Genomic DNA, 113,356 nt, shown 5'->3' with positions numbered 1-113,356 from the left:
ACGGGACGCGGTCCCGATCGACGCCGTCGTCTCGGAGTACCTCCAGCTGAGGAACGCGGGCGGCGGCAACCTGAAGGGGCTGTGCCCCTTCCACGACGAGAAGTCCCCGTCCTTCCAGGTCAGCCCGAGCAAGGGGTTCTTCCACTGCTTCGGCTGCCAGGAGGGCGGCGACACCATCACGTTCGTGATGAAGATCGACCACCTCACCTTCTCGGAGGCGGTCGAGCGCCTGGCCGGTCAGGCCGGCATCACCCTGCGCTACGAGGAGGGCGGGTACAACCCAGCCCACCAGCGCGGCGAACGCATCCGCCTGGTCGAGGCCCACAAGATCGCCGCCCAGTGGTACGCGGAGCAGCTGGCGACCAGCCCCGAGGCCGACACCGGCCGCGCCTTCCTCGCCGACCGCGGCTTCGACCAGGCCGCCGCCCAGCACTTCTCCGTCGGCTACAGCCCCCAGGGCTGGGACCACCTCACCCGCTTCCTGCGCGGCAAGGGCTTCAGCGACAAGGAGCTGCTCCTGTCCGGCCTCGCCCAGGAGGGCCGCCGCGGCCCCATCGACCGCTTCCGCGGCCGGCTGATGTGGCCCATCCGCGACATCGGCGGCGACGTCGTCGGCTTCGGCGCCCGCAAGCTCTACGAAGCGGACAACGGCCCGAAGTACCTGAACACCCCCGACACGGCGATCTACAAGAAGTCCCAGGTGCTGTACGGCATCGACCTCGCGAAGAAGGACATCGCGAAGGCGTCCCGCGCGGTCGTCGTCGAGGGCTACACCGACGTCATGGCCTGCCACCTGGCCGGCGTCACCACCGCCATCGCGACCTGCGGCACCGCCTTCGGCGGCGACCACATCAAGATCCTCCGCCGCCTGCTGATGGACAACGGCTCGGCCCGCGTCATCTTCACCTTCGACGGCGACGCCGCCGGCCAGAAGGCGGCCCTGCGCGCCTTCGAGGACGACCAGAAGTTCGCCGCCGAGACCTACATCGCCATCGCCCCCGACGGCATGGACCCCTGCGACCTGCGCCTCGCCAAGGGCGACGACGCGGTCGCCGACCTGGTCGAGCCGCGCACCCCGCTCTTCGAGTTCGCCCTCCGCCAGATCGTCTCCCGCTACGACCTGGACACCCCGGCCGGCCGCGCCTCGGCGCTGGACGAGGCCGCCCCGGTCGTCGCGCGCATCAAGAACAGCGGCGCCCAGCACGAGGTCGCGGTGCAGCTCGCCGGCATGCTCGGCATCCTCGACACGCAGTTCGTGGTCAAGCGGATCGCCCAGCTGGCCCGCTGGGCCCGCGACCGCGGCGGCAAGGGCCCCGCCCCCGACCGGCCGCAGCGCGGCGGCGGCGCCCCGCAGCAGTACGCCGCCTCCGGCCACGCGGGCCCCCGCGGCCCCGCGCTGAACCTGCGCAACCCCGTCTTCGCCACCGAACGCGAACTGCTCAAGCTCGCCCTCCAGCGCCCCGAACTGGTCTCCCCGGCCTTCGACGCGTACGGCGTCGACGAGTTCACCGCCCCGCCCTACGCCGCCGTACGCGAGGCGATCCTGGAGGCGGGCGGCGCCGAGTCCGGCGTCGAGGACCCGCAGGGCTACCTGGTCCGCGTCCGCGAGGCCGCCCCGGACGACGCCGTCCGCGCCATGGTCACCGAGCTCGCCGTCGAGGCGATCATGCTGCACCGGGGCGTGAAGGGCGTCGACGAGGTCTACGCCGGCGCACAGCTGGTCACCGTCCGGCGCCGGGCCGTCGAGCGCCGCATCCGCGACATCACGGGCCGCCTCACCCGCCTCGCCGGCCACGGCGACCCCGCCGAACTGGCCGCCGTCCAGAACGAGCTGTGGGTCCTCCAGCAGTACGACCGGACCCTGGGCGCACAGGGCGCCGCCGCCCTCTAGACCGGCCGCGGGTCACCGCGCGGTCACGGGCCGGACGCAAAAAGTCACCGCACGCCCCTCGTGGCGGCGATGTGTCGTACCCCACACTAGGGGCGGTGCCTGAGTCCTCGGAGCGCGGCCGTTCCGTCCCTGCGGGCCACTGATTCCCGCGGCTGCGTTCCACGCGTACGGGGCGGACAGCGGCGAGTGAGCCGGCTCCGCCCCCGAAGTACCGCCGCCGGCCCCCGTCGGCCGCGTCCATCCTGGAGGTCGCCCCCGTGCAGACCCGGACCCTCACCCAGACCGACACCGGTACCGACGGCGCGGAGCCGGACGCGGAGAGCGGCGTCCTCGTCGCGATGCCCGCGCAGTACCGTGCCGTGCACCACCCCGAGAACCGGCCGGACGAGCCGCCCGCGGCGGACGCCCCCGGAACGGACGCCCCCGGAACGGACGCCCCCGGAACGGACGCCCCCGAAGCGGACGCCGAAGCGGCCGTCACCGAAGCGGCCGGCCACCCCGCCGACCCGGCCGACGACCCCGAGGCCGATGTCCCCGAACCGCCGCGCCCCACGCGCACGGAGACCGGCGGGCCCTCCTCCGACCTGTTCCGCCAGTACCTGCGGGAGATCGGCCGGATCCCGCTGCTCACCGCGGCCGAGGAGGTCGACCTCGCCCGGCGCGTGGAGGCCGGGCTGTTCGCCGAGGAGAAGCTGCGGCTCGCCGTCGACCTGGACAGCCGGCTCGCCCTCGACCTCGACCGGCTCGTCGTCCTGGGCCGCCTGGCCAAGCGCCGCCTGATCGAGGCGAACCTGCGGCTCGTCGTGTCCGTGGCCAAGAGGTACGTCGGGCGCGGACTGACCATGCTCGACCTGGTCCAGGAGGGGAACCTCGGCCTGATCAGGGCCGTGGAGAAGTTCGACTACGCCCGCGGCTACAAGTTCTCCACCTACGCCACCTGGTGGATCCGCCAGGCCATGTCCCGGGCCCTGGCCGACCAGGCACGCACCATCCGCGTCCCCGTCCACGTCGTGGAGCTGATCAACCGAGTCGTCCGCGTCCAGCGCCGCATGCTGCAGGAACGCGGCTACGAGCCGACCCCGCAGGAGGTCGCCGCCCACCTGGAGCTGTCCCCCGAGCGGGTCGGCGAGGTGCTGCGCCTCGCCCAGGAGCCGGTCTCCCTGCACGCCCCGGTCGGCGAGGAGGACGACGTCGCCCTCGGTGACCTGATAGAGGACGGCGACGCCGCCAGCCCCGTCGAGTCGGCCGCGTTCCTGCTGCTGCGCGAGCACCTGGAGGCGGTCCTCTCCACCCTCGGCGAACGCGAGCGCAAGGTCGTCCAGCTCCGCTACGGCCTCGTCGACGGCCGCCCCCGCACGCTGGAGGAGATAGGCCGCATCTTCGGCGTGACCCGGGAGCGGATCCGCCAGATCGAGTCCAAGACCCTCAACAAACTCCGCGACCACACCTTCGCGGAGCAGCTGAGGGGCTACCTGGACTGAGGCCGGCCCGTACCGCCGGGGACGTCCTACTCCACTTCGGCCACGGCCTGCGCGAACTGAGCCCGGTACAGCCGCGCGTAGGCCCCGCCGGCCGCCAGCAGCCCGGCATGCGCGCCCTGCTCGACGATCGAACCGTTCTCCATCACCAGGATCGTGTCCGCGTCCCGGATCGTCGACAGCCGGTGCGCGATCACGAACGACGTCCGCCCGTGCGCCAGCTTGGCCATCGCCTTCTGGATCAGCACCTCGGTACGGGTGTCCACGGACGACGTCGCCTCGTCCAGGACCAGGATCACCGGGTCGGACAGGAACGCCCGCGCGATGGTGATGAGCTGCTTCTCACCGGCGCTCACCCCCGTGCCGTCGTCGTCGATCACGGTGTCGTAGCCGTCGGGCAGCGTCCGCACGAACCGGTCGGCGTGCGCGGCCCGCGCCGCCTCCTCGATCTCCCCGCGGGTGACCTTCCGCGACGCCCCGTACGCGATGTTGTCCGCGATGGTGCCGCCGAACAGCCAGGTGTCCTGGAGCACCATGCCGATACCGGCCCGCAGCTCGTCCCGGGACATCTTCGCGATGTCCACGCCGTCCAGGGTGATCCGGCCGCCGGAGACCTCGTAGAACCGCATCAGCAGATTGACCAGGGTCGTCTTCCCGGCGCCCGTGGGCCCCACGATGGCGACCGTGTGCCCCGGCTCGACCTTCAGCGACAGGTCCTCGATCAGCGGCTTGTCGGGGTCGTAGCGGAACGAGACGTGCTCCAGCTCCACCCGGCCGCGCAGGTCCTCGGGCCGGGCGCCCGGGATCGGGTCCGCCGACTGCTCCGCCGCGTCCAGCAGCTCGAAGACCCGCTCCGCCGACGCCACGCCCGACTGCACCAGGTTCGCCATCGACGCGACCTGCGTCAGCGGCATCGAGAACTGCCGGGAGTACTGGATGAAGGCCTGCACGTCACCGATGGACAGCGAGCCCGAGGCCACCCGCAGGCCGCCCACCACCGCGACGAGCACGTAGTTCAGGTTGGACACGCACATCATCAGCGGCTGCATGATCCCGCTGTTGAACTGCGCCTTGAACCCGGCCTCGTACAGCGCGTCGTTCTGCTCGGCGAACTGCTTCGCCGACTCGTCCTGCCGCCCGAACACCTTCACCAGGGCGTGCCCGGTGTACATCTCCTCGATGTGCGCGTTGAGCGCGCCCGTCGAGCGCCACTGCTGCACGAACTGCGGCTGCGACCGCTTGCCCACGCGCGTGGCCACCACGAACGACAGCGGCACGGTCACCAGTGCGACCAGCGCCAGGATCCAGGAGACGTAGAACATCATCGCCAGCACGCCGAGGATGGTCAGCAGCGAGTTGATCAGCTGCCCCATCGACTGCTGCAGCGTCTGCCCGATGTTGTCGATGTCGTTGGTGGCACGGGAGAGCACCTCGCCGCGTTGGCGTGTGTCGAAGTACGACAGCGGCAGCCGCGACAGCTTCGTCTGCACGTCCTCACGCATCCGGAACATGGTCCGGTTGACCGCGCGGTTCACCAGCCGCGTGGCCACCGCCATCAGCAGCCCGGCGACGGCGAACGCCGCCAGCGCGAGCAGCAGCGTCTCGCCCACGGCACCGAAGTCGATGCCCTGGCCCGGGGTGAAGTCCGTGCTGCGGAGCATGTCGGCGACGTTGCCGTCCCCGCGCTCCCGCATGGACTGGAGGACCTGTTCCTTCGTGGCCCCGGACGGCATGTCCCGCCCGACGATCCCCGCGAAGACCAGGTCGGTGGCCTCGCCGAGGATCTTCGGCCCGACCACGCTGAGGCCTACGCTGACGACCAGGCACGCCAGCAGCGCGTACAGGGTCACCCGCTCCGGCCGGAACCGGGCGAGGAGCCGTTTGCTCGACCCCTTGAAGTCCATCGAACGCTGGTCGGGGCCGCCCCCGGCCATCATGCGACCCGCAGGCCCGGCCATCAGGCAGCCTCCGCTTCCGTCAGCTGGGAGAGCACGATCTCCCGGTAGGTCTCGTTGTCCGCCATCAGCTCGTGGTGCCTGCCCACGCCGACCACCCGCCCCTCGTCCAGCACGATGATCCGGTCCGCGTCCCGGATGGTCGACACGCGCTGCGCCACGATCACCACGGTCGCCTCGGCCGTCTCCCGGCCCAGCGCGGCGCGGAGCGCGGCGTCGGTGGCGTAGTCGAGGGCGGAGAAGGAGTCGTCGAAGAGGTAGATCTCCGGGCGCTGGACGAGCGTCCGGGCGATGGCGAGCCGCTGCCGCTGGCCCCCCGACACGTTGGTGCCGCCCTGCGAGACGGGCGCGTCGAGCCCGCCCTCCAGCCCGGAGACGAACTCCCGGGCCTGCGCCACGCCGAGCGCGTGCCAGAGTTCCTCGTCCGTGGCGTCCGGGTTGCCGTAGCGCAGATTGGTCGCGACCGTGCCCGCGAAGAGGTACGGCTTCTGCGGCACCAGTCCCACGACCTTGGCCAGCACCTTCGGGTCGACGGTCCGCACGTCCACCCCGTCGACCAGCACCTCGCCCTCCGTGGCGTCGAACAGCCGGGGGACCAGCCCGAGCAGCGTGGACTTGCCGCTGCCAGTCGAGCCGATGACGGCGGTCGTCTCACCCGGCCGGGCCGTCAGGCCGATGTTCCGGAGCACCGGCTCCTCGGCACCGGGGTAACGGAAACCGGCTCCGCGGACCTCCAGATGCCCGTGCCCGCGCAGCTCGGTGACCGGCGCCACCGGCGGCACCACGCTGCTCTCGGTCTCCAGGACCTCCTGGATGCGCTCGGCGCACACCTCCGCGCGCGGCACCATCATGAACATGAAGGTGGCCATCATCACGGACATGACGATCTGCATCAGGTAGGCGAGGAACGCGGTCAGGTCACCGATCTGCATCCCGCCGCTCTCGATCCGGTGGGCCCCGAACCACACCACCGCGACCGACGACACGTTCACCACCGTCATGACCACGGGGAACATCAGCGCGAGCAGGTTGCCGGTGCCCAGCGCCACCTCCGTGAGATCGGCGTTGGCCTTCCGGAAGCGCTGCTGCTCGTACTCGTCCCGCACGAAGGCGCGGATGACGCGGTTGCCGGTGATCTGCTCGCGCAGCACCCGGTTCACCGAGTCCAGCCGCTCCTGCATGGCCCGGAACAGCGGCCGCAGCCGCCGCACGATCAGCGTCACGCAGACCGCCAGCCCCGGCACGACCGCGACCAGCACCCCGGACAGCGGCACGTCCAGGCCGAGCGCCATCACGATGCCGCCGACGCACATGATGGGCGCCGACACCATCAGCGTGAACGTCATCAGGGCCAGCATCTGGACCTGCTGCACGTCGTTGGTGGTCCGGGTGATCAGCGAGGGCGCGCCGAACTTGCCGACCTCGCGGGCCGAGAAGGACTGCACCCGGTCGAAGACGGCACCGCGCAGGTCCCGTCCGAGAGCCGCCGCGGTCCGCGCACCGTAGTGGACGGCACCGATGTTGCACACCACCTGGGCCAGCGAGATGCCGATCATGAGGGCGCCGAAGCTCAGGATGTGCCCCGAGTCGCCCTTCACGACACCGTTGTCGATGATGTCCGCGTTCAGGGTCGGCAGGTAGAGGGAGGCGCAGGTCTGCAGGAACTGCAGCGCCACCAGCAGAGCGATGGATTTTCTGTAGGGCCTGAGACAGGTCCGCAGGAGTCGTATGAGCACGCTGGGTCTCTCGGGGTCGGCGACAGGGACAGTTGGTTGCCCGTGGCCCCCATCGTCGAACACTCCACCCGCGTTACCCCAACCGATTAACCCAACAGCGCGCTGATTCCGGCCTTATGGGCTGCCTCACGCGTGTAGCGCCCCCGGATGCGTCTGCTCCCGCACCGACACGAACTGCTGGCGCACCGCCTGCCCCACCGCCAGCTCCTCGCCCGGCTCCAGCACCTGCGCGACGGCGCCCTGCCAGACGGGGGGAGTGCGCGGGTCCAGCGTGCCCTGGGACACGCCCAGCGCCCAGGCGGCCTGCCGGGCCGCGCCGGTCGCCGCGTAGTCCGCCGGCTGCGGCACGACGACCTGCGTCCCGAACAGCGCGGGCGCCGCCGCCTGCACGGCCGGCAGCTCGGCCGCCGCGCCCAGCAGGAAGACCCGCCGCACGTCCACGCCCCGGCCGCGCAGCACGTCGAGGGCGTCGGCGAGACCGCACAGCATGCCCTCGAACGCGGCCCGCGCCAGATGCTCCGGCCTCATCGACTCGCGCCGCAGGCCGGCCAGCGTGCCGGCGGTGTGCGGCAGGTTCGGCGTGCGCTCGCCCTCCAGGTAGGGCAGCAGCACCAGCCCGTGCGCGCCCGGCGTCGACTTCATCGCCAGCTCGGACAGGCTCTCCAGATCCGCCACGCCGAGCAGCTCGGCGGCGCCCCGCAGGGTCCGTACGGCGTTCAGGGTGGTGACGACCGGCAGGTGCATGCCGGTGGCGTCCGCCAGCGAGGTGATCATGCCGGACCGGTCGACGAGTGCCTCGGGATGCACGGCCATCACCGACCCGGACGCGCCCAGCGACACCACCGCGTCGCCCAGCCCTATCCCCAGCCCGAAGGCGGCGGCCATCGTCTCGCCGGTCCCGGCGGAGATCAGCAGCCCTTCCGGCGTCGTGCCGGCCGCCTCGGCAGGGCCGATCACCTCCGGCAGCATCACCTGGTGCCCGAGTGCCAGCTCGACCAGATCGGGCCGGTAACCGCCGCCCGCCGCCGACCAGTAGCCGGTCCCGGACGCCCCGCCCCGGTCGGTGGTCCTCCTCGCGGGCCGCCCGAGCAGCTGCCACACGAGCCAGTCGTGGGCCTGGAGCAGCGCCGCCGTCCGCGCGGCGGCCTCGGGCTCGCTCCTCGCCAGCCAGCGCAGCTTGGTCACCGGCTGCGCGGCCTGCGGCACCGAGCCCACGGCCTGCGCCCACGCCTCGCGTCCGCCGAGCGCGTCGATCAGATCGGCCGCCGCCACCTGGGAGCGCTTGTCGCCGCCCACCATGGCCGGGCGCACGGTGTTGCCCTGCGAGTCCAGCGGCACGACGGCGTTCGCCTGCGCCGAGACGCCGATGGCCTGCACGCCCTCCAGCAGCCCGCCACCGGCGGCCTCCCCGAGGGACAGCAGCCAGGCCTGCGGATCGACGTCGGCGGGCCGGCCCCCGCCCTCGGGGCTCTCCAGCGGATGCGGCGCGTAGCCCTGGCGCAGCACGGCACCCGTGTCCGCATCACAGACGACGATACGAGTGAAATCAGGCGAACTGTCCAACCCGGCGACTATCCCCATGCCCGAAATTCTGCCGCACCGGGAGAGGTGTACGTACCCGGCGGGGGCACCACCCCCTGCCGTTGCCGGCTGTCGTCAGGTGTTGCTGGTGCCCCAGTCGTCCGCGCCGCTGCCGTTCGTGCCGCGCTCACGCAGGGAGCGGACCCGCTGGGCCACCGAGTCGGGCATCCGGTCCCCGACCTTGCCGCTCACCGTGGTGTAGGCCTTGTCGGCGAAGTGCCTGCCCTGCTGGGCCGCCGACTCGGCGGTGTTGCGCACGGCGGGGTTCTGCGCGACCTGACGGGCGGACTTCCGCAACTGCTCGTAACGCTCCCGTCCGGCCTTCGTGCCCAGCACGTATCCCACCGCGAGTCCGACGACGAACGTGAGCCGGTAACGCATGGCTGCCACCCTTCCCTTGCTCTGCCTCTGACGTGCCGGGGAGTACCGATTGGCGGAGCACCCCCCTGCTTGCGCTAATGTATGTGTCGCAGCGAGCGCGCGCCCCCTGGCGGATACCCAGGCGGACGCGTTCGATGCGGCGAGTCAATCCTCGGTAGCTCAATTGGCAGAGCAGCCGGCTGTTAACCGGCAGGTTACTGGTTCGAGTCCAGTCCGAGGAGCTCGGTCCCCTGTAGCTCAATTGGCAGAGCAGCCGGCTGTTAACCGGCAGGTTACTGGTTCGAGTCCAGTCGGGGGAGCATCGTGAACGAGGGCCCCACGGGGTCCTTTTTCATGTCCGGATCCATGCCCCACGGGTACTCCCGGCAACTCGCGGGAACCATGCGCCACGCTGCGGAGTCCTCAAGGTCATGAAGGCATCGCGGTAGCCGACCATCCGAGGCAGGAGATCGTATGAGCGGCTATGCTGCGGCAGACGGCGCGCACACGTGTACGCGACACGCCGCTATGGGGCGGTAGCTCAGCCGGTTAGAGCAGCGGACTCATAATCCGTCGGCCGTGGGTTCGAGTCCCACCCGCCCCACCACAGCCTCTGGCGCAGGAACGTTTTCACCTGTAGGTCCGGTGGCCGGGCTACCGGTCGTCCGTGGCGTCCGCGGTGTCCTCGTCGTCCTGTTCGCCCTCCGCCTGGGAGGGAGTGGTGTGCGGCGGGCTCTGCCGGTCCTGGGTGTCCTGCTCGTCGCGTTCGCCCTCCGCCTGGGACGGGGTCTGCTCGCTCATCGTGGTGCCTCCTCCTGTCGGACGGGGTTTGCGCCCGAGTACCCCCGCCCCGGCCGGTGGCACCACCGCACCACCGCACCGCCGGGACCGGTGGGTGCCGCCGGGCACCGCGCCCGCGCTCAGAGCCCGAGCCGGCCCAGTGCCGTCCGCAGGGCCGCGCGTACCTCGGCCGACGGGGGCGGCCCGTTGCTCGCGGCGCCGGCGGTGACCGCCGCGGCGACGGTGCGCAGCTTGGTGTTGGACAGCTGGGAGGCCTCCCGCAGGATGTGCCACGCCTCTTCCGAGGTGCAGGCGTGCAGCGCCATGAGCACGCCCCGCGCCTGGTCGATGACCGGGCGGGAGGCGATAGCCCGGCGCAGCTGGTCCACCTCCTCCTGCAGGACGTGCAGCCGCTCGGCGGGGGCTGCGGGGGCCGCAGGGGCTGCGCGGTCTGCGGGGGCTGCGCGGTCTGCGGGGGCTGCGCGGTCTGCGGGCCGCCGCTCCGGCCGGTGGGCCGTGGCGTGCAGCGGGTCGGTGGTGTCCAGGCCGGCCAGTTCCAGGACCCGCAGCGGCTGGCCGCGCCAGTTCGTCGCCGTCGCGGGCACCGACTGCCGGTGGCTGTAGCCGCCCAGCAGGTCCAGGAACTGCAGCCCGGCCGTGTCCATGAACACCACGTCGCCCATGTCCAGGTCGACCCGGTCGATGCCGGCCGGCAGCGCGGCCAGGGATTCGGCCAGGACGAGCGTGCATCCGCGGACGAGTTCGCCCCGCGGGACGAGCAGTGCCCGGCCCGCGTCCACATGCCCGTCGATGACCAGGATGGCCGGCCTCCCCGCCGGACGTGGTGGTGCCGCTGGGGTCATGTCACCGCCTTGTCCGTCTTTGTCGATACCTGACAGACGTCGCAACGTCACACAGCCCCCGTAGGCCGTCGGACCGACCGGGGAACCGAGTCCCGGTCCGCGGCGGTCCTGCGGCGCTGTCGGTGCGCCTGCCCGCCGGACGGCGGACTACACCCGGGGGCGGGGAATGACCGGCCCGCGGATGGGTAAAGGTGCTGCCCGCCGTCTCGGGCGGGCCTCCCGTTCCCGCACGCTCACAGCGGCGACCGCCACGTGACGGTCGTCCCCTCGCCGTCGCCCCGGCCGGTCCCGCCGTCGTCACGGACCGTCAGCCGTACTTCCTCCCGGCCGTCCGGCGCGGCGGTACTCGCGTCGACGGCGACCTCGACGCGGGAGACGCCCGGGCGGCCGGCCGCGTCGGTCAGGGCGTGCCGCAGGGCGGTGAGCAGGCGGTCCGCGACCCGGTCCGGTACGCGGGTGTCGACGGCGCCCGTGAAGTGGACGGACGGTGGGAAGCCGAGCAGGGCGGCGGCGGACGCCGTCTCGCGCAGTACCCGGCCGCGCAGGCCCGCCGGGGGGCCGGCCGGGGGCTGCTGGAGCGCGAAGATCGCCGTGCGGACCTCCTGGACCGTGGACCGCAGCTCGTCCACCGCCCGGCCGAGCATGTCGCGAACGTCCTCGGCGCCGGGGCGGCGCCGCGTGGACTCCAGCATCATGCCGGTGGCGAACAGCCGCTGCACCACCAGGTCGTGCAGGTCCCGGGCGATACGGTCGCGGTCCTCGTAGACCGCGAGGCGTTCCCGGCCGCGCCGGGCGTCGGCGAGGACGAGGGCGAGCGCGGCCTGCGAGGCGAACTGGGTCGCGAGCAGCCGTTCGACGTCGGTGTACGGGCGGTCGCCGCGGCGGCGGGGGAGGGCGAGGGTGCCGATCAGCCGGCCGCCCGCCCGCAGGGGCAGCATCATGCTCGGGCCGAACCGGTGCCGTACGTGCGTCGTCATGCGCGGATCGGTCGCCGAGTCCGTGACGAACACCGGTTCGCCGCCCAGGAGCTGCTCCAGGACGGGACTGCCCGGTGCGATGGCCGCGCCGACGATGCCGTCCGGGTCGTCGGGCGTGGAGGCGGTCACGATCTCCATGCCGCCCTCGGGGGTCGGCTGGAGGATCACGCCCGCACCGGCGTCGGCGAGCAGCCGGGCCCGTTCGGCGACCGTCGTCAGCGCGTCGTCGGCGCTCTCCTCGGTGAGCAGCGCGGTGGTGACCGCCGCGACGCCCTCGATCCAGCGCTCGCGCTGCCGGGCCCTCTCGTACAGCCGGGCGTTGCCGATCGCGATGCCGGCGTGCGTGGCCAGGACCCGCAGCAGCTGCTCGTCCTCCGCCGTGAACGGGCCGCCGCCGTCCCGCCCGGCGAGACACAGCTCGCCGAACTCCTCGTCGCTTTCCTCGTCGCGTACGCGGATCGGCATCCGCAGCCGGGGCGCCGCCTCCGGTACGCCGTCCCGGCCCGGGGTGCGGATCGCGGCGAGGCCGTCCCGGCCGGGGTCGGCGGTGGTCAGGTCCGCCGAAGCGGCGCCGGTCAGCTCGGCGGCCGCGTCCACGATGTGCTGCAGGGTGCTGCGGAGATCGAGGTCGGTGCCGACGTCCAGAACGGCTTCGAGGAGGCGGGTCAGCCGGGGCGCGGGGTGCGCGGTCATCCGTCCGGCTTCCCTCGTGGCGGGTCAGTCGGCCGACGTCGAGTGGAGGGCCAGCGGCTCGACCCGGCCCTCCAGCATGATGCCGAGTCCCTGGACCGCGCACACGTCGGGCCGCTCCGCGATGTGCACCGGCATCCCCGTCGCCTTGCGCAGCATCTGGTCGAAGCCGGGCAGCAGCGCGCTCCCGCCGACCATCATGATCCCGCGATCGGCGAGGTCCGCCACCAGGTCCGGCGGGCAGTCCCGCAGCACCTTGCCGATGCCGTCGAACACGGCCGTCAGCGGCGTCTGGATGGCGTTGCGCACGGCGGCGGTGTCGACCTGTACGCTGCGCGCCAGGCCGGTCGCCACGTCCCGGCCGTGGATCTCGGTGGAGGTCGGCCCCTGCGGGGTGAGCCCGTTGTCGGACAGGGTGAGTTGCAGCGGACGCACGGACTGGCTGGGCAGCATCAGTTCGTGCTGGAGGCGCAGGTGCTGCACGATCGCGTTGTCGACGGCCTCACCGCCGACCGGGATGCGCTCGGCCGCCACGATCGAGCCGAGGGAGAGCACCGCGACCTGCGTGGCGTGCGCTCCGCACACCATGACCATCGTCGCTTCGGGCTGCTCGACGGGCAGCCCGCAGCCGACCGCCGCCGCGATCAGCGTGTCGACGAGTTCCACGCGGCGCGCGCCGAGCCCGACCAGCGTCTCGACCGACGCCCGCTGGGCCAGCGGATCGGCGCCGTGCGGGGTGCAGACGGCGGCGCGCAGCCGTGGCTTGCGGCGCAGGGCGCGGCGGACCTTGTCGCCCAGCAGGTGCCGCAGCATGCGCTGGGCCATCTCGATGTCGACGACCGTGCCACCGGAGATGGGCCGGACGACGCGGATGTAGCCGGGGGTGCGGCCGGTCATCCGCTCGGCGAACTCACCGACCGCGATGAGCGCGCCGGTACGGGTGTTGACCGCGGCGGCGGACGGCTGGTCGACGACGAGCCCGACGCCCTTGACGTACACGCGGGTCCGCGCCGCGCCCAGGTCGACGGCGAAGTGGCAGCGGCGCAGCTGCTCCAGACTGGCGGTACTGGCGGTCATGGCGGAGCCTCCCGAGAGCGCGGACCGTGCGCGGCCGCCCGGCGGCCGGCCTCTCAGGCATCGTGCGCGGGGGCCGGGCCGGGCGCCTTCCGGGGAGGGCCGGGCGGGGGGCCGCTGAATGGGGGGCGGCCGGTGGTTCCCGGCCGCGGTGAGCGGCGGTCGCGGGTCCCGCCGGTCCCGATCGGCACCCCAGTGGCCGATGGACGGCGCACCGCCAGGCGACGGGGGAAGCGGTCAGCGCCCGCTCGCCGGAGGCCGCGTCGAGCCGCTGCGGCGCCCGGCACCGGCGACCGCGCGGTACCAGCCCGTGCTGTCGTCCAGCGGCCGGAACAGGCCCGGGGCGAAGGCCGGGCCGTCCTGTCCCTCCCCGAACGACACGTCGTGGTACAGGGAGTCGGAGAGGGCGACGATCGCCTGTGCGCCGGAGACGTCCAGTGCCGCGCCGACCGACTCGGCATCCGCGCGAAAGACCTGCTCCTGGCTGCCGTCCGGCCGCAGCTCCACCTGCCAGAACTCCGCCCGCAGCCGCAGGCCGCCCACGTGCGCCAGCAGCCCGGGCAGGCCCTCCACCGTCGCCCGGAGGAGCCGGGAGGCCTCCACCCGTGGCGCCAGCAGTACGAGGAGGCCCTCCTGGTCGTCCAGGAGTTCGTAGGAGCCGCCGGCGAGCCCGCTGTCCGCCAGCAGGTCCGTGACCACCCGGTGGAGTGCCGTGCGGGTCCCGGCGCCCCGGGGGGCGTCGGCGAACGAGTAGCGGGCGCAGTCGCGGAAGTCGGTGTCGACGTCGGCGCCGTCCCTCTCGGACTCGCTCTCGGACCCCTCCTCGAACTCCGCCTCGAGCTCCGCGTGAACCTCCATCAGGATCTCGGCCCGCTCCCGGGCCACTTCGGGCTCGAGGTCCGGGTCGTAGAAGGGACCGTCCCCCCACGGGGCGCTCGCCGCGATCACTTCGGCCGTCTCGAGTTCCTCCTCGGCCGGCCCCTCCTCCGTGCCCAGGAGCGGCGTCCAGAGACCGTCCTCCGTGGGGAAGGGGCCCTCCGCGAGCTCGTCCGGCGCGGACACGGCGCCGTGCGTCCCGTCCGTGTGCGGCGGTTCCTCGTACGCCTGCCACGGAGCGTCGTCCGCCGGCTCGTCGTGCTCCTCGCGCAGTTCCCGGCCCAGGGCCAGCAGAGCCGGGCTCCGCCCCCCGGACAGCTCGTACTCCTCGTACACCGCCAGGGCCTCCTCGCCCCGGCCCTGGCGGCGCAGCGCGATCAGGTACAGGCGGCGGAAGTCCTCCCGGTGCGGGTGGGAGTCCAGCAGCCCGGCCAGATCGGCGCAGGCCCGGTCGTACTCGCCCAGGGACAGGTCGAGTTCGGCGCGCTTGGTGTGCAGGGCGAGGCGGAGCCGCGTCAGGCGGGTACGGGCGGTGCGGGCGGCGGGGCCGGGCACGTCCGCGAGCGGCTCGGCACCGCGCCAGAGCGTCAGCGCCTCGGCGACGAGGCCGCGGGCATCGGCGTGCGCGCCCTCCAGCCGCGCCGCGTCGGCGCGTCGCACCAGCTCGTCGCAGTGCACCACGTCCACATGGTCGGCGCTGGTGTGCAGGGCGTAGCCGTGGGCGGGCCTCGCCAGTACGCCGGGGCCCAGGGCGTCCGCCAGACGTGCGGCCAGCCGGGTCACCTCGGCCCGCGGGTCGCGTGGCTCGTCGCCCGGGTCCCACAGCCCCCACCGCAGCTCCTCGTGCGTCACCGTGCGGCCGTGTTTGAGCAGCAGCATGGCGAGCAGCGCGCGGACGTCCGGTGGCAGGCCGGGGGAGCCGTCCGGGAGGTCGACCCGCAGGGGCCCCAGGACGCGGTACCGGCGCCGCCCGTACGCCTCGCCCGCCCGGGCCGGCAGCTGCGGGTCGGCGAGCAGCCCGAGGCCCTGGGCCTGTGTCGCGGCCGAGGCGGACATCAGCTGGTCGAAGGCGTGCGCGTAGTGGATGCGCAGGGTGCCGGGCAGCCGGTCGAGGCGGTGGGAGTCGATCGGGACGGTCAGGCGCGAGGTCCCCGACGTCAGCAGCAGCATGACATCGCACAGGGCCCGCAGGTCCTCGGAGCGGCCGGCCGGGCCCGACGTCCGCCCCGGTTCGAAGAGGCTGAGCCGGACCGTGCCGTCCGGCAGGAGGACCACCCGGGACGCCTCCAGACCGCCGTGCGTGACGCCCGCCTCGTGCAGGGCGGTGAGCGCCCGCGCCAGCTGCGCCCCCACCGACACCGTCAGCGGCGTCGGCAGCCGCCGGCCGCCCGACCGTACGAGGGTGCTCAGGGCGATGCCGTCGAGGTGCTCCATGACGATGTACGGGATGTCGTCCTCGATGCCGCGGTCGAGGACGGTCACCACGTTCGGGTGGCCGATCTCCGTGAGGCGGCCCGCGTCCCGCAGGAACGCCCGGCGCGAGGCGGGGTCGGTGTCCGCGTCGTGCAGCCGGACCGTCACCGTCCGGTTCGTCCCGGTGTCCTCGGCCAGCCACATCCTCCCGGTCGGCGCGATCCGTCGCACCGGCCGGTAGCGCGCGCCCAGCGCGGGCGGGAAGGGGGACGCGGCCGGGAGGCGCGGCCGCGCCGCCAGCTGCCGCGCACTCTCCTGGCTGATCGCCGCGAACGGCTCGCTCCCGTCGGCCCGTTCGGTGCCGTCCCGTGCGGGGATCAGCGCGCGGAACTCGCCGGGCGAGCGACCCGCCCGCTGGTCGATCAGGCCCCCGGTCCGCAGCAGCAGCTCGTGGGTGCGGTCGCGGGCGGTACGGGGCAGACCGCGCAGCAGGAGATCGCGTACACCGGGGCGGAACGCGTACGAGCCGGGCGGCCCGGGGACCGTGGTGAGCAGGCCGCTGAGGATGACCTCGGCCAGGTGCCGGGGGAGCGGGTGCGGTTCGACGGCGGCCTGCACCAGCCGCATCACCGGCAGGTCCGGGCGCCCGAGCGCGAGGTGGCCGGCCAGCCGGAAGGCCTCCGGCGACGCGCTCGCGCGAAAGCGCAGGACCAGCTCCTCGGCGGACAGCCGCGTCACGTCGGTGCGGTCGTCGGCGTCGGCCGGCAGCGGACGGTGCAGTGGGGCGGCCGCGCCCGGGTACTCGGTGCCGCCCGGACTCGCCACCAGCGACGCCCAGTTCGCCAGCCACTCGGGTCCCGGTTCCAGTACGGGCAGGTGTACGGCTTCCCCGGGTGGGCGGGGCGCGGCGCTGTCGTACGGCGTGAAGGCGAGCGACGCGCTGGGCGCGGCCCGGTGCGGGGCCGACAGCCGGCCCGGCACCGGCGGCAGGGCGGTGTCCCGCCACAGATGCTCGGGCAGCGGCTGGAGGACGGCCAGGGGCGTCCGGTGCGCCCAGCGCCGCAGCGTGCCGAACCACGCGGTGCCGGCCGGGCCCTCACGCCACTGCGGCCCCATGCAGTCGCTGATCAGCAGGGTGACCGTACGGCCGTCGGCGGGCGCGTGGGTGCCGTCGCCGCGGACGGTGCCGTCGGGTTCCGCGCGGTGCAGGGTGACGGTGCGGAAGACGCCCGACTGGGCGAGGGCGGTGTGCAGTTCGCGCACCAGGGGGTCCCAGACGGGCATCGTGGGGCCCGCGTCGTGCACCAGGTCCAGCCGCAGCCAGCGCTCCCGCACGGGCCGCAGCACCGGCAGCCACCACTCGGGTCCGGCGCCCAGCCGGGCGATGCGGTCGACGGTCGCGTACTCGTCCACCTCGCGCCCCACCGGGGCGTCGGTACGGCGCTTCAGCGGGCGCAGGGAGCGTTGCAGCGCCAGGGGGTGGCGCAGCATCGGCGGGGCGGGCGCGAGCAGGGCGCTGTGCGGTTCGGCCGCCGACGTCCCAGGGGCGGGGGCCGGGGACGGCAGGCGCAGGGGGGTGCGGGGGGCCCGCGGTGCGGGAGGCGGCACCGTCGGCCGGCCGGGCGGGGGCGGGGGCTCCGGCCGCCGCTGCCGGTCCCGCTCCGGGCCCGGGCCGGGCGCGGGCGGCGTCGGCTCCGGGGGTTCCGCCTCGGCCGCCTCGGCCGCCGGGTCCGGCGGGTCCGGCGGGTCCTGCGCCGGGGGTTCCATCTGCCCGGCCAGCCACAGGAGTTCGGCCAGCTCCAGCGGGGTCGGGCGGTCACCCGAGGCCGCCCGGCCGAGGATGTCGGCCAGGCGGTGCAGGGGTTCCGGCGAGCCGGAGCGGTCGGACGGCATCAGAAGGCATCGGGTTGCGGGGAGCGGCCCAGGTACGGCATCAGCTGCTGAGCCAGCTCGTCGAGCGAGTCGGTGCCCAGACCGGAGGAACGGGCCAGGTAGATCGCGTTGAGCAACTGGTCCGTGGCCAGTTCGCCGCTGCCCATCCGGGACAGGAACCGGTCGATCAGCCGCTGCGCCAACCCGTCGGGCTCGCCCAGGTGGGCGCGGACGATCTCGGAGAGCTGTTCGTCGTCCGGCTGCCGCAGGCGGAGCGAGACGCAGCGGCGCAGGAAGGCGGGCGGGAACTCGCGTTCGCCGTTGCTGGTGAGGACGATGAAGGGGAAGGAGTTGCAGCGGACCCGGCCGCGCTCCACCGGGACCCGCTGGTCGGTGCCGTCGATCAGTACCTCGGCACGCCCGTCGGGGGTGTCCCGGGAGGCCCGCACGAGTTCGGGGATCTCGTACTGCCCCTCCTCCAGGACGTGCAGCAGGTCGTTCGGCAGGTCGAGGTCGCTCTTGTCGATCTCGTCGATGAGCAGCGCGCGCGGGCGGGCGTAGGGGAGGAGGGCGGTGCCGAGCGGGCCGAGGCGCAGATGGTTCTCGATGCCCGTGCCGGCCGCCGGGTCGCCGGGCCGTTCCGCGGTGTGGCGGGCCGCGTACAGGCGGGAGAGCGGGTCGTACGTGTAGAGGCCGTCGTGGAGGGTGCTGCGGCTGGTGATGTTCCACCTGAGGACCGGGCCGAGCCGCAGTTCGCGGGCGACCGCGTAGGCGAGGGACGACTTGCCCGTGCCGGGCGGGCCGGTGACCAGCAGGGGGCGCCGCAGGTACAGGGCCGCGTTGACCAGCTGCACGGTGTGCTCGGTGGCCTGGTAGGTCGCGGCACGGTGGGCGCGGTCGGGGGAGGCGGTGGCGGCGTCGCCGTCGTCGTGGGGCGGGTCGAGCACGGGACGGCCGTCGAAGGCACGCCAGGGCGGGGGAGGGGGCAGCTTGGTGATGCCGTCGTGAGGGGCCGGCGCGCCGGTGTAGACGGGCCACAGGGGCATGGTTCTTCTCTCCGAGCTGTCGGTGCGGCGGGCGGTCCGGTGCGGTGGCGGGTGGTTCGGTGTGCGGCGGGGGCCGGTGTGCGGCAAGTGGTCCGGTGCGGTGGCGGGTGGTTCAGCCGACGGGTGAGTGCAGCAGGGCGGTGGGTTCGGCGAAGCAGCGGGGGTCGTCCCACAGCAGCTGGACGTCTCTCGCCCAGTGCTCGTCCGGGGCGTCGGCCGCCTCCGCCGTCTCGCGCAGCTCCATGACCAGGCGGGGAAGCTCGGACGGCGGTACACCCGCCACGGACACGGCGAGTTCGTCGAGGAACGCCGTGCCGGAGCAGGGGCCGTCGTGCCCGTCGCCGGGGCAGCCCGTGCGCGGCCACAGCAGCACGGGGACGGGGACGTTGACACCGACCTCGAAGTACTCCCGTGCCGTCGCGGGCGCGGTGGCGAAGCCGGCCAGCTCCGCGTCGTCCCGCAGCCGCTTGCGCAGACCGGCCGGCCGCTCCCGGGTGCCGCAGTCGACGCGGTGCAGGGTGACGCCCGCGCCGGCCTCGAGCTTGCGCCACTTCTTGCGCAGCTGGTGGCGGAGCCGTCCGCTGCGGTGGCGGTGGCGGTCGGTCACCACGAGCGGGTACGCGCAGCCGAGCGGTGTGGGGTCGTCCTCGCTGCAGGCCCAGTGCGCCACCGGCGCGTTGAGCCACTCGCGCGGCAGTACGAACGTGAGCAGTTCCTCGGCACCGGGATCGAGCTGGGTGAACGCCTCGTCGATGCGTTCCTGCACGAACGCCCGCACCGCGCCGCGGGCCAGCCGGCGCGTGCCCACCGGGCGGCGCTGTCCGTCGCGGTACGCGGACACCTCGACGGTGACCTGGTCGGCGCCGGCTCCGCTGTGGTCGATCTCCACGACGATGGGCGACCACGTCGCGGGGCGCCCCACCGGGGCGTCCAGCCGTTCCTCCAGCCGGTCGGCGAACCGGGCCACGGCACCCGGGTCGGGCACCTCCCACTGCACGTAGGCGGCGGCTTCCCGCAGGGAGGCGAACCCCCCCTCCGGGGGCGGCGGGTCGAAGGCGTCCGCCGCGGAGACGTACAGCCGGTTCGGATCGCAGGTCAGGCCGGTTTCCTCGGCCCGGCGCACCAGCGCGTACAGCCGTCTGCGGGCGTCCGCCCGGTGGCCGGGCGTGGGCACGAGTTCGCCGAGCTCCGGCCAGTAGCGCGCCATGACCTCGACGGGCAGCATCCGGCCGACGCGCACGTCCCTGGCGCCCGCGACCGCCGAGACCATGCCGACGACCGTGCCGTCGGCGAGCGTCGCGGCCGCCCCGCTGAACCCGGCCGCCAGTGGCTGCCCGTGCCCGGTGAGGGCCTCCAGCTGGACCCATTCGTCCGAGATGAGCGGGCCGGGCAGGGCGCGGTAGGAGGCGAGCATGCCCTCGTCGTACCCCTTGGGGAAGCCGTAGGCGACCAGCTCGGGGGCGGGCGCGGTCCGTTCCGCACCGGGCCGGGCGAACACGGCCGGGGTGAGCGGGACTTCGCGGTCCAGTTCCAGTACGGCAAGGTCGCCGAGGTCTGCGGCGCCGCCCTGCCAGCCGCCGTGCACGGCGACGGTGGCGGACAGCCCGCCCAGCTCCCGGCGGCCGGGGAAGGTCACCGTGACCGGCGCGCTCTCGCTCCACCGCACGACATGGGCGCAGGTGAGCAGCCGGCGGGCGGAGACGAGGAATCCGGCGCCGACCTCCTTGCCGCACTCGACGCGGGCGTGCCACGCGGCGCCGCTCACGGCCGGCCGGTGGCTTCCGGGCCCCGGGGGCGCGCGGGGCCCTCGGGGCCCGGCTCCGGCGACCAGCTCAGTCTCACGATCAGATGGCCTTCCGCCGACCCCTTCGCGATGATCGCGCCGGCCTCCGCGCTCAGCTTGACCCCGAACTCCAGCTCCACCGAGTCGGGTCTGAGCGAGCCGTCCCGGAAGACCCGCAGCGCGGACTCGGCCGCCGCCCGCACGCCCTCCAGGGAGCCCTCGAAGGTGCGTGCCGCCTGGGCCGGGCCGTCGCCGCGTGAGACCAGCCGCGCCCCGTCCTCGTCCTCGGCGCCCTCGACGACCACGCGCACGCCGTCCTCGGTCTTGAACTCCAGCAACCCGTCCATGCCGCCGTTCGCTCCCCGTGTGCCGTACGTACCTCTGTGAAACACCATTGTGGCGGACGGTACTTGGCCGTGTCCCGTGTTCCACCGCCGGTCACTCGCGTGCCTGGCGGAAACCCGCCAAGGCGCCAATCCGCCACGTCCGGCCAACTCCTGTGCCCCACAAGCCCCCTGAGACTTCTCGCAGCACTCGTCGCAGCACTGTACGACGATACGAAGAGAGGCGTGGATGAGTAGAGGACCAGTCAGACGCGGAGCGACCCTCCTGTCGGCGGGGCTCGTGATCGCGCTGCTGCCGGCCGGGACGGCGGCGGCGCAGGAACCACCCCCGGACACGGCGCGCACCCCGGCCGCCACCCCGGCCGCCGCCCGCACCGTCACCCTCGTCACCGGCGACCGGGTGACCGTCGCCGACCTCGGCGGCGGCCGGCAGACCGTGACCGTCGAGCGGCCCGAGGGCGCCACCGGCGCCGTGCACACCCGCCGGTCCGGCGGCCGGACCACCGTCGTACCGGACGAGGCCCTCCCGTACCTGCGCGACGGCAGCCTCGACGAACGGCTCTTCGACGTCGGTGAGTTGCTGGCACAGGGACTCGCCGACTCCGAGACCGGCGAACTGCCGCTGATCGTGACCTACGACAAGGGCGTGCGGGCCGCCACCCCGAGGGGGACCGAGCGGACCCGTGCGCTGCCCAGCGTGCGCGGCGCCGCCGTCGAGGCCGACAAGGGGGGTGGCTTCTGGCGGGAGTTCACCCGCCGGGGCGCCGGCATCGACGGCGTGTGGCTCGACGGACGGGTCACCGCCGCGATGGCCGAGTCCAACGCGCAGATCGGCACGCCCGAGGCCTGGCAGGCCGGGCTGACCGGCAAGGGCGTCACCGTGGCCGTACTGGACAGCGGCGTGGACGCCGGCCACCCCGACCTCGCCGGACGGGTCGCCGAGAGCCGCAGCTTCATCGCCGGGGAGGAGGTCGCCGACCGGCACGGCCACGGCACGCACGTCGCCTCCACCGTCGGCGGCAGCGGTGCGGCCTCCGACGGCAAGGAGAAGGGCGTCGCACCCGGCGCGACCCTCGCGGTCGGCAAGGTCCTGTCCGACCAGGGCACGGGCAGCGAGTCCGAGATCATCGCCGGCATGGAGTGGGCCGCCCGGGACGTGGACGCGGACATCGTCTCCATGAGCCTCGGCTCCACCGAGCCCAGCGACGGCACCGACCCCATGGCGCAGGCCGTCAACACCCTGTCCGCCGAGACCGGCGCCCTGTTCGTCATCGCGGCCGGCAACACCGGCACCCCGTCCTCCATCGGCTCGCCCGGCGCAGCCGACTCCGCCCTGACCGTGGGCGCCGTCGACTCCACCGACCAGGCCGCCTGGTTCACCAGCGCCGGGCCCCGGTACGGGGACAACGCCCTCAAGCCCGACCTGTCCGCCCCGGGCGTCGGCATCCTCGCCGCCCGCTCCCGGCTCGCCGAGGGCAGCGGCGACTACACCTCCATGGACGGCACGTCGATGGCCACGCCGCACGTCGCCGGCGTGGCCGCCCTGCTCGCCGAGGAGCACCCCGACTGGACCGGCGCGCAGCTCAAGGACGCGCTGATGTCCACGTCGAAGCAGCTCGACGCCTCCGCCTACCACCTGGGCGCGGGCCGGGTCGGCGTGCCGGACGCGATCGGCGCCGACGTCACCGCCACCGGCAGCGCCGACCTCGGCTTCCACTCCTGGCCGTACGAGGCCAACGAGCCGGTCACCCGCACCGTGACCTACACCAACACCTCCGACGCCCCCGTCGAGTTGGAGCTCGCCGTGCAGGGCGCCCCCGACGGCGTCGCCACCCTCGCCGACACCGCCCTCACCGTGCCCGCGCACGGCACCGCCTCCACCACCGTCACCGGCGACGGCTCCAAGGCCCCGGTCGGGGCGACGAGCGGCCGGATCGTGGCCTCGGGCACGGACGGTACACCCGTCGCGCACACCGCGTTCGGGCTGGTCAAGGAGGAGGAGCGGTACACGCTCACCGTCCACGTCAAGGACCGGGCGGGTGGCGCCACCGCGGCCGACCTGACCGTGCAGCGCCTCGCCGGGGGTGTCGACCCCGTCCCCGCGCACGTCGGTGACTCCGGCACCCTGAAGCTGCGCCTCGCGCCCGGGACGTACAGCCTGACCTCCTTCCTCGACGTGCGCGGCAGCCACGGCGCCGACTCGCTCGGCCTGGGATTCCTCGCGGCGCCGGAGGTCGTCGTCGACCGGGACCGCGAGATCACCCTCGACGGACGCGAGCTGCGCGAGATCAGCGCCGACGTCGACAAGCGCACCGAGACCCGGCAACTGCTCATGGAGTACGACCGCGACGCGAACGGCTCCGACCTGTTCGGTGCGGTCCAGGTGCCCCTGACGTACGACAGCGTCTTCGCCGCGCCCACCGGCAAGAAGGTCACCGAGGGCGACTTCGAGTACCGGACCGTGTGGCGGCTGGGCAAGCCGCTGCTGGAGGTCAAGGGCGTTCGTGAGGCCGTCGTCCAGTCGGGCGGCACCCTGACCGAGGGACACAGCCGGCTGCCGCTGGTCGACGTCGGGGACGGGCCCTTCCCGGCCGGCGTCCGGGGCAAGGCGGTCCTCGCCCGGCTCACCGGGGGCGCCGAACCGGCCGCCCTCGCCCAGGCCGCCCAGGACGCGGGCGTGAAGGCGCTGTTCGTGACGGACGACGCCCCCGGGCGGCTGATGTCCTGGTGGGGCACGGCCGACAACGCCGACCGGCCGCTGCAGATCGCCACGGTCGGTGCGGCCGACGCGGAGCGGCTGCGGGACGCGGGGAAGGTCGACATGACCGGGACGCGCAACACGCCGTACACGTACGACCTCGCGGAGGGCCATCGCGGCGCCGTGCCCGACCGGGACCTCACCTACGAGCCCGGGCACCGCGACCTCGCGGTGCTGCGGGCGAAGTACCACGCGGCCGAGCCGTCGAGCGGCGGCGAGTTCCGGTACTCGATCACCGACACCTTCCCGGTCGGCCTCGGCTTCCGGGAGCGGATCGGCTTCCCGGCCGAGCGCACCGAGTACGTGTCGACCGGGCCCGGCCAGCTGTGGCACGAGACCGTGACGACCGCCGACGGCGCGCTGGAGCAGCGGGCCGGAACGGTCCGGTACGAGGGCGGCTCGCGTACGGAGCTGAACTGGTTCAAGCCCGTGTGGCACCCCTACCTCGGCACCGGCCTGGGCTGGGGGCAGCAGCGCGTGGGCAACCGGCTCCAGTTCAACGCCCCCGGCTGGGGCGACTCCGGCCCCGACCACACCGGCTTCGGTGACGTGTGGAGCGAGGGCAGCGGCATGTCGCAGACCACGTCGGTGTACCTGGACGGCGAACTGGTCGACCAGGGACCGTCCTCCGCCGCCTACGTCTCGGACGCGCCGGCCGACGAGCGCACGTACAAGCTCGTCACCGACACCGCGCTCGACGCCGGACGCTGGAAACTCGGGACCGAGGGGCACGCCGAGTGGACCTTCCGCTCGGCCGCCACACCCGAGGACCGCTGGACCTACCTCCCCCTGATCAACCTCTCCTTCGACGTCGACACCGACCTCGCGGGCGAGGTGCGCGGCGGGAAGAAGCTGCGGGTCGGGATCGGCGCGGAACACGTGGCCGGCGCCCCGGACACCGGGACGATCGGCGGCGGAAAGCTGGAGGTGTCGTACGACGACGGCAGGACCTGGCAGCAGGTCCGGCTGCGCGGCGGTGACGGGGAGGCGTCCTGGCACGGGACGCTGAGCGTGCCCCGCGACGCCGGGCACGTCTCGCTGCGGGCCTTCGCGCGCGACGACCGGGGCGGCTCGGTCACGCAGGAGATCGTGCGGGCCGTGGCCGTGCGCTGACACGCGGACGGCGCCGCCTCCCTGGGACGGGGAGGCGGCGCCGCCTGGGTTCTCGGACCGTCAGACCAGCCAGCCGACGAAGTGGACGATGCCGGCGAGGATGTCGGTGAGAAGGTTCATGATCGTGCAGCTCCTTGCGCTGTGCATGTGTGGGACCTACTTGGGACAGTGCGTCGACCACGGTCTGCAGCCCGTTGCTCGCACACTGTGAGTATCGTTGGTCCCGGCAGTCACATACGCTCTTCTGAGCGACGGTCACCTGTTCCAGGGAACAACTGATCGCTTGTTCGGATCACGCCAAGTTCGGCCAAGTCCTGTGGCCTCAAACGCAGTTGACCGGCCGTCGCCTCCACCTCGTGTGCCGGGCGTTTCAGGATCGCCGCCGCGAGCTCCGGCGCGATGACGGAGAAATAGCTGTCCGGGGTGGCCCAGGTGCTGCCCGGTGCGGCCAGCGCCAGCGCCCCGCCCGAACCGCCCTCGCCGATCACCAGCGTGGTCACCGGCGTGCGCGCCGACGCCACCGCCGCGAACAGGTCGGCGATCGCCGCGCCCGCGCCCTGCCGCTCCGCCGCCGCGTCGCCCGCCGCACCCGGCGTGTCCACCAGGGTCAGCACCGGAACGCCGAGCCGGTCCGCGAGGCGGATCAGGCGGGCGGCGGTGCGGTACCCGGCGGGCCTGGTCGCCGTCCCGGTCTGGGCGGCGTACGCGACCGTCCGCCCCGCGTGCTCGCCGAAGCCGCAGAGCATGCCGTCCGGGTCGGTGCCGCCGCAGCGGTCGCCGGAGAGGGCGGCGCGGTGGGTGAAGTAGGCGTCCAGGTACGCACGGGCGCGCGGCCGTCCGGGAGCGCGGGCCCGCCGGACCGCGTCCCACCCGGTGTCCGGCAGGTCCCGCGAGCCCAGCGGCTCGGGCACCGGCGCCGGGTCGCCGGACGGTGCCGTCAGCAGCCGCAGCCACCGGCCCAGCGTCGCGCGCAGTTCCCCGGGCGGTACGACGGCGTCCGCGCTGCCCGCCGCCACCTGTGCCTCGGCCGTGTACGCCGCCGGGTCGGCGTCCGGCGGCCGGACCCGGGACCCGGCGAATCCGACCTGGGCGCCGGGCAGCGCGAGGGTCACGTCGGCACCCGCGCCCAGCGTCGCCCAGCCGCCCCCGGTGACCGGGTCCCGCAGTACGGCGATCTGCGGCAGCCCGGCCTCCCGGGTGAGCGCCGACTGCCGCGCCACCCGCTGGAGCTGGGTCAGCGCGAGCATCCCCTCCTGCATCCGGCTGCCACCCGTGGCGACCAGCGGCACCACCGGCAGCCGGTGTTCACGGGCGTACGTGTACGCCGCCTCCAGCCGGTCGCCGGTGTCCCGGCCCAGCGAGCCGCCGAGGAAGCCGAACTCGAAGGCGAGGAGCACGGCCCGCACGCCCTGGACGTGCCCGGTCCCGCAGACGACGGACTCCTCCTCACCGGTGCGCTCGGCGGCGCGGGCGCGGGCGGCGTCGTAGCCGTGCCAGCCGAGGGGGCCGTCGGGCCGCGGCGACCGCCCGGCAGGGTGGGGGAGTTCGGCGAAGTCGTCGGTCAGGAGGCCGAGGAACGCCCGCGCGGACAGCCGTTCAGTCATGCGTCAGCGCCCGCTTCATGATCTTCCCCATGTCGTTGCGGGGGAGCGAGTCGAGGTACCGGACGACGCGGGGCCGCTTGTGCGGGGCCAGCCGGCCCGCGACGTGGCCGGCCAGCGCGTCCGGGGCGGGCGGCGAGGCGGGGTCGGCCGGCACGATCCACGCCACGATCCGCTCGCCCAGGTCCGGGTCGGGCTCCCCGGTGACGGCCGCCTCGCGCACCCCCGGGTGTTCGAGGAGCGCGTTCTCGATCTCGCCGGCCCCGATCTTGTACCCCCCGCTCTTGATCAGGTCGGTGGCCTTGCGGCCGACGATGCGGACATAGCCGTCCGGGTCGCGCACCGCCATGTCCCCGGTGCGGAAGAAGCCGTCCCCGGTGAAGGCGGCGGCGGTGGCGTCCGGGCGGTTGAGGTACTCGGTGAACAGGTTCGCGCCGCGCACCTGGATCTCGCCGACACTCTCCCCGTCCCACACCGTGATCGGCGTACCGTCGTCCTCCACGAGCCGCAGCTCCACCCCGGGCAGGGGCACGCCCACGGTCCCGGCGCGCGGCTCGCCGTCCGCCCGCACGCTGGTGTTCATCAGCGTCTCCGTCATGCCGTACCGCTCGATCACCCGCCGGCCGGTCGCGGCGGCGATCCGCTCGTGGTCGTGCACCGGCAGCGCGGCCGACCCGGACACCAGCAGCCGGGCCCCGGCGAGCGCCTTCGCCAGCTCCGGGTCCTGCGGCAGTGCCTCGGCGATCCGGTGGTACATCGTCGGCACCCCGAACAGCATCGTCGCGCCGTCGTTCAGCTCCCGCGCCGCGCCCTCGGCGGAGAACCTGCCCAGGTGCCGCACGGACCCGCCGCGCCGCAGCGGCCCGAGGACGCCCAGCACGAGGCCGTGCACGTGGAACAGCGGCAGCCCGTGCACCAGGACGTCGTCGCCGGTCCACCGCCACGCGTCGGCGAGCGCGTCCAGGGTCGTCGCGAGCGCGCGCCGGGGGATGACGGCGCCCTTGGGCGGTCCGGTGGTCCCGGACGTGTAGACGACGAGGGCGGGGGCGCCGTCGTCGGTGCGGCCGTCCTCGGGGACGGGCCCGGTGGCGCGCACGTCGACGTCGACGCGCTCCAGGGCGCCCAGGGCGGGCGGGAGTTCGCTCCCCGGCGGCGCCAGGACGAGTGACGGCCCGCTGTCGGAGAGGATGTGCGCGAGTTCCTTGTCGCCGGACTTCGGGTTGAGCGGTACGGCGGGGACCCCGGCCAGCAGCGCCGCCACCACGGCGACCGCGGTCTCCATCGCCGGGGTCGCCCAGACGGCGACCCGTCCGGCCCCCCGGAGCCGGCCGGCCGTGCCGCCCGCCGCGGCGGCGAGTTCGGCGTACGTCAGGGAGCGCTCGCCGAACCGCAGGGCGGGCCGGTCGGCCGGGGCGCCGGTCGCGGCCGGGGAGAGGGCCGGGAAGAGAGTGGACACGCGTCGTACTCCTTAGCTGTTGCTCACGGTTACCGGTTTTCCGAGGTGGGCCTACCCGAAGCCGGGCACGACCAGTACCAGCCAGGCCAGCGCGGGCACGACCGCCACCACGATCCCTCCGTACACCATCAGCTGCCTGAAGAACCGCTCGCGGTCCACATCCGGTGCCGCGGCCAGCACCAGCGCGCCGTTCGTCGAGAACGGGCTGACGTCCACGACCGTCGCCGAGACCGCGAGCGCCGCCACCATGCCGACCGCCCCGATCTCGCCCTGCGCGAGGAACGGCACCGCCAGCGGGATGAGCGCGCCCATGATCCCGACCGAGGAGGCGAAGGCCGACACGATCGCGCCGATGTAGCAGAGCAGCACCGCGGCCAGCAGCGGGACGCCGATGCCGCCGACGCCCTCGCCGGCCCAGGTGATGGTGCCGATCTCCTCCAGCACGCCGACGTACGTGAGGACACCGCAGATCAGCAGGACCGTGGACCAGGCGATCTCACCGACCGCGCGGCGGCTGTCGTCCGGCCAGGCGGTGCTCAGCACGACGGCCAGGGAGACCGCGGTCAGACCCGCGTCCAGGTCGAAGCCGAGGACGGCCACGACGAGGGCGGCCAGGGCGACGAGGGTGGCGATCCGGGCCGGGGTGAGGCGCGGGCCGGCGCCGGTGCCGTCGGTGTCCCGGCCGGGGCGGACGGCCACAGCGGTGGAGGCGGCGCCGGTGCCGTGGCCGGTCCCCGCGCCGGTGCCGTGGCCCGCGCCGGTGGCGTGGCCGGTCCCCGCGCCGGTGTCGCGGCCCGCGCCGGTGCCGGTGGGCTCCGTGCCCTTGCCCGCCTCGCCGCCGTCCTCCGGCGTCACCGCCCCCCGCGCCCACAGCTTCCGCCCGCCGAACAGCACGAACAGCACGCTCGCGATGAGGAGGTTGGCGATGAGCGAGGCGAGGAAGAGGGTGACCTCGCTGCCCGGCAGGCCCTCGCGCTCGACGATGCCGTTGACGATCGAGCCGTAGATGCTGATCGGTGAGAAACCGCCGGCCTGCGCACCGTGCACCACCATCGTGCCCATCAGCAGCGGGCTGATCGCGTACCGGGTGGCGAAGCTCAGCGCGATCGGCGCGACGATCGCGACGGCGGCCGGGCTGACCGCGCCGATCGCCGTGAGCGCGCCGGTGAGCGCGAACATCACCCACGGGATCAGCGCCACCCGCCCCCGCACGAGCCGGACGGCCGCGTGCACCAGCCAGTCGGTGGTGCCGTTGGCCCGGGCGATCGCGAACAGATAGGTGACGCCGACGAGGACGACGAACAGGTCGCCGGGGAAACCGGCGAAGATGCCGTCCGCGTCGAGGTCCGCGACGAGCGTGCCCACCCCGAAGGCGGCGGCGAAGGCGAGCGCGCCCATGTTGACGGAACGCGTGGTGGCGATGACGAACACCACGACGAGGACGAGGATCGAGATGAGTTCGGGGGACATGCGGGGGCTCCCGAGGGCTGACCTGAACTGGCTGAGTGGCTGAGCCACTTGGACGATGCGGTTGGTCGGCCAGCGTGGGCCCGGCCCGGTCCGGCGTCAAGGGGTCGCGCAGGAATTGGCTCAGCCACTCGGCCACGCGCCGCCCGGTGTTACGCTCCCGGCGAGAGGGGGGATCTCTTGACCGACGCCCTGCGCCCCATGACCAGGCAGCGCCTGTACGAACAGGTGCTGGAGCGGCTGCGCCAGTACGTCACCGACGGCGGCCTGCGCGCCGGCGACCGCCTTCCGCCCGAACGCGACCTCGCCCAGCGCCTCGGCGTCAGCCGTGCCTCGGTGAAGCAGGCCATCGTGGTCCTGGAGGTCCAGGGCCTGGTGGAGGCGCGGCACGGCGGCGGGACGTACCTGGTGCGGGACAGCCTCGACGTCGAGCCGGTCGAGGAGATGGTCGAACGCCGGCGGCGGCTCCCGGACGTCCTGGAGGCCCGCGAGGCGTTGGAGACGAAGCTCGCCGAACTGGCCGCCGAGCGCCGCACGGAGGAGGACCTGGCCGCGATGCGGTCCGCGCTGACCGTGATGGCCGAGGAGATCGAGCGCGGCGCCCACGGGGTCGAGGGCGACCGGCTGTTCCACGCGGCGGTGACGGCGGCGGCGCACAGCAGCCTCCTCGCGGAGTTCATGCGCTCCATCGCCCACCAGATCGCCGAGAGCCGCACCGAGTCCCTGCGCCAGCCCGGCCGGCCCGGCCGCTCCCTGGCCCAGCACCAGGCCATCCTGGACGCCGTCGCCGCGCGGCAGCCCCGGCAGGCCGCCACCGCCATGCGCCGCCACGTCCGTACGGTCGCCAAGGTCCGTCTGCTGGACTGGGACCCGGGAGAGGAACGACAGCCATGCCCCGAATAGCACTCGTCACCTGCCGGCCCGGACCACAGGTCAGCGTCGACCGCGACCTGCCGGTGCTCGTGGGGGCGCTGGAGGAGGCGGGGGCGCGGGCGTCCGCCGAGGTGTGGGACGACGACGGCGTCGACTGGGGAGCCTTCGACCTCGCCGTGATCCGTTCCACCTGGGACTACAGCTGGCGGGCGGGGGAGTTCACGGCGTGGGCCGAGAAGTGCGGCGCGGCCACGCGGCTGGCCAACCCGGCCGGCGTCGTGCGCTGGAACACCGACAAGCGCTACCTCGGCGACCTCGCGGCGGCCGGCGTGCCCACCGTCCCCACCCGCTACTCGGCCCCCGGTGAGGCGCCCGACCTGCCCGGCGACCACGAGTACGTCGTCAAGCCCACCTCGGGCGCCGGGGCCCGCTTCGCCGCCCGCTACACACCCGACGAGCACGCCACCGCCGTACGGCAGGTGGAGCGGATGCACGCCGAGGGGCTCACGGCGATGGTGCAGCCGTACGTGCGCGGCATCGACACCGCCGGTGAACGGGCCCTGCAGTTCTTCGGCGGGCGCCCGCTGCACGCCAGTCGCAAGGGCGCCGTCCTCACGCCCGGGACGCCGTACGACGAGCGCAAGGTCGCGCACCCGGGTCTGGAGCCCTGGACCCCGGCCCCGGCCGAACTCGCCGTCGCCGAGAGCGCGCTGGCCGCCGTACCGGGCGCCCCCGAGCTGCTGTACGCCCGCGTCGACCTGGTGGACGGGGCGGACGGGCCGCAGGTGATGGAGCTGGAGCTGGTCGAGCCGAACCTGTTCCTGTGGCTGCACGAGCGGTCGCTGCCGCGGGTGGTGGAGGCGGTGCTCGCGGCGGCCGGCTAGCGGTCGCCGACCGCCGTCCGCTGGAGCAGCCCCCAGGCGAACTCGGCGACGGCCTCGTGCCGTCGCCCCCGCGCGTCCGGGGCGGTGAAGGCCAGCCCCCAGAGGGTGGGTGCCGAGCCCTGGAGAGGGCGGGCGGGTGCGAAGGCGCGGGCCGTCTCGTCGACCGTGCAGGACCAGGGGGTGAGGTCGTCCAGGGTGCGCAGGTCGGGTCCCGCGGCGCCCGGGGCGCGGACCAGCCACTCGTTCCAGACGACTCCCCTGTCGGCGACGAGCACCTCGAAGCGCAGGTCCGGCCAGAGGGGAAGCCGCCACTGCCGGGCCTCGCACTCCAGGTCGCCGATCCGGCGGGGAACCGACGACTCGGGCTCACCGAGGACCGAGCGGTACCTGGAGGCGGCGGAACGGGAGCGCGGGGAGCGGAGCATCGCCTGCCAGCGCCTGTTCGCCTCCCGCATGTCCGCGGGCGAGGCGCCCAGCTCGCGGCGGGCGTCCTCCACCCGGCCCGGGTTGTGATCGGCCATGCGGCGCAGCAGCACCAGCTGGAAGTCGAGCGGGGTGAACGGGCCGGCGGGCCGCTTCCCGGCGGGTGTGGGGACCATCGCCCCATCGTGGACCATGGACGGGGCGCAGGCCCATTGCCCCGGGAAACGCGATATGAGTAGCCTGTGTTCGCGATTCCGATCGCCTGTTGAAATCTCGAACATCGGGGTTGTCGCCGCAGGCGCCTGAGACACCTAGGGAGGGGGCCGGACATGGGACGTCTCGTACCAGCCGTGACCCGGGCTCTCGACATACTGGAGCTCTTCCTCGACGGGGACGGCACACTCTCCGCACCCGACATCGTGCGCCGGCTCCAGTTGCCGCGCACCACCGTGCACGAGCTGGTCACCACGCTCGCCGCCCGGAAGTACATCGTCCCCGTGGCCGGGCAGCCCGGACGGTACCGGCTCGGCGTGCGGCCGTACCAGCTCGGCGCCCGCTACGCCGAGCACCTGGACCTCGCCGCCGAGGGACAGCAGGTCGCCCGGACCGTCGCCGAGACCTGCGACGAGACCGTGCACGTGGCGATCCTGGAGGACACCGACGTCATCTACATCGCCAAGGTCGACTCCACGCACGCGGTGCGCATGGTGTCGGCGGCCGGGCGCAGGCTGCCCGCCCACTGCACGTCCGTCGGCAAGATGCTGCTGGCCTCCCTCCCCGAGCCGGAGGTCGCCGCCCGCTTCCCCGACGGCGCCGAACTGACCGCGATGACCCCGAACAGCATCACCGACCCGGCCGCCCTGCGCGAGGCCCTGGCGGAGATCCGCGGGCGCGGCATCGCGGTGGAGAACCGCGAGTCCAACCCGGACGTCTCCTGCGTGGCCACCCCGGTCCGCGACCGCACCGGCCGGGTCGTCGCCGCGCTGTCGATCTCCGTGCCCATGATCCGCTGGAGCGAGGAGCGCCTCGCCGAGCTGGAGCAGCTCGCCGTCAAGGGCGCCGCCGACCTCTCCGAGCGCCTCGGCCACCGGAGCGCGGCATGACGGAGCACGGCATGACGGAGCGCGGCATGACGGAGCGCGGCACCGCAACGACCGGCACGGCGTACGAGGTGGCCGTCCGGGCTCAGGCGTCCCTCGGCGAGGGGCCCACCTGGGACCCCGCGACGGGCCGCCTCCTGTGGATCGACATCCTGAACTCCCGCGTCCACACCTACGACCCGGCGACCGGCCGTCGCACGGTGCGCCGCACCGGCCAGCACGTGGGCGCCGTCAAACCCCGCGCGGGCGGCGGCCTCGTCCTCAACCTGCGGGACGGGATCGGCCTCCTCGACCCCGACGACACCTTCCGCTGGCTGCACCGGGAGGCCGTCCCCGGCCGCCGCGCCAACGACGCCGCCGTCGCCCCCGACGGCGCGCTGTGGGCCGGCACCATGCGCTACGACGAGGCACCCGGCGGCGGCACGCTGTCCCGGGTCGCCGGGGACGGCACGGTGACGCCGGTGCTGGACGACGTGACGGTGAGCAACGGCACCGGCTGGAGCCCCGACGGCCGGCTGATGTACTACGCCGACACTCCGACCCGCCGCATCGACGTCTTCGACGTCACCGCCGGGGACGGCCGGATCACGGGCCGCCGCCCCCTCGCCGCCATCGAGGACGGCGCGGGTTTCCCCGACGGCCTGTGCGTCGACGCCGAGGGCTGTGTGTGGGTCGCCCTGTGGGACGGCGGCGCGGTACGCCGCTACACCCCGTCCGGTGACCTGGACCGGGTGATCGACCTGCCGGTCCCCCGGGTCACGGCCTGCGCCTTCGGCGGCCCCGGCCTGACCGACCTGTACATCACCACGGCCCGGGTGGGCCTGACGGCCCCGCACCCGCTGGCGGGCTCGGTCCTGGTGGTGCCGGGCGCGGGCCAGGGGGTGGCCCAGCCGGCGTTCGCGGGCTGAGGACGGCGCCGGGCCGGGCCCGGCGGGAAGGCCCGGCCGGCCGGCCGCCCTTCAGGTCGCTCGGCCGGCCCGCCCGTGGCCGGCCGTTCAGAGTCCGGTGCGGTCCAGCCCTCGGAGTACCGCCCTCTCACTCGGCGTCAGCGGCGGCTCCGTCAGCGGTGGGAGCGGGGACCCGGCGAGGGCGGCCAGTACCGCCCCGGGGTGGAACATGCGGGTCGGGGGTGTGCGCATGCTGGTGACGTCCCAGATGGCCGAGGCCGCCGCGTACGAGCCCGTGGCCGCCCTCGTCATGCGCCGCGTGTACGCGGAGACGACACGGTCGGCGACGTTCGGCCGCCCGCCGCGCACCCCCGGGTAGAGGACGTCCTGGCCGACGGCCATGGACCACGCGGTCTCCACCGAGCGCGCCGCCCCCCGCAGCACCCGCCGGGCGGTCCCGGGCGCGTCGAGACCGCCGGCCCGGGCCAGTTCCCGGCCGAGGACCCGCGCGCCGAAGGCGGCCACGGACATGCCCTGCCCGTACGCCGGGTTGAAGGTGCCCAGCGCGTCCCCCAGGACGACGAAACCGTCGGGCCACCGGGCGGACTTCTCCAGGTACCGGCGCACATTGCTGGTGGACCGGCTCAGATGCACGTCGGTGAGCGGTTCGGCACCGGAGATCAGCCGCCCCACGACCGGGTCCGGCAGGTCGAGCGTGTACCGCAGGAAACCCTCCGGATCCGCCGGCGGTTCACCGCCCCGTGTGCCGCCGCAGCTCACCATCCACCGGTCGTCCTCGATCGGCAGGACCATCGCGCTCCGCCCCGGCCGGGACACGTAGGGGTCGGCCTGCACGATCGTCAGCGGAAACCGCTCCGCGCCCCGGGGAACCCGGTAGATGCGCGTCGCGTTGACCAGACCGGAGTCCACGGTGTGCTCCCGGACACCGGAAAGACCGACCCCGTCGAGCCAGGTGACGACCCGGGTGCCGCGCCCGCTCGCGTCGACGACGAAGTCCGCGTCGAGGTCCGTGTCCCCGTCGGCGGCCGAGACACGTACCCCTCGTACCCGGCCGGCGGATCCCGTCAGCCCCACCACGGCCGCCCTGCGCACCTCGACCGGGCGCTGCTCGAGCACCGCGGCCCGTACCGTCCAGTCCAGCAGCGCCCGGCTGCACGTGAGCATGACGGGCCCCTCGCGCCGCCACCGCCGCAGCCAGCCCTCGGGTGTGCGGGCCAGCATGCCGGAGCTGAGGGATATCTCGCGGGCTCCGGCGGCGAGCAGCCGCTCCCGCAGGCTCACGCCCGGCACCAGTTCCTCCATGGCGGCCAGTCCGCCGGCCATGAGCAGATGCGCGTGCCGTCCCTGCGGCAGCCCCCGGCGGTGCTCCGGCCCCTCGGGCAGCTCGTCGCGGTCCAGCACGATCACCTCGTCCACGCCCGCGGTGGACAGTACGGCGGCGGCCAGCATTCCGGCCAGGCCGGCACCTATGACGACAGCTCTACGCGACATGGGGCTCCTCGGGTTCAGCCATGGGTCCGGTTCATGGAAGGCGCCGCCGCGCCGTCCGGCGCGGCGGCCCTGACGGGCGGGCGGACCAGCGCCTGGGCCAGTTCCACCAGCCCGCTGGGACCGGAGACCTCGGTGGCGTGCAGACGGTACGTACCGCCCGTCTCGGGTGGTTCCTCGCGGGCGGCGGCCCGGCGCGCGGCGTCGGCGAGCATGGCCGCCTCCGCCGCCAGCCGGGCCTCGTGGGCGGAACGGCCCGCGTGCAGGGCGGTGTCCCGCACCCGCTCACGGACCCGGTGGTCGAAGTACGGCGCCAGCGCGAGCAGGGCGTCGTGGATGGACACCTCACGCCACTGGAGCCGTGCCTGGGGGAGCTGCCACCAGACGGTGGGAGGCTTGGGGGCGGTGGACACCGACTGCACCAGGGACCACAGCGGATCCAGCCGCCGGTAGTCGCCCAGCCCCCGCCAGTGGGCGACCACGGGCGGCAGCAGCCTCGGCAGCACGAACCCGGCCGAACACAGCAGCGCGGCCAGCGAGGCCATCGGCGGAGCCACCGTCGTGGACAGGAAGTCGAGGTCATGGCCCGTCCAACGGGCCACGATCGCCGCGTACTTGGTCAGCTGGAAGCCCACCACGTCCAGCAGCGCCCCCAGCAGGATCAGCCGCAGTCCGGTCCGCAGCGGCCCGCCCACCTCGCGGCCCCACTTGACGCACACGGCGCACATCACCAGCATCGCCGCGCTGTGCCCGAGCAGGTACAGCAGGATCATCTCCCGCATGAACGGGGTGCCGGCGTAGTAGGTGTCGAGGTCGGTCAGCCGCTCGGTGTCCGCGTCGGCGAGTGCGAACAGCACGACGATGGCGACCACCAGCAGGCCGTAGGCGGCCATGCTGCGCAACACCATGCGCCGCACCCGCTCGCGGGATCCGCCCCGCCAGTTGATCAGCAGCACGAGCACGGCGCAGCTGTACGCGGAGAGCATGCCGTAGGTCAGCGGGGCCCCGAAGTTGGGTACGCCGGTGAGCTCGTTGACGGTGGCGAGGGTGGCCGGGGCGGCACAGACGAAGACCAGGGCGCCGAGGACGATCGCCGCGCAGGTGGACAGGGTCAGCGGGTTCCGCATGGCCGTGCGCGGGCGGCGGAACAGCAGGACGGAGGTCACCCCGAACACGAGGGCCGCGAGATACACGACGAGACTCATACCGGCAGACTCCTCTCGCCGGGGACCCGGCTCATACGGTCCCCGCCGTGGTCCTGCCGCTCGGCACGGCGGGGACGGACGGCACCGGTGCGGTGCCGGCCAGCACGTCGGCGATCCGGCCGAGGGCGGCCGGGCCCGGCACCCGGCCGGGGAACCGGCCGGCGCCGCCCTGCGGCGGGAACTCGCCCGCCCGGTCCGCCTCGTACCGTACCGCGGCGGTGATCACCGCCGCCCAGGCGGCGGCCTCGGCCCGCTCCGGGTCGCCCGTCGTCCCCAGCACACCGGCGCGGGTCCGGTCGTACAGGTCCCGGTCGAAGTACGCGTCCAGGTGGCTCAGCGCGTTGTGGATGCTGGTCCGGCGCCACACCAGCCGGGTGGTGGGGGAGGCGAACCGGGGCCGGCGCAGCCGCAGTGTCCGGCGGGTGAGCAGATCGTCGAGCGCCCGCTCCAGGGGCCCGAGCCGGACGTACGTCCGCCGGGCCCGCCGCCACTCGGTCACCCGGGGCGCCGCCAGCGGGACCAGCACCCCGACGACCGTCAGGAGGGCACCCAGACCGGCGGCGGCCGGGGAGACGGTGGTGCCGAGCTCCGACCAGTCGCGCCCGGACCAGCGCGCGCCCACCGCGACGAGCTTGGCCAGGCTGTAACCGGCGCCGCACAGCGCACCGGCGCCGAGCAGGGTCAGACCCGCCCGCAGCCCGCCCCGTACGTGGCGCGCCCAGCGAAGCGCGGACACCGTGGTGACGGTCACCGCGGTGAGGTGCGCGACCAGGTACAGCACGATCATCTGGGCGATGAACGGAGTCGTCGCGTAGTAGGTGTCCAGGTCGGTGCGGCGCTCCACGGGCGCGTCACCGAGGGCGAAGGTCACCGCGACACCGAGGAGCACGACGGCGTAGGCGAGCGTCCACCGGCGGGCGGTGCGCCGCACCCGGGGCCCGCCGCGCCAGTGGACGACGAGGACCTGGGAGGCGGCGCAGTACCCGGTGATCGCCGCGTAGGTGAGCGGAGCCGCGAGGTTGGGCACCCCGCTCAGCCGGTTGACGGCGCCGATCGTCGGCGGTGCCCCGAGCAGGAAGCAGAGCCCGGCCAGTCCCAGCACCGCGCAGATGGCGCGCAGGTACGGATCGCGGCGGTGGCGCAGCAGGTCGGGGGCCTTCACCAGCAGGCCGAGCCACAGCACGCCGCAGCTGACGTAGTTGATCAGGCCGTTCATCTCGTCGTCCCGCGGTGGTTGAGGGCGGCCCCGATGCGTCCGGCGAGGTCCTGCGGGTCGTCCGGATCGCCGCCCTCCGCGGCGTACACCGAGTCGGTGGAGGCCTCCAGCCAGGTGCGCAGGCGACGGCCCATCAGCATGCCGAAGCGGTCCGCCTCCTGCTCCTCGGCCAGGGAGAAGTCGGTGCGCGCGGCGACCGGCGCGGGGTGTGCGCCGGCGGCGGCCGGGTCGGTGTCCGCCTGCCGGCGGCTCATGTGCCAGACCTCGTGGCAGAGGATCACGATCTGATGCCACACCGCGGCACGCTCGTCCACCACCACGTCGTCGTGGCTCTCGCGCTCCAGCCACAGTCCGCTCGCGGTGTGCGGCGGGAACGCCGCACGGTGCACGACCACGTCACGTCCCCGCCATGCGCTGACGGAGGCGACGAGCGCGTCGAAAAGGACCTCGGGGTCCGCCGGGACGGGCACCCGGATGGGGTCGATGAGGGCGTCAGCGAGGCGACGCATCTCCTTCCTGGTACGCACCGCGGTCTCCCTGTTCCCCTCGGTGTTGCTCGGTCACGTGTGCAATATGCCAAGACGGGTGCTGTCCGGGCCAGTTCGGCGTGCGGCGCGGTCACTCGGTGACCCTCACGGTGTCCTTGGGCGCCGCGGCGCGGACGCGGATCTCCCGGACCACGTCGGGGTGGCGCAGGGCGCGTGAGACGGCCCCGATCTCGCGGAGCAGGTCCGTGGTGTCGGGGTCGTGGCTACCGTCGCCGTCGTCCGCGCGGGGACCGGCGTCGACCGCGTCGAGGATCGCCGCCGCCGCGGCGAGCGCCCTCGCCCGCCCCGGGGGGAACCCCAGGCCGAGGGCGGCGGCGTACGACCGCTCGCGCCGCCGCTCGTCGGTGCGCCGGGCCAGCGGCAGCAGGACGTCGCGGATGAAGGTCTCGCGGCGGGTCAGGCGCAGCTCGGGGCTGGCGCGCAGGACGAACGGCACTCCGGATCCGTGCACGCTCCGCATGAGCCGGTACAGCGGCCGCAGTTGGCGGTGGGCCAGACGGATCCGCCAGCGCTCGTGCAGGTACTGGCCGGCGTGCGGCAGGATGAAACCGACCGCGATCGACACCGCGGACAGACAGGCCAGGGCCGGGGCCACGTCCAGGCTGAGCCAGTCCAGGTCGTTGCCGGTCCAGCGGGCCGTGACGGCGGTGAGCTTGGCGGCGTCGAAGGCCAGGTTCAGCGCGTAGCCGATGCCCAGGAACCTCAGTCCCCAGCGCAGCCAGGCGTCGAATCCGCCGGTGCGGATCCAGTTCCAGATCAGCTTGGAGGTGATGAGCACGGCGGTGGTGTGCGCGACGAGGTACAGCAGGATCTCCTCGCGCATGAACGGCGTGTTGGCGTAGTACGTGTCCAGGTCCCGGGTGCGCTCCACGGGCACGTCCGCGAGGACGAACAGCACCCACAGAGCGACGATCACGCTCCCGTAGGCGGAGACGACCCAGCGCGTGGCCCGGCGCGTCGAGGCGGAGCGCTCGGACAGGCCGTCGCGCCAGGCGATGATCAGTACCAGGCAGGAGCCGCAGAACGCGGTGAGCAGCGAGTACACCCAGGGCGCGGAGATGTTGGGCACGCCGGTGACGCGGTTGACCCAGACGATGGTCGAGGGCGCGACGAACACGAACACCGCGCAGGCGAGCAGCAGCAGGCCGCCGACCGCGCGCAGCAGCGGATCCTTCCGGAGCCGGATGATCGTCGGCAGTTTGATCGCCAGGGCGGCGGCCAGGACGGCGGCCGGGATCCACCAGAAGGACGTGTAGAACGCGCTGAGGAACGAGGCCGGGCCCATGGCCGCGTCCGCCGACTCCACCGCGTCCCCCCCGCTTTCCCTCACCGCCGTATTCCCGGCCGTACTCAGGGCCTTGTCCCCGGCCGTGCGCAAGGCCTTGTCCCCGGTCGTACTCAGGGGCCTTGTCCCCGGCCGTGCGCAAGGCCGTTCGCAAGGCCCGGACTCAAGGCCGTACGAGCCTACGCGGATGGAAGTGTCCGCGTCATGCGATGGAGCCGCGCGGAAAGTCCTGGCCCGAGTTCTTGTCCGAACCATTGACGCGAAAGCGTCGCACACCTACGGTCCCGTTCGAAGTTACGAGCGCTATTCGATATCTCGAACGTCTCGGAACGTACACCTTTCGTACATGACAGATGGGGCAGGGCATGGGACGACCTGGCCTGGATCGCAGGCACTTTCTGGCCGCGGCGGGCGGCCTGACGGCCGCGGGCAGCTTCGGCTTCGCGGCCCTGGGTACGGGCGCCGACGCGCTCGCCTCCGGAGCGGACACCCGCGTCAGCTACTGGAACCTCTTCAGCGGCGGCGACGGCTACAACATGATCGCGATGCTGGACTCCTTCCGTAAGGACAATCCCGGCATCGACGTGAAGGACTCCACCCTCCAGTGGGGCAGCCCCTTCTACACCAAGCTCGCCATGGCGGCCGCCGGCAACCGCGCGCCGGACCTCGGCGTCATGCACCTGGGCCGCGTCACCGGCTTCTCGCCGGGCCGCCTCCTGGACCCCTGGGACGTCGGCCTGCTCGCCAAGTACGGCGTGAAGGAGGCGGACTTCAACCCCGACCTGTGGAAGCGCGCCGTCATCGACGGCAGGCTCTACGCCCTCCCGCTCGACATCCACGTCCAGCTCTGCTTCTACCGCAAGGACGTGCTGAAGAAGGCGGGCCTGCTCGGCGCCGACGGCCGGATGGTGCCGGTCACCTCCGCCGACGAGTGGTTCGACGTGCTGAAGGAGGCCAGGAAGGCCACCGAGAAGGGCCTGCAGACCATGGGCTTCTGGCACAACGACCAGAACTTCCAGTGGTGGTTCTTCGTCGCCTTCTACACCCAGCTCGGCGGCACCTGGTTCGACGACGACAAGACCGAGGTCACCTTCGACACGGACAAGGCCGTCCAGGTCCTGGAGTTCCTGCGCCGGCACGTCGCCGACGGGTACGCCGACCCGGGCTACGGGGGTGCGGCGGGCGCCGAGCAGTTCGTCAACGGCTCCCCCTTCGCCTGGGAGGGCAACTGGTCGGTGCCGGTCTTCTCCGGCGCGGAGCTCGACTACGGCGCCGCCCCGCTGCCGCCCGTCTTCGGCAAGCAGGCCACCCACGCCGAGTCGCACTCCTTCGTGCTCCCGCACCAGGCCGGCCGCGGCGGCGCCACCAACGAGGCCGCGCACCGGCTCGCCGCCTACGTCGTCAAGCACGCCCAGCAGTGGGCGGCCGGCGGACACATCCCCGCCTACACGCCGACCCTGTCCACGGCCGCCTACAAGGAACTGAACCCGCAGAGCGAGTACGTCACCGCCATGGACCACCAGGCCACCGAGCCCAAGGTGTGGTTCGCCGGATCCACCGGCATCCTCGCCCAGCGCGTCGGACCGATCGTCGTCTCCTCGACGATGGGCTCGGCGAAACCGGAGGCCGCCGCCCGCCGCATGAAGGGCGCCCTCACCGACCTGCTGGGCACGAAGAACCCCATGGACGGCCGAACCGCCGCTCAGGGAGGTGCGGCCGCATGACCACGACCAGTGCTGAAACGATCATCCGCCCGGCGCGGGCGAAGACCGCCGCCGACAGCGCCACCGTCCGCCGCAGGCAGGGCTTCCAGCACGGCGGCTGGTTCGTCGCGCCGTTCCTCGCCCTGTTCGCGCTCTTCGTCGTCTGGCCGCTGCTGCGCGGCCTCTACCTCAGCTTCACGGACGCCAACATCTCCGGCGACGGCGCGAGCTTCATCGGCCTGGACAACTACAGCGAGGCGCTCCAGGACCCCCTGATGTGGGACGCGCTCGGCCACAGCGCGTACTTCACGCTGCTCGTCGTGCCCTGCATCACGGTCCTCGCCTTCCTCCTCGCGATGCTCGCCCACCACATCGAGCGCGGCAAGTGGCTGTGGCGGCTCTGCTTCTTCATGCCGTTCCTGCTGCCGTCCACCGTCGCCGCCAACCTGTGGCAGTGGCTGTTCAACCCCGGCACCGGCATGATCAACCACGTCTTCGGCCTCGAGACGCCGTGGCTGACCGACAAGTCGTACGCGCTGCTCGCGGTCGTCATCACCACCCTGTGGTGGACGGTCGGCTTCAGCTTCCTGCTCTACCTCGCCGCCCTCCAGGGCATCCCGCTACACCTCTACGAGGCCGCCAAGCTGGACGGCGCGAACGCCTGGCACCGGATGGTCCACATCACGCTGCCGATGCTGCGCAACATCACCGGTCTCGTCGTCGCCCTGCAGATCCTCGCCTCGCTCCAGGTCTTCGACCAGGCCGTCGTGATGCAGGACTTCGGGCCGGGTCCGGAGGAATCGACCCGCACCTTCGTCCAGTACACCCTCGAACAGGGCTTCACCAGCTACCGCGTGGGCTACGCCTCCGCGATCTCCATCATCTTCTTCGTGATCATCGCGGCCGTCGCCCTCGCGCGGATGTGGCTGCTGCGCAACCGTGAGGAGGGCGGCCGATGACCACCGCCGCAGCGCCGACGCGCACCGAACCCCGCAGGCCCTGGTCACCCAGCCAGATCGTGCTCACCCTCATCGGCGCGGCCGTCTCCGCGCTGTTCCTGGCACCACTGGCCTGGGCGCTGTTCACCTCGCTCAAGTCGGAGACCGAGGCCGTCGAGGTGCCCACGCACTGGCTGCCCGAGGAGTGGACGGGCCAGGCGTGGTCGGCCCTGTTCGAGACCGGCAACATCACCAACTGGTTCGTCAACTCGCTGGTCGTGTCGGTCTGCGTGACGACGATCGTGCTGCTGGTGAGCGCGCTCGCCGGATACGGCTTCGCCCGCACCGAGTTCCGGGGCAAGGGCGTCCTGATGGGCGTGGTGATGGCGGGCCTCATGGTCTCCCCGGCCGTGCTGGGCGTCCCGCTGTTCACCACCGTCCAGCAGATGGGGATGGTCGACACCTACTGGGGCATGATCCTGCCGCAGTGCGCGCCCGCCGCGATGGTCTACATCCTCTACAAGTTCTTCCAGGGCATCCCGCGCGAACTGGAGGAGGCCGCCTTCATCGACGGCGCCGGCCGCTGGCGCGTCTTCTTCACCATCATCGTGCCGCTCTCCCGCCCCTCGCTCGCGGCGGTCGGCATCTTCACCTTCATCAGCTCGTGGAACAACTTCCTGTGGCCCTACATGGTGACCAACAACCCCGACCTGATGACCATGCCGAACGGCATCGCGACCGTCATGAACTCCTACGGCATCCAGTGGGCCCAGCTCATGGCCGGCGGCCTCATGGCCGGCCTGCCGTTGATCATCGTCTTCGTCTTCTTCCAGCGGCAGATCGTGGCGGGCGTCGCCCACACGGGATTGGCGGGACAGTGACCGTGCGCAGAACACTCGCCGCCGTGGCGACGGCCGCCCTGATGGCCCTGATACCCAACGCGGCGCAGGCAGCGGAGAGCTACCCCGACCCGCGTCCCGTCACCGGCCAGCAGATCATCCACGACCCCACCGTCATGCGCCTGAAGGGCGGCGGCTACGTCGCCTACTCCACCGGCGGCGTCATCGGCGCCCGCCTCTCCGAGGACGGCAGGCACTGGGACGACGCGGGCAACGCCTTCGCCCAGCCCCCGGCCTGGTGGTACGAGTACAACGACACCGGTGACCCGTGGGCCCCGGACCTCTCCTACCGCGACGGCCGCTACTGGCTCTACTACGCGGTCTCCTCCTGGGGCACCAACCACTCCGCGATCGGCGTCGCCACCTCCCGCACCGGCCTGCCCGGCACCTGGACGGACCACGGCAAGGTCTTCTCCTCCGAGACCACCGACACCTGGAACGCCATCGACCCGGCGATCGTGCGGGCCGACGGCCGCCTGTGGATGTCCTTCGGCTCGTACTGGAGCGGTATCCGCATGGTCGAGCTGGACCCGCGCACCGGCAAGGCCACCGAGGACGCGACGGTCCACCACCTCGCCACCCGCCCCGACGAGCCGTACGCGGTCGAAGGCCCGGAGATCGTCAAGCACGGCCGCTACTACTACCTGTTCGCGTCCTACGACGCGTGCTGCTCCGGTGTGAACAGCACGTACAAGATCAAGGTGGGCAGGTCCACGGACATCAAGGGCCCCTATGTCGACAGCGACGGCACCCCGATGCTGGAAGGCGGCGGCGACCTCCTCCTGGAGGGCCACGGCCGCTACATCGGCACGGGCGGCCAGTCCGTCTTCCGCGACCGGGGCCAGGACTGGCTGGCGTACCACTACTACGACGCGCAGGACGAAGGCACGCCCAAGCTCGGGCTGAACCCCCTGAGCTGGACGAGAGACGGATGGCCGGCCGTCCGTCCCGGGCGCGGGTGACCGCGCGAGCACCCACCGGCCACCCGCGGCCAGACCACCCGCGGCCCAGACCACCCGCAGCCGAAACCCACCCCCTGGAAGGACTACATTGCGTACCGCCCGCTTCACCCTCGACCCCGCCTTCACCATCGGCGAAGTCAACCCCCGCCTCTTCGGCTCCTTCGTGGAACACCTCGGCCGCTGCGTGTACACCGGCATCTTCGAACCCGGCCACCCCACCGCCGACGACGCCGGCCTGCGCCAGGACGTGCTGGACCTGGTCCGGGAACTCGGCGTCACCGCCATCCGCTACCCCGGCGGCAACTTCGTCTCCGGCTACAAGTGGGAGGACTCGGTCGGCCCGGTGGAGGACCGCCCCCGCCGCCTCGACCTGGCCTGGCGCTCCACGGAGACCAACCGCTTCGGCCTCTCCGAGTACATCGCCTTCCTGAAGAAGATCGGCCCCCAGGCCGAGCCGATGATGGCGGTCAACCTCGGCACCCGCGGCGTCGCCGAGGCCCTCGAACTCCAGGAGTACGCCAACCACCCCTCCGGCACCGCACTCTCCGACCTGCGCGCCGAGCACGGCGACAAGGACCCCTTCGGCATCAAACTCTGGTGCCTGGGCAATGAGATGGACGGCCCCTGGCAGACCGGCCACAAGACCGCCGAGGAGTACGGCCGGGTCGCCGCCGAGACCGCGCGCGCCATGCGCCAGATCGACCCGGACCTCGAACTCGTCGCCTGCGGCTCCTCCGGCCAGTCCATGGAGACCTTCGCCGAGTGGGAGGCGACGGTCCTCAAGGAGACGTACGACCTGGTCGACCACATCTCCCTGCACGCCTACTACGAGCCGCACGACGGCGACATCGACTCCTTCCTCGCCTCGGCCGTGGACATGGAGTCGTTCATCGAGAACGTCGTCGCCACCTGCGACCACATCGGCGCCCGCCTCAAGTCCAAGAAGAGGATCAACCTCTCCTTCGACGAGTGGAACGTCTGGTACATGGCCAAGACCCAGGCCGAGGTCAGCGCCCTGGACTGGCCCGAGGCGCCCCGCCTGCTGGAGGACAACTACAGCCTCACCGACGCGGTCGTCTTCGGCTCGCTCCTCATCGCCCTGCTCCGGCACGCCGACCGCGTCACCGTCGCCTGCCTCGCCCAGCTCGTCAACGTCATCGCCCCGATCATGACCGAGCCGGGCGGCCCGGCCTGGCGCCAGACGACCTTCTTCCCGTTCGCACAGGCCTCGAAGTACGGCCGCGGCGAGGTCCTCGACGTCCGGGTGGACTCACCGACGTACGAGACGAAGAAGTACGGCGAGGCCGACCTGCTGCACGCCACCGCCGTGCGCGCCGAGGACGGCTCGGTCACCGTCTTCGCCGTCAACCGCTCCCGCACCGAGTCGCTGCCGCTCGACGTCGCCCTGAGCGGCCTGGACCTGACCGAGGTCGTCGAGCACAGCGCCCTCGCGGACGCCGACCCCGACGCCCGCAACACGCTTGCCGAGCCCGAGCGGGTCGTCCCGCACCCGGTCCGGGGCACGCAGCTGCGGGACGGCGCGCTGACCGCCTCCCTGGAGCCGCTGTCCTGGAACGTGATCCGGCTGCGCTGAGCCCGGAAGCCCGGAAGCCCGGAAGCCCGGAAGCCCGGGAGCCCGGAAGCCCGGAAGCCCGGGAGCCCGGAAAGCCCGGGGAGCCCGGGGAGCCCGGCAGGGGTCAGCGGCGCGGGCGGCCGGGGGAGGTGACCGGTGTCACCGGCACCCCTCCGGCCGCGCCGCCCAGCAGCTTCAGCCGTACCGTCCCCGGCCCGGACGCGGTGTCGCCGCCGGCCAGGACGGCGAGGGCCAGGGTGTTGGCGGCGGCGCGGGTGCGCAGGATGCCGTTCGGCAGGACGAAGGTGTGCGGCGCGCCCGTCGGGCCGCCCGCGTACTCGCCCATGTTCCAGCCGTTGAGGAAGACCTGGGCGCGGTAGTCGCGGTCCGGGTCGTCGCGGCCCGGCTCGTCGTCGAGGACGAGCCCGACCGAGGCGTCGACGTCCGGCGGGACGTCCAGCCGGAAGGTGGTCCGGTACCAGGTCACGCCCTGGCGCCGGTCCGCCCGGGGCAGGGACACGGACTCCCAGCCCCCGTCGTCGTACCCGGGCAGGTGCCAGCCGTGCCGCTCCCCGAACAGCCCGCCGTGGTTGAGCGGCCCGCGCACGGGGTCGGGCGCGGCGGCGCCCTGGATCCGCCACCTCACCTTCGGTGACGCCCCCTCGAAGGCGACCGACGTCAGACCCCGGGCCGCGCGGTAGTCGTCCTGGTCGTGCTGCGTGCGCCGGACGAGGACGGACAGGACGGGGGAGTCACCGGAGCCGGGTCTCTCCCGCGGTTCCTTCCGCAGCGCCCGCCGCAGTGCCTCGGGCAGCCGGAAGCGGGCCGTGGCGGTCCACGTGCCCGTCCCGTCCGCCTCCCGGCTCATGCGGTGGGTGCCCAGCGGCTCCCCGTCCAGCCAGGCCATCAGCAGGCCCCGCGCGCCCGTGCTGTAGGTGAGGGACACCGACTCCAGGCCCGTGGCGCCGCTGAGCCGGCCCCGGTACCAGACGTCGCCGTAGTGGAAGCCGTAGTCGTCGGCGAAGAGCACGGGCTGCCCGTCGGGCACGGGGGTCGTGCTGTACGACGTCCGCCGGTCGGCGGCCGTCCAGCCCGAGTCGTCGTAGCCGGGGCGGGACTCGGGGTTCTCGGTGCGGCGCCGCCAGCCGTCCAGCGCGGGCAGCACCAGCTCCGGCACGCCGGGCAGCTGCCAGGTGGCCAGCAGGCTGTGGGCGCGGCTCGCCGTCGTACTGACCGCGCCGCCGTTCCAGGTCACGTCGGTGATGCCGCGCGGCGCCCACACCTCGAGGCCGCACTCCTCGACCGTGTCACCGGTCAGCCGGATGGTGGCACCGTCCAGGGCGACGTCGCGCAGCAGCGCCGGGCCGTGCACGAGGACCCGGCCCGACGGGGTCTCGTACGGCCACAGCCGCAGCGAGGCGGCGTCGTCGGCGAAGAGCAGCAGCAGGGTGCGGTCGGACTTGCCGCTGCGCACCCGCACCCGGGTCAGCCGGTTCTCCTCGAGGGGCACCGTGACGTGCAGTTTTCCGTGGTCGTACGCCCAGGCGGCCTCCTCGTCCAGTCGGGTCGGCCACGGCTCGTGCGGGCAGTCCAGTACCAGGTGCGCCATCTCGCCGGCCCGGCCCACGAAGGCGGCGATGTCCAGCCGCCCGACGCTGAACGACAGCATGGGCTGCACGGTGGCGTACGCCAGTTTCCGTCCCGCGCCCAGGTGGAGTCCGGTGGCGTACAGCTTGGCGTCCCGGGCGGGGACGGTGACCTCCACGTCGGCCCCGCCCATCGGCACCTTCGAGGTGACGTCGGTCGCGGAGTCGTTGCGCACGACGTACGCGTGGGTGCCGGTGTCCGGGTTGGCCAGGTGCCGGACCCGGATCCGGGCGTCCGCGGCCCTGACGCCGGACGCCTCCTCCAGCCGGGTGAAGTCGGGGATGTGACGCAGCAGCTGGCCCAGCTGGTGGAGCGGGGCGAGCTTGTCCGTCGGCCGGCGCGCCTCGTCGATCGCGGCGGTGGGGTCGTACGTGGGTGTGGGAGCGGACGGCGCGGGCAGCCAGCCCCAGGAGGTGCCGCCGAACGCCGTGCGGACGTTGTGCAGCGTGATCCCGCGCGCGAGGTGGTCGAGATGGACGCGCCGCGCGTCGGCGGCGTCCCGGGTCCGCTCCGCCTCGCCCCAGGGGGCCGGGGTGTCGGTGTGCAGCACGGGTACGTCGATGCCGTCGGCGCGGAGCCTGTCGTGCAGGCGGGTCAGGCGGGCGCGCTGCGGGGCGTCGACCCGGTAGAGCAGGACGGTGCCCTCGCCCCGGGTGTACTGGTGCCGGGCGGCGACGGCGTTGACGCGGCTCAGCCACTCGTCGGCGTGGCGCAGGTACGCGGCGTCGAGGGTCCGGGCCCGGCCCTCGGCGGCCGTCAGCCAGCCGGGCAGGCCGCCCGCGTCCACGTCCGCGCCGATGTACGGGCCGGGCTGGAGGACGACGTACATCCGGGACTCGGCGGCCGTGCGCAGGAACAGGTCCAGGTCGCGGACGCCGGTGAAGTCGTACCTGCCGGGGGCGGGGGAGTGCTGGTTCCAGGCGAGGCGGACGCTGACCGCGTTGTAGCCGTACGCCCGCATCTTCTGCAGCACGTCCCGCCACAGGGACGGGCTCGGCAGCCGGAAGGGGTGCATCTCGCCGGACCACAGGGCGAGGCGTCTGCCGTCGATCAGCAGGGAGTACCGGTCCAGGGCGACCCGGTGGCGCACGCCGTCGGCGCCGGGCGGCCCGGGCGGCGGACCGGTGGGCACGGGGCCGCGAGCGCCGGAGCCGGGCAGCGCCTGGCTGCTCACGCTGCCGCCGAGCGCGAGACCGAGGACGGTGGTGCCCGCGAGGGCGCTGAACGCTCGTCTGCTGAGCCTGCTGAGCTCCAAGGGAGCCTCTCCTGTTGCCGTGCGTGTGGTGCTGCGCTGCCGGGCCATTCTCCACAAGGACGCGGCGATGCGTTAAATGGCCGGAGTTCGATCTGTTCGTGTCCTGCGGGGGTGCATACGAAGCGACCGTGAATGGCATGAGCACATCAGATGTGCGGCATTCGACGACCTCCACCCCGGTGAGCCTCATGACGATGGACTCGACCGGTGGGGACATCAGCACGGTGTACCACCTGGCGTGGAAGGAGTGCCCGGAGTCCTGACCGGCCGCCCGCCCGTGTCGTGGGTGATGTCAGCCGAGGGGCAGCCCGCGCTCCTCAAGCTCGTCCACGCACTCGTCGGGCACCCAGACCGACGTAGCGGTCTGCGTGCCCCGGGCGGGCGCCTCCCGTCGCTCCCGTCCGGCCTCGGCCCGCGCCTGCTCGACTTCGTCGGCGATCTCCTGGCAGTCGACGGCGTGCGTCTTCGGCGGTGTCGGTTCCTCGGCGGGGAACCACCCCAGCTCCTCCGGGGGCGACCCGGTGTCAAGAGCGGCGGTGGCGGCGGCGCCGGCCAGGCACAGCCCCGCCCACGCGACGACGATCGGCCGTCGGACCTTCACGCGACTCTCCTTCACCAAGGGCCGGTTCGGCCGCCGTCCGGGGACCTGTGCGGGAACTCGCCCGGTCCCCGCTGCCGGGCCGGGACACGTGGGGCGAGGGCCTGGAGTTCATGCGACCACCGCGAGGCGCCGACCGTCACTTCGTGGCGTGCGTGAGGAAATCGGCCCAGGCGGCGGGGGAGAGGCGGAGCTGGGGGCCCTGCGTGTGCTTGGAGTCGCGGACGTGGACGGTGTGGGGGAGGGTGGCTATTTCTACGCAGTCGTCTCCGGAGGCGCTGCTGTAGCTGCTCTTGATCCAGGCCGGTTCCGAGGTGCTCATAGGTCTCCTCGCATTCGTTCCAACAGGCCCAGCGAGTCCTGGAGGGTGAGAGCCTGTGAACGCATACTCGCATACCGTTTCTGAAGCACGCTGACCACTTTCGGGTCGGTGATCAACTGGCCGCTTTCCTGGCCCTCGTTGTACGCGAACCACTTGGTCTCCGGCGTCTCCAGCAAGCGCACCGGGCCCTGCAACCCGGAGTGCGAGGGCTGCATCAGCGGCATGACCTGGATCTCGACGTTGCGTAGTTCGACAGTCTTGAGTACATGCTCGATGAGCCCACGTGTCACCTCGACCCCGCCGGTACGCCTCAGGAAGAGGTGCTCCTCAAGGATGAAACTGAACGCGGTGTTCGGGCGCTCTCGCAGCAACTTCTGCCGTTCCGCTCGCGCTGCCCACCGCTCTTCGATTTGGAAGTCGTCCAGCGGCGGGAGTTGGGCGGCAGCCAGGGCCCGTACATACGCCTCCGTCTGCAGCAGCCCCGGAAGCATCCGGCACTCGTACGTGTACAGCGTGATCGCCGAGCTCTCCAGCTGAGCCCACCGCCGGAACCACGCCGCCAACCCCGGCTGCCGCACCAGATGGGTCGCCGCCCTCCGCAGTGCCCCCGTCCTCCCCAGGGCCTCCTCCGCGCGCTCCACGAACGCGGGGTCGGGCATCCGCCTGCCCAGCTCCACCGACGCCACCGTGTGTTTGGAGAACCGCACCAGTTCCCCGAACTCCTCCCGGCTCAGCCCCGCGTGCTCCCGCAGCCCCTGGACCACCGCCCCGAACGTCCGCAGACTGTCCGACGACTCATCGACCACTGTCGGTCACCTCCCCCGGTCATGGTCACGAACGGTGACCCGTACTGTCCAGTCCGTGACCGTGTACTCCGCCGCAGCGTACGCGGCGCCCACCTGGAGAAGCGCACCCGCCGGGCGTCAGATTGGGCGCATGACAGCACCGCCCGCACGCCGGGATCCGATTACCGTACGTGTGTTCTCCCAGCGCCTCAGCTCCACCCCGCGAGGCGCGCGACTGGCCCGGCGTCTCGCCCTCGCCCAGCTGCACGACTGGGGCGTCCCGCACGGCGCGGACGTCTCCGACGCGGTCGCCGTGATCGTCGCCGAACTGGCGGCCAACGCCGTGACCCACGGCCGGGTGGCCGGCCGCGACTTCGAGCTGCGGCTCTCCCTCGTGCCGGGCAGCGTCCGGATCGAAGTCACCGACACCCGCAGTGGACCGCCCCGGCCCGGCCTGCGGCAGCCGGGCCCGCTCGACGAGCACGGCCGCGGCCTGGCGTTGGTCGACGCGTTCGCCGACCGCTGGGAGGTGCTGGACCGCGAGCCGCCCGCCAAGACCGTGCGGGCGGAGGTCGACGTGCCGGGCTGGGGGTCGCTCGTGCGGGCGCTCGGCGACGGCTGACGGACGGGTCAGGAGCCGTCCGGCCGGCACACCAGCGGCTTGTCCAGTTCGGAGCAGGGGCGGTGGCCCTTGGAGCGGATGATGTCCTTGCCGACCTCGTTGGCGAGGTAGCGCAGGAAGCCCGCGGCGATCGAGTCCGCCGGGGGTTCGCCGTAGGTGTAGGCGATCTCCGTCTCCCAGTAGGGGTACGCGCCCTGGTCGGCGCCCTCCAGTGTCGCGGGGTAGCCGTCGATGCGGATCAGCCGCACGTCCTTGTGGGCCTCGGCGAGACCGACCTCGCTGTAGCCGAGGGCGCCGCGGGTCGAAGCGACGGTGTTCAGCAGGGTCTCGGTCTTGTTGACCTCGCAGCGATTGGTCCGGCTCAGGTCCATGCCCCTGCAGTCGCTCGTCGTGACCGCCGGCAGGGGACGGTCGTCCAGGACCTGCCGCTGGAGGGCGGTGCGGGTGCCGGACCCCGGGTGGCGGCTGACGAGCTGGATCGGCAGCTCCTCGCCGCCCACGTCCTCCCAGCTGGTCACCTTGCCGGCGTAGATGTCCCGGACCTGCTGCAGGGACAGGTCCTGCACGCCGGTGTCCTTGTTCACGACCAGGGTGAACAAGGACAGGGCGACGGGGCGGGGCAGGAGCCGGGTGCGGCCGGGCGACTTGGGGCCGTCGCTGAACGTCAGCCGGTTGCCGAGCCCTTCGTCACCCTTCGCCTTGCCCTTGTTCTTCTCCATGTCCTTTTCCCCGGCCGCGGCGAGTGCGTCCAGCCCCGGGACGCTGCCCTCGAACTGGCTGTCGGAGAGCGGTATTCGCGCGCCGGGGCAGGTCTTCACGTACTGCTCCGCGGCCTGCTCCAGGACCAGCTTGAACGCGGTGGAGCCCGTCAGGTGCAGCGTCCCCTCGGCGCAGTCCAGCGGCGCGGCCACGGCGTCCTCGCCCCGGGCGAACGTGGACACCGACTGGGCGACGCTCACCAGGACGAGCACGGCGAGCAGCCAGCGGACCGGCCGGGACGCGAAGGGGTAGTACTCGGTCCTCTTGATGGTCCCGCCGCGCACCCCGCCGACGATGCCCGCGGTGACCTCCGGGTCGGGGAAGTCGGTCTCGGTGAACGTCGGGACACGGTCCAGGACCGCCAGCACCTTGTAGTGGGCCCGGCGGTTGAGCTTCACCTTCGGCAGTCTGATGACGCCGTCCGAGGCCCCGAAGCCCGGCGTCCCCGGTGCGAAGAAGTCGCGCAGCACGGTGTGGCTGCACTCCGTCACGACCATGCCGACCACGCGGCGGCCCGGGAACCTCACGCGTATGCCCACCGCGTCGTTGGCGGGGGCCACGTAGTCCTCCTCGACTATCGGGGTCCAGCCGACGTTCTCGATGCGCAGCAGGGCGACCGACGGGTCGTGCAGGCCGACGCCGTCCCACTGCATGCGCTGGAGCACCCCGGCCTCCGGTCCGGAGGAGGTGGCCGAGTCCCGGGCGCTGGTGTCCATCTGCACGCGGTAGCCGAGCCGTTTGCGGCCCGCGAGGAAGAACTCCCACAGGGCTGCCGTCACGGGCACGGCGAGGCCGAGCACCGCGATCACGGACTCCCACGGAAAACCGTTCATGGCCGACTCCCGACTTGCGACTCAGGACGTACGCGCGTGGATGGGGAGGCCATGTTGTCCGCAGTGGCGGGGGAACAGCCCGGGCCGTGCTGACCATCCGTCAGGAATTCACCGGTTCGTCACCCGCGCATCGTGGTGTTTCCCGGAAGTTGGTTGCCGTTGCTGCGCGGGCCATTGACGCGCATGGGGTTCGTCCCTACGTTCCCGTCCGAAGACACGATCGATGTTCGAAATACGGAACAGGAGTGTCCCCCCATGAGCCGCAAGAGAACCGCACTTCTCGCCCTTCCCGCCGCCGCCCTGCTCGCCCTCGTCCCCACCTCGGCGTCGGCCTACCCCAACCCCGGCCGGGTCACCGGCTCCGTCGTCACGCACGACCCGACGATGATCCGCACCTCGTCCGGGCAGTACCAGCTCTACGCCACCGGCGGCGGCATCAGCAGCAAGACGTCGTCCGACCGCACCGCCTTCTCCGCCGGCGCGGACGCGTTCGGCTCCCGGCCCGGCTGGTGGTCGCGCTACTCCTCCGTCCCGGAGGCCTGGGCGCCCGACATCTCGCACCACGGCGGCAAGTACCTGATGTACTACTCGGTCTCGAAGTTCGGCACCAACACCTCCGCCATCGGGCTGGCCGGCTCCACCACCGGACAGCCGGGCAGCTGGAGCGACTACGGCATCGTCTACACCTCCAGCTCCTCCAGCGACTACAACGCCATCGACCCCAACCTCTTCGTCGACGACGACGGCAAGTGGTGGCTGTCCTTCGGCAGCTGGTGGACCGGCATCAAGATGATCCGGATCGACCCGTCCACCGGGAAGCAGCTCGCCTCCGACACCGCCCGGCGCTCCCTCGCCTCCCGGCCGTCCGGCACCAAGGCCGTCGAGGCCCCGTACATCGTCAAGCGGAACGGGTACTACTACCTCTTCGCCTCGTACGACACCTGCTGCGCCGGCACCAGCTCCACGTACAAGGTCAAGGTCGGCCGGGCGACCAGCGTCACCGGGCCCTACCACGACCGCAACGGCGTCTCGATGATGAACAACGGCGGCACGCCCGTGCTCGAGTCGCACGGCAGCGTCATCGGCCCCGGCGGCCAGTCGATCATGAACGACGTCGACGGCGACCTGATCGTCTACCACTACTACGACGGCAACGACAACGGCACGTCCAAGCTCGGCATCAACCTCCTGAACTGGAGCAGCGGATGGCCCGTCGCCTACTGACCCTGCTGGCCGCCCTGCTGCTCGCCCTCTCGTTCGGGCAGTCCTCCGCGAGCGCGGCCACCTTCGCCAACCCGGTCAAGGCCCAGAAGGGCGCCGACCCCTGGATCACCTACCACAGCGGCAACTACTACATGGTGTCGACGAGCTGGACCGACGTCATCACCGTCCGCAGGTCGCCCACCCTCGGTGGGCTCGCCACCGCGCCCAGCGTGCAGGTGTGGCAGGGCGACGCGGCCTCCCGGTGCTGCAACATCTGGGCGCCCGAGCTGCACTACCTGAACGGTCGCTGGTACCTGTACTACGTCGCCGGGCAGAACGTCTCCGACTACAACCCGACCCAGCGCAGCCACGTCCTGGAGAGCGCCGGCTCCGACCCCATGGGGCCGTACACCTACCGGGGACAGCTCAATCCCGCCTGGATGCTCGACCCCACGGTGGCGACGATCAACGGTCGGCTGTACCTCTTCGGCAGCACGCACAGCGGGACCCAGAACATCGTCGCCGCCCGGATGTCGAACCCGTACACGGTGGCCTCCTCCTTCACCACGGTCTCCACACCGACGTACGACTGGGAACGCTCGGGCGCCCCGGTCAACGAGGGGCCGGAGATCCTCCAACGGGGTGGCAGGACCTTCCTCGTCTACTCCGCCAGCGGCTGCTGGACGCCCGACTACAAGCTGGGGCAGCTGGAACTGACCGGGTCCGATCCGGCGTCCGCGTCCTCCTGGACGAAGAAGCCGACGGCACTCTTCCAGCGCAGTGACGGCAACGGCGTCTACGGGCCCGGTCACAACGGCTTCTTCACCTCGCCGGACGGCTCCGAGAGCTGGATCGTCTACCACGCCAACGACGCCGCCTCGGACGGCTGCGACAACGGGCGTACGGCGCGGGCGCAGAAGTTCACCTGGAACGGCGACGGCACGCCGAACCTCGGCACCCCGGTCCGGCTCGGGGCGGGCATGTCCGGACCCTCGGGCGAGCCGTCGGTCGTCTCGACGACGTACACGGTCACCAACCGCAACAGCGGCAAGTGCCTGGACGTGGCCGGGAGCTCTCCGACGGACGGGGCCGACGTGGCGCAGTACTCCTGCAACGGCGGCGCCAACCAGCGCTGGCGTCTGGAGGATCTCGGGGACGACACCCACCGGCTGGTCAACGTGGCCACCGGGAAGGTACTGGACACCGCCGACTGCTCGGCCGCCGACGGGGCCGATCTGCGGCAGTGGACCTGGCTGGACAACACCTGTCAGCGGTTCCGGTTCCTCGCCACGGACAGCGGTCACGTCCGGATCGTCAACCAGGCCACCGGCAAGGTCGCCGACGTCGCCGACTGCTCCACGGCCGACTCCGCCGATGTACGGCAGTGGACGTGGCTGAACAACGCGTGTCAGCAGTGGCGGCTGAACCCGGCCTGAAGCACCGTCCGCACCCTCACCTTCACCCCGTCCGGCCCATGCCCGCCGCGTTCGGCCGGCTCTGCGCCCCCGGCCGGCCCGTCGCCGGGACCGACTCCAGGCCGTTGGTGCCCCTGACCTGGGCGGCGGTGAGGCCGCCGCGGGCCGGTACGCCGGGCGGGGTGGGGCCGGCGGGCACCGGGGAGGGCATGGGCTGCGGGGCCGGTGCCGGGGCGGGCACGGGCGGCTGCGGGACCGGTGCCGGGTGGGGGACCGGCACCGGTCCGGGATACGGCGCCGGCTGGGGGACCGGCACCGCCTGCGGGACCTGCCGCGGTGCCGCCGGGGCGACGGGCACCGCGGCGGGGAGCGGCATACCGCTGCCGGCGTCCGGGGCGGCGGCGAGCCCCGGGACACCGGCACCGGCGGCCTGGGCGGCGATCCCCCGCAGGCCGGCCCCGTTGGTCTCGCTCATCAGGCGGTCGACCGCCGCCGTGCCCGAGCTGTAGCCGGTCCCTGTGGCCGGCTCGGGCACGGCGGCTCCCCTCCTGGTCCCGTAGAGCACCTGTTCCAGACCGGACACCAGGCGACGCACGTCGACCTGGGGGCGCACCACGAGACGCAGGAAGCGGCTGGACGAACCGATCTTGTTGCCGCATTCACGGACCAGGATCCGGTGCTCGGTGAGCATCCGGTCCCGGACGACGGTGCCCTCGGCGCCCACGGGGAGGCGCACGAAGAGGAAGTTGCCCTGCGAGGGGTAGACGGTCAGGCCGGGCAGCGCGGACAGCCGGCCGGCCATCTCCAGGCGGTCGCGGCGGACCTGGTGGAGGCTTCGCGCGTACTCGGCGCCGTGGTCGCGCAGCATGAACACCACGTGCTCGGCGAGAGAGTTGAGGTTCCATTTCGGGAGCATGGCGCGCACCCGGCCCGCCAGCTGCGGATTGGTGACGAGGTAGCCGAAGCGGATGCCGTGCAGGCCGAAGTTCTTGCCGAGGCTGCGCAGGACGACGACGTTGGGGCGCAGCATCGCCTCCTGGGCCGCGCTGGGCTCCGCCTCCGCGTCGGCGAACTCCAGGAACGACTCGTCGATCACGACGAGGTCCCGGTCGGCCATCGCGTCCATGAACCGCACGAGCGCCTGCTTGTGCAGGTAGCCGCCGTCGGGGTTGTTGGGGTTGCAGACCACCACCGCCCGCGTCCCCCTGGCCCGGACGAACTCGGCGTACCGCGTGAGGTCGAGGGCGAAGCCGTCGGCCTCCTGGAGCGGGAACATGTCGACCCGTTTGCCGGTCTCCATGGGCTGGTCGGTCCAGCGGCCGAAGGTGGGGACGGGGACGGCGAGGGACTCGCGGACCAGCAGGTGGTCGATCCAGGTGATCAGCTCCGTGGAGCCGTTGCCCATGGCCACGCACTGCGGCGGCAGTCGGAGCAGGCCGCACAGCTCGGCGGTGATGGTGTCTGCGCTGCTCGGGTAGTACGTGATGATCTCGCGCAGCCGGCCGGCCATCTCGTCGAACATCGCCGGGGTGGGGAAGTACGGGTTGCAGGGGATGCAGAAGTCCACCGGGCCGGCGCCCGCCGCCTCGCCGCTCTCCCGCGTCAGCGCCGCCATGGACGGGCTGTGCGCCGCGGTGCTGCGGAACAACGAGGTGACGTTCCCGGACAAGTGGACCTCCGTGACTGGGCGGCCCGCGCGGGGGACACGGGCCGCCCTTGTGTACGGAGGCGGACGGGGCACCGTTCAACAGGTGTGAAGAAAGTGTGCCCGCGCCCTGCTGCCGCCTAGGCGTCGAACGAGTGCACCGTGGACGTCCGGTAGGTCTCACCGGGCCGCAGCACGGTCGACGGGAACGACGGCTGGTTCGGCGAGTCCGGGAAGTGCTGCGTCTCCAGGCACAGGGCGTCGCCCTGACGGTAGAGGGAGCCGCCGGTGCCGGTCAGGGTGCCGTCGAGGAAGTTGCCCGAGTAGAACTGCAGCCCGGGCTGGTCGGTGGCGATGCGCAGGGTGCGGCCCGACGCGCGGTCGCGCAGGGTGGCGATGTGCTCGGGGCGGTCGGTGATGCCCTTGTCGAGGACCCAGTTGTGGTCGAAGCCCTTGGCGGTGATCAGCTGCGGGTGGGCGTCCCGGATGTCCCGGCCGATCGGCTTGGCCCGGCGGAAGTCGAAGGGCGTCCCGGACACCTTCGCCAGTTCGCCCGTCGGGATGAGGCCCGCGTCGGTGGGCGTGTAGCGGGACGCGGCGATCGACAGCTCGTGGTCCTCGATCGTGCCGCTGCCCTCGCCGGCCAGGTTCCAGTAGACGTGGCTGGTGAGGTTGACGACGGTGGCCTTGTCGGTGGTGGCCTCGTAGTCGATGCGCCAGTCCCCGCTCCGGGTGAGCGTGTACGTCACCTTCGCCTTGAGCGTGCCCGGGTAGCCCATCTCGCCGTCGACGCTGGTGTAGTGCAGGACCAGGCCGACGTCGGAGCCCTCGGTGAACGGCTCGACGTCCCACACCCGGTAGTCGAAGCCCAGGGCGCCGCCGTGCAGGGAGTTCTCGCCGTCGTTGACGGAGAGCTGGTACTGCTTGCCGTCGAGGGTGAAGCGGCCCTTCGCGATGCGGTTGCCGTACCGCCCGATCAGGGCGCCGAAGTGCGGGCTGCGGGCCACGTAGTCGTCGAGGTTGTCGAAGCCCAGCGAGACGTTCTCGTAGCGGCCCCGGCGGTCGGGGATCTCCAGGGACTGGACGACCCCGCCGTAGGACAGCACCTTCATCCGCGTGCCGCCGTTCTCCAGCGACCAGAGGTACACCTTCGTGCCGTCGGCGAGCTTGCCGAAGAGCTCCTTCACCGGCTTCCTGCCTCCCGTGGCGTGTGCCGTGCCGCCGACCGTGGCCGCGGCGATGCCCGCCGCGGTGGCGGAGGCTATGACCGTGCGTCTGCTCAGTTCCATTGCGGCTCCTGTACTTCCGTGAAAGAAGCGGGCCCCGCCTGCTTCGGCAGGCGGGGCCCGAAGTGACCTACGAACCGACCCTGCGCTTGTTCCACACGTCGAACCCGACCGCCGCCAGCAGCACCGCGCCCTTGATGACCTGCTGCCAGTCGGTGCCGATGCCGACGAGGTTCATGCCGTTGTTCAGCACGCCCAGGACCAGGCCGCCGATGATCGCGCCGAGGACCGTGCCGACGCCGCCGCTCATCGACGCGCCGCCGATGAACGAGGCGGCGATGGCCTCCAGCTCGAAGTTGAGGCCGGCCTTGGGAGAGGCCGCGTTGAAGCGGGCGGCGAAGACCAGACCCGCCAGGGCCGCGAGCATGCCCATGTTCAGGAAGACCAGGAAGGTGACCTTCTTGTCCTTCACGCCCGACAGCTTGGCCGCGGGCAGGTTGCCGCCGATGGCGTAGATGTGGCGGCCGATGATCGCGTTGCGCATCAGGTAGCCGAACCCGACGACCAGCGCGCCCAGGATGAGCAGCACGACCGGAGCGCCCTTGTAGCTGGCGAGCAGCAGCGTGACGACGAGGACGGCGGAGACCAGCGCGACCAGCTTGAGCGCGAACAGCTTGACCGGCGGTACCTCGAGGGCGAACTCCTGCTGCCGCTTGCGGTCGCGGACCTCCTGGAACACCACGAAGGCGATCAGGGCGAAGCCCAGCAGCAGGGTGAGGTTGTGGTAGTTGGTGTTCGGGCCGACCTCGGGCAGGAAGCCGTTGGCGATCTTCTGCAGGTCCTTCGGGAACGGGCCGAGGGTCTGGCCCTTCAGGAAGATCTCCGTCAGTCCGCGGAAGAGCAGCATGCCCGCCAAGGTCACGATGAACGACGGTATGCCGAGATAGGCGATGAAGAACCCTTGCACCGCCCCCGCGGCCGCGCCGATGGCCAGGCAGAGCACCACCGCGAGCGGCCAGGGCAGGTCGTTGTCGACCATGAGTACGGCGGCCATCGCGCCGATGAACGCCGTCAGCGAGCCGACCGACAGGTCGATGTGGCCCGCGATGATGACGAGCATCATGCCGATCGCGAGGATCAGGATGTAGCTGTTCTGCAGTACCAGGTTGGAGACGTTGCGCGGCAGCAGCAGGTCGCCGTCGGACCACACCGCGAACAGCACCACGATCAGGCCGAGGGCCATCAGCATGCCGTACTGGCGCATGTTGCGGCGCATGCCGTCGAGCATCAGCTGGAGCAGGCCGCCGCCGGCGGCCGTCCCGTCCTTGCCGGGCGGCGCGGGGGCCGGGGTCTTGGCGGTCACGTCCGTGCTCATCGGGTTACCTCTTTGTCCTTCTTGTCCTTCGTCATCCGACGCATCAGCGCTTCCTGCGAGGCCTCGGCCCGCGAGAACTCACCCGTGAGCCGGCCCGCGGCCATCGTGTAGACGCGGTCGCACATGCCGAGCAGCTCCGGCAGTTCGGAGGAGATGAAGACGACCGCCTTGCCCTGGGCGGCCAGCTGGTCGATGACCGTGTAGATCTCGTACTTGGCGCCCACGTCGATGCCGCGCGTGGGCTCGTCCAGGATCAGCACCTCGGGACCCGCGAAGATCCACTTGCTGAGGACGACCTTCTGCTGGTTGCCGCCGGACAGCTTGCCCACCGGCTCGAAGACGGTCGGCGCCTTGATGTTCATGGACTTGCGGAAGTCCTCGGCGACCTGCCGCTCCCCGTGCTCGTCGACCACACCCCGCTTGGAGACCTTGCCCAGCGCGGTCAGCGAGATGTTCCGGTTGATGGTGTCGATGAGGTTGAGGCCGTAGTGCTTGCGGTCCTCGGTGACGTACGCGATGCCGTGCCCGACCGCCTCCGGGACGGTCTTGGTACGGATCTCGGTGCCGTCCCTGAGGACCGTGCCGCCCGCGTACCGGCCGTAGGTGCGGCCGAAGACGCTCATCGCGAGTTCGGTGCGGCCGGCGCCCATGAGCCCGGCGATGCCGACGATCTCGCCGCGCCGCACCTCGATCGAGACGTCGTCGACGACCTTGCGCTGCTGGTCGATGGGGTGGTGCACGGTCCAGTTGCGGATCTCCAGGGCCGGGGCGGTGCCCTCCTCCGGCTGGTGCGGGGTCCGCTCCGGGAAGCGGTTCTCCAGGTCGCGGCCGACCATCCCGCTGATGATCCGGTCCTCGGTCGTCTCCTCGGCCTTCACGTCGAGCGTCTCGATGGACTGCCCGTCGCGGATGATCGTCACCGAGTCGGCGACCCGTCGGATCTCGTTCAGCTTGTGCGAGATGATGATCGAGGTCATGCCCTGTTCCTTCAACTGAAGGATCAGGTCGAGGAGTTTGCCGCTGTCCTCGTCGTTGAGCGCCGCCGTCGGCTCGTCGAGGATGAGCAGCTTCACCTTCTTCGACAGCGCCTTGGCGATCTCCACCAGCTGCTGCTTGCCCACGCCGATGTCGGCGACGCGGGTCTCCGGGTGCTCGTCGAGACCTACCCGGCGCAGTAGCTCGGTGGCGTGCTTGAGGGTGTCGTTCCAGTTGATCAGTCCGCGCTTGGCGTGCTCGTTGCCGAGGAAGATGTTCTCCGCGATGGAGAGGTACGGCACCAGCGCCAGCTCCTGGTGGATGATCACGATGCCGTGCTGTTCGCTCGCCCGGATGTCCTTGAACCGGCAGGTCTCGCCCTCGAAGAGGATGTCCCCCTCGTAGCTGCCGTGCGGATGGACGCCGGAGAGCACCTTCATCAGGGTCGACTTGCCGGCGCCGTTCTCCCCGCAGATGGCGTGGACCTCGCCCTGGCGGACGGTCAGTGTGACGTCCGACAGCGCTTTGACACCGGGAAAGGTCTTGACGATCGAGCGCATTTCCAGGACGGGTCCCGCCATGGTCGTGCCTTCCAATCCTTGAGGGAGCCCGGTTACTTGAGGTCGTCCGCGGAGTAGGTGCCGCCGCCGACGAGGACCTTCTCGTAGTTGCTCTTGTCGACGCTGACCGGCTGCAGCAGGTAAGCGGGGACGACCTTGGCACCGTTGTCGTACGACTTGGTGTCGTTGACCTCGGGCTCCTTGTCGTTGAGGGACGCTTCGACCATGTTCGAGGCGACCTTGGCGAGCTCGCGGAGGTCCTTGAAGACGGTCTGCGTCTGCTCGCCCGCGATGATCGACTTCACCGAGGCGACCTCGGCGTCCTGGCCGGTGACGACCGGCATGGGCTTGTTCGCGGAGCCGTAGCCGTCCGACTTCAGGGCGGACAGGATGCCGATGGAGATGCCGTCGTACGGCGAGAGCACCGCGTCGACCCGGGCGCTGCGGTAGCTGGAGGTGAGCAGGTCGTCCATGCGCTTCTGCGCGGTGCCGCCGTCCCAGCGCAGGGTGGTGACCTGGTTGAGGGCGGTCTGCTTGGAGCGGACGACCACCTGGCCCTTGTCGATGTACGGCTTCAGGACGCTCATCGCACCGCTGAAGAAGTACTTGGTGTTGTTGTCGTCGTTGGAGCCGGCGAACAGCTCGATGTTGAAGGGGCCCTTCTTGGAGCCGTCCTTCAGGCCGAGCTTCTCGACGATGTACGTGCCCTGCAGCTCGCCGACCTTGCTGTTGTCGAACGAGGCGTAGTAGTCGACGTTCTCCGTGCCGAGGATCAGCCGGTCGTAGGAGATGACCGGGATGTCGGCGTCCTTGGCCTGCTGGAGCACGTTGTTGAGGGACTTGTTGTCGATCGCGGCGATGACCAGGGCGTCCACGCCCTGCGTGATCATGTTCTCGATCTGGGAGACCTGCTGGTCCGGGTCGTCCTCGCCGTAGACGAGCTTGGTCTCGTAACCCTTGGCCTTCAGTTCCTTCTCGACGTTGGCGCCGTCGGAGATCCAGCGCTCGGAGGACTTGGTCGGCATCGCGATGCCGATGGTGCCGCCTCCACCGCCGCCCTTGTCCTCCTCGCTGCCGCCCTCGCTGTTCTGGCCGCAGGCGGTCAGGGTGAGGGCGAGGGAGGCGGCGGATGCTATGGCGGCGAGTGCGGCTCTGCGGTTGCGCATGGTCATCATCCTTGATGTGGGTGCAGGGCTCGGTCTGGTGGTGCCAGAACGCAAAAACGCTGAGGGTGGAACGACCGAGAGCAGGTGTGTGGGATTGTGCGCGGCTGTGTCGTCTTTTGTGAAGGGAGTTTCCGGAACGTTATGACGAGATCTCGAACCGGTTGAGCGAGCCCGGCAGTCGTGTGCCGAGCGGAGCCATCTCCCCGTCCGCCCCGTGTCGCGCGAGCAGGTCGAGGGCGAGCCGGCCGCGCCGCACCCGCTCCTTGGCGGTGGCCAGCGTCAGTTCCCGCAGGTGGTGGCCGTAGGGGTAGATCCCGGGCGCCTTGGAGAGACCGAACTTCAGATACAGCGGGGCGCCGCGCCGGATCAGCTCGGCCACCTCGTACATCCGTACGTAGCCGCCGAGGTCGTCGGGAGCCTCGATGTACATGTCCATCGGCGCGGCCGAAACCCGCCGTATTTCGGTCAGGTGATCGAGGGTCAGGTCGCTGGGCACGTTGATGGAGTCGGCACCGAGCCGCTCGTACACCGCGTAGGAGGCCGGGTTGACCGGCCCCACGAGCGCCGACAGCTTGAGCGTGGTGTCGGCGGGGATGATGCCCGCCGTCCGTGCCCGGTGCAGCGTCCACAGCACGCCCTCGTCGGCGACGAGCAGGCACTTCACGCCCAGCTCGGTGGCTCGTACGGCGTCCTCGACGCATCCGGCGACGGCGTCGTGGCCGCGTGCCCGAAGGCCCGCGCCGCCCGAGTCGGTCCGGGTGGAGCCGCCGATGTCCCAGGTGCCGCGCGGGCCGGTGAACAGGCAGAGCTCGATGTCGCGTTCGGCGGTGGCCTCGACCATCTCGGTGATCTCGGCGTCGCTCAGCATCCACACGCCGCTGCCCTGGCTGATCCGGTGGATCGGCACGTCCAGCCGCGAGGACTCCTTCAGCACCACCCCCAGCGCCTCCGGCCCCTCGCAGGAGGGGATCTCGGTGCGCCAGCGGCCACCGCCCGGGAAGGAGTGCGGCGAGGCGTCGGCGGGGTCGGGGCCGGGCGCGGCCAGACCGAGAGCGGTGAGCGCCTGCTCACCGGGCCTGCGTGCGGCGGCCTTGGCGGAAGCGTCGGTCACAAGTCTGTCCTTAATGTTCGGTATATCGGACGAAGTTCGCGGCTCTGGGGAGGAGAAGCCGGAGCGGAAGCGGAGGAAGGGTGTGGAGAAGAAGCCGGAGGAGGCGCGGCGGAGGGGAGGCCGCAGGGGAGGCGGGAGCGGGGCCCGGAGGAGAAGCCCGCGCAGATGGATGTACGCCGGTACGGAGGCCGTCAGGTCGCCCCCGTACCGGCGTACGGCTCAGGGGTGGGCGTCAGGGACGCAGCAGCACCTTGCCGACCTTCGGGTCGCCGGACCCCACCAGCTCGATGGCCTGCTGGAACTCCGCGAGCGGCAGCTCGTGCGTGACCAGCGGCCGCGGGTCGAGCAGGCCGGCCGCGAAGACCCGCACCGTGTGCGCCCAGGCGTCCGGCGGCGCCCCGAAGACGGTCTGCACCTCCAGCTGCCGTACGACCAGGTCGGTCGGGTCGAGCCCGTCGGCGCCCGGCGCCGGGATGCCGGTCAGCACCAGCCGTCCGCCCCTGCGGAGCAGCCCGGCGGCGGTGCGGGCGGCGCCGGCGGACCCGGCGGTCTCGATGACGACGTCGAAGTCGTCCGGGAGGAGCTGGTCCTTCGTCCGGAAGTCGGTCGCGCCGTACTGCCGCGAGAGCGCCTCCCGGTCCCCGCGCGTGCCGACGACCAGCAGTTCACCCGGGGACGCGGCACGCAGGAACTGCACGGCGAACATGCCGAGCGTCCCCGTGCCGACGACCGCGATCCGCTCGCCGGGGCGGGCGTTCGCCTTGAGCGCGGCGGCCGCGATGCAGGCGGCGGGCTCCAGCAGGGCGGCGGCGGTGAGGTCGGCGTCGTCGGGCAGGGCGTGCAGGAGACGGGCGGGCAGCGTCAGCGTGGGCGCCATGGCCCCCGGCTGGGTGAACCCCGTCTCCTCGTACCCCGCCGTGCACAGCGTCGTCTCGCCCGCGTGGCAGCGGTCGCAGACCTGGCAGTTGCGGAACCCCTCACCGACGACCCCGCGCCCGACGAGGGACGCGGGTACCCCGGCGCCGACCCGCTCCACGGTCCCGGACCACTCGTGCCCGGGCGTGAGCGGGTAACGCACGTACCCCTCGGGCCGGTTGCCCTGGTAGACCTCGCGGTCGCTGCCGCAGATCCCGGCCGCGTGCACCCGCACCAGCGCCTCGCCGGGGCCGGGCTCGCGCGGCTCGTGCGGCACGAGCCGGTGCTCGCCCGGCGCCTCGATGACGACGGCGCTGCTCATGCCCCGGTCCCCTTGGGCTTGCGCTGCTCCCAGCCCTCGGCCCACAGGTCGAACCGCGCCTGCTGCTGCGGGAACTCGGCCGCCGCGTCGGTGTCCAGCTCGACGCCGAGGCCGGGCGCGTCGGAGAGGTGGAAGCACCCGTCCTCCGGGTTCACCTGCGGCGCGCCCTTGACGACCTTCTTGATCTCCGCGTCGGCGAAGTCGTTGAAGTGCTCCAGGATCTTGAAGTTCGGGGAGGTGAAGCCGACCTGGAGGCTCGCGGCGGTGAGGACCGGTCCGCCGACGTTGTGCGGCGCCACGAGCGTGTAGTGGGTCTCGGCGGTGGCGGCGAGCTTCCGGGTCTCCCAGATGCCGCCGATGTGGCCGACGTCGGGCTGGATGATGTCCACGGACTGGTCCTCGAACAGCTCGCGGAACTCGATCCGGTCGTGGATGCGCTCACCGGTGGCGACCGGGATGTCGACCTTCTCGGCGACCTTCCGCAGCGCCTTGAGGTTCTCCGGCGGCACCGGCTCCTCCAGCCAGGCCGGCTTGAAGGGCGCGAGTTCACGCGCGAGCCGGACTGCGGTGGAGGGCGAGAACCGGCCGTGCATCTCCAGCATCAGCTCGGCGTCCGGCCCGATCGCGTCCCGCACGGCTTCGATGAGCGACACGGCGTAGTTCGTCTGCTGCTGGTCCAGCTCGAAGTGCCCGGTGCCGAACGGGTCGATCTTCAGCGCCCGGTACCCGCGCTCCATGACCCCCTGCGCGGCCTTGTGGTACGCCTCCGGCGTCCGCTCGGTCGTGTACCAGCCGTTGGCGTACGCCTTCACCTTGTCGGTGACCTTGCCGCCCAGCAGCTGCCAGACGGGGACGCCGAGGGCCTTGCCCTTGATGTCCCAGCAGGCCATCTCGACGACGGCGATGCCGGACATCACGATCTCGCCGGCGCGGCCGTAGTCGCCGTACTTCATGCGGCGGACCAGGTCCTCGACAGCGAACGGGTCGGAGCCGAGAATGTGGTTGGCCTCGGCCTCCTTCAGATAGCCGAGGAGCGCGTCGGTGTGCCCCAGCATCCGGGTCTCGCCGACTCCAGTGATCCCCTCGTCGGTGTGCACCTGGACGTATGTCAGGTTGCGCCACGGCGTCCCGACCACGTGTGTGCTGATTCCGGTGATGCGCACGGCGGCTGCCCTTCGCTCTGTTCGATATTTCGTCACTCGTTCGAAATGCTGGCGTGACAGTAAGGACGGCGCGGTCGGGGTGTCAATGGGTCGGACACATAACGGTTTCGGCAGTTTCGAAAGTCGGAGGCGGAGCGGGCCCGGCCGCTTTCCCACACAACCTTCACAGCCGCCTCTAGGAACGCGCCCGTTACGGAACTTAACCTTCCCGCGTCATGGACTACTGTCACCCGTGCCGACGGCACCTCAACGGCGCCCTCGCCTGCCCGGGATGCGGCACGCCCGTCGAAGAACTCCCCGCGTCCGACGCGTACTCGGCCGAGGGCGAGGGGCGTCCGCCGCAGGCCTCCGCCGAGGCCGGCACGCCTGACGAGGCCCCCGACGACGCTCCCGACGACGCCTCCCGCGGCGGGCGGGCCGGCCGCCGCGACCGCAAGGCCGCGGCACACCGCCGGCGCCGCCGCCGGACCCTGCTCGTCACCGCGGGCTTCGTCCTGGCGGCCGGCGGACTGAGCCTCGCGGAGCTCGCCACGGACACCCCCGGCTCCCCGGCGCCCCCGGCGGCCGCCGGGGGCGAGACGACGGACGGCGGCGCGGCGCGGGAGGCGGGGGAGGCGCCGGCCGTACCGGTCGACGGGACGTCGAGAACGGACACGGCCTCGGGCGCGCCGTCCCCCGGCACATCCGCCTCCGCCTCCTCCTCGACAACGGTGTCGGCGTCGGCCCCGGAGTCCCCGGACGCCAAGGAGCCGGAAACGGCGGACGGCACCGAGGCCTCGTCGGCACCCCCGGGGCCGGCGCCTGAGACGGAGCCGACCCCGGACCCGCCGTCAACGTCCCCTGACGACCGGTCCCCGACGTCGGCCCCCACCCCGACGACCCCGCCGGACCCGGACCCGGACCCGGACCCGGACCCGACCGAAACGTGCGACCGCTTCCTGTGGTGGTGCACCTGAAGCACGCGCCATGGCGCACGTCCCTTCCGTCACGCGATACTGCCGCCGTCCGACGGGCACCCCACTGCGACGGAAGGACCTGGACTCCCTTGACTCACATACGCGTTCGGAGCGGCGTACTCGGACTGGCCCTGGTGGCGGGGCTCGCGGCCCCGGTGACGGCCACGGCGGCACCCCCGGCCACCGGTTTCGCATCCGCGTCCGCACCGACCGTCGAAGAGCGGCGGCTCGACGGTGACGTACCCCAGGAGATCCTGCGACGGTCCGGATTCGACGCGGTGGCACCGGGGTTCGCCCGCGGGCTGGGGCGGGCGGACTCCTACCGCGAGGCCCGCCGTGTCGTCGCGCGGGAAGGCTCGGCATTGTGGCGGCGGGCCGTGGACCGGGCGCAGGGGCGCGGGCCGGCCCGCGGGGACCTCAGCCGGGACGACGACCGGCCGCTGTACTGGGCGCGGCTCGGGATGACGCGTGCACTGCGCGCCTGGGACCCGGGGTTCCACCTGACGGAGCGGCAGCGGGCCGCGCTGCTGGGGGACCTGGAGCGCGCCTCGCGCGGCCAGGGCGACATCCGCCTGCCACACACCGGGGACGGCAAGGACGGCAAGGACGGCAAGGACGGCAGGGACGGCAGGGACGGCAAGGGCCTGAAGCGGGTCCTGCTCACCGGTTTCGACCCGTTCACCCTGGACCGCGACATCCGGATCTCCAACCCGTCCGGCGCCGCCGCGCTCGCCCTGGACGGCACGGTGATCCACACGCCGGACGGGCCCGCCCGGGTGGAGACGGCCGTGTTCCCGGTGCGCTGGCAGGACTTCGGGGAGGGCGCGGTGGAGCGGGCGCTGCGGCCGTATCTGCCGGAGGTGGATCTGTTCACGACCGTGAGCCAGGGACGGGTCGGGCGGTTCGACGTGGAGCGGACCAACGGGGCCTGGCGGGGCGGGTTCCCCGACAACGAGAACGTGTCACGCACGGAGTCGGTGCCCGTCGCCGACCCGGCCTCGCAGCCTCAGTGGACGACGACCACACTCCCGTACGCGGCGATCACGGCCGCGGACACCGGCCGCTTCCCCGTGTACGACAACACGAGCGTGACCGAGGTCCCGGCGGGCGGTACCGAGCCGGTCGTACGGCCTGACGGGCCCACGCCCGGCTCGACGGCTCGCGCGGGGGGCGGCGGGGACTACCTCTCCAACGAGATCGCATACCGGGCGACGCTGCTGCGGGACCGGCTCGGGCTGCGCGGCACGCTGCCGGGCGGGCACGTCCACACGCCGGTGCTGCGGTTCGGGGCCGGAAACACCGATCCGGCCACCGGGACCGTCACCGACCCCGCGTTCGTGCGGAACCGGCTGGACATCGTGGCGCAGGTGCGGGCGATCGTGGCCGTGGCGGTCAGCGCTCCGGGGCCGGACCGGCCGGGCCGGAACTGACCGCCGGGTCGGCCAAGCCGCCGTCGGACCGGCCGTCGGCGCCGTCACGGGTCTCCTCGCCCAGCAGTTCGCGGGCGAGGAGCGTGGCGCCGGCGACCGCGCCCGGCATCAGGAACACGGCGACGAACGGCACCAGGAAGGCCACGCCCAGCGGGGTGCCGAAGCCCCAGACCAGCATCTTGCGCGAGCGCAGGAGGGCGAGGCGGTCGCGCAGTTCGACCCCGCGGCGCTGGAGGGCGACGGAGGTCAGTTCCTCGGTGAGGAAGAAACCGGTGACGACGAAGCCGATCACCGGCACGACCGTCTGGCCGACGACCGGGATGAGACCGAGGGCGAAGAGCAGTACGCCCCAGACGGCGGCGCGGACGAGGATCCGGAGACTGTCGCGGCCCGAGATCCACAGCTCGCGCATGAGCGGCAGGTCCGACTCGGGGGCGGTGCCGTCCGGGGAGACGTCGCGGTCGACCCGCTCGGAGAGGCTCTCGTAGAAGGGCTGGCCGATCAGCAGCGTGACCGCGGTGAAGGTGAGGACGGCCAGGAGCAGGGAGAGGGCGAACAGGACGGCGGTCAGGAAGCCGCGGAAGAGTCCGAGCCAGGGGCTCGACCAGTCGTCGGCGAAGGGGGTCGCCCAGGCGACGAAGTCCGTGCCCCACAGCGCCAGCCCGACCAGCGCCGCCGCGTACAGGACCAGTGTGATCAGGCCCGGGACGAGCCCGAAGCCGTAGCTCTTGCCGTGCCGGGCCACCCAGCGCTGGCCCTTCAGGAGTTGGCCGAATCCCGCCCCAAGATCGCGCATGGGCAGAACTCTACCGGCCGGCACCGGCACCGGTCGGGGGCGGCGGTGCGCGGGCGGTGCTCAGGGGATGAGCGCCGCCCCGCGCGAGACCGTGCCCCGGTCAGACGAGCGTCACGGTGATGTTGCCGCGGGTCGCCTTCGAGTACGGGCAGACCTGATGGGCCTTCTCCACCAGCGACCGCGCGGTGGCGGCGTCCACCGCCGGGATCTCGGCGGAGATCTCGACGATGATGCCGAACCCGTCGTCGTTCTTGCCGATGCCGACCTTCGCGGTGACGGTCGAACCGGAGACGTCGGCGCCCTCCTGGCGGGCCACGACGGCGAGCGCGCCCTGGAAGCAGGCGCTGTACCCGGCGGCGAAGAGCTGCTCCGGGTTGGTGCCCGCGCCGTTGCCGCCCATCTCCTTGGGCGGGTTCACCACCACGTCGATCTTGCCGTCATCGGTGGCCACCCGCCCGTCGCGGCCGTTCTCGGCGGTGGCGACGGCGGTGTAGAGGACCTCGGACTGCTGAATGGGCATGCGGTTGTCTTCCTCCTCGGTCCGCCGTGACTCGCGCCCACGATCACGACGGATTTCGGAAAGACGCTACCGCATGCCGGAAATTCAGTGAAGGCCGCACTTCCCGCGCGGGACGTCAGAGCTTGACGATCATCTTGCCGGTGTTGTCGCCGCGCAGGACGCCGAGGAAGGCCTCCAGGTTGTTCTCGATGCCCTCGACGACCGTCTCGCGGTACTTCAGCTCGCCGGAGCGGACCCACGGACCGACCTCCTGGACGAACTGCGGCTGGAGGTCGTAGTGGTCGCCGACCAGGAAGCCCTCGATGCGGCCGCGGGTCTGGATCAGGCGGGCGAGGTTCTTCGGGCCGGGGGCGGGCTCGGTGTTGTTGTAGACGGAGATCGCGCCGCAGATCGCGATGCGGCCGTCCCGGTTGAGGGACCCGATGGCGGCCTCCAGGTGGTCGCCGCCCACGTTGTCGAAGTAGACGTCGATGCCGTCCGGGGCGGCGGTGCGCAGCTGCTCGCTCACCGGGCCGTCCTTGTAGTTGAAGGCGGCGTCGAAGCCGTAGTCGTCGACGAGCAGCTTGACCTTCTCGTCCGAGCCGGCGGAGCCGATGACCCGGGAGGCGCCCTTGAGCTTCGCGATCTGCCCCACCTGGCTGCCGACGGCACCGGCGGCGCCCGATACGAACACGGCGTCGCCCTCCTTGAAGGAGGCGGTGCGCAGCAGGCCGGCGTAGGCGGTGAGCCCGGTCATGCCGAGCACGCCCAGGTACGTCGACAGCGGCGCGGCTTCCGGGTCCACCTTCACGGCGTTCTTGGCGTCCACGGCGGCGTACTCGCGCCAGCCGAAGAAGTGCAGGACGTGGTCACCGACGGCGATGCCCTCGGCGTTCGAGGCGACGACCTCGCCGACCGCGCCGCCCTGCATGGGCTTGCCCAGCTCGTAGGGGGCGACGTACGACTTGGCGGCGCTCATGCGGCCACGCATGTAGGGGTCGACGGAGACGTACAGGTTGCGCACCAGCACCTGGCCCTCACCCGGGGTGGGGGCGTCGGCCTCGACGAGGTCGAAGTCCTCGGGCTTGGGCCAGCCGACCGGACGGCTGACCAGGTGCCATTCGCGGTTGGCGGTGGGGAGGGCGGGGGAGTCGGTCATGGGGGCACCTTTCCGGGGAACGCAAGAGATGTTTCAGCCTATGAAACAACCATGCGACTGAACATTTCAGCTTGTCAAACAAATGGGTACCCTGGTTTCCATGGCCACACCACGCGACACGACCCGCCGACCCGACGCACTCACCCTGGAAGTCGTCGAGCTGATCGGCGAGGTCGTGTCCCGTTTCCACGCCGACTACGAGGAGGCGGCCGCGGAACGCGCCCTGACCGGGGCGCAGGCCAAGCTGCTCAGTCTGCTGTCGCTGGAGCCGCTGCCGATGCGGAAACTGGCGCAGAAGCTGAAGTGCGAGCCGTCGAACGTCACCGGGATCGTGGACCGGCTGGAGGCGCGGGGCCTGGTCGAACGGCGCCCCGACCCCGGCGACCGCCGGGTGAAGGTGGCGGCGGCGACGGAGGAGGGGCGGCGGGTGGCCCGGGGCCTGCGGGAGTCGCTGCGGTTCGCGCGGGAGCCGCTCGCGGGGCTGTCGGAGGGGGAGCGGGTGGCCCTGCGGGACGCGTTGCGGAGGATGCTGGACGCGGGCACCCGTGGAATGTGAAGTCGAAGACGGCACCCCGGAACGTCGGCGACCGGCTCGTGGGTGTTTGTGAAGGATCGGTACGGACTCCGGACCGGACGCCCGATCACCGGCCCCTGGGACACGGCGGCGACTACCGTCTGACCGGGAACGCCCTTCGAGGGACGTGGCCCCCACGAACAGCCCCGGTCCGGGACCTGACATCCGGGCCGGGGCTCAGTACCGCGCACCGAGCCCCGGCGTCGGGTACCGGCGCCGAGCCCCCCGGCGCCGAGCATTCCGCCCCGGCTACCGCACCGAGGCCCGGCCTTGAGCATTCCGCTCCGGCTACCGCACCGAGAAGCCGTACACCGTCTCCGAGCGGAACACCTCGCCGGGCCGCAGCACCGTGCTCGGGAACTCGGGCCGGTTGGGGGAGTCGGGGAAGTGCTGCGTCTCCAGCGCGATGCCGTCACCGGGCGCGAAGGGCTCGCCCAGGTGGTCGGCGGTGTACAGCTGCAGGCCGGGCTCGGTCGTCGCCACCGTGAGGACGCGCCCCGACGCCGGGTCGTACAGCTCGGCGACCTCCTCGGCGGTGCCGGTCACACCCTTGTCGAGGACGAAGTTGTGGTCGTAGCCGGTGCCGACCTTCCGCGCCTGCCGGAAGTCGAAGCGCGTGCCCGCCACGTCCTCCAGAGCGCCCGTCGGGATCAGGTCGGCGTCGACCGGCGTGATCCGGGACGCGGCGAGCCGCAACTCGTGGCCGCCCGCGTGCCCGGCGCCCGGACCGCCCAGGTTGAAGTAGCTGTGGTTCGTCGGGTTCAGCACGGTCGGCGCGTCCGTGACCGCCTCGTACGCGATCCGCAGCGCGCCCGACTCGTCCAGCGTGTACGTCGCCGACATCTCCAGGCGGCCCGGGAAGCCCTCCTCGCCGTGCGGGGCGACCCGGCTCAGCCGGACGCCGTGCGCACCGTCCCCCACGGGCTCCACGTCCCACACGCGTTTGTCGAAGCCGCGCTCGCCGCCGTGCAGCGAGTTCGGCCCGTTGTTCAGTGCCAGCGCGTACGTCCGCCCGTCCAGCGGGAAACGGCCGCCGGCGATCCGGTTGGCGTACCGTCCGACGAGCGCGCCGAAGTAGGGCTCAGGGTGCGTCACATAGCCGTCCAGGTCGGCGAACCCCAGCACCACGTCGGCGGTGTTGCCGTCCCGGTCCGGGACCTCGGCCGACTGCACGATCCCGCCGAACGACAGGACCCGTACCCGTACGCCGGCCCGCTCCAGGGTCCAGCGGTGGATGGGAGTGCCGTCGGAAAGTGTGCTGAAGAGTTCGTTCATGTGCGGAACTCTAGGACACTCCAGGTCAGCGCCCGTCAGTGCCGGCCGGCCCCGGCGGGCCCCGACCGGCCAGGGGTCAGGGCTTCTCGGCGGTGACGGCGCGGTACGCGATCTCGGCCAGCCGGGCCTGGCCGTCCACACTCGGGTGGAACCAGTCCCAGCGGCTCAACTGGTCGGTGCCGAACCGGAACTCGTGCACCGCGCCGTCGTCCGTGCGGCACCGCCTGTCCTTCGCGCAGACCTCCCGCAGGACCTCGTTGTAGTCCTCCACGCGTTCCTGCACGGTGTTCCGCCGCAGCTTCGCCGCCGAGTCCAGGGAGTCCGCGTCACCCAGCATCGACGGGCAGATGCCCAGCTTCCACACCTGCTTGCCCAGCGGGTTGGTGCGCCCCTCGGACCACAGACGCTTCAGGTCCGGGATGCTCGCCACGTACACCTGCGCCTTGGGCAGTTTCCCGCGCAGGGTACTCATGGCCTCCTCGAACTGGGCCCGGAAGTCGGCCACCGGGGTCATCGCCGAGGCCGTCTCCCGGCACGCGTCGTTCGCCCCGACCATCACCGCCATCAGCTCGGGGCCGCGTGCCGCCGCCCGGGTCACCTGCCCGGTCAGGTCGGCCATCCGGGCCCCGGTGACCGCGTAGTTCCAACTCCGCTCGGCCGCCCGGCTCTTGCCCAGCAGCCGTACGGCGAGACTGCCGACCTCGGCCCTGCTGCCGGTCGCCCACGACACCTCGGGGCAGTCCGACAGGACCATGCAGGCGTCGAAACCGCGGGTGATGGAGTCGCCCACGGCGGCGACCGACGCCGGCGTCGTGTCCCAGACGGGGGCCGGCTTCGGCCACTTCGACGTCGTACCGGACGGGTCCGGGGAGTCGCCGCCCACGGCGTCGCAGCCGGCCACGCCCAGGACGGCGGCTGTCAAGGCGGCGAGTGCGGCGCGCGCACGGCGACGGCCGCTCCGGGTCCCCTGGTCCGTCCCCTGCCCCATACCGGTCCCACCCCTCGCCTCGTGCCTCCAACGTCCTCAACCCATGACACCGCGCCAGGGTTCCCGACGGCGGCGATGCAACGGCTCACACCCGCACAAGCGTCCTGCCGGGTGAATGACAGGGGTTTGTCGGCGGCGGGACCGACGGTACGTCACACTCCTTGCCCCGTCGCACGGTAGCCTCGCCATCAACGTGACCCGCCCGGTCGCGGCCGTTTCACCCGTTCCGAGATGTCCCGCTCAGCCCGGAGGTTCCGGTGACGACACGTGGAGTCCTGTACGTGCACTCCGCGCCGCGCGCGCTCTGCCCGCACGTCGAGTGGGCCATCGCCGGCGTGCTCGGCACGCGCGTCAGCCTGGACTGGATCCGGCAGCCCGCCTCGCCGGGCACCTGGCGCTCGGAGTTCTCCTGGCAGGGCCAGGCCGGCACCGCCTCCAAGCTCGCCTCCGCACTGCGCGGCTGGCAGCTGCTGCGCTTCGAGGCCACCGCGGAACCGTCCGCGAACGCCGAGGGCGAGCGCTACAGCTGCACTCCCGACCTCGGCATCTTCCACGCCGTCACCGGCATCCACGGCGACATCATGATCCCCGAGGACCGGCTGCGGGCCGCCCTGGCCCGCTCCCAGCGCGGCGAGACCGACCTGGAGTCCGACATCGCCAAGCTCCTCGGCAAGCCCTGGGACGACGAACTGGAGCCCTTCCGCTACGCGGGCGAGGGCGCCCCGGTCCGCTGGCTGCACCAGGTGGTGTAAGACGCGGTCCCCGCCACGTGGAAGGGCCCCCGCCGGTCGGTCGGCGGGGGCCCTTCCACGTACGTACGAACGTCGCTCAGACCGTCCGGAACGCCAGCACCACGTTGTGCCCGCCGAAGCCGAACGAGTCGTTCAGCGCGGCGATACGGCCCTCGACGGGCAGCTTGCGGGCCTCACCGCGGACGATGTCCGCCGCGGCCTCGGCCTCGGGGTCGATGTTCTCGACGTTGATGGTCGGCGGTGCCACCCGGTGGTACAGGGCGAGCACGGTCGCGACGGACTCCACGCCGCCCGCGCCACCGAGGAGGTGACCGGTCATCGACTTGGTGCCGGAGACCGCCATGTGGTCGACGTCGTCACCGAGGACCTTGCGCAGCGCCTTCAGCTCGGCGATGTCACCGGCCGGCGTCGAGGTGGCGTGCGCGTTGACGTGCACGATCTCGGCCGGGTCCAGGTCGGTGCGGTCCAGCAGGTTCTGCAGTGCGGCCGAGATGCCGCGGCCCTCCGGCTCCGGCTGCACGATGTCGTGGCTGTCGGCGGAGATGCCCTGGCCGACCGCCTCCGCGTAGACGCGGGCACCGCGTGCCGCGGCGTGCTCGGCGGACTCCAGGACGAGGACGCCGGCGCCCTCACCGAGGACGAAGCCGTCGCGGCCCGTGTCGAAGGGGCGCGAGGCGCCCTGCGGGTCGTCGTTGTTCTTGGACATCGCCATCATGTTGCCGAACGCGGCGATGGGCAGCGGGTGGATCGCCGCCTCCGTGCCACCCGCGACGACGATGTCGGCGCGGCCGGTGCGGATCATCTCGATGGCGTAGCCGATGGCCTCGGCGCCCGACGCGCAGGCGGAGACCGGCGTGTGCACGCCCGCCCGGGCGCCCACGGCCAGACCCACGTTGGCCGACGGGCCGTTCGGCATCAGCATGGGGACGGTGTGCGGGGAGACGCGGCGGACGCCCTTCTCCTTGAGCACGTCGTACTGGTCGAGCAGGGTCGTCACGCCGCCGATGCCGGAGGCGATGACCGCGCCGAGCCGGTCGGGGTCGACGGTGCCCGCCGCGCCGGACTCCGCGGTTCCGTCCGCCTCGCCGGCCTTGCCGGTGAAACCGGCGTCCTTCCAGGCCTCCTGCGCCGCGATCAGCGCGAACTGGGCCGAACGGTCCAGCCGGCGGGCCTGGGGCCGCGGAATGACCTCGGAGGGGTCCACGGCGACCGGCGCGGCGATGCGGACCGCCTGGTCGGCGGCCCACTCCTGCTCCAGGGGCTTGACGCCGGACTTGCCGGCGATCAGGCCTTCCCAGGTCGAGGCTGCGTCGCCACCCAGCGGTGTGGTTGCGCCGATACCGGTGACGACCACGGTGCGATTGGTCGAGCTCACGGGAATTCTTTCTCCAACGGGATACGGATTCGTACGGCGCCACCGCCGGGTGGCGGGGCAGTCTGCCCCGGTACTCGGGCCGGGCCCGAGTACCGGCGGATCAGGCCTGGTGGTCGAGGATGTACTTCGTCGCGTCGCCGACCGTCTTGAGGTTCTTGACGTCCTCGTCCGGGATCTTGACGTCGAAGCGCTCTTCGGCGGCGACGACGACCTCGACCATGGACAGCGAGTCGACGTCCAGGTCGTCGGTGAAGGACTTGTCCAGCTGGACGTCCTCAACCGGGATGCCGGCGATCTCGTTCACGATCTCGGCGAGACCGGCGACGATCTCTTCCTGAGTGGCGGCCATGATGGCGCTCCTTCGTTGTTTTCAGAGGGTGTGGCGGCCCGCCGCGGCAGCGGCGGGTGTTGCTGGTCTCCGTTCCGGACCGGATGATCCGGCACGGAGTGCCTAGGGGAGGGTAACGACCGTCGCGGCGTAGACGAGACCCGCCCCGAAGCCGATCACGAGCGCGGTGTCGCCGCTCTTCGCCTCGCCGGTCGCCAGAAGCCGCTCCATCGCGAGCGGAATCGAGGCGGCCGAGGTGTTACCGGTGGTGCGGATGTCACGGGCGACCATGACGTGCTCCGGCAGCTTCAGCGTCTTCACCATCGAGTCGATGATCCGCACGTTGGCCTGGTGCGGGATGAAGACGTCCAGGTCGTCCGGGCTGATCCCGGCCGCGTCCAGCGCCTGCTGGGCGACCTTCGCCATCTCGAACACGGCCCAGCGGAACACCGCCTGGCCCTCCTGCGTGATCGCAGGAAACTTGACGTTGCCCTCGGAGTCGAGGGGCAGTTCGGAGACATCGCCGATCCTGAAGCGGTCCCACGGCACCGTCTGCTTGATCGTTTCGGACTTGTCGCCCTCCGAGCCCCAGACGGTCGGGCCGATCGCGGGCTCCTGGGACGGGCCGACCACGACCGCGCCGGCGCCGTCGCCGAAGAGGAAGGCCGTGGCACGGTCCTCCAGGTCGGTCAGGTCGGAGAGCCGCTCCACGCCGATGACGAGGACGTACTCCGCCGAACCTTCGACGATCATGCCCTTGGCCAGCGTCAGACCGTAGCCGAAGCCCGCGCAGCCCGCCGAGATGTCGAAGGCCGCGGCCTTGTCCGTGCCCAGCTTGTCGGCGATCTCCGTGGCGACGGCCGGGGTCTGGCTGAAGTGCGACACGGTCGACACGACCACGGCGCCGATCTGCGAGGCGTCGATCCCGGCGTCCGCGATGGCCTTGCCGGAGGCCTCGATCGACATCGCCGCGACGGTCTCCTCGGGCGACGCCCAGTGCCGCGTCTCGATGCCGGAACGCGAGCGGATCCACTCGTCGGACGAGTCGATCGTCTCGAGGATCACCTCGTTCGGCACGATCCGGGTCGGGCGGTAGCCGCCGACGCCGAGGATGCGCGCGTACGGGGCGCCCTTGCTGGGCTTGATCTTCGACATGCTCTCGCGCTCCTTGTCAGGCCTGCTCGGCGGCGTGTCCGGCGTCTCCGGCGTGCTCGGCCACGAGCTCGCGGGCCGCGTCGAGGTCGGCGGGGGTCTTCAGGGCCAGGGTCTTCACACCCGGCAGCGCACGCTTGGCCAGGCCGGTCAGCGTGCCGCCGGGGCACACCTCGATCAGCGCGGTGACGCCGAGCTCCTTGAAGGTCTCCATGCACCGGTCCCAGCGGACCGGGTTGGCGACCTGGCCGACCAGGCGCTCCAGCACCTCCGCGCCGGTGGCGACGGCCTGCCCGTCCTTGTTGGAGACGTACGTCACCTTCGGGTCGGCCGGCGTGAGCGCCTTCGCCGCCTCGGCGAGGGTGTCCACCGCGGGCGCCATGTGCTGCGTGTGGAACGCGCCGGCCACCTTCAGCGGCACGACCTTGCGTACGCCCTCGGGCTTGTCCTCGGCCAGCGCGGCCAGCTGCTCCATGGTGCCGGCGGCCACGATCTGACCGGCGCCGTTCACGTTCGCCGGGGTCAGGCCGAGCTTCTCCAGGTGCGCCACGCTCACCTCGGGGTCGCCGCCGAGCAGCGCCGACATGCCCGTCCGGGTGACGGCGGCGGCCTCGGCCATGGCCAGGCCCCGACGGCGTACGAGGGTCAGCGCGGCGGTGTCGTCGAGGACCCCCGCGAACGCGGCGGCGGTGATCTCGCCGACGCTGTGGCCCGCGACCGCGCCCGGCGCGATGTCCGTGCCCGCCGCGTCAGCGGCAAATGAATACGTACCGAGTGCCGCGGCCGAGAGCAGTCCGGCGGCGACGAGCAGCGGCTGGGCCACGGAGGTGTCACGGATCTCGTCCGCGTCGGCCTTCGTGCCGAAGTGGGCGAGATCGAGTCCAATGGCGTCGGACCATCCGGCGACGCGGTCCGCGGCACCGGGAAGGGCGAGCCAGTCAGTCAGGAAGCCGGGCGTCTGGGCGCCCTGGCCGGGAGCGACGAGTACGAGCACTCTCACACTCTCTCTTGAGGACGGCCACGACCGCCCGTGAGGACAGGGACGAAGAACACGAGGGGGTTTTGTGGACCCTCGACAAAAGCTCAGAGTTGCGGATCTCCATCGGCCAGACGCCCCAGGATGAGCGCGATCCGCAGTGTGAACGCAGACCGTACATCAGAGGGTGACCATCCGGTGACGTCAGTCACACGTCGGAGCCGGTAGCGCACGGTGTTCGGGTGAACGAAGAGCATCCGGGCGGCGCCTTCGAGACTGCTCGCCTGTTCGAGATAGACGCTGAGAGTTTCCAGCAGCGCGGCCCCGGCCTCTTCCAGTGGTCTGTAGATCTCCTCCACCAACTGCTCGCGGGCCGAGGGATCGGAGGCGATCGCGCGCTCCGGCAGCAGATCGTCCGCCAGTACCGGGCGCGGGGCGTCCGGCCAGGCGGTGCAGGATTTGAGGCCGGCGGCGGCGGCCTGCGCGGACCGGGTCGCGGCCTGCAGGTCCGGCACCACCGGACCGGCCACGACGGCACCCTGCGCGAACGGCCCGATCAGCGACTTGGCGACCGCCAGGGGGTTGTCGCTGCCCCCCGCGATCACCACCAGCCGGTCCCCGAGCACCCCGGTCAGCACCTGGAGCTTGGCGTGCCGGGCTGCCCGCCGGATGGCCTCCACGGTCAGCTCGGAGTCCCCGTCGGGGGCGGTGCCCAGCACGACACACACGTGCTCGGGCGAGTTCCATCCGAGCGCCGCCGCCCGGGACACGGCACCCTCGTCGGCCTCCCCGCTCAGCACCGCGTTCACCACCAGCGACTCCAGCCGCGCGTCCCAGGCACCGCGTGCCTCGGCGGCCTGGGCGTACACCTGGGCGGTGGCGAAGGCGATCTCCCGGGCGTACACGAGCAGCGCCTCGCGCAGCACGGACTCGTCCCCGGGGGCGGCGACCTCGTCGATCGCGGACTCCATCACCTCGATGGTCGTCCGCACCATCTCGACGGTCTGCCGCAGCGTGATCGCCCGGGTCAGCTCGCGCGGCGCGGTGCCGAAGACGTCGGTGGAGATGGCCTGCGGGGCGTCCGGGCGCCGGAACCACTCGGTGAAGGCCGCGATGCCCGCCTGGGCCACCAGCCCGATCCAGGAACGGTTCTCCGGTGGCATGGCCCGGTACCACGGCAGCGTCTCGTCCATGCGCGCGATGGCCTGCGCGGCGAGCGATCCGGAGGACTGCTCCAACCGCTTCAGGGTCGCGGTGTGCGAGTGGACGGCGTGCGCCGCGGGCTCGGGCTTGCTGGTTTCGGGTTCGGGCACGGGGACAAGACTGCCTTATCGGGACGGGCGGGCGTGTCGCCGGGGCTGCGCTCGGCGCCCGTGCGGCTCCGGGGCTGTCGGGTGCCGGGGCTACGGTGGACGGCGTGATGGACGTACGGCGCGCCGACGAGCGCTACCCGGGAGGTGACGCGGCGGCGGGCATCGAGTCGTGGCACGCCTTCTCCTTCGGACCCCACTACGACCCCGACAACCTCCGCTTCGGCTCGCTGATCGCCTGCAACGAGGAGCGCCTCGCCCCCGGCGCCGGCTTCGACGAGCACCCGCACAGCCACACCGAGATCGTCACGTGGGTGGTGGAGGGTGAGCTCACCCACCGCGACACCGCGGGCCACGAGACGGTCGTCCGCGCCGGGGACGTGCAGCGCCTCAGCTCGGCGGGAGGCGTCCGCCACGTCGAACGCAACGACGCCTCGGCCCCCCTCGCCTTCGTCCAGATGTGGCTTGTCCCACGCGCCCCCGGCGGCGACCCCGCCTACGAGATCGTCCACGGCATCGCCGACTCCACCCCGTACGCCGTCCCGGAGGCGGGCGCGATGCTCCACGTACGCCGCCTGACGGAGGGGGAGCGGACTGCGGTGCCGGACGGGGCGTACGTGTACGTGCACGTGGTGCGCGGCGAGGTGCTGCTGGGCGGGGAGACGCTGGGCGCGGGGGACGCGGTGCGGATCACGGACGCGGAGGGGGCGGAGGCGGTGGCGGCGACGCGGGCGGAGTTGCTGGTCTGGGAAATGTCCGGCAGCTGAGCGTTCCCACTCACCGGATCGACTCGCCCGACGCCCTCCGGGCCTGGGGCAGCCGGTCCCGCCCCTTCGGGCACCCATCGTGCCCCGGGGCTTGCTGACTCGGCACCATCGCCGTGTTTAACGTCCGGGAGTGAGCCTTTGGACTTCCCTCGAGCCCGCCTCCGCGACTGTGGACCCGGGTGGTAGTACGACGGTGCGGCTGCGGCTGCGCAACACCGGTGACGTGGTCGACGAGTACCGCTTCGAGGCGGTGGGCTCTCTCGCGCCCTGGACTGTCGTGGAGCCGCAGTCGTTGCGGTTGTACCCGGGGACGACGGGATCGGTGGAGCTGACGTTCGCTCCGCCGCGCACTCCGGACGCGACGGCGGGGCCGAACCCGTACGCGGTGCGGATCACGCCGACGGAGCATCCGGAGGCGACGACGGTTCCGGAGGGGAATCTCACCATTACCCCGTTCACGGAAGTGCGGGCGGAGCTGGTGCCGACGACGGTGAAGGGCCGTTTCCGTGGCCGCCCGAAGCTGGCCGTGGACAACGTGGGCAACACGAAGGTGACGGCGTCGGTCAGTGGCAGCGACAACGGTGACCAGTTGTCGTACGACATCCGTCCGAGCAACGTGCAGATCGAGCCGGGCCGTGCGGCGTTCGTGGAGACGACGGTGAAGCCGCGGCAGATCATCTGGTTCGGGTCGGCGGAGCAGCGGCCCTACACCCTGGCGGTGCAGCGGTCGGGTGTGACACCGCTGGAGGTGGAGGGCACGTATGTGCAGCGGGGTTTCCTGCCGCGCTGGCTGGCGGTCTGCCTCAGTGTCTCCGTGGCGCTGGCGATCACCTGCCTGATGCTGTGGATCGGCTACAAGCCCCAGGTCCGCAGCGCCGCCACCGAACAACTCCAGGAAGCCGGCGTCAGCAACCTGCCGCCCCTTCCCGCACCGACCACCGGGGCACCGAAGGCCCCGTCCGCCGACATCCAGGCACCCCCGGCCGCGGCCGGAACCGAGCAGCCCGGCGGAGCCGAAGCGGGAGCCCCGGCCGGCGACGGAGGGGGAGCCGGCGCCGGGGCGGGGGGTGGTGGCTCCGAGAAGCAGGAGACCGAGGCACAGGAGAGGACCGCGGCGACCGTCGTCCGGCAACTGGCCGCCAAGGACCCGAGCGGACGGCACATCTGCTACCGGGTCTTCACCGCGGGTGAGGGCTGGTCCGACGTCGCGTGTGACGGCGAGACAGCGGGCACCGAGGGCGGGGGGTCGCCGATCACGGCCGTCAACACCGCCTCGGCCGGAACCAAGGGCACGTCCAGTGGCGCCTACATCCCCGACCCCGCGTCGGCCGAAGGCGAGGGGCAGTTCCGCGACCCCTGGCAGAACGTCACCGACGGCGTCGACGCCTACGCCGGCAGCACCGAGGAGGACGCCCCGCCCCTGATGGGGTTCGCCGTCAGCGTCGACGGTGGCGGCGGCAACATCTGCCAATCCTCCTACGTCCACAACGACACCTGGACGAGCCTGGCATGCGACAAGCCCGGGGACGTGCTGGATTTCACCTACGTCGGCACCCACGACAACACCTTGTGGATCGAAGCGGTCAGACTTACGGCGTGATCCGTGCGCCCGACCGCTCAAGCGGAGTCGAAGTCGGGAGCAGCGACGCGGCGTCCTCCCACCACACACCGACGAGCGCGCTGCTGAGGCCCTGGTCCGTGCGCGGTATTCCTCCCGCTCACGGACCAGGGCCTCAGGGTCGGGCGCCTGCTCCCGGCAGGCGATATCACGAGGTCTGCACCAGCTGCGGAGTCCCGTCAGGTACCTCCCTTACCCGGTACTGGGCAACCAGTTCGGAGAAAGGCTTGTCCACGTACTCGGGTGGCACCACGAATTCCGCGACCTTGCGTCCGTCGCTGGGATGCAGGCGAATTCCGATACGGTCGTCACCTTCCTCGATGATCTCTGCCAGCGCGACGATGGTCCCGTCCTCCTGGAATTCGGCGTGCACGCGCATTTCCGTACCAACCTTCCGTTCAGGGGCTGACGTTGATGATCGTCATGACGAAGTCTGAGTTTCCGGTCGACCGCAGGGTCAGCGACCAGAAGGGCGGGATGGGATGATTCCCGTCCCAGTGCGTGTACTCGGCGACGTACTGGAGTGTGGCGGTTGGATGACTGAAGTTCGTGTGGTGCACGGACGGCCTGAGCCAGTTACTTGCGGACGTGGCCTCCCCGAAGTCGCGAGCGAAATTCGACTGACTCCCGTTCGAGAGGAACAGTCGACCACTCTGCTTGATCCTCAACCCTGCCATGGTTGCCCACCTCTGTGGCTTCGTTCGCCGAAGGGCTGCGCCCACTTGAGGTTATAATTCCGATTCCCAAGATCCTCAAACTCCTGCGCCTTTTATTCCACCCTTCTGTTCAACCGCTGTCGAAGTAGCACTTTGATCGGCAGGCGACTCCGAACACCGTTCCGTCCGAGTCGGGCGTCCTGTGCCGCTCATCGGATTTTCCGTTGAAATCGCCGCACTCTTCAGAGGTAACCTCCGCCGGTCAGGACGGGGCACATTCGTCAGTCGGGGAGAGGGGTGCCTTCGCGCGCAGGGCAAGTAGCCGAAGACGCCGACTTCGACACCCCGCCTGGGCCGCGTACGAGGCGGTCTCCGCGGAGTAGCCCACGGATTCCTCGGTGGAGTTGCGTGTGTCTGCCGCGTGGGCGGAGGCCGGGTCCCGCGATCCGTGCGGCAGCCTCGGCGGGGCCGATGCCGACTGCGGGATGGTGTAGACGTGGCCGCTTCGGCATGGGCCGCGTCCGGAAAAGCGTGAACATTTCAGCCCCATTGTCCTCGCACCGCTCATTTGAGCACCCCGAGGACGTTTGTGGCCTGCTGTTCACGCTTTTCAGCAGGTGAGCCTCCGCCGACGGAAGCATTTCCGCGTGTCACGCCGCGCCCCGGCGGGCCGGGCAAGACGGTGTGGTTCGAGTGCCGCCTCAGCCGCGCGACTCCGCCAGCACCGCGTCCGTGAAGGCCGGCCAGACCTCGGCCGCCCAGGGGCCGAAGGCGCGGTCGGTGAGCGCCACGCAGGCGAGCCGGGCATCCGGGTCGATCCACAGGAACGTACCGGACTGGCCGAAGTGCCCGAAGGTGCGCGGCGAGGACGAGGCGCCCGTCCAGTGCGGGGACTTGGAGTCGCGGATCTCGAAGCCCAGGCCCCAGTCGTTGGGGTTCTGGTGCCCGTAGCCCGGCAGGACGCCCTTCGTACCCGGGTACTGGACCGTCATCGCCTCGGCGACCGTGCGGGGGTCCAGCAGGCGCGGCGCCTGAACCTCGGCCGCGAAACGCAGCAGGTCCTCGACCGTCGACACCCCGTCCTTCGCCGGGGAGCCGTCCAGGGTGGTGGCCGTCATGCCCAGCGGCTCCAGCACCGCCTGCCGCGCGTACTCGGCGAACGGGATCTCCGCCGCCTTCGTGATGTGGTCGCCGAGCTGCTCGAAACCGGCGTTGGAGTACAGCCGGCGCTCCCCGGGCGGTGCGGTCACCCGGTGCTCGTCGAAGGCCAGGCCCGAGGTGTGCGCCAACAGGTGGCGGACCGTCGCCCCGGGCGGACCGGCGGGCTCGTCCAGTTCGACCGCGCCCTCCTCGTACGCGACGAGCGCCGCGTACGCCGCGAGCGGCTTGGTGACCGAGGCGAGGGGGAACGGCCGCCCGACGGGGCCGTGGGTCCCCAGGATCGTGCCGTCGGCGCGTACGACACCCGCCGCGGCGGTGGAAACCGGCCAGTTCTCGATCAACGCGAGGCTCTTGAAGGACATGCCATCGAGCCTAAGCGGCTCACAGGTACAGCCTCATCGAGGGGGTCGTGTCGCGCGTGAAACCCATCGACGCGTACAGCGGCTCCGCGTCGGGGGACGCGGTGAGCATCACGTGTCCCGCGCCCCGCTCGCGGAACCACTCCAGCAGCTCGTCCATGCACGCCCGCGCGTACCCGCGGCGTCGGGCGTCCGGGTCGGTCGCGACACTGAATACGTACCCCAGCAGCCCGCCCGGTCTGCCCGGCCCGCCGATCCGGTACTCCAGCGTCCCCACCACCAGCGCCGCCAGTGCCTGCGGCCGGCCCGGGTGGTCGACGACGAACGCCGCGAACTCCCCGTCCGGTTCGGCCAGCCGCGCCCGCAGGGCGGGCAGGGACTCCGCCTGCCACGCGGTGGGCGAGCCGGGTCTCACCGAATCGATCATCACTTGACGCAGACGGAGCACTTCCTCCGCGTCCTCGGCCACGGCACGGCGTACGAGAGTCATGCCGGGCATGCTAATCAGCCGGGGTGCCGGCCATCCCGCCGTTTTTCCCGCCGCGCACGCTTGCTTCGAGTGCACTCCAAGGCCATAGCGTGGAGCGCATGACGGTGATGCAGACCACGGCCGAGACCATCGTGCCGAACGCCACCAGAACAGAGACCAGAACACAGACCAGGACGGACAGCTGCTCCGCCCCGCCCCGGCGCCACCCGCGCCCCGACGGGCAGGACCACTACACCATCAGCGAGGTCGTCACCTTCACCGGACTGTCCGCCCACACGCTGCGCTGGTACGAGCGGATCGGCCTGATGTCCCACATCGACCGCTCGCACACCGGGCAGCGCCGCTACAGCAACCGCGACCTGGACTGGCTCGACTTCGTCGGCAAGCTCCGCCTGACCGGCATGCCGGTCGCCGACATGGTCAGGTACGCGGAGCTGGTGCGCGAGGGCGACAACACCTACCTCGACCGGCGGGAACTCCTGGAATCCACGCGCCGTGACGTGCTGACGCGGATCGCCGAACTCCAGGACACCCTCGCCGTACTCGACCGGAAGATCAGCTTCTACGGGGATGCCGGCCGCGCCGGTGAAACAGAGGGGACCCGATGAACGACCACAGGATCCCGACGGTACGGCTCGGCGACGACGGCCCCGAGGTGGGCGTCCAGGGCCTGGGCTGCATGGGTATGAGCTTCGGTTACGGCCCGTCGGACGCCGACGCGTCACGGGCGACCCTGGAACGGGCGCTGGAGCTGGGCGTCACGCTCTACGACACGGCCGACGCGTACGCCGCCGGCGAGAACGAGCGGTTCCTGTCGCCGTTCTTCAAGGCCCACCGCGACGAGCTCGTCATCGCGACCAAGTTCGGCCTGTCGATCCCGCCGGACGAGCCGACGAAGCGGATCATCCGCAACGACCCGCCGTACATCCGCCAGTGCGTCGAGGCGAGCCTGCGCCGCCTGGACGTCGACGTGATCGACCTCTACTACATGCACCGGCGCGACGTGCGCGTGCCCGTCGAGGAGACCGTCGCCGTCATGGCGGACCTGGTCCGTGAGGGCAAGGTCAAGCACCTCGGGCTGAGCGAGGTGACGGGCGACGAACTGCGGGCCGCGCAGGCGGTGCATCCGGTCGCCGCCGTGCAGTCGGAGTGGTCGCTGTTCAGCCGGGACATCGAGGCGGGCGTGGTGCCGGCAGCCCGCGAACTGGGCGTCGCCCTCGTCCCGTACTCCCCGCTCGGCAGGGGCTTCCTCACGGGCGCCTTCACCAACGCCGACCAGGACCTCGCGGCCGGTGACTTCCGCCGCCAGCAGCCCCGCTTCACCGGCGACAACGCGGCGGCCAACGCGGCCCTCCTCGACCCGGTCCGCACGGTCGCCGACGCCCACGACGCCACCCTCGGCCAGGTCGCCCTGGCCTGGGCCCAGCAGCGGGCGCGGGTGCACGGCCTCCCGGTGATCCCGATCCCGGGCACCCGGAAGCCGACGCGGGTGGAAGAGAACGCGGCGGCGACGAGGATCGTCCTCACGGAGGACGAGCTGACCCTCCTGGAGCCGATCGCCGGCAAGGTGGCGGGCACCCGCTACGCGGACATGGCGTTCACGTCGGCGGGCCGGGAATAGGAGCGGAGCCGGGGCGACGACGTCCTGAGGGGCGTGGGGTGGGCTGTGGCGGTGTGCGGGCCGGCCGCCGCGTGGGCGCGAGCAGCCCGCCACCACCCGCGCCCCGCGAGGAAACCGCACCTGGCGGAAGCTAGAGCTCCGCCAGCAACTCCGCCTTCTTCGAGGAGAACTCCTCGTCCGTCACCAGCCCCGCCCGATGCAGCTCCCCGAGGTGCCGGATCCGCTCGGCGATGTCCGCGGGATCACGCCGAGGCGCCGGCACCGGCACCGGCACCGAGGCGCCGGCGCCACGCTCCCGCACCGCGGCCAGCACCGCCGCGGCGAACGGCAGTGACTCGTGCACGGGCCCGTACCCGAGCCCGAACACGACCGCCGCCGGATCCTGGTCGGCCTGCGGAGCGCCCGGCGTCCCGTCCCGCGGCAGCAGCCGCAGGTACCCCTCGAACACCTCGGGGGACCGCCACTCCACGCCGCCCAGATCGGCGACCGGGAAGCTCTGGTCGCCGGCCTTCCACTTCGCCGACGACGCGCCCGTCCAGAACCACCGGAAGGCCACCGACGACCCGTCGAAGGACGCCTTGCCGTCGTACGCCTTGAAGTGCAGCGGCGCCTCGGGCGCGGCCACCAGGTACCGCTCGGTCTTCCCGGACTCGGTCAGCAGCGCGCGCAGCTCGTCGGCGTAGTACTCCGCGAGCGTCTCCCGCTCGGCGGGCAGCACCAGCCGGTACGGGTCGCAGCCCTCCTTCAGCTGCCCGGCCGCCGCCTCCATCAGCGGATCGGCGCCCGGGCGCGGTTCGACGCGCAGCACCACGGTGCCCCGCCTGCCGGGCGTGAGCGTCACCCCGGCGATCGCCTCCAGGGGGACACGGCGTTCCCCCAGGGCCTGGAACAGCTTGGGTGTTCGAATCCCCCGTTCGTAGCGGATGAGCACGGAGTCGGACTCGAACTCCCAGGCGGCATGAAATCCGGCCAGTACGTCACCCATGCGGCTCATCGTATGCGGCACCAGCTCTTCCGTCCCCTCCCCGCGCAAACCGGAGTTTCTGCGCCTCTACGCGCGTCCGGCCGCCGTCGCCAGGGACAAACCCGCCCGGCATGTGTCGTCTTGCGCGGCGCAGGCGACCGTGCGGTATGCGCCAACCCCGATCTCCGCGAGGTTCCGCAGGCTCTCCGTGCCCGGTACGAAGTAGCCGCTGTGCCCCTCGGCACCCCGCGCGGACAGCACCCGGGCCCCGAACGCCGCGGACACCGGGTCGGCGCCGTGACCGAGGCCGCCGACCTCCAGGTACGGCACGTCCTGGATCCAGTCCTCGGCGTCCCGCATCGCCCACACCTGGGCGGAGGTGTGCAGGTGGGTGGCGTTCTCGGCGCGCATGCCGGGACTGCCGGCCACCGCTATGTCGCTCACCCGGCCGGGCAGCGTGCCGGCGGCGAGGCCGCACACCACCGAGCCGTAGCTGTGGCAGAACAGCGAGACGGGGGACCGGCCGGGCAGCGCCCGCAGCAGCGCGTTCAGCCGGGCTGCCCCCTGTTCGGCGCGGGTCGCGGTGGCGGCTTCCATGCCGAGGCCGCTGGGGGACGTGTAGTCGGCCCAGGCGATCACGGCCGTACGTGTGCCCGGACTCGCCCTGCGCTCGGCGGCGTGCAGCGACTCGGCCATGCCGACGGGCGCCGAGTACTTGCGGGCGCTGCGCTGGAAGGTGAGCAGTTCGGTGTCGACGCCGGGCACGACGACGGACACGCGGTCGGCGCGGTCGAGGTCCCCGAACACCTCGGCGATCCTGCCCGAGCCCGCCGGATCGAAGGCGAGGATGTGGCGGTCGGGGTCGAGCAGCGACTCGTAGTGGTGCGCGAGCCGGCCCGCCTCGCGCTGCCCGGACAGGGACAGCCGTTTGTCGTGCATCCGTAGTCGCTCCACGGCCCGTGCCTTGCGCAGCGCCGCGCGGTTGGCGAGGTAGCGGAGTTCGACGGGCGCGCCGTTCATGTTGCCGACGGCGAGCGGGTAGCGGCGGGCCAGGCTCTCGCGTTGCCACTGGGCGAGCGAGGCGAAGAAGCGGGCCAGCCGCGCGGGGGCCGCCTGCGCGTCCGGCAGCCGGCGCCCGTCGATCCGGCCGTTCTCCCAGGCCGTGACCGACGCTTCGAGGGCTGTGGGGCCCCGCTGGTTGCGCAGGGCGGTCCAGCCGGTGGTCGCCAGCATCACGAACACCACGGCCAGGGCGAGCAGTGCGCGCCAGACGTTCAGCTGCGGAGAGGTGTCGAAGGAAGTCACTGGGAGGACACACTAGGAGAACGGGACGGTCTCCCGTGAATCAAGTGACGCGGATCACGTTTCGATCACGTGCTACGGGGTTGGATACGCCCGTCCGGCCTCCGGGGGTTCCCCCAGTCGCCCGTGAGTGCGGGTTCCACCTGGTCGAAGTGGGAGGCGGTCAGGTCGCGCAGCGCGGCCAGGCCGGCGTCGTCCCGTGCCGACCAGATGCGTTCGGTCACCCGCATCACCGCCCCGAATACGGCCACGACCACGCGGGGCCGGGGGTCCGCGTCCACGTCGAGGTTCTCGCGGTCGGCGATGATGCGGGCGATCTGCTCCTCCAGCTCCGTGGCGCGTCGCAGATGGGCCGCGAGGAGTGCGGGTGTCGACTCGATCACCCGGTAGAAGCGCATGTGCAGTTCGAGCGGGACCAGCTGCTCGACGGCCTCGCCGATGGTGCCCCAGCTCTCCACCAGCGCCCCGCGCATCGCGTCCAGCGGCGCCTCGCCGGGCGGACGGCGGCGTACGGCGTCGACGAAGTGCGCCTCCGCGAGCCGCGACACGAAGAAGGCCGCCTCCTCCTTGCTGGCGAAGTAGCGGAAGAAGGTGCGCTGGGAGACATCGGCCGCCTCGGCGATGTCGTCGACCGTCGTCCTCTCGTAGCCCCGCTCGGTGAACAGCTCCAGGGCGGAGCGCAGCAGCGCGTCCCGGGTGCGCTGCTTCTTGCGTTCGCGCAGGCCCGAAGGGGGTGCTGTGTCCGCCATCTTCAAAAGGTCGCTCCTCGGGTCGGCCCCGGCGTGTTGCCGCGCGGCCGTTTTCATTGTGTTTCCGCAGTTCAGGCTATCGGGAGATGACTTGTCAGTTACCGACCGGTGAAATGGTTTGTCAACTGTCAGCGACTGTCATTAGCCTCGAATGTATGACTAGTCAGACCACCATCGACAAGACGGGGTCGGGGGGCGGGGGAGCATCGTCCGGCCCGTCGGGCCCGGCTCCGGCCAGCGGACTGCGCGGCCACCCGTGGCTCACCCTCGTCACCGTCGCTGTAGGGGTCATGATGGTGGCCCTCGACGGCACCATCGTGGCGATCGCCAACCCGGCCATCCAGGACGACCTGAAGGCCAGCTTCGCCGACGTCCAGTGGATCACCAACGCCTACTTCCTCGCCCTCGCGGTCTCCCTGATCACCGCGGGCAAGCTCGGTGACCGCTTCGGCCACAGGCAGACCTTCCTCATCGGCGTGGTCGGCTTCGCCGCCGCCTCCGGTGCCATCGGCCTGTCCGACACCATCCCGCTGGTCGTCGCCTTCCGAGTGCTCCAGGGCCTGTTCGGCGCCCTGCTGATGCCGGCCGCCCTCGGTCTGCTGCGAGCCACCTTCCCGGCCGAGAAGCTCAACATGGCCATCGGTATCTGGGGCATGGTCATCGGCGCCTCCACCGCGGGCGGCCCGATTCTCGGCGGTGTGCTGGTCGAGCACGTCAACTGGCAGTCCGTGTTCTTCATCAACGTGCCGGTGGGCATCCTCGCCGTCGTCCTCGGCGTCATGATCCTCCTGGACCACCGTGCGCAGAACGCGCCGCGCTCCTTCGACGTCCTCGGTATCGCGCTGCTCTCCGCCGCCATGTTCTGCCTGGTCTGGGCGCTCATCAAGGCCCCCGAGTGGGGCTGGGGCGCCGGCACGACGTGGCTGTTCCTGGTCGCCTCCGTCGCGGGCTTCGGGCTCTTCGCCTTCTGGGAGACGAAGGTCAAGGAGCCGCTGATCCCGCTGGCGCTGTTCCGCTCGGTGCCGCTGTCGGCGGGTGTGGTGCTGATGGTCATGATGGCGATCGCCTTCATGGGCGGCCTGTTCTTCGTGACGTTCTACCTCCAGAACGTGCACGGCATGAGCCCGATCGACGCCGGCCTGCACCTGCTGCCGCTCACCGGCATGATGATCGTCGGCTCCCCACTGGCCGGCGCGATGATCACCAAGGTCGGCCCGCGCATACCGCTCGCGGGCGGCATGGCGTTCACCGCGCTCGCCATGTACGGCATGTCGACGCTGGAGACGGACACCGGCAGCGGCCTCATGTCGCTCTGGTTCGCCCTGCTCGGTCTCGGTCTCGCCCCCGTCATGGTCGGCGCCACCGAGGTCATCGTCGGCAACGCGCCGATGGAGCTGTCCGGTGTCGCCGGCGGTCTCCAGCAGGCGGCGATGCAGATCGGCGGCAGCCTCGGTACGGCCGTGCTCGGCGCCGTGATGGCCTCCAAGGTCGACAACGACCTGGCGGACAACTGGGCGGACGCCGGCCTTCCGGAGCTGGCGCCGGAACAACTGGGCCACGCCTCCGAGGCGGTCCAGGTCGGTGTGCCGCCGGTGGCCGAGGGCATGCCGGAACAGGTGGCCGCGAAGGTCACGGAGGTCGCACACGACACCTTCATCTCCGGCATGAGCCTGGCGTCGCTCGTCGCCGCCGGCGTCGCCGCCGTGGCCGTGCTGGTCGCGTTCCTCACCAAGCGCGGTGAGAACGCGGAGGCCGGCGCGGGCGTGGGCCACATCTGACGGAACCCCCGGCCCGTTCGGCCCGTTCGGCCCGTTCGGCCCGTTCGGCCCGTTCGGCCCGTTCGGCCCGTTCGGCCCGTTCGGCCCGTTCGGCCCGTTCGGCCCGTCCGACCCGTCCTCGTCCGGCCCTGTTCGCCTATCCGGGTGACAGGGCCGGCGAACCCTCCCCGCCGGCGAACTCCGCAGGTCACAGTGGGTCAAGTCCTCCGCAGGGCAGGGAGGGTGAGAGGCTGCGGCGCGCTGCTGGAGGGGGGCAGCGCGCAGGCAGCCGTCCGCGGCAGGCATGAGGCGCCGCAGGGGGGTACCCGAACTCCACGGAGAGTTCAGGGAGTTGATGATGGCGAGCTTCGGACAGGGATCGCGCAGGCACCCCCGCTCACGTGGCCGGACGTGGTCACGGACCGGGCCGGATCGCGCGACGCTCGCAATCGTCGGAGTCATCTGCGCGATCGCCGGGTTCTTCGTGCTGGGGATCGTCCTCGGCCCCGTCGCGGTCATCTGCGGCTGGCTCGCCATGGGCCGAAGCCGGGCGGGATCCCGCCCGGCACCGGCCGTGGTCGCCCTGGTCCTGGGCCTCATCGACACCGTTCTGGCAGTCCTCTGGCTCATCGGAGCCGCGGCCCCGGTCCACGGCGTGCTCTGACGCCTGGGCGGGACCAGGTGCCTCCGCCGCCCCGGAGAAGCCGACACTCGGCGAATCCGAGACCCTGCTCACCCGGCGGTGAGTTCCCGGTAACCGCGGCCGCCTTCTCACCCAGGCCCGCCGGCGTTCCGGATCATCTGCTGGAGCACTTTCACCGTGGTGACGCAGTCGGCGCCGTCGATGCCCCGGTGGATGTGGTTCCGGATCGCCGGGGTGTGCCGCTCGAGGCCGGCACGAGCCGCCTCGCCCGACTCGGTGATCCACAGCCGTCAAAGTCGAGGTCGACCCGGATGCAGTTCCGGCGCCGACGCCGTGAACGGCCCTCCCCTCCCGTCACCCGCCGCCCGGATGTTCCCCACCGGCTGCCACGCCCGCCACCCGCCACGCCCGCCGCCCGCACGTGCGGACCTCCGTACGGCAAGCGGCAGGGGCGGCGGAGCCGCAGCCCCACCGCCCCTCACACCACCGCCCCCCACACCACCGCCCGTCACTGCACCGCTCTTCGCACCACCGCGTCGACCCCAGCGGACGCGCTACGCGTCACCGCCGGCGACCCCCGGATCCGCCGCCGCGACATCGAGCAGCCGGTACCGGTCGATCGCCTGCTTCAGCACCGACCGGTCGACCTTCCCCTCCCGCGCCAGCTCCGTCAGCACCCCCACCACGATCGACTGCGCGTCGATGTGGAAGAAGCGCCGCGCCGCACCGCGCGTGTCCGCGAAGCCGAACCCGTCCGCGCCCAGCGACTGGTACGTCCCCGGCACCCACCGCGCGATCTGGTCCGGAACCGACCTCATCCAGTCGGACACCGCCACGAACGGCCCCTGCGCACCGGCCAGCTTCCGCGTCACGTACGGCACCTGCTGCTCCTCCTCCGGATGCAGCAGGTTGTGCTCCTCGCACGCCACCGCATCGCGCCGCAGCTCGTTCCAGGAGGTCGCCGACCAGACGTCGGCGCGCACGTTCCACTCCTCGGCGAGGATCCGCTGGGCCTCGACCGCCCAGGGCACCGCGACCCCGGACGCCATGATCTGCGCCGGGACGGAGCCGCCCGTGCCCTCGCTGAAGCGGTACACGCCCTTGAGGATGCCCTCCACGTCCACGTTCTCCGGCTCGGCCGGGTGCTGGATCGGCTCGTTGTAGACGGTGAGGTAGTAGAAGACGTCCTCGCCGTGCGGGTGCCGCTCGTCCGCGCCGTACATCCGCCGCAGACCGTCCTCGACGATGTGCGCGATCTCGAAGCCGAAGGCCGGGTCGTAGGCGACACAGGCCGGGTTGCTGGACGCCAGGAGCTGCGAGTGGCCGTCCGCGTGCTGGAGACCCTCACCGGTCAGAGTCGTACGGCCCGCGGTCGCACCCAGTACGAAACCGCGCGCCAGCTGGTCGCCCATCTGCCAGAACTGGTCGCCGGTGCGCTGGAAACCGAACATCGAGTAGAAGACGTAGACCGGGATGAGCGGCTCGCCGTGCGTGGCGTACGCCGATCCGGCCGCGATCAGCGAGGCCGTGCAGCCGGCCTCGGAGATGCCGTCGTGCAGCATCTGCCCGTTCGGCGCCTCCTTGTAGGCGAGCAGCAGATCCCGGTCCACGGACTCGTACTGCTGTCCGAGCGGATTGTAGATCTTCGCACTCGGGAAGAATGAGTCCATGCCGAACGTGCGGTACTCGTCCGGCGCGATCAGCACGAAGCGCTTGCCGATCTCTTTGTCCCGCATGAGGTCCTTGAGTAGCCGCACAAAGGCCATTGTCGTCGCGATGGACTGCTGGCCGGACCCCTTCTTCACGGTTGCGTACGTCTTGCTGTCCGGCAGTGCGAGCGGCTTCGACCGTACGACCCGGGTCGGGACGTAGCCGCCGCAGCCCAGACGCCGATCGTGCATGTACTGCATCTCCTCGGTGTCCCGGCCGGGGTGGTAGTACGGCGGCGGGCCGGACTCCAGCTCCCGGTCGGAGATCGGCAGGTGCAGCCGGTCGCGGAAGCGCTTGAGGTCGTCGACCGTCAGCTTCTTCATCTGGTGCGTGGCGTTGCGGCCCTCGAAGTTCGGGCCCAGCGTCCAGCCCTTGATCGTCTTGGCGAGGATGACCGTCGGCTGGCCCTTGTGCTCCAGGGCCGCCTTGTACGCCGCGTAGATCTTCCGGTGGTCGTGACCGCCGCGCCCCAGGTGCAGAATCTGGTCGTCGGTCATGTTCTCGACCATCGCGCGCAGCCGGTGGTCGTCGCCGAAGAAGTGGTCGCGGATGTAGGCGCCGGACTCGGTGGCGTACGTCTGGAACTGGCCGTCAGGCGTGGTGTTCATCCGGTTGACCAGCACACCGTCGCGGTCCTGGGCGAGCAGCGGGTCCCAGGTGCGGTCCCACACCAGCTTGATGACGTTCCAGCCGGCGCCCCGGAAGACCGACTCCAGCTCCTGGATGATCTTCCCGTTGCCGCGCACCGGGCCGTCGAGGCGCTGCAGGTTGCAGTTGACGACGAAGGTCAGGTTGTCCAGGCCCTCGCGGGCGGCGATGGACAGCTGGCCCAGCGACTCCGGCTCGTCCATCTCGCCGTCACCGAGGTAGGCCCACACGTGTGAGCGGGACGTGTCCGCGATGCCGCGCGCGTGCATGTAGCGGTTCATCCGTGCCTGGTAGATCGCGCCGATCGGACCGAGGCCCATGGAGACCGTCGGGAACTCCCAGAAGTCCGGCATCGACCGCGGGTGCGGATACGACGACAGGGCGTGCGGCGCCTTCGACTTCTCCTGCCGGAACCCGTCGAGGTGCTCCTCGCTGAGCCGGTCCAGCAGGTACGCGCGCGCGTAGATGCCCGGCGAGGCGTGCCCCTGGAAGAAGACCTGGTCGCCGCCGTCGCCCTCGTCCTTGCCGCGGAAGAAGTGGTTGAAGCCCACGTCGTACAGGGAGGCGGAGGAGGCGAAGGTCGCGATGTGACCGCCGACGCCGATACCCGGCCGCTGCGCGCGCGAGACCATCACCGCGGCGTTCCACCGGGTGGCGTTGAGGATCTTGCGCTCGATCTCCTCGTTGCCGGGGAAGAACGGCTCGCTCTTGGTCGGGATCGTGTTGACGTAGTCCGTGCTGCGCATCTCGGGCACGGCCACACGCTTCTCGCGGGCCCGCTCGATCAGCCGCAGCATCAGATAGCGGGCCCGCTCCCGGCCCCGCTCGTCGACGGCGGCGTCGAGGGAGTCGAGCCACTCCTGGGTCTCCTCGGGGTCGAAGTCAGGGACCTGACTCGGAAGGCCGCCAATGATGATCGGATTGCGATCACTGCGATCGGATGCGGAAGCCACGCTGTTCCTTCGCTGTCGGAGGGCCACTTTGCCGGGTGTCGCGCCGATTCCCCGCCGATTCCCCATCGTGTACCTCGCGGGGGCAAACGTCATCTGTACCGTGGGGTAACCGATTCCCCCATGGGAGTCGGGGGCACGTTCATTCGAGTCTCGTACCCACACATGGTTCCCAAATACGCAAACAGGGCAGATGTGTGTGGTGTACGTCACCTTCGGTCTGGACGGCATGGTTGGAGTTGCGGCGACACGGCCGGGATCGTCACCGTTTCGGCGGTCCCAGTCGCCGGGTACTTGCGCGATCCGTCCCGCCCGTGTGGACTACGGCCAATGCTTCGCGCACGCGCGTGGCTGAGATATTCACCAAGACATGATCAGGAGGCAACCCGTGAGCGCGACCGCGGACCACGCGGAGGAGCGGACGAACCCTGCCGTCAGGCTGGGGTTCCAGCCCGGGCAGGTGGTCCAGGAGATCGGCTACGACGACGACGTCGACCAGGAGCTCCGCGAGGCCATTGAGGGCGCCGTCGAGGGCGAGCTGGTGGACGAGGACTACGAGGACGTGGCCGATGCCGTCGTGCTGTGGTTCCGTGACGACGACGGCGACCTGACGGATGCGCTGGTGGATGCCACCACGTACATCGAAGAGGGCGGGGCGATCCTGCTCCTCACGCCGAAGACCGGCCGTTCGGGGTACGTCGAGGCCAGCGACATTTCGGAAGCCGCGACGACGGCCGGACTGACGGCCGCCAAGAGCGTCAGCGTCGGAAAGGACTGGAGCGGCAGCCGGCTGGCGACGCCCAAGGCCGCCAAGTCCAAGCGGTAGCCGGCCAGGCTCCGCACCACACCCGGACCCCGTACGGGCCGACCGCCGTCGGCCCGTCCGCGGACCCGCGATGACCCCTGCGTAGGGTGGTTCCAGCGAACCACCCTACGAAGGGACGAACAGGACATGGCGATCCAGGTCGGCGACAAGGCCCCCGACTTCGAACTCAAGGACAACCACGGCGCGACCGTCCGGCTGTCCGACTTCCGCGGGCGGAAGAACGTCGTGCTGCTCTTCTACCCGTTCGCCTTCACCGGTGTGTGCACCGGCGAGCTGTGCGAGGTGCGCGACAACCTGCCGCAGTTCTCCGACCGGGACACCCAGGTGCTCGCCGTCTCCAACGACTCCATCCACACCCTGCGCGTCTTCGCCGACCAGGAGGGCCTGGAGTACCCGCTGCTGTCCGACTTCTGGCCGCACGGCAACGTCTCGCGCGCGTACGGCGTCTTCGACGAGGACAAGGGCTGCGCCGTCCGCGGCACCTTCGTCATCGACCAGGAGGGCATCGTGCGCTGGACCGTGCTCAACGGCCTGCCGGACGCCCGTGACCTGGCCGAGTACGTGAAGGCGCTCGACGCCCTGTGACCGTCAGGTGATCGACGACTGATCGACACCGAGTGATTCGTCGGGCGCAGGGACTGCGGTGAACGGGAACCCGTCACTAGGATCGACTCGTTGATCCGGTATCCACGCAAGACATCGACGCTCGACATCCGACGCTCGACATTCAACGCACTTCGGGGCTTCCCGCCCCTGGACACCAATGGAGGACTCGTGGGAGTCAGCCTCAGCAAGGGCGGCAACGTTTCGCTGACCAAGGAGGCCCCCGGCCTGACCGCGGTCATCGTCGGTCTGGGGTGGGACATCCGCACCACGACCGGTACCGACTTCGACCTCGACGCCAGCGCGATGCTGCTGAACAGCGGCGGCAAGGTCGCCAGCGACGCGCACTTCATCTTCTTCAACAACCTGAAGAGCCCGGACGGATCGGTCGAGCACACCGGCGACAACCTCACCGGTGAGGGCGAGGGCGACGACGAGCAGATCAAGATCGACCTCGCCGGAGTCCCCGCCGACATCGAGAAGATCGTCTTCCCGGTCTCGATCTACGACGCCGAGAACCGCCAGCAGTCCTTCGGCCAGGTGCGCAACGCGTTCATCCGCGTCGTCAACCAGGCCGGCGGCGCCGAGATCGCCCGCTACGACCTGAGCGAGGACGCCTCCACGGAGACCGCCATGGTCTTCGGCGAGCTGTACCGGCACGGTGCGGAGTGGAAGTTCCGCGCCATCGGCCAGGGCTACGCCTCCGGCCTGCGCGGCATCGCCCAGGACTTCGGCGTGAACGTCTGAGTCACCCAAACGTCCGAGGCGACGGCCTCGACCGTCCGGCGCCGCACGGTTTACGTGCGGCGCCGGACGCGCAGGAAACCCGAGAACCATCACCCGGGGAGGGATCACCATGGGCGTCACGCTTGCCAAGGGAGGCAACGTCTCCCTGTCCAAGGCCGCACCTAACCTCACACAGGTACTGGTCGGGCTCGGCTGGGACGCGCGTTCCACCACCGGAGCACCCTTCGACCTCGACGCCAGCGCACTGGCGTGCAGCAGTGGCCGGGTGCTCGGCGACGAGTGGTTCGTCTTCTACAACCAGCTCAAGAGCCCGGACGGCTCCATCGAGCACACCGGCGACAACCTCACCGGTGAGGGCGACGGTGACGACGAGTCGGTGCTGATCGACCTCTCCGCGGTGCCGGCTCAGTGTGACAAGATCGTCTTCCCGGTCTCGATCCACATGGCCGACGAGCGCGGCCAGACCTTCGGCCAGGTCAGCAACGCCTTCATCCGGGTCGTCAACCAGGCCGACGGCCAGGAACTCGCCCGCTACGACCTCAGCGAGGACGCCTCCACGGAGACCGCGATGATCTTCGGCGAGCTCTACCGCTATCAGGGCGAGTGGAAGTTCCGCGCGGTCGGGCAGGGGTACGCGTCAGGGCTGCGCGGCATCGCCCTAGACTTCGGAGTCAACGTTTCGTAAAGCCGCGTACGGCGCGGGGGAGCCCCGTACAAACACGATTGGGTAGCCAGTGGTTCTGAAAACCTTCGGGTGGTCGTTCGCGGTCACCGCGCTCGGCCTGGTGGCCGCGGTCTTCTACGGGGGGTGGGCCGCCTTCGGCATCGTGGCGATCCTGTCCGTCCTGGAGATCTCGCTGTCCTTCGACAACGCGGTGGTCAACGCCGGGATCCTGAAGAAGATGAATGCCTTCTGGCAGAAGATCTTCCTCACCATCGGCATCCTGATCGCCGTCTTCGGCATGCGCCTGGTCTTCCCGGTCGTGATCGTGGCGGTCAGCGCGTCGCTCGGGCCGATCGAGGCCGTCGACCTCGCCCTCACCGACAAGGACCGCTACCAGGAGCTGGTGACGGACGCCCATCCGTCGATCGCCGCCTTCGGTGGCATGTTCCTCCTCATGATCTTCCTCGACTTCATCTTCGAGGACCGGGACATCAAGTGGCTGGGCTGGCTGGAGCGCCCGCTGGCCAAGCTCGGCAAGGTCGACATGCTGTCGGCCTGCATCGCCCTGATCGTGCTGCTGATCTCCGCTATCACCTTCGGCGCCCACGCCCACCAGCACGGCGGCACGCACGCGGACAAGGCGGAGACGGTCCTGCTCTCCGGCATCGCGGGCCTGATCACCTACCTGATCGTCGGCGGCCTCTCCGGCTTCTTCGAGGACAAGCTCGAAGAAGAGGAGGAGCGGGAGCACGAGGCCGAGGAGCAGGCCGAGCGCACCGGCAAGCCCAAGTCGGCCGTCAGGCTGGCCGGCAAGGCCGCGTTCTTCATGTTCCTCTACCTCGAGGTCCTGGACGCGTCCTTCTCCTTCGACGGCGTCATCGGCGCCTTCGCCATCACCAACGACATCGTGCTGATGGCCCTCGGCCTCGGTATCGGCGCCATGTACGTCCGGTCCCTGACCGTCTACCTGGTCCGCGAGGGCACCCTCGACGACTACGTCTACCTGGAGCACGGCGCCCACTACGCCATCGGCGCCCTCGCCGCCGTCCTCCTGGTGACCATCCAGTACGAGATCAACGAGTTCATCACCGGCATGATCGGCGTCGTCCTGATCGGTGCCTCCTTCTGGTCCTCCGTGCGCCGCAACCGCAGGCTCGCGGCGGCCGGGGGAGACGGCGGCAAGGAGAAGGCGGAGGTCTCCTCCGGGGTGTGAAACCCTTCTCTTCCCGGGCCGGGTTCACCCCCGGTGCGCCTGCTCCTTCGGTGTGAACACGGCCCGGACGAGGAACGCTCTGTGCGGGGCGGCCGACGAGGACGACTCCTCGGGGCCGCCCCGTCGGCGGTTCGCGGTCGGTGGTTCGAGTGAAGGTGGGGGCGGGAATGGGCTTCTTGGACGGTCTGTGGCGCGGTCGCGAGGCCGAGTTCGACTCGGGCAGCGCGGCGACCAACTCCATCCAGCTGACCAAACGGCACAGCCAGGTCTCCCTGACCAAACAGGGCGCGGCCACCGGCCATCTGCGCGTCAACCTGAGCTGGCGGATGCGGACCTCGGACATCATGGGCGTGCAGCGTGAGAGCCTGCTGCGGCACCCCTTCAAGGCGCTCAAGCCCCCCGAGGTCGTCGGCCACAGCCAGAGCATGGTCAACGTCGACCTCGACCTCGGCTGCCTCTACGAGCTCCAGGACGGCACCCGCGGGGTCGTCCAGCCGCTCGGCGGCTTCCTGGGCGACGCCAACGGCCCCCCGTACGTCAAGCTGAGCGGCGACGACCGGTTCGGCTCGGCCTCCGGCGAGACGATCTACGTCAACCTCGACCACAAGGACGCCATCAAACGCCTCCTGCTCTTCGCCTACATCTACGACCAGACCCCGGCCTTCGACCGCACGCACGCCATCGTCACGCTCTATCCGAGCAACGGCCCCCGGATCGAGATAGGCCTCGACGAGCGCCACCCGCAGGCCCGGTCCTGCGCCGTGGTGATGATCGAGAACATCAAGGGCGAGATCTTCGTCCGCCGCGAGGTGAAGTTCGTGTACGGCTTCCAGGGAGAGCTCGACCGTCTGTACGGGTGGGGCCTGCAGTGGGGCCGGGGGCACAAGAGCAAGGCGGAACGCTGAGACCCCGCCCGCCCGTACCGCCCAGGCGCCTACTGCCGGTACCGCCCGGGCGTCTGTCGCCGGTACCGCCCGGGCGTCTACCGCCCGACGAACTGCGGTCCCTGCGGCGGAAGCCGGAAGTCCGGATCGGGAGCCCCGGTGACCGGCGGCGGATAGCCGTAACCGGGCTGCGCGCCGGTGACCCCCGCCGCGGCGGGCGCCTGCGGATACCCGTACCCGGGGCCTCCGGCCGGCTGCGGATAGCCGTAGGCCGGCTGTGCCGTCGGCGGCTGCTGCGGGTAGCCGTAGGCCGGCTGCGCCGGCACCCCCGTGGGCTGCTCCGGGGGCAGCGGCCGCGAGATCTCCGGGACGGGCTGGGCGGGTTGGACGGGCTGGACGGGCTGGACTGCCGTCGGCTCGTCGGGACCGGCCACCGGCGGGACGGGCATGGACTGAGCGGGAGTGTGCGGGGACGGCTCGGGCCGACGGGTCGACACGGGGTCGTCCGCCCCCTCCGACTCGTCCACCGAGATGCCGAAGTCGGTCGCCAGGCCCTGGAGCCCGTTCGAATACCCCTCACCCAGTGCCCGGAACTTCCAGCCCTCCCCGCGCCGGTACAGCTCGCCGCAGATCAGCGCTGTCTCCTCGCCCGTCTCCGGCTTGACGTCGAAGTACGCGTGGGGTTCCGCGTCGGCGGCCGTGGCGTCGTACAGCAGGATGCGCAGCGACCCGACCCGGTCGAAGGCGGTGCCGTCCGCCGAAGCGACCAGCAGAATCCGGCCCACCGAGGGCTCGACCCCGGAGAGGTCTGTCTGGATCGTGTCGGTCAGGCCCTCGGGGACCCGCTTCTTGCCGAGGCGCCAGACCTGGCCCGAGGGATGACGAGGCTGGTTGTAGAAGACGAAGTCCTCGTCGGAACGCACGCGGTCGTCCGGCCCCAGCAGCAGTGCGGAGGCGTCGATGTCGGGGACCCCCTGCCCGGGTGACCAGCGCAGCACGGCGCGTACCGTGGTGGCTTGCAGCGGGACGTTCGACCCCTTCAGCATCGCGTGCGTCATGCCGTCATCCTGCCCTCTCGGTCCTGGTCACGACAACGCGGGGGCGGGTACACGGGTCGTGCCCGCTCACCCCGGGTCGCCGCCGCCGACATGCCCGGGTTACCTGGAATTCATGCCCGGTGGGAACCTCCGACATGGATACGTACGTACTATTACCGGCCACCTTGGACAGTTCACAGGTCGCCCAGACACCACGGGGGAGTTTTGATGCGTCATTTCGGACAGATTGCCCCTGATGTGCGGAAGCGCCTCTTCCACCAGGAGCCCTGCACCTTCACGGCGGACTCCCCGGCCCGGTTGCTGTCCGCGGCCCTGGGCGCCACGCTCTACAGCCCGGCCACCCGGCCCAGACTCGCCGACGACATCCTCAAGCAGAGCGCGAGCGGTGTGGTGTCGATGGTGCTGTGCCTGGAGGACTCGATCGACGACGCCGACGTGCCGGTCGGCGAGGAGAACCTCGTCCGCCAGCTCACGGACCTGGAGAAACGTTCCGACGCCGACATTCCCTTGCTGTTCGTCCGGGTCCGCACCCCCGAGCAGATACGCGACCTCGTACGGCGCCTCGGCTCCGCGGTGCGGCTGCTGTCCGGATTCGTGCTGCCGAAGTTCACCGAGGAACGCGGCATGCCCTTCCTGGAGGCGCTCTCCGTCGCCGAGGCAGCCAGCGGCCGCAGGCTCTTCGCCATGCCCGTGCTGGAGTCCCCGGACCTGCTGTACCGCGAGTCCCGCGTGCAGACGCTGGAGGGGATCTTCCGCGCGGTCGACAAGTACCGAGACCGTGTGCTCGCCCTGCGTCTCGGCGTGACCGACTTCTGCTCCTCCTACGGGCTGCGCAGGGGCCCCGACATGACGGCGTACGACGTCCAGATCGTCGCCTCCGTGATCGCCGACGTGGTGAACATGCTCGCCCGGGCCGACGGCACCGGATTCACGGTGACCGGGCCGGTGTGGGAGTACTTCCATGTCCAGGAAAGGATGTTCAAACCGCAACTGCGGCAGAGCCCCTTCCTCGAGGTACAGGCCGTCGAACTGCGCCAGAAGCTGATCGAGCACGCGATGGACGGTCTGCTGCGGGAAATCTCCCTGGACCGCGCCAACGGCCTGCTGGGCAAGACCTGCATCCACCCCTCGCACGTGCTCCCCGTGCATGCCCTGTCCGTGGTCAGCCACGAGGAGTTCAGTGACGCCCAGGACATCCTGCGGCCCGAACGCGGCGGCGGGGGTGTACTGAGGTCCGCCTACACGAACAAGATGAACGAGGTGAAGCCTCACCGGGCCTGGGCGGAGCGCACGCTGCTGCGCGCCGAGGTCTTCGGGGTGGCGAACGAGGACATCGGCTTCGTGGAACTGCTCGCCGCCGGCCTGTCCGACTGAACGCAAGGAAGCCATGACCGACGCAAGGGCCCATGCCGCGGTGGACAACGGAAGGCACGAGTACATGACCGACAGGGCGCGCTCCGAGAAGGACGCCGGAGTCTGGTCCGGCAGCTGGGTCACCGAGCGGCTCGGTGTCGAACTCGCCGGTGACGACAGGCTGCCCGGCCTGCTGGGACTCGCCCTGCGACGCAACCCCAAGCGGGCGCACCTGCTCGTCTCCAACGTGCTCGGCAAGCACGTCCCGCAGTCGCCCTCCGTCGTGTACGGCCACGGCGTCGCCCTCGGCCGCCGGGTCCGCGAACTGCTCGGCGCCGAAGCAGCCGAGGGCGCGGTCGTCCTCGGCTACGCGGAGACCGCGACCGGCCTCGGCCACTCGGTCGCCGACGGCCTCGGCCCCGCCCCGTACCTGCACTCCACCCGCCGCCCGGTCACCGGCGTCGCCCGGGCCGGTGGCTTCGAGGAGTCCCACTCGCACGCGACCTCCCACCTCCTGCTGCCCGAGAACCCGGCGCTGCTGGCCGGCGACGGGCCGCTGGTCCTCGTCGACGACGAGTTCTCCACCGGCAACACGGTGCTCAACACCGTCCGCGCCCTGCACGAGCGCTATCCCCGCAAGCGGTACGTCGTGGTGGCCCTGGTCGACATGCGCTCGCCCGCCGACGCCGGCCGGCTGGAGGACTTCGCCCGGGAGATCGGTGCCCGCGTGGACCTGGTGACGGCCGCGTCGGGCACGGTCGGGCTGCCGGAGGGCGTACTGGAGAAGGGACAGGAACTGGTCGCCCGGTACGAGGCTCGCGCCACCGCCCGCCCCGAGGCGCCCGCCCCGTCCTCTTCCGGCTCCATCGCGCGCGTCGAACTGCGGTGGCCCGGCGGGGTCCCCGACGGCGGACGGCACGGGTTCACGGCCGCCCAGCGGGACCGGCTGGAGAGCGCCCTGCCCGGCATGGCAGAGCGGATCACCGAGGCGCTGCCCGCAGGCGCCCGCCGCGTGCTCGTCCTCGGCTTCGAGGAGCTGATGTACGCCCCGCTGCGCCTGGCCCACGCGCTGGAGCAGACCGCCGACGCCGACGTGCGCTACTCGACCACCACTCGCTCTCCCGTTCTCGCGGTCGACGACCCCGGTTACGCGATACGCACCCGCCTCGTCTTCCCCGCGCACGACGACCCGGCCGACGGCCCCGGCGAGCGCTACGCCTACAACGTCGCGGGCGCCGGCTTCGACGCCGTCGTCGCCGTCGTCGACTCGGCCGCCGACACCCCCGCACTCCACGCGCCCGACGGTCTGCTGGCCCGGCTCGCCGCCCATGTCCCGCACGTACTGCTCGCGGTCGTGCCGTCGTACGTCCCGCACGCTTCGCACGCCTCCGAAAGGCCCCCCATGCTGCCCGAGCCCCTGCGCGGCCCCGACTTCTCCTCGTACGCGCCCGACGAGGTCGGCTGGCTGCTCCAGGATCTCTCGGACGTGACGCTGGAGGCGCCGACCGAGGAACGCGAGGAGGCGATCCAGAGCGGCGGCGCGCACTACGCGGAGTCGCTGCCCGTGGAGTACCAGCCCAGCGAGCAGTACCAGGAGCTGTTCCACGCCGCCCTGGAGACGTCCGCCGCGCGGCTGGCCCGCGCCGTCGGCGCCGTCACCGAGATCGTGCTCGCGGAGCGGTCGCCCCGCCCCGTCCTGGTCTCCCTCGCCCGCGCGGGCACACCCGTCGGCATCCTGATGCGCCGCTGGGCGCAGTTCCGTCATGGTCTCGACCTTCCTCACTACGCCGTGTCCATCGTCCGGGGCCGCGGCATCGACGCCAACGCGCTGCGCTGGCTGGCCGACCGTCACGACCCCGCCGACGTCGTCTTCGTCGACGGCTGGACCGGCAAGGGCGCCATCACCCGCGAACTGGCGGCCGCCCTGCGCGACTTCGCGGCCTCCGACGGCATCACCGGTTTCGACCCGGAGATCGCCGTGCTGGCCGACCCCGGTTCCTGCGTACGCACCTACGGGACCCGCGACGACTTCCTCATCCCCTCCGCCTGCCTCAACTCCACGGTGTCCGGCCTGATATCCCGCACCGTGCTCCGCGCCGACCTGGTCGGCCGACACGACTTCCACGGCGCGAAGTTCTACCGCGAACTCGCCGGCGCCGACCTGTCACCGGCCTTTCTCGACGCCGTCTCCGCCCGCTTCCCGGACGTCGCCGACACGGTCGACGCCCAGGCCAAGGAGCTCCTCTCCGCCGACCGCACCCCCACCTGGGAGGGCTGGGCCGCCGTCGAGCGCATCAGCGAGGAGTACGGCATCCACGACGTCAACCTCGTCAAGCCCGGCGTCGGCGAGACCACCCGCGTGATGCTGCGCCGCGTGCCCTGGAAGGTACTCGCCCGGGCCGGCGCGGGCGCCGACCTGGACCACGTGCGCCTGCTGGCCGAACAGCGGGGCGTACCTGTGGAGGAGGTCGCCGACCTGCCCTACACCTGTGTCGGGCTGATCCACCCCAAGTACACGCGGGGCGCTACCGGCGCCGACGGCACGGCGGTGGCGCTCTGATGCCGGTACTCGTCGCGAGCGACCTCGACCGCACGCTCATCTACTCGGCCGCCGCGCTCGGGCTGACCATGCCCGACCTGCGGGCACCCCGTCTGCTGTGCGTGGAGGTCTACGAGAGCAAACCCCTCTCCTACATGACCGAGACGGCAGCCGGGCTGCTGTCCGACCTCGGCGACACTGCGGTCTTCGTGCCGACCACCACCCGGACCCGCAGGCAGTACCAGCGCATCAACCTCCCCGGCCCTCCGTCGAAGTACGCGATCTGCGCCAACGGCGGTCACCTGCTCGTGGATGGCGTCTCCGACCCGGACTGGCACGCGCGGGTGACCGCACGGCTGGCCGACGAGTGTGCCTCGCTGGCCGAGGTCCGCGACCACCTCATGGACACCGCCGACCCGCTGTGGGTGCGCAAGCACCGGGTCGCCGAGGACCTCTTCGCCTACCTCGTCGTCGAGCGCGAACTACTGCCCGAGGACTGGGTGAAGGAACTCGCCGTGTGGGCCGAGAACCGCGGCTGGACCGTGTCCCTCCAGGGCCGCAAGATCTACGCCGTGCCCAAGCCGCTCACCAAGAGCGCCGCCGTGCACGAGGTCGCCCGCCGCACCGGCGCCGATCTCACCCTCGCCGCCGGCGACTCCCTCCTCGACGCCGACCTGCTGCTCGCCGCCGACCGGGGCTGGCGCCCCGGCCACGGTGAGCTGGCCGACTCCGACTGGACGGCTCCGGCGATCAGCGCCTTGCCCGAACGTGGCGTGCTGGCCGGTGAGCGGATTCTCCGGGAGTTCCTGCGTGCGGTGAGCCCGGCGCGCTGACCGCGCCGCCGGTGCCCTCGGTGCCCTCGGTGCCCTCGTCGGCACCGCCTCGGGCGCCGGGGCAGTCGTCGTCATCGGCCGACGGCGGTATGTCCTGCCCGCGGTCGTGTCCGGGGGCCCGCCTGCGGTGGCCGGCCCCCGGCCGCAGCAGCCTCATGCCGATGAAGACCAGCAGCGCCAGGGCGGCGATCGCGAGGATCACCTTCGAGTACGTGGAGGCGATGCTCGAGACCTCGGACCAGTTGTCCCCCAGGGCGTAGCCCGCGAGGACGAACACGGTGTTCCAGATCGCGCTGCCCAGCGTGGTCAGCGCGAGGAAGACGGGCAGCCGCATCCGCTCCACGCCTGCCGGCACGGAGATCAGGCTGCGGAAGATCGGTATCATCCGGCCGAAGAACACCGCCTTGGTCCCGTGTTTCTGGAACCACGCCTCGGTCTTCTCTATGTCCGACACCTTCACCAGCGGCAGCTTGCCCGCTATCGCCACCGTGCGGTCCCGGCCGAGCAGTGCGCCGATCCCGTACAGAGCGAGCGCGCCGATGACCGAACCAGCCGTCGTCCACAGCAGGACGGCGATCAGGTTCATCCGGCCGGAACTCGCCGCGAACCCTGCGAGCGGCAGGATCACCTCGCTCGGCAGGGGAGGGAAGAGGTTCTCCAGAGCGATGGCGAGGCCGGCGCCCGGTGCGCCGAGCGCGTCCATGAGGTCGTTGATCCACTGCGGTGCCGCACCGCTGTCCGCGGCCGTCTGCGCTGCGAGGGCTGTCATGTCGACCACGCTAGAAAATCGCAGCTGAAGGGAGACTGAGGAAGACCGCAAGATCGCCTGCGGTGTACCGCAGGCGGGAATTGCGGTTTTCCGCAGTGTGCGCCGCGGCAGCGCCCGGCTAGCCTCACGATCATGCGAGACATGGCGCGACGCGTGGTGCGGTGCGGGGTGGGCCTGATCATGGGGACCGCCGCGGCCGCCGTCGAGCTGCTCTTCGCCCTGCTGGCCGGCGCGGCCCTGCTGCCCGTGGCGGCCTGGCCGGCCGGCCGGCGTGCCGTACTGCGCCCGGTCCTCGCGGGCGCGCGCAGACTGGCGGAGCTGGAGCGAGCCCGGTTGGCGATGTGGCTGGACCTCCGGGTCACGCCCGCGTACGAGGACGTGCGGGCGCTGCGGTACGTGGCCTGCCACTGGGCCCTGGGCGTCCTGGGCGGAGTGGTGATGCTGACCGCCGCGATCGGCCTGGCGTACGGCACCTTCGGGATATACGGCTGGCTCCTGCTGGACGGCATACGCAACCCCGGTTCACTGGTCCTCGGCAGTCTGGGCGGTTTGTTCCTCGTGTTCCTCGCCGTGCAGGGAATATTCGGCGTGCTCGGACTGGAAGGGCAGCTGGCGCGTCACTTCCTCGGCCCCCGCCACGAGGAGGAGCTGGAGCGGCGTATCGCCGAGCTGTCCGCCAGCCGCGCCGCGGTGGTCGACGCGGTGAACGACGAACGACGCCGCATCGAGCGTGATCTGCACGACGGCGTGCAGCAGCGTCTCGTCGCCCTCGGCATGCTGCTCGGCCGTGCCCGCCGCAGCCAGGACGCCGACCGCCGGGACAGGCTGCTGGGTCAGGCCCACGACGAGAGCCGCCGCGCCCTGGACGAACTGCGCGAGGTCGCCTGGCGGGTCTATCCGACCACGTTGGACGAAGCGGGGCTGCGCGCCGCGCTGGAGACGGTCGCCGAGCGGGCGTCCGTGCCGGTGGGAGTGGAGTACGGCCTCGCCGAGGAGCCCGGGCAGGCCGTGGCGACCGTCGCGTACTTCGTCGTATGCGAGGCGGTCACGAATGCGATCAAACACGCGGCGCCGACCCGGATAAGCGTCGTCGTCAGAACGGAGGAGGAACGGATGTACGTGAGTGTCCAGGACGACGGCTGCGGCGGGGCGAACGCCGCCGGCAGCGGACTGTTCGGGCTCGCGCGGCGCGTCGCCGCCCTCGACGGCAGCCTCAGCGTGGTCAGCCCGCCGGGCGGACCCACCCTCGTGGCCGCGGAACTGCCGTGCGGCTGATCCTCGCCGAGGACTCGACCCTGCTGCGGGAGGGCCTCGTGCGGCTGCTGACGGAGGAAGGGCACGAGGTGCTCGCCGCCGTCGGCAACGCCGAGCTGCTGCTCAAGGCGGTCGCCGAGGACCCGCCGGACGTGGTCGTCGCCGATGTCCGGATGCCGCCCACACACACGGACGAGGGCCTGCGCGCGGCCCTGGAGATACGCCGGCGCTGGCCGGCGGTCGGGGTGCTGGTGCTCTCTCAGTACGTCGAGAAGCGATACGCGACGGAGTTGCTGACCGGTGAGACGGAGGGAGTGGGATATCTGCTGAAGGACAGGGTGGTCCAGATCGACGAGTTCCTGGACGCGCTGGAGCGGGTGGCCGCCGGACGGGCCGCCTTCGACCCGGAGGTCGTCCGCCAGTTGCTCGGCCGCACGACCCACACCGACCTGCTCGCCCGGCTCACCGCGCGGGAGCGGGAGGTACTGGCCGAGATGGCGCAGGGCCATACCAACGCGGCGATCGCGCGGCGGCTGCACATCTCGCAGAGCGCGGTGGAGAAACACACCAACGCCATCTTCGACAAGCTGGAACTGACCGGGGGTGAGGGCTATTCACGCAGGGTGCTGGCGGTGCTGCGCTATCTGGGCAGCTGAGGGAAACTGAAGGGAGCAGACGGGGCCGGCCCGGTAAGACCGAGGAGCCTGCACGGCGACACCCGGGGGCCGCGACAGGGCCGGGAGGTCAGCCGCAGCAGCCGCCACCGCAGCAGCCGCCTCCGCCACCCGACGACGGCGCCGGGGCAGGCGCGGAGGACGAGCCGCCGACCGCGACCGTCGACAGCAGCTTCACCGTGTCGTCGTGGCCCGCCGGGCAGGCGGCGGGAGCGGAGGACTCGGCCATGGGACGGCTCAGCTCGAAGGTGTCGTCGCAGCTCCGGCAGCGGTACTCGTAGCGAGGCATGCGCACAGGTTAACCGGCCCGGCAGGATGGCCCGTCCCGGTGGCAGAAAACCCGGTGGAGGGCGTGGACCGGTTGGGCGCGCAAACCCGGCACGGAGTGAAAACGGGAATTCGGTCGGGGGCGTACCCGGTGTTCGTGACCGGCAGCCGTCCGGTGATCAGTGGCCGGCCCCGCGTTCCTCACGGATCCGGGTGACCACGTGGGCAACCGTCTGCCGGACCGCTTCCGTCTCCGTCAGGAAGTGCCAGTAGTCGGGGTGCCGGCCCTCCAGCATGGTGATCGTCCGCTCGAGCCGGGCCACGGCGTCGTCCAGCGGGCGCGCGTGCTGCGGGTCGGGGGTGTTGCGGCCCGCCATGGCCAGGCGCTGGGCGTCGCGGATCGCGAAGCGGGTGCGTTCGATCTCCTGCTGAGGGTCCTTCTGTACGGCGTTCAGCTGCCGCAGCCGGTCGCCGGCGGCCGAGACGGCCTCGTCGGTCGAGTTCAGCAGCGCACGTACCGTCGACAGCAGGGCGGTGGCGTCGGGCCAGCGCTGTTCGTCGCGGGCGGTCTGGGCCTCGGCCAGTTTCCGTTCGGCCTGCCGGACGGATTCGGTGGCCTGGTCCGGCACGTGCTGGAGGTCCTGCCAGCAGGCGACGGTGAACCGCCGCCGCAGCTCGCTCAGTACCGGTTCGACCTGTTCGGTGCGGGTGGTCAGGGCCTGGGCGCGGGTGCGCAGGGAGACCAGCCGGTGGCTGATCTCGGCGGCGCGTTCGGGCAGTCGTTCGGCCTCGGCACGGACCGACTCGGCCTCTCGGGTGACGCGTTCCGCCCGTTCGAGGGTCTGGGGCACACCGTGCTGTCCGGCGCCCTGGTTCAGCCGGGTGAGTTCCGGGCCGAGGGTGGCGAGCCGGGCGGCGAGGTCGTCCGCCTTCAGCCCGGATCCCCGGGCGGCGTCCAGGGCGTTGGAAGCGGCCAGCAGGGTGTGCCGGGCGCGTTCGACGGTGGGTGCCAGCCGGGCCAGCTGGGTCTCGGCCTTGCCGAGCAGGGAGCCGAGGCCGTCGGCGAAGCGCTCCAAGTCCTGCTTGACCCGGCCGAGCTCGTTCTTGGCGGCGGTCAGTTCGCTGCGGGCGCTGGAGGCCGCCGACGCCTCCAGGTCGTCCCGGTCCAGGTCGTGGGCGTCGACGGCGCTGATGTACTGGTGGCTGACCTCGTCGATGCGCCGGCCGAGTGCCTCGAAGTCGGTGACCGCGCGCCGGGCGGCGGGGGAGGCGTCGACAGCCGCGATCGTCTCTATCGAGATCCGCAGGTCCCGCTGTGCGGTGTCCAGTTCGTAGAAGGCGGCCGCCGCGTCGTCCTTCGCGGCCTGCGCCTCCGCCCGCTGGCTCTCGGCCCGCCCGCCGAACCAGCGCCGGGTGCCGCCCCCGGCGAACGCGGCGGGCAGCGCGAGCACGGCCAGGAGCGGCAGGCCCACGAGGGTGAGCGTGTCACGGACCGCGCCGGACGTGCGGCGACGGTGGTGGGGACGGTGCGGCAGGCGCTGCGCGCGCGGCACCATCGGCGAGTACGGCTGCGATGGTGTCGCCGTCACATCCCTCTCCCGTGTCGTCCGTCCTGCCCGGGTTCATTCTCCCACCCGTTAGGGACGAACACACGGGCCGGTCAGTTCGCGGTTCGGACCGTGACTTCGCCGTCCTGGGTGCGCGCGGTCACCACGTGGGAGCTGGCCTTGTCCCGGGGCACGGACACGTCGACCGATCCGTCGTCGCTGTCGGCGGACACCTTGTACGTGGCCCGGGGCAGGGCGACGGTCACGGAGCCGTCGTCGCTTCGGGTCTCCACCCGGTCCGGGACGGACCCGAGGTCGAGGTGGACCGAGCCGTCCTTGGTGGACGCGTTCACCCGGCGCGACGAGACGTCCGCGTGCAGGGATCCGTCGTCGCTGTGCAGTTCCAGCGGCCCGGTGGCGTCGCTGACGCGGACGGACCCGTCCTCCGTGCGGATCTCCAGCGCCTCCCGGAAGCCTTGCGCCCGCACGCTGCCGTCGTCGGTCTTCACCTTGACGGCGACGCCGCGCGGTATCTCCACGCGGTGCTTGGTGGCGCAGTCGGCGACCACTCCGGAGCAGTGCGTCCGCAGCTTCAGCCGATCGCCGTCCATGCTCCAGGTCACCTCGGGGTCGGAGCCGAGCGCGACCGATCCCTGGAACCACCTGGTCACCTCGATCTTGCCGGACGGGTTGCCGTCGGCGGCGACGATCTCCAGCGCGGAGTCGTCGGCGTCGATGGTGAGGGCGTCGCCCTGAAGGGCGAAGGACCGCTGCTCGGGGTCCTTGTCGTCCGAGGCGGAGGCGCAGGCGCTGAGACCCGCGACGAGAAAGGCGACGGTGCCGACGGCGGCGAACGCGCGGGCAGGAAGGGTACGGGCGGCCATGACGAGATTCCCCCTGGAACGGACGGCGAGGTGCCCCGACCGGGAATCCCTCCGGAGCGGAGGAAGCCCTTTCCGACGAGGCTCTCAGACTGTAGGTGCGCCCGGGCACGCGCCGGGATACGGCCCACTACCGGATCGGGGGTGGGGTTAACCCCAGGCCCGGGGCGACCGGCGTCAAGCACGTTTGCCGGGCAGTGCCCTGGGCCATGTAGGCTGTCGACTCGTCCTGGGTGCGTAGCTCAGGGGTAGAGCGCCTGCCTTACAAGCAGGATGTCGGCGGTTCGAAACCGTCCGCGCCCACCAGGACCGGCGCCGCTGTCGCCGGTGCGAGAGGCCCCCGGAAGTGTTCCGGGGGCCTCTCGCGGCTTACACGACGGTTCGGCTGACTCGGCGGGGACTGACGTCCTCGGCTGTCCGCGCGAGTCCTCCCACCAGCGCTGCCTCAGGCGTCCTCGGGCGGGGTCTCCCGGGGCGGGGCCTCGTGGGCGTGTTTCAGCTCCGAGCGGGCGTTCACCTGATCGGGTCCGGTGATCTCCGACCAGTAGCGATGGGTGCTGACGAACACGGCGAGTTCGCGCTCGCGCTGCCGGAGCTTCTCCACCTCGGCCTGTTCGTCCGCCGACCAGCCGGGTGAGGCGGGGCGTTCGACCTTGCGCCAGCCGTTGGCGTCGCTGAATCCGTCGAGCGGTTCGACGGACCAGGGAAGTCTCTTGAGCAGGGCCGACAGCTCGGCCCGGACCTGATGCAGTTCCTCCTGACCGGCGAGGAGGTCACTGGGAAAATCATAGGTCGTAGCCACACCACAATAATACGCCTGTTCGATTTTAAGGCGCGCGTTCCCCTTCCGTGGTTCACGCGAAAGGGTGGCCCGCAGCCCGTCCGTGGATCCGCTGCCGGGGCCGACTGTCGGACCCCTGCCCTACCGTGAAGAACATGGATGGTGTGGACGAGCGGGCAGGGCGTGCCGGAGAGCGGGTCCGTCTGGTCCCCTGGGCGGAGGGGGATCTGTGGCTGCTGCGCAGGACCAACAGCCCCGAGATGACCGCGCACCTGGGCGGGCCGGAGACCGAGGAAGCGCTAGCGGCGCGGCACAGGCGGTACGCCGTGCTCGAGCCGGGGCGGATGTACAGGGTCACGCTGGCGGACGACGGCGGCGAGACCGTCGGCTCGATCGGGTACTGGCAGCGGACCTGGCAGGGAGCGGAGGTCTGGGAGACCGGGTGGGCGGTGCTGCCGGAGTTCCAGGGGCGAGGGCTGGCTGTCCGGGCGGCCCGTGCGGTGCGGGAGGCGGCCCGGGCCGACGCGGCGCACCGGTATCTGCACGCCTTCCCGAGCGTCGACCACGCCGCTTCCAACGCCGTCTGTCGCGGGGCCGGGTTCACCCTGCTCGGACAGACCGACTTCGAGTATCCGAAGGGCCACTGGATCAGATCGAACGACTGGCGGGTGGACCTGGAGTGGGGAGACTGACGTCATGTGCCGCAGCATCAAGACACTGCGTCCGCCCGTGCTGGCCGAGCAGGCCACCGAGGACGAGATCAGAGCCGCCGCCCTGCAGTACGTGCGCAAGGTGTCCGGGTTCCGCGCGCCGGCCGCGCACAACCGGGAGGTCTTCGAACAGGCAGTGGAGGCCATCACCGGGGCCACGGCCGAACTGCTGGCGGGGCTGGAAGTGCGGGGTGGTGCCGGCACGCGGCGTGCCTCCTGAGACCGGGACATCCGGGTACCGGGGGCAGCGAAGGCACCGGCGGTACCAGGGCATCGGTGGCATCGGTGCACCCGCATCCTCGTGACCGGCCCTGGCCGGCGTGGCGGAGAGGCGGCCGGGGGAGGACCCGGTTCGCGGCCCGGCTGGGCGGGTGGCCGAGAACGCCGACGGGGCGGCGTTCACCGACTGGGTGTCGGAGTACGCCGCCCTCGGGCGGGACGCGTCGCGGCTGGTGACCTGCGCTGTCACCGCGGCTACTTCGGGTCGCGGTTGAACTTCGCGGCCGACCAGAAGTAGCCGAGCGCGGTGAGAGCCAGGCACCAGGCGACCGCGAGCCAGCCGTTGTGGCCGATCCCGGTGCCGAGCAGCAGGCCGCGCAGGGTCTCGATGGCGGGGGTGAACGGCTGGTACTCGGCGATCGGCTGGAACCAGCCCGGCATCCCATCGACCGGCACGAAGGCGCTGGAGAGGAGCGGCAGCAGGATCAGCGGCATCGCGTTGTTGCTCGCCGCCTCGGCGTTCGGACTGACCAGGCCCATGCCGACCGCGATCCAGGTGAGCGCCAGGGCGAAGAGCACCAGCAGCCCGAAGGCCGCGGCCCACTCCAGGGCCGTGGCGTCCGTGGACCGGAAACCGATGGCCACGGCGACGAGGCCCACGAGGACCACGCTCAGCACCGACTGCAGCACGCTGCCGATGACGTGTCCGATGAGCACGGAAGGCCGGTGGATGGCCATGGTGCGGAAGCGGGCGATGATGCCCTCGGACATGTCGGTGGAGACGGACACCGCGGTGCCGATCGTGGTGCTGCCGATCGTCATCAGCAGCAGGCCCGGCACGAGGTAGGCGATGTAATCGGAGCGGTCGCCGCCGATACCCGCGCTCATCGCGTCACCGAAGATGTAGACGAAGAGCAGCAGCAGCATGACGGGCGTGAGCAGCAGGTTCAGGGTGAGGGACGGGTAGCGCCGGGCGTGCAGGAGGTTGCGGCGCAGCATGGTGGACGAATCGCGCACGGCGAGGGAGAGCGAGCTCATCGGACAGCCTCCTTGGTCTGGCTGATCTGGTCGGACCGGCTGGTGCGGCTGGGGCCGGCGGGCCGCTGGTCGGTGCCGCCGGTGAGGGCGAAGAAGACGTCGTCGAGGTCGGGGGTGTGGACGGTGAGTTCGTCGGCGTCGATGCCGGCGGAGTCGAGCCGGTCGAGGAGGGTGCGCAGTTCGCGTTGGGTGCCGCCCGAGGGGATCTGCAGGGTGAGTGCTTCGTCGTCCCTGGTGGCCTCGTGCAGGGCGGTGGCGGCGGCCTGGTGGGCGGTGGGGTGGGTGAAGCGGAGCCGGACGTGTCCGCCGGGGACGATCCGCTTGAGTTCCTCGGCGCTTCCCTCGGCGGCGATGGTGCCGTCGTTGAGCACGGCGATGCGGTCGGCGAGTTCGTCGGCCTCTTCGAGGTACTGGGTGGTGAGGAAGACGGTGACGCCGTCGGTGACGAGTTCGCGGATGATCTGCCACATGTTGTGGCGGGAGCGGGGGTCGAGGCCGGTGGTCGGTTCGTCGAG

General features: G+C 71.8%; 95 protein-coding genes, 4 tRNA genes and 3 pseudogenes (1 of these 102 cut by a window edge). 43 read left to right on the top strand and 59 right to left on the bottom strand.

Annotation, left to right across the window (positions count from 1 at the left end; translation table 11 throughout):
* Positions 1-1,891 carry the 3' portion of a DNA primase gene (gene dnaG, locus ACH4F2_RS00510; protein ID WP_398130474.1) on the top strand. It extends 38 nt beyond the left edge of the window, so only the last 1,891 of its 1,929 coding nucleotides appear in the window; the start codon falls outside the window, past its left edge; the stop codon is at positions 1,889-1,891.
* 129 nt (positions 1,892-2,020) lie between these two features.
* Positions 2,021-3,372: pseudogene (locus ACH4F2_RS00505) on the top strand (RNA polymerase sigma factor).
* A gap of 26 nt (positions 3,373-3,398) precedes the next feature.
* On the opposite strand, the gene ACH4F2_RS00500 reads toward ACH4F2_RS00505, so the two are convergent.
* The 4 genes from ACH4F2_RS00500 to ACH4F2_RS00485 all read right to left on the bottom strand — a co-directional run bounded on the left by ACH4F2_RS00500 (position 3,399) and on the right by ACH4F2_RS00485 (position 9,022).
* The gene (locus ACH4F2_RS00500; RefSeq protein ID WP_398130473.1) at positions 3,399-5,327 is read right to left on the bottom strand and encodes an ABC transporter ATP-binding protein; all 1,929 of its coding nucleotides are present in this window, start codon (positions 5,325-5,327) and stop codon (positions 3,399-3,401) included.
* On the bottom strand, positions 5,327-7,060 hold the full coding sequence (locus tag ACH4F2_RS00495; RefSeq protein ID WP_398130472.1) for an ABC transporter ATP-binding protein: 1,734 nt from the start codon (positions 7,058-7,060) through the stop codon (positions 5,327-5,329). The genes ACH4F2_RS00500 and ACH4F2_RS00495 overlap by 1 nt, the downstream gene beginning before the upstream one ends.
* Before the next feature lie 126 nt (positions 7,061-7,186).
* Entirely contained in the window at positions 7,187-8,641 is a 1,455-nt protein-coding gene (locus ACH4F2_RS00490; RefSeq protein ID WP_398130471.1) for an FGGY family carbohydrate kinase, read from the bottom strand.
* Positions 8,642-8,716: 75 nt separating this feature from the next.
* Complete coding sequence (locus ACH4F2_RS00485; RefSeq protein ID WP_398130470.1) at positions 8,717-9,022, bottom strand: YtxH domain-containing protein; 306 nt, start codon at positions 9,020-9,022, stop codon at positions 8,717-8,719.
* Positions 9,023-9,170: 148 nt separating this feature from the next.
* On the opposite strand from ACH4F2_RS00485, the gene ACH4F2_RS00480 reads away from it, so the two are divergent.
* The 3 genes from ACH4F2_RS00480 to ACH4F2_RS00470 all read left to right on the top strand — a co-directional run bounded on the left by ACH4F2_RS00480 (position 9,171) and on the right by ACH4F2_RS00470 (position 9,608).
* Positions 9,171-9,243, top strand: a tRNA-Asn gene (locus tag ACH4F2_RS00480).
* A gap of 5 nt (positions 9,244-9,248) precedes the next feature.
* Positions 9,249-9,321: transfer RNA gene (locus ACH4F2_RS00475), tRNA-Asn, on the top strand.
* Between the two features lie 210 nt (positions 9,322-9,531).
* Positions 9,532-9,608: transfer RNA gene (locus tag ACH4F2_RS00470), tRNA-Ile, on the top strand.
* 47 nt (positions 9,609-9,655) lie between these two features.
* Here ACH4F2_RS00470 and ACH4F2_RS00465 read toward each other — a convergent pair.
* The 8 genes from ACH4F2_RS00465 to ACH4F2_RS00430 form a co-directional block, all read right to left on the bottom strand.
* On the bottom strand, positions 9,656-9,802 hold the full coding sequence (locus ACH4F2_RS00465) for a hypothetical protein (protein WP_398130469.1): 147 nt from the start codon (positions 9,800-9,802) through the stop codon (positions 9,656-9,658).
* A gap of 119 nt (positions 9,803-9,921) precedes the next feature.
* Complete coding sequence (locus ACH4F2_RS00460; RefSeq protein ID WP_398130468.1) at positions 9,922-10,644, bottom strand: ANTAR domain-containing protein; 723 nt, start codon at positions 10,642-10,644, stop codon at positions 9,922-9,924.
* Between the two features lie 233 nt (positions 10,645-10,877).
* Positions 10,878-12,314 (bottom strand): GAF domain-containing sensor histidine kinase, encoded by a 1,437-nt coding sequence (locus ACH4F2_RS00455; RefSeq protein ID WP_398130467.1) that lies wholly within the window; start codon positions 12,312-12,314, stop codon positions 10,878-10,880.
* Positions 12,315-12,338: 24 nt separating this feature from the next.
* On the bottom strand, positions 12,339-13,388 hold the full coding sequence (locus tag ACH4F2_RS00450; RefSeq protein WP_398130466.1) for a rod shape-determining protein: 1,050 nt from the start codon (positions 13,386-13,388) through the stop codon (positions 12,339-12,341).
* A 234-nt stretch (positions 13,389-13,622) separates the two neighbouring features.
* Positions 13,623-17,567, bottom strand: a complete 3,945-nt coding sequence (locus tag ACH4F2_RS00445; RefSeq protein WP_398130465.1) for an SAV_2336 N-terminal domain-related protein — start codon at positions 17,565-17,567, stop codon at positions 13,623-13,625.
* Positions 17,567-18,592: an AAA family ATPase gene (locus ACH4F2_RS00440; RefSeq protein WP_398130464.1), complete on the bottom strand. Its 1,026-nt coding sequence runs from the start codon at positions 18,590-18,592 to the stop codon at positions 17,567-17,569. Before ACH4F2_RS00440 ends, ACH4F2_RS00445 begins: the two co-directional genes overlap by 1 nt.
* 112 nt (positions 18,593-18,704) lie before the next feature.
* Positions 18,705-20,357, bottom strand: a complete 1,653-nt coding sequence (locus tag ACH4F2_RS00435; protein WP_398130463.1) for a trypsin-like peptidase domain-containing protein — start codon at positions 20,355-20,357, stop codon at positions 18,705-18,707.
* Entirely contained in the window at positions 20,354-20,722 is a 369-nt protein-coding gene (locus ACH4F2_RS00430; protein ID WP_398130881.1) for a CU044_2847 family protein, read from the bottom strand. The genes ACH4F2_RS00435 and ACH4F2_RS00430 overlap by 4 nt, the downstream gene beginning before the upstream one ends.
* Positions 20,723-20,948: 226 nt before the next feature.
* On the opposite strand from ACH4F2_RS00430, the gene ACH4F2_RS00425 reads away from it, so the two are divergent.
* Positions 20,949-24,590 (top strand): S8 family serine peptidase, encoded by a 3,642-nt coding sequence (locus tag ACH4F2_RS00425; RefSeq protein ID WP_398130462.1) that lies wholly within the window; start codon positions 20,949-20,951, stop codon positions 24,588-24,590.
* Between the two features lie 230 nt (positions 24,591-24,820).
* On the opposite strand, the gene ACH4F2_RS00420 is transcribed toward ACH4F2_RS00425, so the two are convergent.
* From ACH4F2_RS00420 to ACH4F2_RS00410, 3 genes are read right to left on the bottom strand one after another with little or no spacing between them, the layout of a single operon-like run.
* Positions 24,821-26,194, bottom strand: a complete 1,374-nt coding sequence (locus ACH4F2_RS00420) for a carboxyl transferase domain-containing protein (protein ID WP_398130461.1) — start codon at positions 26,192-26,194, stop codon at positions 24,821-24,823.
* Positions 26,187-27,647 (bottom strand): acyl-CoA synthetase, encoded by a 1,461-nt coding sequence (locus ACH4F2_RS00415; RefSeq protein WP_398130460.1) that lies wholly within the window; start codon positions 27,645-27,647, stop codon positions 26,187-26,189. Before ACH4F2_RS00415 ends, ACH4F2_RS00420 begins: the two co-directional genes overlap by 8 nt.
* A gap of 51 nt (positions 27,648-27,698) precedes the next feature.
* Positions 27,699-29,117, bottom strand: a complete 1,419-nt coding sequence (locus tag ACH4F2_RS00410) for an SLC13 family permease (protein ID WP_398130459.1) — start codon at positions 29,115-29,117, stop codon at positions 27,699-27,701.
* A 177-nt stretch (positions 29,118-29,294) separates the two neighbouring features.
* Between ACH4F2_RS00410 and ACH4F2_RS00405 the strand changes: the two genes are divergently transcribed.
* Entirely contained in the window at positions 29,295-30,017 is a 723-nt protein-coding gene (locus ACH4F2_RS00405; RefSeq protein WP_398130458.1) for a FadR/GntR family transcriptional regulator, read from the top strand.
* Positions 30,005-30,871, top strand: a complete 867-nt coding sequence (locus ACH4F2_RS00400; RefSeq protein WP_398130457.1) for a RimK family alpha-L-glutamate ligase — start codon at positions 30,005-30,007, stop codon at positions 30,869-30,871. Before ACH4F2_RS00405 ends, ACH4F2_RS00400 begins: the two co-directional genes overlap by 13 nt.
* Here ACH4F2_RS00400 and ACH4F2_RS00395 read toward each other — a convergent pair.
* The gene (locus ACH4F2_RS00395; protein WP_398130456.1) at positions 30,868-31,470 is read right to left on the bottom strand and encodes a hypothetical protein; all 603 of its coding nucleotides are present in this window, start codon (positions 31,468-31,470) and stop codon (positions 30,868-30,870) included. The genes ACH4F2_RS00400 and ACH4F2_RS00395 overlap by 4 nt on opposite strands.
* Before the next feature lie 153 nt (positions 31,471-31,623).
* Between ACH4F2_RS00395 and ACH4F2_RS00390 the strand changes: the two genes are divergently transcribed.
* Both ACH4F2_RS00390 and ACH4F2_RS00385 read left to right on the top strand, forming a co-directional pair.
* Positions 31,624-32,397, top strand: coding sequence for an IclR family transcriptional regulator (locus ACH4F2_RS00390; protein ID WP_398130455.1), 774 nt, complete (start codon positions 31,624-31,626; stop codon positions 32,395-32,397).
* A gap of 26 nt (positions 32,398-32,423) precedes the next feature.
* Positions 32,424-33,302, top strand: a complete 879-nt coding sequence (locus ACH4F2_RS00385; protein WP_398130880.1) for an SMP-30/gluconolactonase/LRE family protein — start codon at positions 32,424-32,426, stop codon at positions 33,300-33,302.
* Between the two features lie 87 nt (positions 33,303-33,389).
* Here the strand turns inward: ACH4F2_RS00385 and ACH4F2_RS00380 are convergent, their stop codons facing one another.
* The 5 genes from ACH4F2_RS00380 to ACH4F2_RS00360 form a co-directional block, all read right to left on the bottom strand.
* Positions 33,390-34,793, bottom strand: a complete 1,404-nt coding sequence (locus tag ACH4F2_RS00380) for an NAD(P)/FAD-dependent oxidoreductase (RefSeq protein WP_398130454.1) — start codon at positions 34,791-34,793, stop codon at positions 33,390-33,392.
* Positions 34,794-34,807: 14 nt separating this feature from the next.
* Positions 34,808-35,995 carry an MAB_1171c family putative transporter gene (locus tag ACH4F2_RS00375; RefSeq protein ID WP_398130453.1) on the bottom strand — a complete coding sequence of 396 codons (1,188 nt, stop codon included), beginning with the start codon at positions 35,993-35,995 and terminating at the stop codon, positions 34,808-34,810.
* A gap of 31 nt (positions 35,996-36,026) precedes the next feature.
* Positions 36,027-37,211, bottom strand: coding sequence for an MAB_1171c family putative transporter (locus ACH4F2_RS00370; protein WP_398130452.1), 1,185 nt, complete (start codon positions 37,209-37,211; stop codon positions 36,027-36,029).
* Positions 37,208-37,738 carry a toxin gene (locus tag ACH4F2_RS00365; protein ID WP_398130451.1) on the bottom strand — a complete coding sequence of 177 codons (531 nt, stop codon included), beginning with the start codon at positions 37,736-37,738 and terminating at the stop codon, positions 37,208-37,210. The genes ACH4F2_RS00370 and ACH4F2_RS00365 overlap by 4 nt, the downstream gene beginning before the upstream one ends.
* A 91-nt stretch (positions 37,739-37,829) precedes the next feature.
* Positions 37,830-39,044, bottom strand: coding sequence for an MAB_1171c family putative transporter (locus ACH4F2_RS00360; protein ID WP_398130879.1), 1,215 nt, complete (start codon positions 39,042-39,044; stop codon positions 37,830-37,832).
* A gap of 365 nt (positions 39,045-39,409) precedes the next feature.
* Here ACH4F2_RS00360 and ACH4F2_RS00355 point away from each other — a divergent pair, with 365 nt between their 5' ends.
* The 5 genes from ACH4F2_RS00355 to ACH4F2_RS00335 all read left to right on the top strand — a co-directional run bounded on the left by ACH4F2_RS00355 (position 39,410) and on the right by ACH4F2_RS00335 (position 45,140).
* Positions 39,410-40,768, top strand: coding sequence for an extracellular solute-binding protein (locus ACH4F2_RS00355; RefSeq protein ID WP_398130450.1), 1,359 nt, complete (start codon positions 39,410-39,412; stop codon positions 40,766-40,768).
* The gene (locus ACH4F2_RS00350; protein ID WP_398130449.1) at positions 40,765-41,706 is read left to right on the top strand and encodes a carbohydrate ABC transporter permease; all 942 of its coding nucleotides are present in this window, start codon (positions 40,765-40,767) and stop codon (positions 41,704-41,706) included. Before ACH4F2_RS00355 ends, ACH4F2_RS00350 begins: the two co-directional genes overlap by 4 nt.
* Positions 41,703-42,566 (top strand): carbohydrate ABC transporter permease, encoded by an 864-nt coding sequence (locus ACH4F2_RS00345; RefSeq protein WP_398130448.1) that lies wholly within the window; start codon positions 41,703-41,705, stop codon positions 42,564-42,566. The genes ACH4F2_RS00350 and ACH4F2_RS00345 overlap by 4 nt, the downstream gene beginning before the upstream one ends.
* Positions 42,563-43,546, top strand: coding sequence for an arabinan endo-1,5-alpha-L-arabinosidase (locus tag ACH4F2_RS00340; RefSeq protein ID WP_398130447.1), 984 nt, complete (start codon positions 42,563-42,565; stop codon positions 43,544-43,546). Before ACH4F2_RS00345 ends, ACH4F2_RS00340 begins: the two co-directional genes overlap by 4 nt.
* A gap of 88 nt (positions 43,547-43,634) precedes the next feature.
* Entirely contained in the window at positions 43,635-45,140 is a 1,506-nt protein-coding gene (locus ACH4F2_RS00335) for an alpha-N-arabinofuranosidase (RefSeq protein ID WP_398130446.1), read from the top strand.
* A 103-nt stretch (positions 45,141-45,243) separates the two neighbouring features.
* On the opposite strand, the gene ACH4F2_RS00330 is transcribed toward ACH4F2_RS00335, so the two are convergent.
* Positions 45,244-48,069: a beta-galactosidase gene (locus ACH4F2_RS00330; RefSeq protein ID WP_398130445.1), complete on the bottom strand. Its 2,826-nt coding sequence runs from the start codon at positions 48,067-48,069 to the stop codon at positions 45,244-45,246.
* 119 nt (positions 48,070-48,188) lie between these two features.
* Here ACH4F2_RS00330 and ACH4F2_RS00325 point away from each other — a divergent pair.
* Positions 48,189-48,284 (top strand): annotated as a pseudogene (locus ACH4F2_RS00325) (DUF4360 domain-containing protein); the annotation flags it as partial.
* 29 nt (positions 48,285-48,313) lie between these two features.
* Here the strand turns inward: ACH4F2_RS00325 and ACH4F2_RS00320 are convergent.
* From ACH4F2_RS00320 to ACH4F2_RS00310, 3 genes are all read right to left on the bottom strand, one after another.
* A complete protein-coding gene (locus ACH4F2_RS00320; protein WP_398130444.1) occupies positions 48,314-48,622 on the bottom strand; it encodes a hypothetical protein in 309 nt (102 codons plus the stop codon).
* Positions 48,623-48,758: 136 nt separating this feature from the next.
* Complete coding sequence (locus tag ACH4F2_RS00315; RefSeq protein ID WP_398130443.1) at positions 48,759-48,941, bottom strand: DUF397 domain-containing protein; 183 nt, start codon at positions 48,939-48,941, stop codon at positions 48,759-48,761.
* Positions 48,938-49,747 carry a helix-turn-helix domain-containing protein gene (locus ACH4F2_RS00310; protein ID WP_398130442.1) on the bottom strand — a complete coding sequence of 270 codons (810 nt, stop codon included), beginning with the start codon at positions 49,745-49,747 and terminating at the stop codon, positions 48,938-48,940. Before ACH4F2_RS00310 ends, ACH4F2_RS00315 begins: the two co-directional genes overlap by 4 nt.
* A gap of 130 nt (positions 49,748-49,877) precedes the next feature.
* On the opposite strand from ACH4F2_RS00310, the gene ACH4F2_RS00305 reads away from it, so the two are divergent.
* Complete coding sequence (locus ACH4F2_RS00305; protein WP_398130441.1) at positions 49,878-50,348, top strand: ATP-binding protein; 471 nt, start codon at positions 49,878-49,880, stop codon at positions 50,346-50,348.
* 8 nt (positions 50,349-50,356) lie between these two features.
* Here ACH4F2_RS00305 and ACH4F2_RS00300 read toward each other — a convergent pair whose 3' ends face one another.
* Positions 50,357-51,940, bottom strand: a complete 1,584-nt coding sequence (locus ACH4F2_RS00300) for a substrate-binding domain-containing protein (protein WP_398130440.1) — start codon at positions 51,938-51,940, stop codon at positions 50,357-50,359.
* A gap of 255 nt (positions 51,941-52,195) precedes the next feature.
* Between ACH4F2_RS00300 and ACH4F2_RS00295 the strand changes: the two genes are divergently transcribed.
* Together ACH4F2_RS00295 and ACH4F2_RS00290 are read left to right on the top strand one after the other, a co-directional pair.
* Entirely contained in the window at positions 52,196-53,164 is a 969-nt protein-coding gene (locus ACH4F2_RS00295) for an arabinan endo-1,5-alpha-L-arabinosidase (protein WP_398130439.1), read from the top strand.
* The gene (locus ACH4F2_RS00290) at positions 53,146-54,579 is read left to right on the top strand and encodes a family 43 glycosylhydrolase (protein WP_398130438.1); all 1,434 of its coding nucleotides are present in this window, start codon (positions 53,146-53,148) and stop codon (positions 54,577-54,579) included. The genes ACH4F2_RS00295 and ACH4F2_RS00290 overlap by 19 nt, the downstream gene beginning before the upstream one ends.
* 22 nt (positions 54,580-54,601) lie before the next feature.
* On the opposite strand, the gene ACH4F2_RS00285 is transcribed toward ACH4F2_RS00290, so the two are convergent.
* The 8 genes from ACH4F2_RS00285 to ACH4F2_RS00250 form a co-directional block, all read right to left on the bottom strand.
* Positions 54,602-56,227: a pyridoxal phosphate-dependent aminotransferase gene (locus ACH4F2_RS00285; protein ID WP_398130437.1), complete on the bottom strand. Its 1,626-nt coding sequence runs from the start codon at positions 56,225-56,227 to the stop codon at positions 54,602-54,604.
* A 116-nt stretch (positions 56,228-56,343) separates the two neighbouring features.
* On the bottom strand, positions 56,344-57,492 hold the full coding sequence (locus ACH4F2_RS00280; protein WP_398130436.1) for an aldose epimerase family protein: 1,149 nt from the start codon (positions 57,490-57,492) through the stop codon (positions 56,344-56,346).
* Between the two features lie 67 nt (positions 57,493-57,559).
* Positions 57,560-58,804, bottom strand: coding sequence for a multiple monosaccharide ABC transporter permease (gene mmsB, locus ACH4F2_RS00275; protein WP_398130435.1), 1,245 nt, complete (start codon positions 58,802-58,804; stop codon positions 57,560-57,562).
* Positions 58,801-60,360 carry a multiple monosaccharide ABC transporter ATP-binding protein gene (gene mmsA, locus ACH4F2_RS00270; protein WP_398130434.1) on the bottom strand — a complete coding sequence of 520 codons (1,560 nt, stop codon included), beginning with the start codon at positions 60,358-60,360 and terminating at the stop codon, positions 58,801-58,803. Before mmsA ends, mmsB begins: the two co-directional genes overlap by 4 nt.
* A 32-nt stretch (positions 60,361-60,392) precedes the next feature.
* Positions 60,393-61,505, bottom strand: a complete 1,113-nt coding sequence (gene chvE / locus ACH4F2_RS00265; protein ID WP_398130433.1) for a multiple monosaccharide ABC transporter substrate-binding protein — start codon at positions 61,503-61,505, stop codon at positions 60,393-60,395.
* A 139-nt stretch (positions 61,506-61,644) separates the two neighbouring features.
* Positions 61,645-62,616 carry a hypothetical protein gene (locus tag ACH4F2_RS00260; protein ID WP_398130432.1) on the bottom strand — a complete coding sequence of 324 codons (972 nt, stop codon included), beginning with the start codon at positions 62,614-62,616 and terminating at the stop codon, positions 61,645-61,647.
* Between the two features lie 232 nt (positions 62,617-62,848).
* On the bottom strand, positions 62,849-63,853 hold the full coding sequence (locus ACH4F2_RS00255) for a zinc-binding dehydrogenase (RefSeq protein WP_398130431.1): 1,005 nt from the start codon (positions 63,851-63,853) through the stop codon (positions 62,849-62,851).
* Positions 63,850-65,016, bottom strand: coding sequence for a mandelate racemase/muconate lactonizing enzyme family protein (locus ACH4F2_RS00250; RefSeq protein WP_398130430.1), 1,167 nt, complete (start codon positions 65,014-65,016; stop codon positions 63,850-63,852). Before ACH4F2_RS00250 ends, ACH4F2_RS00255 begins: the two co-directional genes overlap by 4 nt.
* A 215-nt stretch (positions 65,017-65,231) precedes the next feature.
* Between ACH4F2_RS00250 and ACH4F2_RS00245 the strand changes: the two genes are divergently transcribed.
* Together ACH4F2_RS00245 and ACH4F2_RS00240 are read left to right on the top strand one after the other, a co-directional pair.
* Complete coding sequence (locus ACH4F2_RS00245; RefSeq protein ID WP_398130429.1) at positions 65,232-65,972, top strand: hypothetical protein; 741 nt, start codon at positions 65,232-65,234, stop codon at positions 65,970-65,972.
* Positions 65,973-66,061: 89 nt separating this feature from the next.
* A complete protein-coding gene (locus tag ACH4F2_RS00240; protein ID WP_398130428.1) occupies positions 66,062-67,402 on the top strand; it encodes a pyroglutamyl peptidase in 1,341 nt (446 codons plus the stop codon).
* On the opposite strand, the gene ACH4F2_RS00235 is transcribed toward ACH4F2_RS00240, so the two are convergent.
* The 3 genes from ACH4F2_RS00235 to ACH4F2_RS00225 all read right to left on the bottom strand — a co-directional run bounded on the left by ACH4F2_RS00235 (position 67,365) and on the right by ACH4F2_RS00225 (position 69,856).
* Positions 67,365-68,198 (bottom strand): EI24 domain-containing protein, encoded by an 834-nt coding sequence (locus ACH4F2_RS00235; RefSeq protein ID WP_398130427.1) that lies wholly within the window; start codon positions 68,196-68,198, stop codon positions 67,365-67,367. The two genes, ACH4F2_RS00240 and ACH4F2_RS00235, sit on opposite strands and share 38 nt — an antisense overlap.
* 100 nt (positions 68,199-68,298) lie before the next feature.
* On the bottom strand, positions 68,299-68,718 hold the full coding sequence (locus ACH4F2_RS00230) for an organic hydroperoxide resistance protein (protein ID WP_398130426.1): 420 nt from the start codon (positions 68,716-68,718) through the stop codon (positions 68,299-68,301).
* 115 nt (positions 68,719-68,833) lie between these two features.
* Complete coding sequence (locus tag ACH4F2_RS00225) at positions 68,834-69,856, bottom strand: NADP-dependent oxidoreductase (protein WP_398130425.1); 1,023 nt, start codon at positions 69,854-69,856, stop codon at positions 68,834-68,836.
* Positions 69,857-69,956: 100 nt separating this feature from the next.
* Between ACH4F2_RS00225 and ACH4F2_RS00220 the strand changes: the two genes are divergently transcribed.
* The gene (locus ACH4F2_RS00220) at positions 69,957-70,412 is read left to right on the top strand and encodes a MarR family winged helix-turn-helix transcriptional regulator (protein WP_398130424.1); all 456 of its coding nucleotides are present in this window, start codon (positions 69,957-69,959) and stop codon (positions 70,410-70,412) included.
* A 306-nt stretch (positions 70,413-70,718) separates the two neighbouring features.
* On the opposite strand, the gene ACH4F2_RS00215 is transcribed toward ACH4F2_RS00220, so the two are convergent.
* Positions 70,719-71,705: an aldose epimerase family protein gene (locus tag ACH4F2_RS00215; protein WP_398130423.1), complete on the bottom strand. Its 987-nt coding sequence runs from the start codon at positions 71,703-71,705 to the stop codon at positions 70,719-70,721.
* A gap of 76 nt (positions 71,706-71,781) precedes the next feature.
* Complete coding sequence (locus ACH4F2_RS00210; RefSeq protein ID WP_398130422.1) at positions 71,782-72,693, bottom strand: SGNH/GDSL hydrolase family protein; 912 nt, start codon at positions 72,691-72,693, stop codon at positions 71,782-71,784.
* Positions 72,694-72,950: 257 nt separating this feature from the next.
* On the opposite strand from ACH4F2_RS00210, the gene ACH4F2_RS00205 reads away from it, so the two are divergent.
* The gene (locus ACH4F2_RS00205) at positions 72,951-73,445 is read left to right on the top strand and encodes a DUF3145 domain-containing protein (RefSeq protein ID WP_398130421.1); all 495 of its coding nucleotides are present in this window, start codon (positions 72,951-72,953) and stop codon (positions 73,443-73,445) included.
* A 76-nt stretch (positions 73,446-73,521) separates the two neighbouring features.
* On the opposite strand, the gene ACH4F2_RS00200 is transcribed toward ACH4F2_RS00205, so the two are convergent.
* The 5 genes from ACH4F2_RS00200 to fasR all read right to left on the bottom strand — a co-directional run bounded on the left by ACH4F2_RS00200 (position 73,522) and on the right by fasR (position 78,589).
* A complete protein-coding gene (locus ACH4F2_RS00200; RefSeq protein ID WP_398130420.1) occupies positions 73,522-74,820 on the bottom strand; it encodes a beta-ketoacyl-[acyl-carrier-protein] synthase family protein in 1,299 nt (432 codons plus the stop codon).
* A gap of 100 nt (positions 74,821-74,920) precedes the next feature.
* Entirely contained in the window at positions 74,921-75,169 is a 249-nt protein-coding gene (locus ACH4F2_RS00195) for an acyl carrier protein (RefSeq protein ID WP_052842858.1), read from the bottom strand.
* A 102-nt stretch (positions 75,170-75,271) separates the two neighbouring features.
* Positions 75,272-76,303 (bottom strand): ketoacyl-ACP synthase III, encoded by a 1,032-nt coding sequence (locus ACH4F2_RS00190; protein WP_398130419.1) that lies wholly within the window; start codon positions 76,301-76,303, stop codon positions 75,272-75,274.
* A gap of 16 nt (positions 76,304-76,319) precedes the next feature.
* Positions 76,320-77,294 carry an ACP S-malonyltransferase gene (locus tag ACH4F2_RS00185; RefSeq protein ID WP_398130418.1) on the bottom strand — a complete coding sequence of 325 codons (975 nt, stop codon included), beginning with the start codon at positions 77,292-77,294 and terminating at the stop codon, positions 76,320-76,322.
* 89 nt (positions 77,295-77,383) lie between these two features.
* Complete coding sequence (fasR, locus tag ACH4F2_RS00180; protein ID WP_398130417.1) at positions 77,384-78,589, bottom strand: fatty acid biosynthesis transcriptional regulator FasR; 1,206 nt, start codon at positions 78,587-78,589, stop codon at positions 77,384-77,386.
* Positions 78,590-78,696: 107 nt separating this feature from the next.
* Between fasR and ACH4F2_RS00175 the strand changes: the two genes are divergently transcribed.
* Both ACH4F2_RS00175 and ACH4F2_RS00170 read left to right on the top strand, forming a co-directional pair.
* Positions 78,697-79,353 (top strand): pirin family protein, encoded by a 657-nt coding sequence (locus tag ACH4F2_RS00175; RefSeq protein ID WP_398130878.1) that lies wholly within the window; start codon positions 78,697-78,699, stop codon positions 79,351-79,353.
* Between the two features lie 130 nt (positions 79,354-79,483).
* Positions 79,484-80,953, top strand: a complete 1,470-nt coding sequence (locus ACH4F2_RS00170; RefSeq protein WP_398130416.1) for a hydrolase — start codon at positions 79,484-79,486, stop codon at positions 80,951-80,953.
* A 166-nt stretch (positions 80,954-81,119) separates the two neighbouring features.
* On the opposite strand, the gene ACH4F2_RS00165 is transcribed toward ACH4F2_RS00170, so the two are convergent.
* From ACH4F2_RS00165 to ACH4F2_RS00155, 3 genes are all read right to left on the bottom strand, one after another.
* On the bottom strand, positions 81,120-81,350 hold the full coding sequence (locus ACH4F2_RS00165) for a hypothetical protein (protein WP_398130415.1): 231 nt from the start codon (positions 81,348-81,350) through the stop codon (positions 81,120-81,122).
* 978 nt (positions 81,351-82,328) lie between these two features.
* Positions 82,329-83,150, bottom strand: coding sequence for a serine hydrolase domain-containing protein (locus ACH4F2_RS00160; protein ID WP_398130414.1), 822 nt, complete (start codon positions 83,148-83,150; stop codon positions 82,329-82,331).
* A gap of 19 nt (positions 83,151-83,169) precedes the next feature.
* Positions 83,170-83,637 (bottom strand): GNAT family N-acetyltransferase, encoded by a 468-nt coding sequence (locus ACH4F2_RS00155; RefSeq protein ID WP_398130413.1) that lies wholly within the window; start codon positions 83,635-83,637, stop codon positions 83,170-83,172.
* 98 nt (positions 83,638-83,735) lie between these two features.
* On the opposite strand from ACH4F2_RS00155, the gene ACH4F2_RS00150 reads away from it, so the two are divergent.
* Together ACH4F2_RS00150 and ACH4F2_RS00145 are read left to right on the top strand one after the other, a co-directional pair.
* Entirely contained in the window at positions 83,736-84,245 is a 510-nt protein-coding gene (locus tag ACH4F2_RS00150) for a MerR family transcriptional regulator (RefSeq protein ID WP_398130412.1), read from the top strand.
* Positions 84,242-85,258, top strand: a complete 1,017-nt coding sequence (locus tag ACH4F2_RS00145; protein ID WP_398130411.1) for an aldo/keto reductase — start codon at positions 84,242-84,244, stop codon at positions 85,256-85,258. The genes ACH4F2_RS00150 and ACH4F2_RS00145 overlap by 4 nt, the downstream gene beginning before the upstream one ends.
* A gap of 130 nt (positions 85,259-85,388) precedes the next feature.
* Here ACH4F2_RS00145 and ACH4F2_RS00140 read toward each other — a convergent pair whose 3' ends face one another.
* The 3 genes from ACH4F2_RS00140 to ACH4F2_RS00130 all read right to left on the bottom strand — a co-directional run bounded on the left by ACH4F2_RS00140 (position 85,389) and on the right by ACH4F2_RS00130 (position 88,273).
* Positions 85,389-86,243 (bottom strand): DUF4429 domain-containing protein, encoded by an 855-nt coding sequence (locus ACH4F2_RS00140; protein WP_398130410.1) that lies wholly within the window; start codon positions 86,241-86,243, stop codon positions 85,389-85,391.
* Positions 86,244-86,309: 66 nt separating this feature from the next.
* Complete coding sequence (locus ACH4F2_RS00135) at positions 86,310-87,527, bottom strand: alpha/beta hydrolase (RefSeq protein ID WP_398130409.1); 1,218 nt, start codon at positions 87,525-87,527, stop codon at positions 86,310-86,312.
* A 65-nt stretch (positions 87,528-87,592) separates the two neighbouring features.
* Complete coding sequence (locus ACH4F2_RS00130) at positions 87,593-88,273, bottom strand: TetR family transcriptional regulator (protein WP_398130408.1); 681 nt, start codon at positions 88,271-88,273, stop codon at positions 87,593-87,595.
* Positions 88,274-88,428: 155 nt separating this feature from the next.
* Between ACH4F2_RS00130 and ACH4F2_RS00125 the strand changes: the two genes are divergently transcribed.
* Positions 88,429-90,051 (top strand): MFS transporter, encoded by a 1,623-nt coding sequence (locus tag ACH4F2_RS00125; protein ID WP_398130407.1) that lies wholly within the window; start codon positions 88,429-88,431, stop codon positions 90,049-90,051.
* A 334-nt stretch (positions 90,052-90,385) separates the two neighbouring features.
* On the top strand, positions 90,386-90,694 hold the full coding sequence (locus tag ACH4F2_RS00120; RefSeq protein WP_398130406.1) for a small hydrophobic protein: 309 nt from the start codon (positions 90,386-90,388) through the stop codon (positions 90,692-90,694).
* A 533-nt stretch (positions 90,695-91,227) separates the two neighbouring features.
* Here the strand turns inward: ACH4F2_RS00120 and aceE are convergent.
* Positions 91,228-93,984, bottom strand: coding sequence for a pyruvate dehydrogenase (acetyl-transferring), homodimeric type (gene aceE / locus ACH4F2_RS00115; RefSeq protein WP_398130405.1), 2,757 nt, complete (start codon positions 93,982-93,984; stop codon positions 91,228-91,230).
* A gap of 385 nt (positions 93,985-94,369) precedes the next feature.
* On the opposite strand from aceE, the gene ACH4F2_RS00110 reads away from it, so the two are divergent.
* The 6 genes from ACH4F2_RS00110 to ACH4F2_RS00085 all read left to right on the top strand — a co-directional run bounded on the left by ACH4F2_RS00110 (position 94,370) and on the right by ACH4F2_RS00085 (position 98,939).
* Positions 94,370-94,807, top strand: a complete 438-nt coding sequence (locus ACH4F2_RS00110; RefSeq protein WP_279563571.1) for a DUF3052 domain-containing protein — start codon at positions 94,370-94,372, stop codon at positions 94,805-94,807.
* Between the two features lie 126 nt (positions 94,808-94,933).
* Positions 94,934-95,392, top strand: coding sequence for a peroxiredoxin (locus ACH4F2_RS00105; RefSeq protein WP_398130404.1), 459 nt, complete (start codon positions 94,934-94,936; stop codon positions 95,390-95,392).
* A 189-nt stretch (positions 95,393-95,581) separates the two neighbouring features.
* Positions 95,582-96,157 (top strand): calcium homeostasis/redox stress adaptation protein, encoded by a 576-nt coding sequence (locus ACH4F2_RS00100; RefSeq protein WP_398130403.1) that lies wholly within the window; start codon positions 95,582-95,584, stop codon positions 96,155-96,157.
* Between the two features lie 109 nt (positions 96,158-96,266).
* Positions 96,267-96,842 carry a TerD family protein gene (locus tag ACH4F2_RS00095; protein ID WP_398130402.1) on the top strand — a complete coding sequence of 192 codons (576 nt, stop codon included), beginning with the start codon at positions 96,267-96,269 and terminating at the stop codon, positions 96,840-96,842.
* A 49-nt stretch (positions 96,843-96,891) separates the two neighbouring features.
* Complete coding sequence (locus ACH4F2_RS00090) at positions 96,892-98,034, top strand: DUF475 domain-containing protein (RefSeq protein ID WP_398130401.1); 1,143 nt, start codon at positions 96,892-96,894, stop codon at positions 98,032-98,034.
* 167 nt (positions 98,035-98,201) lie between these two features.
* A complete protein-coding gene (locus ACH4F2_RS00085; RefSeq protein ID WP_398130400.1) occupies positions 98,202-98,939 on the top strand; it encodes a Tellurium resistance in 738 nt (245 codons plus the stop codon).
* A 77-nt stretch (positions 98,940-99,016) separates the two neighbouring features.
* Here ACH4F2_RS00085 and ACH4F2_RS00080 read toward each other — a convergent pair whose 3' ends face one another.
* On the bottom strand, positions 99,017-99,976 hold the full coding sequence (locus ACH4F2_RS00080; protein ID WP_398130399.1) for a TerD family protein: 960 nt from the start codon (positions 99,974-99,976) through the stop codon (positions 99,017-99,019).
* Positions 99,977-100,183: 207 nt separating this feature from the next.
* Between ACH4F2_RS00080 and ACH4F2_RS00075 the strand changes: the two genes are divergently transcribed.
* The 3 genes from ACH4F2_RS00075 (at position 100,184) to ACH4F2_RS00065 (ending at position 104,701) form a co-directional block, all read left to right on the top strand.
* Positions 100,184-101,350, top strand: a complete 1,167-nt coding sequence (locus ACH4F2_RS00075; RefSeq protein WP_398130398.1) for an HpcH/HpaI aldolase/citrate lyase family protein — start codon at positions 100,184-100,186, stop codon at positions 101,348-101,350.
* Positions 101,351-101,414: 64 nt separating this feature from the next.
* Positions 101,415-103,889, top strand: a complete 2,475-nt coding sequence (locus tag ACH4F2_RS00070) for a phosphoribosyltransferase (RefSeq protein ID WP_398130877.1) — start codon at positions 101,415-101,417, stop codon at positions 103,887-103,889.
* Positions 103,889-104,701: an HAD family hydrolase gene (locus tag ACH4F2_RS00065; RefSeq protein WP_398130397.1), complete on the top strand. Its 813-nt coding sequence runs from the start codon at positions 103,889-103,891 to the stop codon at positions 104,699-104,701. The genes ACH4F2_RS00070 and ACH4F2_RS00065 overlap by 1 nt, the downstream gene beginning before the upstream one ends.
* Here ACH4F2_RS00065 and ACH4F2_RS00060 read toward each other — a convergent pair.
* Positions 104,619-105,470 (bottom strand): DedA family protein, encoded by an 852-nt coding sequence (locus tag ACH4F2_RS00060; protein WP_398130396.1) that lies wholly within the window; start codon positions 105,468-105,470, stop codon positions 104,619-104,621. The genes ACH4F2_RS00065 and ACH4F2_RS00060 overlap by 83 nt on opposite strands.
* A 132-nt stretch (positions 105,471-105,602) precedes the next feature.
* Between ACH4F2_RS00060 and ACH4F2_RS00055 the strand changes: the two genes are divergently transcribed.
* The gene (locus ACH4F2_RS00055) at positions 105,603-106,745 is read left to right on the top strand and encodes a sensor histidine kinase (protein WP_398130395.1); all 1,143 of its coding nucleotides are present in this window, start codon (positions 105,603-105,605) and stop codon (positions 106,743-106,745) included.
* Positions 106,736-107,380, top strand: coding sequence for a response regulator (locus tag ACH4F2_RS00050; protein WP_398130394.1), 645 nt, complete (start codon positions 106,736-106,738; stop codon positions 107,378-107,380). The genes ACH4F2_RS00055 and ACH4F2_RS00050 overlap by 10 nt, the downstream gene beginning before the upstream one ends.
* A gap of 88 nt (positions 107,381-107,468) precedes the next feature.
* On the opposite strand, the gene ACH4F2_RS00045 is transcribed toward ACH4F2_RS00050, so the two are convergent.
* The 3 genes from ACH4F2_RS00045 to ACH4F2_RS00035 all read right to left on the bottom strand — a co-directional run bounded on the left by ACH4F2_RS00045 (position 107,469) and on the right by ACH4F2_RS00035 (position 110,096).
* Positions 107,469-107,687, bottom strand: a complete 219-nt coding sequence (locus ACH4F2_RS00045) for a zinc ribbon domain-containing protein (RefSeq protein WP_398130393.1) — start codon at positions 107,685-107,687, stop codon at positions 107,469-107,471.
* Positions 107,688-107,844: 157 nt separating this feature from the next.
* A complete protein-coding gene (locus tag ACH4F2_RS00040) occupies positions 107,845-109,254 on the bottom strand; it encodes a hypothetical protein (protein ID WP_398130392.1) in 1,410 nt (469 codons plus the stop codon).
* 71 nt (positions 109,255-109,325) lie between these two features.
* Positions 109,326-110,096, bottom strand: coding sequence for a DUF4097 family beta strand repeat-containing protein (locus tag ACH4F2_RS00035; RefSeq protein WP_398130391.1), 771 nt, complete (start codon positions 110,094-110,096; stop codon positions 109,326-109,328).
* A 228-nt stretch (positions 110,097-110,324) separates the two neighbouring features.
* On the opposite strand from ACH4F2_RS00035, the gene ACH4F2_RS00030 reads away from it, so the two are divergent.
* Positions 110,325-110,399, top strand: a tRNA-Val gene (locus ACH4F2_RS00030).
* A gap of 139 nt (positions 110,400-110,538) precedes the next feature.
* On the opposite strand, the gene ACH4F2_RS00025 is transcribed toward ACH4F2_RS00030, so the two are convergent.
* Positions 110,539-110,895, bottom strand: a complete 357-nt coding sequence (locus tag ACH4F2_RS00025; RefSeq protein WP_398130390.1) for a hypothetical protein — start codon at positions 110,893-110,895, stop codon at positions 110,539-110,541.
* Positions 110,896-111,029: 134 nt separating this feature from the next.
* Between ACH4F2_RS00025 and ACH4F2_RS00020 the strand changes: the two genes are divergently transcribed.
* Complete coding sequence (locus ACH4F2_RS00020) at positions 111,030-111,566, top strand: GNAT family N-acetyltransferase (protein ID WP_398130389.1); 537 nt, start codon at positions 111,030-111,032, stop codon at positions 111,564-111,566.
* 4 nt (positions 111,567-111,570) lie between these two features.
* Positions 111,571-111,804 carry a DUF2277 domain-containing protein gene (locus tag ACH4F2_RS00015; RefSeq protein ID WP_398130388.1) on the top strand — a complete coding sequence of 78 codons (234 nt, stop codon included), beginning with the start codon at positions 111,571-111,573 and terminating at the stop codon, positions 111,802-111,804.
* A gap of 254 nt (positions 111,805-112,058) precedes the next feature.
* Here the strand turns inward: ACH4F2_RS00015 and ACH4F2_RS00010 are convergent, their stop codons facing one another.
* Together ACH4F2_RS00010 and ACH4F2_RS00005 are read right to left on the bottom strand one after the other, a co-directional pair.
* On the bottom strand, positions 112,059-112,841 hold the full coding sequence (locus ACH4F2_RS00010) for an ABC transporter permease (protein WP_398130387.1): 783 nt from the start codon (positions 112,839-112,841) through the stop codon (positions 112,059-112,061).
* A pseudogene (locus ACH4F2_RS00005) lies at positions 112,838-113,356 on the bottom strand (ABC transporter); the annotation flags it as partial. The gene ACH4F2_RS00010 and the pseudogene ACH4F2_RS00005, both read right to left, overlap by 4 nt.

Source organism: Streptomyces sp. NPDC017890, from assembly GCF_044328675.1.
GTDB lineage: Bacteria > Actinomycetota > Actinomycetes > Streptomycetales > Streptomycetaceae > Streptomyces.
This window is presented reverse-complemented; position numbering and strand designations above follow the sequence as displayed.

Coding starts and splice junctions, on each gene's coding strand:
- ACH4F2_RS00500 (WP_398130473.1), bottom strand. CDS start 5,327: ATGGCCGGGCCTGCGGGTCGCATGATGGCCGGGGGCGGCCCCGACCAG.
- ACH4F2_RS00490 (WP_398130471.1), bottom strand. CDS start 8,641: ATGGGGATAGTCGCCGGGTTGGACAGTTCGCCTGATTTCACTCGTATC.
- ACH4F2_RS00485 (WP_398130470.1), bottom strand. CDS start 9,022: ATGCGTTACCGGCTCACGTTCGTCGTCGGACTCGCGGTGGGATACGTG.
- ACH4F2_RS00465 (WP_398130469.1), bottom strand. CDS start 9,802: ATGAGCGAGCAGACCCCGTCCCAGGCGGAGGGCGAACGCGACGAGCAG.
- ACH4F2_RS00460 (WP_398130468.1), bottom strand. CDS start 10,644: ATGACCCCAGCGGCACCACCACGTCCGGCGGGGAGGCCGGCCATCCTG.
- ACH4F2_RS00455 (WP_398130467.1), bottom strand. CDS start 12,314: ATGACCGCGCACCCCGCGCCCCGGCTGACCCGCCTCCTCGAAGCCGTT.
- ACH4F2_RS00450 (WP_398130466.1), bottom strand. CDS start 13,388: ATGACCGCCAGTACCGCCAGTCTGGAGCAGCTGCGCCGCTGCCACTTC.
- ACH4F2_RS00445 (WP_398130465.1), bottom strand. CDS start 17,567: ATGCCGTCCGACCGCTCCGGCTCGCCGGAACCCCTGCACCGCCTGGCC.
- ACH4F2_RS00440 (WP_398130464.1), bottom strand. CDS start 18,592: ATGCCCCTGTGGCCCGTCTACACCGGCGCGCCGGCCCCTCACGACGGC.
- ACH4F2_RS00430 (WP_398130881.1), bottom strand. CDS start 20,722: ATGGACGGGTTGCTGGAGTTCAAGACCGAGGACGGCGTGCGCGTGGTC.
- ACH4F2_RS00425 (WP_398130462.1), top strand. CDS start 20,949: ATGAGTAGAGGACCAGTCAGACGCGGAGCGACCCTCCTGTCGGCGGGG.
- ACH4F2_RS00420 (WP_398130461.1), bottom strand. CDS start 26,194: ATGACTGAACGGCTGTCCGCGCGGGCGTTCCTCGGCCTCCTGACCGAC.
- ACH4F2_RS00410 (WP_398130459.1), bottom strand. CDS start 29,117: ATGTCCCCCGAACTCATCTCGATCCTCGTCCTCGTCGTGGTGTTCGTC.
- ACH4F2_RS00400 (WP_398130457.1), top strand. CDS start 30,005: ATGCCCCGAATAGCACTCGTCACCTGCCGGCCCGGACCACAGGTCAGC.
- ACH4F2_RS00395 (WP_398130456.1), bottom strand. CDS start 31,470: ATGGTCCCCACACCCGCCGGGAAGCGGCCCGCCGGCCCGTTCACCCCG.
- ACH4F2_RS00390 (WP_398130455.1), top strand. CDS start 31,624: ATGGGACGTCTCGTACCAGCCGTGACCCGGGCTCTCGACATACTGGAG.
- ACH4F2_RS00385 (WP_398130880.1), top strand. CDS start 32,424: ATGACGGAGCGCGGCACCGCAACGACCGGCACGGCGTACGAGGTGGCC.
- ACH4F2_RS00380 (WP_398130454.1), bottom strand. CDS start 34,793: ATGTCGCGTAGAGCTGTCGTCATAGGTGCCGGCCTGGCCGGAATGCTG.
- ACH4F2_RS00375 (WP_398130453.1), bottom strand. CDS start 35,995: ATGAGTCTCGTCGTGTATCTCGCGGCCCTCGTGTTCGGGGTGACCTCC.
- ACH4F2_RS00370 (WP_398130452.1), bottom strand. CDS start 37,211: ATGAACGGCCTGATCAACTACGTCAGCTGCGGCGTGCTGTGGCTCGGC.
- ACH4F2_RS00360 (WP_398130879.1), bottom strand. CDS start 39,044: ATGGGCCCGGCCTCGTTCCTCAGCGCGTTCTACACGTCCTTCTGGTGG.
- ACH4F2_RS00355 (WP_398130450.1), top strand. CDS start 39,410: ATGGGACGACCTGGCCTGGATCGCAGGCACTTTCTGGCCGCGGCGGGC.
- ACH4F2_RS00350 (WP_398130449.1), top strand. CDS start 40,765: ATGACCACGACCAGTGCTGAAACGATCATCCGCCCGGCGCGGGCGAAG.
- ACH4F2_RS00345 (WP_398130448.1), top strand. CDS start 41,703: ATGACCACCGCCGCAGCGCCGACGCGCACCGAACCCCGCAGGCCCTGG.
- ACH4F2_RS00330 (WP_398130445.1), bottom strand. CDS start 48,069: ATGGCCCGGCAGCGCAGCACCACACGCACGGCAACAGGAGAGGCTCCC.
- ACH4F2_RS00315 (WP_398130443.1), bottom strand. CDS start 48,941: ATGAGCACCTCGGAACCGGCCTGGATCAAGAGCAGCTACAGCAGCGCC.
- ACH4F2_RS00305 (WP_398130441.1), top strand. CDS start 49,878: ATGACAGCACCGCCCGCACGCCGGGATCCGATTACCGTACGTGTGTTC.
- ACH4F2_RS00300 (WP_398130440.1), bottom strand. CDS start 51,940: ATGAACGGTTTTCCGTGGGAGTCCGTGATCGCGGTGCTCGGCCTCGCC.
- ACH4F2_RS00295 (WP_398130439.1), top strand. CDS start 52,196: ATGAGCCGCAAGAGAACCGCACTTCTCGCCCTTCCCGCCGCCGCCCTG.
- ACH4F2_RS00290 (WP_398130438.1), top strand. CDS start 53,146: ATGGCCCGTCGCCTACTGACCCTGCTGGCCGCCCTGCTGCTCGCCCTC.
- ACH4F2_RS00280 (WP_398130436.1), bottom strand. CDS start 57,492: ATGGAACTGAGCAGACGCACGGTCATAGCCTCCGCCACCGCGGCGGGC.
- mmsB (WP_398130435.1), bottom strand. CDS start 58,804: ATGAGCACGGACGTGACCGCCAAGACCCCGGCCCCCGCGCCGCCCGGC.
- mmsA (WP_398130434.1), bottom strand. CDS start 60,360: ATGGCGGGACCCGTCCTGGAAATGCGCTCGATCGTCAAGACCTTTCCC.
- chvE (WP_398130433.1), bottom strand. CDS start 61,505: ATGCGCAACCGCAGAGCCGCACTCGCCGCCATAGCATCCGCCGCCTCC.
- ACH4F2_RS00255 (WP_398130431.1), bottom strand. CDS start 63,853: ATGAGCAGCGCCGTCGTCATCGAGGCGCCGGGCGAGCACCGGCTCGTG.
- ACH4F2_RS00245 (WP_398130429.1), top strand. CDS start 65,232: ATGGACTACTGTCACCCGTGCCGACGGCACCTCAACGGCGCCCTCGCC.
- ACH4F2_RS00235 (WP_398130427.1), bottom strand. CDS start 68,198: ATGCGCGATCTTGGGGCGGGATTCGGCCAACTCCTGAAGGGCCAGCGC.
- ACH4F2_RS00230 (WP_398130426.1), bottom strand. CDS start 68,718: ATGCCCATTCAGCAGTCCGAGGTCCTCTACACCGCCGTCGCCACCGCC.
- ACH4F2_RS00225 (WP_398130425.1), bottom strand. CDS start 69,856: ATGACCGACTCCCCCGCCCTCCCCACCGCCAACCGCGAATGGCACCTG.
- ACH4F2_RS00220 (WP_398130424.1), top strand. CDS start 69,957: ATGGCCACACCACGCGACACGACCCGCCGACCCGACGCACTCACCCTG.
- ACH4F2_RS00215 (WP_398130423.1), bottom strand. CDS start 71,705: ATGAACGAACTCTTCAGCACACTTTCCGACGGCACTCCCATCCACCGC.
- ACH4F2_RS00210 (WP_398130422.1), bottom strand. CDS start 72,693: ATGGGGCAGGGGACGGACCAGGGGACCCGGAGCGGCCGTCGCCGTGCG.
- ACH4F2_RS00195 (WP_052842858.1), bottom strand. CDS start 75,169: ATGGCCGCCACTCAGGAAGAGATCGTCGCCGGTCTCGCCGAGATCGTG.
- ACH4F2_RS00190 (WP_398130419.1), bottom strand. CDS start 76,303: ATGTCGAAGATCAAGCCCAGCAAGGGCGCCCCGTACGCGCGCATCCTC.
- ACH4F2_RS00175 (WP_398130878.1), top strand. CDS start 78,697: ATGGACGTACGGCGCGCCGACGAGCGCTACCCGGGAGGTGACGCGGCG.
- ACH4F2_RS00165 (WP_398130415.1), bottom strand. CDS start 81,350: ATGCGCGTGCACGCCGAATTCCAGGAGGACGGGACCATCGTCGCGCTG.
- ACH4F2_RS00160 (WP_398130414.1), bottom strand. CDS start 83,150: ATGTCCTTCAAGAGCCTCGCGTTGATCGAGAACTGGCCGGTTTCCACC.
- ACH4F2_RS00155 (WP_398130413.1), bottom strand. CDS start 83,637: ATGACTCTCGTACGCCGTGCCGTGGCCGAGGACGCGGAGGAAGTGCTC.
- ACH4F2_RS00150 (WP_398130412.1), top strand. CDS start 83,736: ATGACGGTGATGCAGACCACGGCCGAGACCATCGTGCCGAACGCCACC.
- ACH4F2_RS00145 (WP_398130411.1), top strand. CDS start 84,242: ATGAACGACCACAGGATCCCGACGGTACGGCTCGGCGACGACGGCCCC.
- ACH4F2_RS00140 (WP_398130410.1), bottom strand. CDS start 86,243: ATGGGTGACGTACTGGCCGGATTTCATGCCGCCTGGGAGTTCGAGTCC.
- ACH4F2_RS00130 (WP_398130408.1), bottom strand. CDS start 88,273: ATGGCGGACACAGCACCCCCTTCGGGCCTGCGCGAACGCAAGAAGCAG.
- ACH4F2_RS00125 (WP_398130407.1), top strand. CDS start 88,429: ATGACTAGTCAGACCACCATCGACAAGACGGGGTCGGGGGGCGGGGGA.
- ACH4F2_RS00120 (WP_398130406.1), top strand. CDS start 90,386: ATGATGGCGAGCTTCGGACAGGGATCGCGCAGGCACCCCCGCTCACGT.
- ACH4F2_RS00105 (WP_398130404.1), top strand. CDS start 94,934: ATGGCGATCCAGGTCGGCGACAAGGCCCCCGACTTCGAACTCAAGGAC.
- ACH4F2_RS00095 (WP_398130402.1), top strand. CDS start 96,267: ATGGGCGTCACGCTTGCCAAGGGAGGCAACGTCTCCCTGTCCAAGGCC.
- ACH4F2_RS00085 (WP_398130400.1), top strand. CDS start 98,202: ATGGGCTTCTTGGACGGTCTGTGGCGCGGTCGCGAGGCCGAGTTCGAC.
- ACH4F2_RS00080 (WP_398130399.1), bottom strand. CDS start 99,976: ATGACGCACGCGATGCTGAAGGGGTCGAACGTCCCGCTGCAAGCCACC.
- ACH4F2_RS00075 (WP_398130398.1), top strand. CDS start 100,184: ATGCGTCATTTCGGACAGATTGCCCCTGATGTGCGGAAGCGCCTCTTC.
- ACH4F2_RS00070 (WP_398130877.1), top strand. CDS start 101,415: ATGACCGACAGGGCGCGCTCCGAGAAGGACGCCGGAGTCTGGTCCGGC.
- ACH4F2_RS00065 (WP_398130397.1), top strand. CDS start 103,889: ATGCCGGTACTCGTCGCGAGCGACCTCGACCGCACGCTCATCTACTCG.
- ACH4F2_RS00060 (WP_398130396.1), bottom strand. CDS start 105,470: ATGACAGCCCTCGCAGCGCAGACGGCCGCGGACAGCGGTGCGGCACCG.
- ACH4F2_RS00055 (WP_398130395.1), top strand. CDS start 105,603: ATGCGAGACATGGCGCGACGCGTGGTGCGGTGCGGGGTGGGCCTGATC.
- ACH4F2_RS00045 (WP_398130393.1), bottom strand. CDS start 107,687: ATGCCTCGCTACGAGTACCGCTGCCGGAGCTGCGACGACACCTTCGAG.
- ACH4F2_RS00035 (WP_398130391.1), bottom strand. CDS start 110,096: ATGGCCGCCCGTACCCTTCCTGCCCGCGCGTTCGCCGCCGTCGGCACC.
- ACH4F2_RS00020 (WP_398130389.1), top strand. CDS start 111,030: ATGGATGGTGTGGACGAGCGGGCAGGGCGTGCCGGAGAGCGGGTCCGT.
- ACH4F2_RS00015 (WP_398130388.1), top strand. CDS start 111,571: ATGTGCCGCAGCATCAAGACACTGCGTCCGCCCGTGCTGGCCGAGCAG.
- ACH4F2_RS00010 (WP_398130387.1), bottom strand. CDS start 112,841: ATGAGCTCGCTCTCCCTCGCCGTGCGCGATTCGTCCACCATGCTGCGC.